This window comes from Mesorhizobium sp. WSM4983 (genome assembly GCF_029625765.1).
Taxonomy (GTDB): domain Bacteria; phylum Pseudomonadota; class Alphaproteobacteria; order Rhizobiales; family Rhizobiaceae; genus Mesorhizobium.
Genome location: NZ_JARTVM010000001.1, coordinates 1378667 through 1480938, shown reverse-complemented (window position 1 = coordinate 1480938; position 102272 = coordinate 1378667). Strand labels below are relative to the sequence as shown.

103 protein-coding genes (1 of these 103 cut by a window edge) are annotated in these 102272 nt (G+C 63.8%); 40 read left to right on the top strand and 63 right to left on the bottom strand.

The window, feature by feature from the left end; genetic code table 11:
• Nucleotides 1–179 precede the first annotated feature (179 nt).
• From P9254_RS07295 to P9254_RS07280, 4 genes are all read right to left on the bottom strand, one after another.
• Complete coding sequence (locus tag P9254_RS07295) at nucleotides 180–1232, bottom strand: AbrB family transcriptional regulator (RefSeq protein WP_442920298.1); 1053 nt, start codon at nucleotides 1230–1232, stop codon at nucleotides 180–182.
• 127 nt (nucleotides 1233–1359) lie between these two features.
• Entirely contained in the window at nucleotides 1360–1671 is a 312-nt protein-coding gene (locus P9254_RS07290; RefSeq protein ID WP_095781246.1) for a putative quinol monooxygenase, read from the bottom strand.
• A gap of 52 nt (nucleotides 1672–1723) precedes the next feature.
• Nucleotides 1724–2515 (bottom strand): SDR family NAD(P)-dependent oxidoreductase, encoded by a 792-nt coding sequence (locus P9254_RS07285; RefSeq protein WP_067326439.1) that lies wholly within the window; start codon nucleotides 2513–2515, stop codon nucleotides 1724–1726.
• Between the two features lie 77 nt (nucleotides 2516–2592).
• Nucleotides 2593–3027 carry a DsrE family protein gene (locus tag P9254_RS07280; RefSeq protein WP_278054574.1) on the bottom strand — a complete coding sequence of 145 codons (435 nt, stop codon included), beginning with the start codon at nucleotides 3025–3027 and terminating at the stop codon, nucleotides 2593–2595.
• Nucleotides 3028–3134: 107 nt separating this feature from the next.
• Here P9254_RS07280 and P9254_RS07275 point away from each other — a divergent pair, with 107 nt between their 5' ends.
• Nucleotides 3135–4217: a hypothetical protein gene (locus P9254_RS07275; RefSeq protein WP_278054572.1), complete on the top strand. Its 1083-nt coding sequence runs from the start codon at nucleotides 3135–3137 to the stop codon at nucleotides 4215–4217.
• A gap of 263 nt (nucleotides 4218–4480) precedes the next feature.
• Here the strand turns inward: P9254_RS07275 and P9254_RS07270 are convergent, their stop codons facing one another.
• The 5 genes from P9254_RS07270 to P9254_RS07250 all read right to left on the bottom strand — a co-directional run bounded on the left by P9254_RS07270 (nucleotide 4481) and on the right by P9254_RS07250 (nucleotide 10902).
• Entirely contained in the window at nucleotides 4481–5428 is a 948-nt protein-coding gene (locus P9254_RS07270; protein ID WP_278054570.1) for a cation diffusion facilitator family transporter, read from the bottom strand.
• Nucleotides 5429–5433: 5 nt separating this feature from the next.
• Complete coding sequence (locus P9254_RS07265; protein WP_095801838.1) at nucleotides 5434–7623, bottom strand: anthranilate synthase; 2190 nt, start codon at nucleotides 7621–7623, stop codon at nucleotides 5434–5436.
• Nucleotides 7624–7858: 235 nt separating this feature from the next.
• Nucleotides 7859–8914 (bottom strand): succinylglutamate desuccinylase/aspartoacylase family protein, encoded by a 1056-nt coding sequence (locus tag P9254_RS07260; protein ID WP_095823299.1) that lies wholly within the window; start codon nucleotides 8912–8914, stop codon nucleotides 7859–7861.
• A 153-nt stretch (nucleotides 8915–9067) separates the two neighbouring features.
• Nucleotides 9068–10444, bottom strand: coding sequence for an FAD-containing oxidoreductase (locus P9254_RS07255; protein ID WP_278054569.1), 1377 nt, complete (start codon nucleotides 10442–10444; stop codon nucleotides 9068–9070).
• On the bottom strand, nucleotides 10441–10902 hold the full coding sequence (locus P9254_RS07250; protein WP_127241985.1) for a DUF4126 domain-containing protein: 462 nt from the start codon (nucleotides 10900–10902) through the stop codon (nucleotides 10441–10443). The genes P9254_RS07255 and P9254_RS07250 overlap by 4 nt, the downstream gene beginning before the upstream one ends.
• Nucleotides 10903–11035: 133 nt before the next feature.
• Here P9254_RS07250 and P9254_RS07245 point away from each other — a divergent pair, with 133 nt between their 5' ends.
• Nucleotides 11036–11593 (top strand): sugar O-acetyltransferase, encoded by a 558-nt coding sequence (locus tag P9254_RS07245; RefSeq protein WP_067326458.1) that lies wholly within the window; start codon nucleotides 11036–11038, stop codon nucleotides 11591–11593.
• Here the strand turns inward: P9254_RS07245 and P9254_RS07240 are convergent.
• Nucleotides 11580–12563 carry a helix-turn-helix domain-containing protein gene (locus P9254_RS07240; RefSeq protein WP_127243256.1) on the bottom strand — a complete coding sequence of 328 codons (984 nt, stop codon included), beginning with the start codon at nucleotides 12561–12563 and terminating at the stop codon, nucleotides 11580–11582. The two genes, P9254_RS07245 and P9254_RS07240, sit on opposite strands and share 14 nt — an antisense overlap.
• A 127-nt stretch (nucleotides 12564–12690) precedes the next feature.
• On the opposite strand from P9254_RS07240, the gene P9254_RS07235 reads away from it, so the two are divergent.
• Nucleotides 12691–13332: a cysteine hydrolase family protein gene (locus tag P9254_RS07235; protein WP_278054567.1), complete on the top strand. Its 642-nt coding sequence runs from the start codon at nucleotides 12691–12693 to the stop codon at nucleotides 13330–13332.
• Nucleotides 13333–13337: 5 nt separating this feature from the next.
• Here P9254_RS07235 and P9254_RS07230 read toward each other — a convergent pair whose 3' ends face one another.
• From P9254_RS07230 to P9254_RS07190, 9 genes are all read right to left on the bottom strand, one after another.
• Nucleotides 13338–13487, bottom strand: coding sequence for a hypothetical protein (locus P9254_RS07230; RefSeq protein WP_156751097.1), 150 nt, complete (start codon nucleotides 13485–13487; stop codon nucleotides 13338–13340).
• An 18-nt stretch (nucleotides 13488–13505) separates the two neighbouring features.
• On the bottom strand, nucleotides 13506–15185 hold the full coding sequence (locus P9254_RS07225) for a formate--tetrahydrofolate ligase (RefSeq protein WP_067326468.1): 1680 nt from the start codon (nucleotides 15183–15185) through the stop codon (nucleotides 13506–13508).
• Nucleotides 15186–15562: 377 nt separating this feature from the next.
• On the bottom strand, nucleotides 15563–16687 hold the full coding sequence (locus P9254_RS07220) for a DUF2333 family protein (RefSeq protein WP_127241736.1): 1125 nt from the start codon (nucleotides 16685–16687) through the stop codon (nucleotides 15563–15565).
• Nucleotides 16688–16702: 15 nt separating this feature from the next.
• Entirely contained in the window at nucleotides 16703–18010 is a 1308-nt protein-coding gene (locus P9254_RS07215; RefSeq protein WP_278054564.1) for a DUF6638 family protein, read from the bottom strand.
• Nucleotides 18011–18119: 109 nt separating this feature from the next.
• On the bottom strand, nucleotides 18120–18536 hold the full coding sequence (locus P9254_RS07210) for an endonuclease domain-containing protein (protein ID WP_278054563.1): 417 nt from the start codon (nucleotides 18534–18536) through the stop codon (nucleotides 18120–18122).
• A gap of 102 nt (nucleotides 18537–18638) precedes the next feature.
• Nucleotides 18639–20549, bottom strand: coding sequence for an AAA family ATPase (locus tag P9254_RS07205; RefSeq protein WP_278054562.1), 1911 nt, complete (start codon nucleotides 20547–20549; stop codon nucleotides 18639–18641).
• A gap of 24 nt (nucleotides 20550–20573) precedes the next feature.
• Nucleotides 20574–21719 (bottom strand): hypothetical protein, encoded by a 1146-nt coding sequence (locus tag P9254_RS07200; protein WP_127215404.1) that lies wholly within the window; start codon nucleotides 21717–21719, stop codon nucleotides 20574–20576.
• Between the two features lie 34 nt (nucleotides 21720–21753).
• Nucleotides 21754–22842 carry a hypothetical protein gene (locus tag P9254_RS07195; RefSeq protein ID WP_067326485.1) on the bottom strand — a complete coding sequence of 363 codons (1089 nt, stop codon included), beginning with the start codon at nucleotides 22840–22842 and terminating at the stop codon, nucleotides 21754–21756.
• Nucleotides 22843–23175: 333 nt separating this feature from the next.
• Nucleotides 23176–23787, bottom strand: coding sequence for a thymidine kinase (locus tag P9254_RS07190; protein ID WP_066994253.1), 612 nt, complete (start codon nucleotides 23785–23787; stop codon nucleotides 23176–23178).
• Nucleotides 23788–23874: 87 nt separating this feature from the next.
• Here P9254_RS07190 and P9254_RS07185 point away from each other — a divergent pair, with 87 nt between their 5' ends.
• The 5 genes from P9254_RS07185 to P9254_RS07165 all read left to right on the top strand — a co-directional run bounded on the left by P9254_RS07185 (nucleotide 23875) and on the right by P9254_RS07165 (nucleotide 28255).
• Nucleotides 23875–23997: a hypothetical protein gene (locus P9254_RS07185; RefSeq protein WP_259979959.1), complete on the top strand. Its 123-nt coding sequence runs from the start codon at nucleotides 23875–23877 to the stop codon at nucleotides 23995–23997.
• Nucleotides 23998–24020: 23 nt separating this feature from the next.
• Nucleotides 24021–24956, top strand: a complete 936-nt coding sequence (locus P9254_RS07180; RefSeq protein ID WP_127242184.1) for a choline ABC transporter substrate-binding protein — start codon at nucleotides 24021–24023, stop codon at nucleotides 24954–24956.
• Between the two features lie 121 nt (nucleotides 24957–25077).
• Entirely contained in the window at nucleotides 25078–25932 is an 855-nt protein-coding gene (gene choW / locus P9254_RS07175) for a choline ABC transporter permease subunit (RefSeq protein WP_066994259.1), read from the top strand.
• Nucleotides 25929–27110 carry a choline ABC transporter ATP-binding protein gene (choV, locus tag P9254_RS07170; RefSeq protein WP_278054561.1) on the top strand — a complete coding sequence of 394 codons (1182 nt, stop codon included), beginning with the start codon at nucleotides 25929–25931 and terminating at the stop codon, nucleotides 27108–27110. Before choW ends, choV begins: the two co-directional genes overlap by 4 nt.
• A gap of 107 nt (nucleotides 27111–27217) precedes the next feature.
• A complete protein-coding gene (locus P9254_RS07165; RefSeq protein ID WP_127246147.1) occupies nucleotides 27218–28255 on the top strand; it encodes an MBL fold metallo-hydrolase in 1038 nt (345 codons plus the stop codon).
• A gap of 150 nt (nucleotides 28256–28405) precedes the next feature.
• Here the strand turns inward: P9254_RS07165 and P9254_RS07160 are convergent, their stop codons facing one another.
• Nucleotides 28406–30472, bottom strand: a complete 2067-nt coding sequence (locus P9254_RS07160; RefSeq protein WP_278054560.1) for a BTAD domain-containing putative transcriptional regulator — start codon at nucleotides 30470–30472, stop codon at nucleotides 28406–28408.
• Nucleotides 30473–30642: 170 nt separating this feature from the next.
• On the opposite strand from P9254_RS07160, the gene P9254_RS07155 reads away from it, so the two are divergent.
• Both P9254_RS07155 and P9254_RS07150 read left to right on the top strand, forming a co-directional pair.
• Complete coding sequence (locus tag P9254_RS07155) at nucleotides 30643–31728, top strand: PLP-dependent cysteine synthase family protein (RefSeq protein WP_095823287.1); 1086 nt, start codon at nucleotides 30643–30645, stop codon at nucleotides 31726–31728.
• Between the two features lie 78 nt (nucleotides 31729–31806).
• On the top strand, nucleotides 31807–33288 hold the full coding sequence (locus P9254_RS07150; RefSeq protein ID WP_278054559.1) for a pyridoxal phosphate-dependent decarboxylase family protein: 1482 nt from the start codon (nucleotides 31807–31809) through the stop codon (nucleotides 33286–33288).
• A gap of 19 nt (nucleotides 33289–33307) precedes the next feature.
• Here P9254_RS07150 and P9254_RS07145 read toward each other — a convergent pair whose 3' ends face one another.
• Nucleotides 33308–35320, bottom strand: a complete 2013-nt coding sequence (locus P9254_RS07145; protein WP_278054558.1) for a BTAD domain-containing putative transcriptional regulator — start codon at nucleotides 35318–35320, stop codon at nucleotides 33308–33310.
• A 160-nt stretch (nucleotides 35321–35480) separates the two neighbouring features.
• Between P9254_RS07145 and P9254_RS07140 the strand changes: the two genes are divergently transcribed.
• Complete coding sequence (locus tag P9254_RS07140) at nucleotides 35481–35717, top strand: hypothetical protein (protein WP_040996927.1); 237 nt, start codon at nucleotides 35481–35483, stop codon at nucleotides 35715–35717.
• Between the two features lie 21 nt (nucleotides 35718–35738).
• On the opposite strand, the gene P9254_RS07135 is transcribed toward P9254_RS07140, so the two are convergent.
• The 3 genes from P9254_RS07135 to P9254_RS07125 form a co-directional block, all read right to left on the bottom strand.
• The gene (locus P9254_RS07135; RefSeq protein ID WP_066994274.1) at nucleotides 35739–36107 is read right to left on the bottom strand and encodes a YciI family protein; all 369 of its coding nucleotides are present in this window, start codon (nucleotides 36105–36107) and stop codon (nucleotides 35739–35741) included.
• A gap of 206 nt (nucleotides 36108–36313) precedes the next feature.
• Nucleotides 36314–37723 (bottom strand): ATP-binding protein, encoded by a 1410-nt coding sequence (locus tag P9254_RS07130; RefSeq protein ID WP_095777285.1) that lies wholly within the window; start codon nucleotides 37721–37723, stop codon nucleotides 36314–36316.
• Nucleotides 37720–38436 carry a response regulator gene (locus P9254_RS07125; RefSeq protein WP_066994281.1) on the bottom strand — a complete coding sequence of 239 codons (717 nt, stop codon included), beginning with the start codon at nucleotides 38434–38436 and terminating at the stop codon, nucleotides 37720–37722. Before P9254_RS07125 ends, P9254_RS07130 begins: the two co-directional genes overlap by 4 nt.
• Before the next feature lie 237 nt (nucleotides 38437–38673).
• Here P9254_RS07125 and P9254_RS07120 point away from each other — a divergent pair, with 237 nt between their 5' ends.
• The 4 genes from P9254_RS07120 (at nucleotide 38674) to clpS (ending at nucleotide 40162) form a co-directional block, all read left to right on the top strand.
• Entirely contained in the window at nucleotides 38674–38976 is a 303-nt protein-coding gene (locus P9254_RS07120; protein WP_066994286.1) for a hypothetical protein, read from the top strand.
• Between the two features lie 40 nt (nucleotides 38977–39016).
• Complete coding sequence (locus tag P9254_RS07115) at nucleotides 39017–39265, top strand: hypothetical protein (protein ID WP_066994288.1); 249 nt, start codon at nucleotides 39017–39019, stop codon at nucleotides 39263–39265.
• A 144-nt stretch (nucleotides 39266–39409) separates the two neighbouring features.
• Entirely contained in the window at nucleotides 39410–39751 is a 342-nt protein-coding gene (locus P9254_RS07110; RefSeq protein WP_278054557.1) for a hypothetical protein, read from the top strand.
• A 105-nt stretch (nucleotides 39752–39856) separates the two neighbouring features.
• Nucleotides 39857–40162 (top strand): ATP-dependent Clp protease adapter ClpS, encoded by a 306-nt coding sequence (gene clpS, locus P9254_RS07105; RefSeq protein ID WP_040989718.1) that lies wholly within the window; start codon nucleotides 39857–39859, stop codon nucleotides 40160–40162.
• 154 nt (nucleotides 40163–40316) lie between these two features.
• On the opposite strand, the gene P9254_RS07100 is transcribed toward clpS, so the two are convergent.
• Genes P9254_RS07100 through P9254_RS07085 form a run of 4 tightly spaced genes read right to left on the bottom strand, consistent with a single transcriptional unit; the run spans nucleotide 40317 to nucleotide 47211 of the window.
• Nucleotides 40317–42404 carry a hypothetical protein gene (locus tag P9254_RS07100; protein WP_278054555.1) on the bottom strand — a complete coding sequence of 696 codons (2088 nt, stop codon included), beginning with the start codon at nucleotides 42402–42404 and terminating at the stop codon, nucleotides 40317–40319.
• 3 nt (nucleotides 42405–42407) lie between these two features.
• Nucleotides 42408–45224, bottom strand: a complete 2817-nt coding sequence (locus P9254_RS07095; RefSeq protein WP_278054554.1) for a DUF4159 domain-containing protein — start codon at nucleotides 45222–45224, stop codon at nucleotides 42408–42410.
• Nucleotides 45221–46207, bottom strand: a complete 987-nt coding sequence (locus P9254_RS07090; protein WP_278054545.1) for a DUF58 domain-containing protein — start codon at nucleotides 46205–46207, stop codon at nucleotides 45221–45223. The genes P9254_RS07095 and P9254_RS07090 overlap by 4 nt, the downstream gene beginning before the upstream one ends.
• Nucleotides 46207–47211 (bottom strand): AAA family ATPase, encoded by a 1005-nt coding sequence (locus P9254_RS07085; protein ID WP_278054544.1) that lies wholly within the window; start codon nucleotides 47209–47211, stop codon nucleotides 46207–46209. The genes P9254_RS07090 and P9254_RS07085 overlap by 1 nt, the downstream gene beginning before the upstream one ends.
• Before the next feature lie 153 nt (nucleotides 47212–47364).
• Here P9254_RS07085 and P9254_RS07080 point away from each other — a divergent pair, with 153 nt between their 5' ends.
• From P9254_RS07080 to P9254_RS07070, 3 genes are read left to right on the top strand one after another with little or no spacing between them, the layout of a single operon-like run.
• Complete coding sequence (locus tag P9254_RS07080; RefSeq protein WP_278053610.1) at nucleotides 47365–47994, top strand: DUF1285 domain-containing protein; 630 nt, start codon at nucleotides 47365–47367, stop codon at nucleotides 47992–47994.
• Entirely contained in the window at nucleotides 47994–48626 is a 633-nt protein-coding gene (locus P9254_RS07075) for a CoA pyrophosphatase (protein ID WP_278054063.1), read from the top strand. Before P9254_RS07080 ends, P9254_RS07075 begins: the two co-directional genes overlap by 1 nt.
• Nucleotides 48623–49891 (top strand): CCA tRNA nucleotidyltransferase, encoded by a 1269-nt coding sequence (locus tag P9254_RS07070; protein ID WP_278054543.1) that lies wholly within the window; start codon nucleotides 48623–48625, stop codon nucleotides 49889–49891. The genes P9254_RS07075 and P9254_RS07070 overlap by 4 nt, the downstream gene beginning before the upstream one ends.
• Nucleotides 49892–49916: 25 nt before the next feature.
• On the opposite strand, the gene P9254_RS07065 is transcribed toward P9254_RS07070, so the two are convergent.
• The 5 genes from P9254_RS07065 to hemF form a co-directional block, all read right to left on the bottom strand.
• Nucleotides 49917–50897, bottom strand: a complete 981-nt coding sequence (locus tag P9254_RS07065; RefSeq protein WP_082953954.1) for a S8/S53 family peptidase — start codon at nucleotides 50895–50897, stop codon at nucleotides 49917–49919.
• Between the two features lie 88 nt (nucleotides 50898–50985).
• Nucleotides 50986–51564 carry a hypothetical protein gene (locus tag P9254_RS07060; RefSeq protein WP_066994307.1) on the bottom strand — a complete coding sequence of 193 codons (579 nt, stop codon included), beginning with the start codon at nucleotides 51562–51564 and terminating at the stop codon, nucleotides 50986–50988.
• Nucleotides 51565–51831: 267 nt separating this feature from the next.
• A complete protein-coding gene (locus P9254_RS07055; protein WP_066994310.1) occupies nucleotides 51832–52017 on the bottom strand; it encodes a DUF1059 domain-containing protein in 186 nt (61 codons plus the stop codon).
• Between the two features lie 315 nt (nucleotides 52018–52332).
• Nucleotides 52333–52593 carry a DUF1344 domain-containing protein gene (locus P9254_RS07050; RefSeq protein ID WP_066994313.1) on the bottom strand — a complete coding sequence of 87 codons (261 nt, stop codon included), beginning with the start codon at nucleotides 52591–52593 and terminating at the stop codon, nucleotides 52333–52335.
• A 242-nt stretch (nucleotides 52594–52835) separates the two neighbouring features.
• On the bottom strand, nucleotides 52836–53750 hold the full coding sequence (gene hemF, locus P9254_RS07045) for an oxygen-dependent coproporphyrinogen oxidase (RefSeq protein WP_278054542.1): 915 nt from the start codon (nucleotides 53748–53750) through the stop codon (nucleotides 52836–52838).
• A 118-nt stretch (nucleotides 53751–53868) separates the two neighbouring features.
• On the opposite strand from hemF, the gene P9254_RS07040 reads away from it, so the two are divergent.
• Nucleotides 53869–54126 carry a hypothetical protein gene (locus P9254_RS07040; RefSeq protein WP_095801678.1) on the top strand — a complete coding sequence of 86 codons (258 nt, stop codon included), beginning with the start codon at nucleotides 53869–53871 and terminating at the stop codon, nucleotides 54124–54126.
• Nucleotides 54127–54133: 7 nt separating this feature from the next.
• Here P9254_RS07040 and soxR read toward each other — a convergent pair whose 3' ends face one another.
• Both soxR and P9254_RS07030 read right to left on the bottom strand, forming a co-directional pair.
• Nucleotides 54134–54577 (bottom strand): redox-sensitive transcriptional activator SoxR, encoded by a 444-nt coding sequence (gene soxR / locus P9254_RS07035; protein WP_127324378.1) that lies wholly within the window; start codon nucleotides 54575–54577, stop codon nucleotides 54134–54136.
• A 145-nt stretch (nucleotides 54578–54722) separates the two neighbouring features.
• Nucleotides 54723–55181, bottom strand: coding sequence for a tRNA (cytidine(34)-2'-O)-methyltransferase (locus P9254_RS07030; RefSeq protein ID WP_278054541.1), 459 nt, complete (start codon nucleotides 55179–55181; stop codon nucleotides 54723–54725).
• 482 nt (nucleotides 55182–55663) lie between these two features.
• On the opposite strand from P9254_RS07030, the gene P9254_RS07025 reads away from it, so the two are divergent.
• The 5 genes from P9254_RS07025 (at nucleotide 55664) to P9254_RS07005 (ending at nucleotide 62189) form a co-directional block, all read left to right on the top strand.
• Nucleotides 55664–56059: a hypothetical protein gene (locus P9254_RS07025; protein ID WP_278054540.1), complete on the top strand. Its 396-nt coding sequence runs from the start codon at nucleotides 55664–55666 to the stop codon at nucleotides 56057–56059.
• A gap of 25 nt (nucleotides 56060–56084) precedes the next feature.
• Nucleotides 56085–57965: an ABC transporter ATP-binding protein gene (locus P9254_RS07020; RefSeq protein WP_278054539.1), complete on the top strand. Its 1881-nt coding sequence runs from the start codon at nucleotides 56085–56087 to the stop codon at nucleotides 57963–57965.
• 129 nt (nucleotides 57966–58094) lie between these two features.
• Nucleotides 58095–59987, top strand: a complete 1893-nt coding sequence (locus tag P9254_RS07015; protein WP_278054538.1) for an ABC transporter ATP-binding protein — start codon at nucleotides 58095–58097, stop codon at nucleotides 59985–59987.
• Nucleotides 59984–61867, top strand: coding sequence for an ABC transporter ATP-binding protein (locus P9254_RS07010; RefSeq protein ID WP_278054537.1), 1884 nt, complete (start codon nucleotides 59984–59986; stop codon nucleotides 61865–61867). The genes P9254_RS07015 and P9254_RS07010 overlap by 4 nt, the downstream gene beginning before the upstream one ends.
• 10 nt (nucleotides 61868–61877) lie before the next feature.
• Nucleotides 61878–62189, top strand: a complete 312-nt coding sequence (locus tag P9254_RS07005) for a DUF6665 family protein (protein WP_278054536.1) — start codon at nucleotides 61878–61880, stop codon at nucleotides 62187–62189.
• Here P9254_RS07005 and P9254_RS07000 read toward each other — a convergent pair.
• Both P9254_RS07000 and P9254_RS06995 read right to left on the bottom strand, forming a co-directional pair.
• Entirely contained in the window at nucleotides 62186–63040 is an 855-nt protein-coding gene (locus tag P9254_RS07000; RefSeq protein ID WP_278054535.1) for an alpha/beta fold hydrolase, read from the bottom strand. The two genes, P9254_RS07005 and P9254_RS07000, sit on opposite strands and share 4 nt — an antisense overlap.
• Nucleotides 63041–63130: 90 nt before the next feature.
• Nucleotides 63131–63475 carry a cupin domain-containing protein gene (locus P9254_RS06995; protein ID WP_278054534.1) on the bottom strand — a complete coding sequence of 115 codons (345 nt, stop codon included), beginning with the start codon at nucleotides 63473–63475 and terminating at the stop codon, nucleotides 63131–63133.
• A gap of 313 nt (nucleotides 63476–63788) precedes the next feature.
• On the opposite strand from P9254_RS06995, the gene petA reads away from it, so the two are divergent.
• The 5 genes from petA (at nucleotide 63789) to P9254_RS06970 (ending at nucleotide 68132) form a co-directional block, all read left to right on the top strand.
• Entirely contained in the window at nucleotides 63789–64349 is a 561-nt protein-coding gene (gene petA, locus P9254_RS06990) for a ubiquinol-cytochrome c reductase iron-sulfur subunit (RefSeq protein WP_066994342.1), read from the top strand.
• 17 nt (nucleotides 64350–64366) lie between these two features.
• Nucleotides 64367–65671 (top strand): cytochrome b, encoded by a 1305-nt coding sequence (locus tag P9254_RS06985; RefSeq protein ID WP_066994345.1) that lies wholly within the window; start codon nucleotides 64367–64369, stop codon nucleotides 65669–65671.
• Between the two features lie 19 nt (nucleotides 65672–65690).
• The gene (locus P9254_RS06980; RefSeq protein ID WP_095823271.1) at nucleotides 65691–66548 is read left to right on the top strand and encodes a cytochrome c1; all 858 of its coding nucleotides are present in this window, start codon (nucleotides 65691–65693) and stop codon (nucleotides 66546–66548) included.
• A 136-nt stretch (nucleotides 66549–66684) separates the two neighbouring features.
• Nucleotides 66685–67380 (top strand): acid phosphatase, encoded by a 696-nt coding sequence (locus P9254_RS06975; RefSeq protein ID WP_278054533.1) that lies wholly within the window; start codon nucleotides 66685–66687, stop codon nucleotides 67378–67380.
• A 206-nt stretch (nucleotides 67381–67586) separates the two neighbouring features.
• Nucleotides 67587–68132 (top strand): adenine phosphoribosyltransferase, encoded by a 546-nt coding sequence (locus P9254_RS06970; protein WP_066994354.1) that lies wholly within the window; start codon nucleotides 67587–67589, stop codon nucleotides 68130–68132.
• A gap of 81 nt (nucleotides 68133–68213) precedes the next feature.
• On the opposite strand, the gene P9254_RS06965 is transcribed toward P9254_RS06970, so the two are convergent.
• The 5 genes from P9254_RS06965 to P9254_RS06945 form a co-directional block, all read right to left on the bottom strand.
• On the bottom strand, nucleotides 68214–68684 hold the full coding sequence (locus P9254_RS06965) for a MaoC family dehydratase (protein ID WP_067326553.1): 471 nt from the start codon (nucleotides 68682–68684) through the stop codon (nucleotides 68214–68216).
• Entirely contained in the window at nucleotides 68681–69142 is a 462-nt protein-coding gene (locus tag P9254_RS06960; protein ID WP_066994904.1) for a MaoC family dehydratase, read from the bottom strand. Before P9254_RS06960 ends, P9254_RS06965 begins: the two co-directional genes overlap by 4 nt.
• Nucleotides 69143–69245: 103 nt before the next feature.
• A complete protein-coding gene (gene ychF, locus P9254_RS06955; RefSeq protein ID WP_278054530.1) occupies nucleotides 69246–70349 on the bottom strand; it encodes a redox-regulated ATPase YchF in 1104 nt (367 codons plus the stop codon).
• 94 nt (nucleotides 70350–70443) lie between these two features.
• Nucleotides 70444–71166, bottom strand: coding sequence for an aminoacyl-tRNA hydrolase (gene pth, locus P9254_RS06950; RefSeq protein WP_067326561.1), 723 nt, complete (start codon nucleotides 71164–71166; stop codon nucleotides 70444–70446).
• Between the two features lie 24 nt (nucleotides 71167–71190).
• The gene (locus P9254_RS06945; protein WP_066994365.1) at nucleotides 71191–71835 is read right to left on the bottom strand and encodes a 50S ribosomal protein L25/general stress protein Ctc; all 645 of its coding nucleotides are present in this window, start codon (nucleotides 71833–71835) and stop codon (nucleotides 71191–71193) included.
• A gap of 397 nt (nucleotides 71836–72232) precedes the next feature.
• On the opposite strand from P9254_RS06945, the gene P9254_RS06940 reads away from it, so the two are divergent.
• Complete coding sequence (locus P9254_RS06940) at nucleotides 72233–72904, top strand: glutathione S-transferase family protein (RefSeq protein ID WP_278054529.1); 672 nt, start codon at nucleotides 72233–72235, stop codon at nucleotides 72902–72904.
• A 109-nt stretch (nucleotides 72905–73013) separates the two neighbouring features.
• Here the strand turns inward: P9254_RS06940 and P9254_RS06935 are convergent, their stop codons facing one another.
• The gene (locus P9254_RS06935; protein WP_066994371.1) at nucleotides 73014–73457 is read right to left on the bottom strand and encodes a MarR family winged helix-turn-helix transcriptional regulator; all 444 of its coding nucleotides are present in this window, start codon (nucleotides 73455–73457) and stop codon (nucleotides 73014–73016) included.
• Nucleotides 73458–73607: 150 nt separating this feature from the next.
• On the opposite strand from P9254_RS06935, the gene P9254_RS06930 reads away from it, so the two are divergent.
• Nucleotides 73608–74471 carry an alpha/beta fold hydrolase gene (locus tag P9254_RS06930; protein ID WP_278054528.1) on the top strand — a complete coding sequence of 288 codons (864 nt, stop codon included), beginning with the start codon at nucleotides 73608–73610 and terminating at the stop codon, nucleotides 74469–74471.
• A gap of 72 nt (nucleotides 74472–74543) precedes the next feature.
• Here P9254_RS06930 and P9254_RS06925 read toward each other — a convergent pair whose 3' ends face one another.
• Nucleotides 74544–75773 (bottom strand): MFS transporter, encoded by a 1230-nt coding sequence (locus P9254_RS06925; RefSeq protein ID WP_176477688.1) that lies wholly within the window; start codon nucleotides 75771–75773, stop codon nucleotides 74544–74546.
• A 130-nt stretch (nucleotides 75774–75903) separates the two neighbouring features.
• On the opposite strand from P9254_RS06925, the gene P9254_RS06920 reads away from it, so the two are divergent.
• The gene (locus tag P9254_RS06920; protein WP_278054527.1) at nucleotides 75904–76788 is read left to right on the top strand and encodes an AraC family transcriptional regulator; all 885 of its coding nucleotides are present in this window, start codon (nucleotides 75904–75906) and stop codon (nucleotides 76786–76788) included.
• Here the strand turns inward: P9254_RS06920 and P9254_RS06915 are convergent.
• From P9254_RS06915 to lgt, 6 genes are all read right to left on the bottom strand, one after another.
• Nucleotides 76785–77720: a ribose-phosphate pyrophosphokinase gene (locus tag P9254_RS06915; RefSeq protein WP_066994382.1), complete on the bottom strand. Its 936-nt coding sequence runs from the start codon at nucleotides 77718–77720 to the stop codon at nucleotides 76785–76787. The two genes, P9254_RS06920 and P9254_RS06915, sit on opposite strands and share 4 nt — an antisense overlap.
• 163 nt (nucleotides 77721–77883) lie before the next feature.
• Nucleotides 77884–78498: a hypothetical protein gene (locus P9254_RS06910; RefSeq protein WP_095823262.1), complete on the bottom strand. Its 615-nt coding sequence runs from the start codon at nucleotides 78496–78498 to the stop codon at nucleotides 77884–77886.
• Nucleotides 78499–78553: 55 nt separating this feature from the next.
• Complete coding sequence (locus tag P9254_RS06905; RefSeq protein WP_067326575.1) at nucleotides 78554–79705, bottom strand: M24 family metallopeptidase; 1152 nt, start codon at nucleotides 79703–79705, stop codon at nucleotides 78554–78556.
• Nucleotides 79705–80493: a peptidoglycan editing factor PgeF gene (gene pgeF, locus P9254_RS06900; RefSeq protein WP_095823261.1), complete on the bottom strand. Its 789-nt coding sequence runs from the start codon at nucleotides 80491–80493 to the stop codon at nucleotides 79705–79707. The genes P9254_RS06905 and pgeF overlap by 1 nt, the downstream gene beginning before the upstream one ends.
• A gap of 106 nt (nucleotides 80494–80599) precedes the next feature.
• Nucleotides 80600–81667: a class I SAM-dependent methyltransferase gene (locus P9254_RS06895; protein ID WP_278054525.1), complete on the bottom strand. Its 1068-nt coding sequence runs from the start codon at nucleotides 81665–81667 to the stop codon at nucleotides 80600–80602.
• Complete coding sequence (gene lgt / locus P9254_RS06890; protein ID WP_278054524.1) at nucleotides 81664–82518, bottom strand: prolipoprotein diacylglyceryl transferase; 855 nt, start codon at nucleotides 82516–82518, stop codon at nucleotides 81664–81666. Before lgt ends, P9254_RS06895 begins: the two co-directional genes overlap by 4 nt.
• A gap of 132 nt (nucleotides 82519–82650) precedes the next feature.
• Between lgt and P9254_RS06885 the strand changes: the two genes are divergently transcribed.
• From P9254_RS06885 to P9254_RS06875, 3 genes are all read left to right on the top strand, one after another.
• Nucleotides 82651–82953: an accessory factor UbiK family protein gene (locus tag P9254_RS06885; protein WP_066994397.1), complete on the top strand. Its 303-nt coding sequence runs from the start codon at nucleotides 82651–82653 to the stop codon at nucleotides 82951–82953.
• A 321-nt stretch (nucleotides 82954–83274) separates the two neighbouring features.
• Nucleotides 83275–83775 carry a YbjN domain-containing protein gene (locus tag P9254_RS06880; protein ID WP_066994911.1) on the top strand — a complete coding sequence of 167 codons (501 nt, stop codon included), beginning with the start codon at nucleotides 83275–83277 and terminating at the stop codon, nucleotides 83773–83775.
• 18 nt (nucleotides 83776–83793) lie between these two features.
• Nucleotides 83794–84153 (top strand): tRNA-binding protein, encoded by a 360-nt coding sequence (locus P9254_RS06875; protein ID WP_066994400.1) that lies wholly within the window; start codon nucleotides 83794–83796, stop codon nucleotides 84151–84153.
• Here P9254_RS06875 and P9254_RS06870 read toward each other — a convergent pair.
• From P9254_RS06870 to P9254_RS06855, 4 genes are read right to left on the bottom strand one after another with little or no spacing between them, the layout of a single operon-like run.
• Complete coding sequence (locus tag P9254_RS06870) at nucleotides 84145–85374, bottom strand: glycosyltransferase family 4 protein (RefSeq protein ID WP_442920297.1); 1230 nt, start codon at nucleotides 85372–85374, stop codon at nucleotides 84145–84147. The genes P9254_RS06875 and P9254_RS06870 overlap by 9 nt on opposite strands.
• A 38-nt stretch (nucleotides 85375–85412) precedes the next feature.
• Nucleotides 85413–86828, bottom strand: a complete 1416-nt coding sequence (locus P9254_RS06865) for an ATP-binding protein (RefSeq protein WP_082953957.1) — start codon at nucleotides 86826–86828, stop codon at nucleotides 85413–85415.
• 51 nt (nucleotides 86829–86879) lie between these two features.
• Complete coding sequence (locus P9254_RS06860; RefSeq protein WP_059188911.1) at nucleotides 86880–87599, bottom strand: response regulator; 720 nt, start codon at nucleotides 87597–87599, stop codon at nucleotides 86880–86882.
• Nucleotides 87586–88119 (bottom strand): MarR family winged helix-turn-helix transcriptional regulator, encoded by a 534-nt coding sequence (locus P9254_RS06855; protein ID WP_095777371.1) that lies wholly within the window; start codon nucleotides 88117–88119, stop codon nucleotides 87586–87588. The genes P9254_RS06860 and P9254_RS06855 overlap by 14 nt, the downstream gene beginning before the upstream one ends.
• A gap of 262 nt (nucleotides 88120–88381) precedes the next feature.
• Here P9254_RS06855 and P9254_RS06850 point away from each other — a divergent pair, with 262 nt between their 5' ends.
• Together P9254_RS06850 and P9254_RS06845 are read left to right on the top strand one after the other, a co-directional pair.
• The gene (locus P9254_RS06850; RefSeq protein WP_095781295.1) at nucleotides 88382–89275 is read left to right on the top strand and encodes a branched-chain amino acid aminotransferase; all 894 of its coding nucleotides are present in this window, start codon (nucleotides 88382–88384) and stop codon (nucleotides 89273–89275) included.
• A gap of 343 nt (nucleotides 89276–89618) precedes the next feature.
• Nucleotides 89619–90260, top strand: coding sequence for an MBL fold metallo-hydrolase (locus tag P9254_RS06845; RefSeq protein ID WP_278054722.1), 642 nt, complete (start codon nucleotides 89619–89621; stop codon nucleotides 90258–90260).
• Between the two features lie 66 nt (nucleotides 90261–90326).
• On the opposite strand, the gene P9254_RS06840 is transcribed toward P9254_RS06845, so the two are convergent.
• From P9254_RS06840 to P9254_RS06830, 3 genes are all read right to left on the bottom strand, one after another.
• The gene (locus P9254_RS06840; protein ID WP_278054520.1) at nucleotides 90327–90737 is read right to left on the bottom strand and encodes a BA14K family protein; all 411 of its coding nucleotides are present in this window, start codon (nucleotides 90735–90737) and stop codon (nucleotides 90327–90329) included.
• A 191-nt stretch (nucleotides 90738–90928) separates the two neighbouring features.
• Nucleotides 90929–91141, bottom strand: a complete 213-nt coding sequence (locus P9254_RS06835; protein WP_006202521.1) for a cold-shock protein — start codon at nucleotides 91139–91141, stop codon at nucleotides 90929–90931.
• Nucleotides 91142–91380: 239 nt separating this feature from the next.
• Nucleotides 91381–91593, bottom strand: a complete 213-nt coding sequence (locus P9254_RS06830; RefSeq protein WP_006202520.1) for a cold-shock protein — start codon at nucleotides 91591–91593, stop codon at nucleotides 91381–91383.
• 457 nt (nucleotides 91594–92050) lie between these two features.
• Here P9254_RS06830 and P9254_RS06825 point away from each other — a divergent pair, with 457 nt between their 5' ends.
• The gene (locus P9254_RS06825) at nucleotides 92051–92446 is read left to right on the top strand and encodes a Kazal-type serine protease inhibitor domain-containing protein (RefSeq protein WP_066994414.1); all 396 of its coding nucleotides are present in this window, start codon (nucleotides 92051–92053) and stop codon (nucleotides 92444–92446) included.
• Nucleotides 92447–92616: 170 nt separating this feature from the next.
• On the top strand, nucleotides 92617–94257 hold the full coding sequence (locus P9254_RS06820) for a tetratricopeptide repeat-containing sulfotransferase family protein (RefSeq protein WP_278054519.1): 1641 nt from the start codon (nucleotides 92617–92619) through the stop codon (nucleotides 94255–94257).
• 142 nt (nucleotides 94258–94399) lie between these two features.
• On the opposite strand, the gene P9254_RS06815 is transcribed toward P9254_RS06820, so the two are convergent.
• The 6 genes from P9254_RS06815 to P9254_RS06790 form a co-directional block, all read right to left on the bottom strand.
• Nucleotides 94400–94753, bottom strand: a complete 354-nt coding sequence (locus P9254_RS06815; protein WP_067326604.1) for a DUF1428 domain-containing protein — start codon at nucleotides 94751–94753, stop codon at nucleotides 94400–94402.
• Nucleotides 94754–94862: 109 nt separating this feature from the next.
• Nucleotides 94863–95279, bottom strand: a complete 417-nt coding sequence (locus tag P9254_RS06810; protein ID WP_278054518.1) for a VOC family protein — start codon at nucleotides 95277–95279, stop codon at nucleotides 94863–94865.
• A gap of 163 nt (nucleotides 95280–95442) precedes the next feature.
• Nucleotides 95443–95625, bottom strand: a complete 183-nt coding sequence (locus tag P9254_RS06805; protein ID WP_127240506.1) for a hypothetical protein — start codon at nucleotides 95623–95625, stop codon at nucleotides 95443–95445.
• A 158-nt stretch (nucleotides 95626–95783) separates the two neighbouring features.
• A complete protein-coding gene (locus tag P9254_RS06800; RefSeq protein WP_278054515.1) occupies nucleotides 95784–97310 on the bottom strand; it encodes an ATP-binding cassette domain-containing protein in 1527 nt (508 codons plus the stop codon).
• A gap of 393 nt (nucleotides 97311–97703) precedes the next feature.
• Nucleotides 97704–100781, bottom strand: a complete 3078-nt coding sequence (gene uvrB, locus P9254_RS06795; protein WP_127325761.1) for an excinuclease ABC subunit UvrB — start codon at nucleotides 100779–100781, stop codon at nucleotides 97704–97706.
• Between the two features lie 118 nt (nucleotides 100782–100899).
• Complete coding sequence (locus P9254_RS06790; protein ID WP_278054513.1) at nucleotides 100900–102150, bottom strand: hypothetical protein; 1251 nt, start codon at nucleotides 102148–102150, stop codon at nucleotides 100900–100902.
• A 118-nt stretch (nucleotides 102151–102268) separates the two neighbouring features.
• Here P9254_RS06790 and P9254_RS06785 point away from each other — a divergent pair, with 118 nt between their 5' ends.
• Nucleotides 102269–102272, top strand: the beginning of a protein-coding gene (locus P9254_RS06785) for a CapA family protein (protein WP_278054512.1). It continues 1040 nt past the right edge of the window; 4 of the gene's 1044 nt are visible here — the first part of the coding sequence; the start codon lies at nucleotides 102269–102271; the stop codon falls past the right edge of the window.

Below are 102272 nucleotides of genomic sequence, written 5' to 3'. Positions count from 1 at the left end.
CATCTGGGACATCGACCAGGCCGCGATGGCGAGCGCTGTGGCCGAGCTTGCTCCCTTGGGCCGGGTCGATGCCTTGCGCGCCGCCCGTCACGACCCCGACGCGGCCAGAGAGATCGACAGCATTCAAACGACGGTTCATGGCCAATTCCTCTGCTTCTCCATGCACTTGGTAGCGCGGATCAGTCCCTGACGTTTCGCGCCACAAGCTTGGCGACGCTTGGCCCAACAAGCAGCACGACGAGGAAACGGGCCGATTGCAGCGCCATGACGAAGGAGATGTCGACGTTCTGCGCGGCGGCGGCGATGATGGCGACGCTGTCCATGCCGCCGGGGCTGGTCGCCAGATAGGCGGTCAGCGGATCGATGCCGAGCACGCCGCTGATGACGAAAGCCATGCCGCCGCAGAAGGCGATCAGCGCTACGATCGAGGCGATGATCTGCGGCAGGGCGCGTGCCGCGTGGCGCAGGATCGGCCGGGTGAAGTTCAGCCCGATCGACCAGCCGACCATGGCGTAGCTGACGGCCAGCAGCCAGGGCGGCAATTGCATCGGCACGCTGAAGCCGAGATGGATTACCGCGCCAAAGATGAAGGTGCCAAGGAAGAAGGGCGAGGGCAGTCTGAGCAGCTTGCCGAGCAGGCCGCCGACGACCGCGATGCCAAGGGTGGCGCCAAAGGCCAATGGATCGATCGGCGGAAACCAGATGATGGGCGGCACTTCGACGCCCGACGTGTCGACCCACATCTTGGCGACGAGCGCCGCCGTCACCGAAACGAAGATGACGCGCAGATATTGCATGAAGGCGACGAGGCGCTGGTCGGCACCGAAGGCGCCGGCCATCAGCACCATGGCGGTGGCGGCGCCCGGCGAGGAACCCCAGACCGCCGTGGTGCCGGGCAGGATGCGCCAGCGACTGATCAGCCAGCCTAGCAGGCTGGAGGCGGTGAGCGTCGCCACCACCATCCCGAAGAAGAGCGCCCATTCGGCGTAGAAGACCGGAAATATGTCGACCGAGATCGAATTCGCCACCAGGCAGCCGACCACGGCCTGAGCGGAACCGAACAGCGCGCGGGGTACGCGCACCGTGGCGCCGTTGGTGCCGGCCAGGATCGCGGCAAGCATCGGGCCGATCAGCAGCGCCGCAGGCAAGGCGGCCAATTCCAGCGCGCCGGCAAAGAGCAGCGAGAGCACCACCAGCGCCAGCCACTGCTGCAGCGGGCGCAATCGCGTCATGCGTTGAACAGACGGTTGCTCCAGTGACGGTCCTTCTGATGAAGAGTCCATATCCGGCTCTTAGCCCGGGCACGGACAAATGCGAACCCATTTTCCCGCGGAAATGCCGTTGGCGACGGTCTCGCGCTCAGCTGCCCTTCTCGGGGGCCGGAAGGCCGAAGCCGCCGACAGGATGGGTCTCGACCTGGAATTCGAAGCCGGCGATGAAAGGACGCGCCTTGGCGATTGCCGCCTGGACTTCGGGCAGTTGCAGGGACGCCTTATGGCTTGCCTGATCGGTCCACACTTCGGTGACCCAGATCGCGTCGGCATCGGCCGGATCGGTGGCGATGATGTAGCTCAGGCAGCCGGGCAGGGCACCGGTCGTCTCACGCAGCACGTCCATGACTGCATCGCGCTGGCCGCGTGCCGCCCGCATCTTGCCGATCAGTCCGAACATTCCCTTCCTCTCCCTCCAGGTTGCACGCTGAGCTGAGTATGCAATCGCCAGCTCACGGCATCAACTGGCCACCATTGACCTCGATCACCTGGCCGATGATGTAGCCGCTCAAGCGGTCGGAAGACAGGAACAGGTAAGCGCCGACGCAATCTTCGGCCCTTCCGGCGCGACCCTGCGGAATGGTGGCGACCATGCCCTTCATCTGCTCGGCGGTGGAATAGCGCTCGTGGAACGGGGTCAGGATGGTGCCGGGCGCCACGGCGTTGACGCGGATGCCGAAGCCGATCAGCTCCTTGGCCATGCCGCGCGTCACGTTGGAGACGAAGGCCTTGGACGAGCCATAGAGGCCGGCGCCGCCGCCGGCGCCGTTGCGGGCGGCGATCGAGGTGGTGTTGATGATGAAGCCGCCCTGGCGCTTCAGCCATGGGATCGCTCTGCGCGAGGCCGTCAGCACCGAGCGCGCGTTGAGATCCATCACCGCATCGTAATGGGCCTCGGTCTGCTCGGCATAGGCAACGCGGCCGAGCATGCCGCCGGCATTGTTGACCAGCCCGTCGAGCCGGCCGAAATGTTCAGCGCTCCCCTCGACCACGCGCTCGACGTCGGCGGGAACCGAAAAATCGCCCTGCGTCAAGAACACCTCGCCGCCGTCGTCGCGGATGGTTTTGGCGAGCTCTTCGGCGGCTTCCCGGCTTGAGTTGTAATGCAGCGCAACGCGGCATTTCTGCCGGGCATAGGCGAGGGCGAGGGCTGCTCCGATCCCGGTCGACGCGCCGGTGACCAGCACCGCCTTGCCGGCAAGATCGGGAATGACAAGCGTGGTCGGGTCAGTTGGCACGTCGATATCTCCAGGATTGCGCTGGCAATTGGTAGACGCTTCCCGGCCAGGTGTTCAAGTCAAGGCAAGATCAGGGCGCGAATTCAGGGCCGCAGATAGACATAGCCCTGGCGCTGCAGCTCCGCGAGCTTGACCACGCCGCCTTTCTCCGCGACCTGGAAGCCGGCAAGCAGGTCGATCAGTGCGATGTCCATGCCATGCATTGTGTTGGCGCAGGCCTGCGGAACAAGTCCCTGCTGGACGAGGCCGGCAAAGCGGCTGGATGTCGCGCCGGAAGCGCTCTTTGCCTTGAAGGCCGCAAGCGCTGGCCCGTGCACGACCAGCACGATCTCGACATCGCCGCTGGTGCCCTCATAGTGGTTCTTGATGTTGCCGAGGACGAAGTTGACCTTGTCGGCGTCGCTGAGATGGTAGGCGACCCTCAGCCTGTCTTCGCCGGTGGCGGCGCTCGCCTGGCGCAGACCGAAAAAACCGGCCGCTCCGGCAAGACCGGCGCGGAAAACGTCACGGCGCAGCATCGCATCCTCCTCGATCCGGCGGCCCTCGCAAGTTTGCGTGGCCCAGCCTTCGTGCCTAGACTAGCATGAATCGCAATCACGTCCTGTCGGCGCGAGGAGAGGATCACATGACGTCGAGGATGGTGGCAGGCGCGGTGCTGGGTGCCGCGCTGTTCTTTGTCGGCGCGGCGCTCGCAGATGATGCCCCCAAGCTGACCGAACTCAGCCCGAGCGGCGCCGACGTCTGCTTCGGCCGGGTCTATGATGCCGCCCATCTCAAGGTGCATCCGCACCAGAAGGTGGCGCGCATCTTCTTCTACCATGGCCATGATCCGGTCGGCCGGCCGAACGAGGAGCCGAGCTCGATGTCCGACGCTGCCTATAACGGCTTTCTCACCACCACGGTGCGCGGCGCCAAGAAGCCGGAATGGGCGGCTGGCTGGTGCAACAAGGAGGATCCGAGCGACAAGGCGAGCGGCATCCGCTGCGGCATGGAATGCGACCGCACGCTCGCCTCGCTGAAGGTCGACGACAAGGGCCGGCTGATCCTCTCCAACGTGCAGCCTGACGTCTATCTCGACGCCGGCGCGGAGGAGGATCTCGGCAAGGCGAAATACGACGAGCAGGCGCTGGGCAGCGAAGACGACAATTTCCGTCTCGATCCGATGCCGGCCGACACCTGCAAGGCGGAGTTCTCGCGCATCGATCCGGTCGATCCGGCGCTCGGTGCTCCGCTGCGCGAGCGGCTGAAGCCGGATCAGCCCTTCTGCTACGGCCGCGACTATGATGACGCGCATCTGAAATCCCATCCCGACCAGATGACGCAGTCGATCCGCGTCTTCCGCGGGCCGATCGAGCTTGCTTCCTTCGCCGCCGGCGGCGATGCCGCCAACTGGCCAGACGGCGCCGACATCGCCATCTCGGTGACGACCAGGCAGAAAGAGGCCAAGGTCACGCAGACCTATTCCTGCCAGGGCGAGGCCGATCAGTGGCGCTGCTCGGCCAGCTCCAAGATGAGCGACTTTGCCCGCGACATCTCGCAAAAGGAGGTTTTTCTCAAGCGCGGCGCCAGCGGCACGATGCTACTGGCTAACCCCAACAATGCGCTCGCCATCGTCGACCTCTGCTCGAAGATGGCGGGCGGCAAGACCACGTCCGACGACAAGGTGTACAGGCTCAATCCGATGCCGCAGTCGGCCTGCACGCCGTGAGTGTGCCACTTCGTCACTCTAAAGTGTGGCGCTTCGTCATCCTATGCGGAGCAAGGAGGGAAGCGACGCGGCGCAGCCATAGGATCCATGCCGTTATGCTAAGGCGTTGAAACGGTGCAGAATTCTGCTTCGCTGCTTGCTTCGGCCAAGGCCACGGCATGGATCCCAGGGGTCTCGGCGATGGAGCTTCGCTCCTGCTTCGTCCAGGGATGACGACACCGCGGAGGCCCGGCCAATTTTCCAAGGCGTGCCTGGAAATCGCTTCAGGCGAAAGGCACCGCCGTTGTGCCTTTCGGCAGCTTCGCCTCGTCGTCCGGCTCGACATGGATGGTGACGCGCACCGAGGGGATCTCGGCCTTCAGCGCGTCCTCGATGCGGTCGCAAATGACATGGCTGGCGCCGACCGTCATGTCGGCGTCGACGACGAGGTGGAACTCGATGAAGGTGGCTCGCCCGGCGATGCGGGTTTTCAGGTCATGCACCTCCAGCGCACCCTTCGAATTGGCCGAGATGATATCGCGGATCTGCATGTGCTCCTGGGTGTCGACGGCACGATCCATCAGTCCGCTCAGCGACTCTCCGGTAAGCTTCCAGCCCTGATAGAGAATGTTCAGCGCAACAAGAAGCGCAAGCAGCGGGTCGAGGATATGCCATCCAGTCATCACCGCGGCGACAAGGCCCACGATGACGCCGACCGAGGTAAGCACGTCGGTCATGATGTGCTGGCCGTCGGCGACCAGGGCCGGCGATCGTTCGCTGCGGCCGTTGCGGATCAGCACGAATGCCCAGACGGCATTGACGAGCGCCGCGCCGGCATTGATCGCCAAGCCCTGCCAGGGCTGTTCGAGCGATGCGGGGCTCTGCAGCGATTGCCACACCTTGGCGATGATCAGCAGCGCCGCAACGACGATCAGAACACCCTCGAGCACCGCAGAAAAATACTCGGCCTTGTGATGGCCGAAGGGATGGTCGCTATCGGCCGGCTTATGGCTGATGCGGATCGCCCAGAGAGCGGCTGCTGAAGTGATGACGTTGACGATGGATTCCAAAGCATCGGAATAGAGGGCCACGGAGCCGGTCATCTGCCAGGCAACGAATTTCAGCCCCATCACCAGGAAGGCGATGACGATCGACCAGAAAGCGAGGCTGGCGATCTTGCGCTTCGCGGCGGCTCTTGCGGCCGCCGTCGCCGTGTCTTCCACCGCGGCCATCGTTGCTAGGCAGCCTTTTCCTTGGCCTTGCGCGGCAGATGCGCAACGATGTTCTCGATGATGCGCATGCCGGCATTGTGGCCGAGCGTCATGATCGATTCCGGGTGGAACTGAACGGCGGCGATCGGCTCCTTGCGGTGCTCGAAGGCCATGATGACGCCGTCCTCGGTCTCGGCCGTCACCACGAAACCTTCGGGCAGGCGCACCGGATCGGCGAAGATCGAATGATAGCGGCCGACGGTCACTTCCTTGGGCAGCCCCGAGAAGATGATGCCCGGCTTCGAGACACGGATGCGCGAGGGCTTGCCGTGCATCGGAATGTGCAACTGCCGCAACTCGCCGCCATAGGCTTCGGCCAGCGCCTGCAGGCCGAGACAGACGCCGAAGACCGGCAGGTCGCGGGCGCGCGCTCGTCTGATGGTCGCGGCGCAATCGAAATCCTTCGGCGTACCCGGGCCGGGGGAGAGCACGACGAGATCGGGCTTCAGCCGCTCGAACACCTCTTCCGGCACCGGCGTGCGCACGGTGGAAACAGTGGCGCCGGTCTGGCGGAAGTAGTTGGCCAGCGTGTGGACGAACGAGTCCTCGTGGTCGACGAGCAGGATGTTGACGCCGTCGCCGACGCGCGCGGTGGTGCGTTCGGTGCCTGCGGCGTTGCCGGTCTTGGCGTCGCGTATGGCGGAGAGCATGGCGGATGCCTTCAGTTCGGTTTCGGCTTCTTCTTCCTCAGGAACGCTGTCGAAAAGCAATGTGGCGCCGGCGCGCACTTCGGCGATACCGTCCTTGATGCGGATGGTGCGCAGCGTCAGCCCGGTGTTCATGTCGCCGTTGAAATTGACCATGCCGATCGCCCCGCCATACCAGGCGCGCGGGCTCTTCTCGTTCTGCTCGATGAAGCGCATGGCCCACAGCTTCGGCGCGCCGGTGACGGTGACCGCCCAGGCGTGTGACAGGAAGGCGTCGAAGGCGTCCATGCCTTCGCGCAGCCGTCCCTCGATGTGATCGACGGTGTGGATCAGGCGCGAATACATCTCGATCTGGCGGCGGCCGATGACGCGCACCGAGCCCGGCTCGCAGACGCGCGACTTGTCGTTGCGGTCGACGTCCGAGCACATGGTGAGCTCGGACTCGTCCTTCTTGGAGTTGAGCAGCTTGAGGATCTGCTCGCTGTCGGAGATGGCGTCGTCGCCGCGCTTGATGGTGCCGGAGATAGGGCAGGTCTCGACCCGACGGCCGTTGACGCGCACGAACATCTCCGGCGAGGCGCCGATCAGATACTCGTTTTCACCGAGATTGATGAAGAAGGAATAGGGAGAGGGGTTGATCGACTTCAGCTTGCGGGAAATGTCGGAGGGCTGGGTCTCGCAACGCTCGTAGAACATCTGTCCAGGCACGACCTCGAACAGGTCGCCGCGCTTGAAGCTCTCCATCGCCCGGCGCACCAAATTGGCATATTCGCCGGGTTCGTGATCGCCGCGCGGCGGGATGCGGTCGGCGGTCCTGAACGGCTCGACATGAGCATCGCGGGCCAAGCCTTCCGTGGAAAACCCTTCGCCGGAATAGTCGTAGCGGTCGGTCCAGGCCTTGGTCGAATAGTGGTCGACGACGAGGATCTCGTCGGGCAGGAACAGCACCAGGTCGCGCTGGCTCTGCTTACGCTCGAGCTTGTAGTCGACCGGGTCGAACTGGAAGGCGAGATCGTAGCCGAAGGCGCCGTAAAGGCCGAGATTGGCGTCCTCGGCAGTCTTGAACAAAGCCGTGATGGCGCGCAGCACCGTGAAGACGGACGGCACGCGGCTGCGCTCTTCCTCGGTGAAGACGCGGCCGGGCTTGGCGACATCGAGGCGGATCAGCTTTTTCGAGCTCTCGGCAATCGCCACCTCGCTCAGCTCGCCAAGCGCCTTGCCGATCACCGGCAGCAGCACTTCGCCGCGCTGGTTGAGCGCCTCGATGCGCATGGCGCGGCCGCGCGCCGAGATCACCAGCGGCGGATCGATGATGGCCGTGTCCCAGCGCGTGTAACGGCCCGGATATTCGTAGTTCGAGGAGAACACCGCGCCGCGGCGGGAATTCAGGCCGTCGACATAGGCGTCAATCGCGCCTTCATAGGGCTGGTCATGGCGTTCGCGGGTGATCGTCACCCCGCCCGCGGTGACGAAGCGCTCCGCCCCGTTGTCCAGAACTGTAGTCGTCATTGCCGTCTCCATCAGCGTTTTGGGCAACGGACCCGGGAATGGCTTGGAAAAACAAATGGCCGCCCGGACATTCCGCTGCGGCCACCCTCATTTTCACGCATGCGCGTTCGAACCGGCCGCTGTCAGCGAGCCCACCACCAAACGGTCTTGTTCGAACGCATGTTCATGGCGACTCCCATAGCGGCGAATGACGGCCCGCGCAACTGGATTTCACGCGAACGGTAAAGCCGGCCCGTCAGTCCTCCAGCGTGCCGGAGCGCGCGTCGGCGCTCCTCTTGTCGCCGGCAAGCTTCAAAAGATCCTCGCCGGCGCGGATGATGCGGCGCGAACGACGGGTCAGGATGAAACCCGACTGGGGCGCGAACACCTCGGTGCGGCCGCCGGCTTCGCCGGGCGCATGGACGATCGTCGCCAGCCGGTCGCCCTTGTTGACGCGGTCGCCGGGCTTGACGTCGTAAAGGATGGCGCCGGCCTTGGGCGAAGGCATCATCTCGATGTTTTCCAGCGGTACGACGGCGCCGGAGAAGCTGCTCGCCTTCGGGACGGAAGGGTCCTGGATGACGCCGCGCGTCACCAGCAAGCGGTAGAGGCCGGCGGCATCGGAGGCGGCCAAGCCGCTGTCGACATCCAGCATGCCGCGATATTCGACCGTGGTGGCGACGCGCCGGTCGAAGCGCGCGACGCTCGCAGGCACATTTTGATAGGGCATGATCGAGGCGCCCTCGAAGGTGCCGCTACTGTCCTCGCTCCACAGCAGGACGGCATCGATGCCCATCGCAGCCGCGCAGTCGGCCATATGCGGCCACAGGCTGGTGTGGATGTAGAGATAGGCAAGGCCTTCATCGTCGCAGTGGAGATCGAGCACGATGTCGTTGCCGAGCGAGAGTTCGACGAGCCGCTTCTTCAGCCGGCGGTCGGCGCCGCCGAGGTTGACATCCGCTAAAAGCCTGGCGTCCGGCGCGGCAAGCAGCGGGAAGGCACGGTTGAAGTTGGTGCGGGTGCCGAGATTGAAGCGGCCCTGGTGCTCGCCGAAATGGTATTGCGCCCGACCGATTGGATTGGCCCAGGGCACCAACGTGATGGCGCCTCTAATGCGGCCTTCCGCTTCCGCCTTGGCAAGCATCGGCATCAGCGCGTCGATGGCGACGACACCTGGCAATTCTCCGGCATGAAGCGCCGCCTGCAGATAGGCCGAGGACGCCGACTTGTCCGTGCCCTCGAAGCGGAAAACTGGGAACTCATAAGCAACGCCTTCGCTGTCGCCTGCGATGCGCTCGATGGTCTTTTGCATGGGGTTCCTCCGGTGGGTGGCCAGACATGCATGGTTACGGCCAGGGTGTCAGTGGTCCAGTCCGCCCGCGCGATAGGCGCAAGCCGACCGTCGGACGCCTTGAGCACTGTTTGCCAAGATCGAGAAGCCCCGACGTGGAGCGGCGATCTGCCGTTACGCCAGCGGCTTCAAGTCCTGGGCGATGGTCGGCAGAAGCTCCGAGACGTTGGGGTGGATGTGCATGGCGCGCGCCAGCGTCGAGATCGGCGCCTTGGCATACATCAGGTCGAGCACTGAGTGGATCGCCTCGTCGCCGCCCGGTCCGAGCACCGAACAGCCGAGGATCTCGCCGGTGTCGGCGTCGGCCAGGATCTTCATGAAGCCTTGCGTCTCGCCCTTTTCGACGGCGCGGCCGACACGGGTCATCGGCCGCTGGCCGACAAGGGCGCGGCGGCCGGATTTCTTGACAGCGGTCTCGGTCATGCCGCAGCGGCCGAGCGGCGGATCGATATAGAGCGCATAGGCCTCGATGCGGTCGCTGACCTTGCGCGGATCGTTGTCGAGCAGATTGGCGGCGACGATCTCGTAGTCGTTGTAGGAGGTGTGGGTGAAGGCGCCCTTGCCGTTGCAGTCGCCCATGGCCCAGATGCCGGGCACATTGGTGCGCAACTGGTCGTCGACGACGATGTAGCCGCGCTTGTCGACCTCGACGCCGGCCTTGTCGAGGCCGAGGTCGTCGGTGTTGGGGACGCGGCCGAGCGCCAGCAGCACATGCGAGCCGACCGCCGGCGGCTTGCCGGCAGAGAAGGTCACGGCGATACCGTTGCCCTGCCTGGCAAAGCCGATGTCCTCCGCGCCGACATGGACGGTGACGCCTTCGTTTTCGAGGATGGACTGGATCGCGGCCGAGACGTCCTCGTCCTCGCGGCCGGTCAGCCGCGGCGCTTTCTCGATCACCGTGACCTCGGAGCCGAATCGGCGGAACATCTGGGCGAATTCGAGCGAGATATAGCTGCCGCCGACGACGACCAGATGGCTGGGCAGCACATCGAGATCCATCATCGAGGAGTTGGTGAGATAGGGGACGTCGTTGACGCCGGGCAGGTCCGGCACGGAGGCGCGGCCGCCGGTGTTGAGGAAGATTTTTGGCGCGGTCAGCAGGTCGTCGCCGACGCGCACTGTATTAGCGGATTCGAATCTGGCATGGCCGCGATAAAGCGTGCAGCCCTTCATCCCCGCGATCCAGCTTTCGAGATTGCCGCGGGCGTCATTGGTCACCTTGTCCTTGCGTGCCTTGATTCTTTGATAGTCGACCCCGACCGGACCGGAGAGCGCGACGCCATAGTCGGCGGCGCGGCGGGCAAGATGCGCGGCGTAGGCGCTCGCCACCATCGCCTTGGTCGGCATGCAGCCGGTGTTGACACAGGTTCCGCCAATAAGCTTGCGCTCGATCAGCGCAACGCTCATGCCGGCGGCGTCGAGCCGGCCGGCGAGCGAAGGGCCGGCCTGGCCGGCGCCGATGACGATGGCGTCGAAGTTTTTCGCGCTCATGCTACCGCCGCCACGATCAGCAGGCCGCCGATGATCGCCACCGCGTCCTCGATGAAGGCGGCGGGCGGATCCTTGCCGAAGGCGGCAGCCATCCTTGCGCGTGCTTCCGCGCCGCCCAGCGTGCCGATCACCGCGCCGATCGCGCCGGCGATGAGGCAGCCGATGGTGGCGCCGACCGTGGCGCCGATCACCGCGCCGCAGAAGGCGCCCGTGACGATGCGCGCGCCAAACTGCTGCGGCACCTTGCGGCTCGGCGTCGACGGCAACTGGTCGGTGACGAGTTCGACAATCGCCAGGACGGTGAAGATGCCGACCGCGATCCAGTGGCCCATGAAGCTTGCCCAGGTGCCGGCAACCGGGATCCAGCCGAGATACGAACCCCAGGCAACGGTCGCTGGCGCGGTCATCGCGCGAAGGCCGGCGACGACGCCAATCAGCAATGCCAGAATGTAGAGCATCATCATCCCCTCAAATTCGGAGCTCCGCACGGTTCCGCGGATGGCAAGCTAGCATAGGCCTGGCGTTTGGCCATGGGCTTTTCCGGTCGGGCGGATTGTGCTTTGGCAGCGGGACGGGAATGGAGGAGCAGCCATGACGACAAGCGAGCGCATGAAGATGGCGGCGGGTGAATGGTACAGCTGCATCGACCCGGAGCTGGAGGCGATGCGGGTGACCGCCCGCGACGCAGTGTTCGAGCACAACAGCATGCCGCCCCGGCAGCGCGGCGACATCGGCGCGACACTGCGAGCGCTGCTCGGCGGCCTAGGCGAGGGCGCGCGCATCGAGGCGCCGTTCCACTGCGCTTACGGCTTCAACCTGTTTCTCGGCGAGGGCGCCTTCCTGAACGCCGGTTGCACCATTCTCGATACCGCTCCGGTGAAGATCGGCAGGAGGACGCTGCTTGGCCCCAATGTGCAGATCTATTGCGCCGAGCATCACCGCGAGGCCGCCGGGCGGCTGGCCGGATTGGAGATCGCCAAATCGGTGACGATCGGCGACAACGCGTGGATCGGCGGCAGCGCGGTGATCCTCGCCGGCGTCAGCATCGGCGAAGGCGCCATCGTCGGCGCCGGCGCGGTGGTGACGCGCGACGTTCCGGCCAATGCGACCGTGGTCGGCAACCCGGCGCGGATGGTTACACGCCGCTGAGGGCGACCCGTGCGCTGCCCTTCGAGAATTCGCGCCGGTACTGCATCGGCGAGGTTCTGAGCCGTGCCGCGAAATGCTGGCGCAGCGACGTGGCGCTGCCGAAGCCGGCCTCGAAGGCCACCATGTCCATCGATTTGTCGGTCTGTTCCAGCAGCCTCTGCGCCAGAGCCAAGCGCTGTTCGGCCAGCCAACTGCCGAAGCTGGTGCCGGTCGTCTTCTGGAAGCGACGCGTGAAGGTGCGGCGGGTGAGGCCAGCTGCTTCGGCGACGCTGTCCAGGGTGTGAGCTTCGCCAAGCGTTGCCCGCACCCCGTCAAGTGCCTTTGTGAACCGGTCGGCGTTTGGCGTCGGCGCGAGCGGGCGCTCGATGAACTGAGCCTGTCCGCCCTGCCGGTGCGGCGACAGCACGACGTGGCGGGCGAGCCGAAGCGCTGCCTCGGCGCCGTAGCGGGCGCGCACAATGTGCAGGCAGCAGTCCAGCCCGGCGGCGACGCCGGCCGAGGTAACGATGTCGCCTTCATCGACATAGAGCACGTCGGCATCGACGGCGATATCGGGGTGCAGCGTCTGCAACTGGTCGGTATAGGCCCAATGCGTGGTGGCCCTGCGTCCCGCCAGCAGTCCGGCGGCGGCGATGGCGAAGGTGCCGAGGCAGAGGCCGACGATCAGCGCGCCGCGCTTATGTGCCCGTTCGAGCGCATGCTTGAGCGGCGCTGCCAGAGGAGCATCGAGATCTTTCCAGCTTGGGATGATGACGATGTCGGTCTGGTCGAGCGCCGAAAGATCGTGCGGGACCGAAATGCTCAAACCGGCATCGGTATGGATAGGTCCTTGCTCCGCCGCGCAAACGCGGAAGTCGAAGCGCGGCAGGCCGAGCTTGGTGCGGTCCGCGCCGAAGACCAGGCAAGGCACGGAAAGGTGGAACGGGCTGATGCCGTCGAAGGCGACGACGGCGACGATCGGATTGCGCATGGCAGACATCACCAGGTTACGGCAAAGAGTGTCCCAATTCTTTCGAATAATGTCAATGGGGCCACTTTCTGGGAATAGATGTTCGGCCTAGCTTCGCCACCTATCAACCCGCTCGAAAGGAACCGCCATGTCAGCACCAGCCACCCAGCCACGCCGCGCACTCGTCGTCGTCGATGTCCAGAACGACTACAATGGCGGCAATCTCGCCATCCAGCATCCGCCCTTCGCCGACAGCGTCGCCAACGTGGCGCGCGCCATGGACGCCGCCACTGCTGCCGGCATCAAGGTCGTTGTCGTGAAGCAGATGGCGCCGGAGACTTCGCCGATCTTCGCCAAGGGCAGCCATGGCGGCGAACTGCATCCCGAGATCGCCGGGCGCGCCCGCGACCACTATGTCGAGAAGACGCTGCCCTCCGCCTTCACAGGCACCGACCTCGAGAACTGGCTACGCGCCAACCACATCGATACGATCGCGGTCGTCGGCTACATGACGCATAATTGCGACCTGTCGACCATCATCCATGCGGTGCATTTGGGCTTTGCGGTCGAGTTCCTCTCGGATGCCAGCGGCTCGGTTCCCTACGCCAACAGCGCCGGCTACGCGTCTGCCGAAGACATCCATCGCGTGGTGCGCGTGGTGCTGCAGTCGCGCTTCGCCGCGGTGCTCAAGACCGCCGAATGGATCGATTGCCTGAAGACCGGCGCCCTGCCGGAGCGCGACACGATCTATGCGTCGAACCAGCGGGCGCTAAAGCGGAACGCTGCCTAAGCATTTCACCGTTTCACGGAAACGGCGAAATGCTCTGGCTTTTTGTTTTTGACGCAATTCCAGACGGAAAACTGCTCACACTTTCCTGGAATTGCTTTAGCCGCACCAACGCCGAAAGAAAAAGGGCACCGCAGCAGTGCGGCGCCCTTCGTCATTTCAGCTCCTAACGCTGCCTAGAACAGGCCCTCGATCTGGCCCTGCTCGTTGAGGAAGATCTTCTCCGAGGAGGGCGACTTGGGCAGGCCGGGCATGGTCATGATCTCGCCGCAGATGATGACGACGAAGCCGGCGCCGGCCGAGAGCCTGACCTCGCGCACCGGCACGGTATGGCCGGTCGGCGCGCCGCGCAGGTTTGGGTCGGTCGAGAAGGAGTACTGGGTCTTGGCCATGCAGACCGGCAGATTGCCGTAGCCTGCCTGTTCCCACGCATGCAGCTGGTCGCGGATCGATTTGTCGGCGATCGCCTCGTCGCCGCGATAGATGCGCTTGACGATGGTGTTGACCTTCTCGAACAGCGGCATCTCGTCCGGGTAAAGCGGCGAGAACTGCGAGGCGCCGGATTCGGCGATCTCGACAACCTTCTTCGCCAGGTCCTCGATGCCGGCCGAGCCTTGAGCCCAGTGCTTGCACAGGATCGCCTCGGCGCCCTGCGCCTTGACGAAGTCCTTCATCGCCTGGATTTCGGCGTCGGTGTCGGTGGTGAAGTGGTTGATCGCCACCACCGCCGGCACGCCGAACTGCTTCACGTTCTCGATGTGACGGCCGAGGTTGAGGCAGCCCTTCTTGACCGCTTCGATGTTTTCCTTGCCGAGATCTTCCTTCTTGACGCCGCCATTCATCTTCATGGCGCGCACGGTGGCGACGATCACGGCGGCCGCCGGCTGGAGCCCGGCCTTGCGGCACTTGATGTCGAAGAATTTTTCGGCTCCCAGGTCGGCGCCGAAGCCGGCTTCGGTCACGACGTAGTCGGCAAGCTTCAGCGCCGTCGTGGTGGCGACGACCGAGTTGCAGCCATGCGCGATGTTGGCGAACGGGCCGCCATGCACGAAGGCCGGGTTGTTCTCCAGCGTCTGCACCAGGTTGGGCTGGATGGCGTCCTTCAAAAGCACGGCCATGGCGCCGTCGGCCTTGAGATCGCGGGCATAGACCGGCGACTTGTCGCGGCGGTAGGCAACGATGATGTCGCCGAGGCGCTTCTCAAGATCCTTGAGGTCGGTGGCAAGGCACAGGATCGCCATGACTTCCGAAGCGACGGTGATGTCGAAGCCGGCCTCACGGGGGAAGCCGTTGGCGACGCCGCCCAGCGAGCAGATGATCTCGCGCAGCGCCCGGTCGTTCATGTCCATGACGCGGCGCCAGGCGACGCGACGGGTATCGATGCCGAGCTCGTTGCCCCAGTAGATGTGGTTGTCGATCAGCGCCGAAAGCAGGTTGTGGGCCGTGGTGATGGCGTGGAAGTCACCGGTGAAGTGGAGGTTCATATCGTCCATCGGCACCACCTGGGCCAGGCCGCCGCCGGCGGCGCCACCCTTCATGCCGAAGTTCGGGCCGAGCGAGGCTTCGCGGATGCACACGATCGCCTTCTTGCCGATGCGGTTCAGGCCGTCGCCGAGGCCGACCGTAGTGGTCGTCTTGCCTTCGCCGGCAGGCGTCGGGTTGATGGCGGTGACGAGGATCAGCTTGCCGTCCTTGTTGCCCCGCACCGATTTGATGAATTCGGCCGAGACCTTCGCCTTGTCGTGGCCATAGGGCAGCAGGTGCTCGTAAGGGATGCCGATCTTGGCGCCGATCTCCTGGATCGGTTTCTTCCTGGCGGCGCGCGCGATCTCGATGTCGGACTTCACTTCGGCCATGACGGCTTTCCTCTGGATTGGGCGGTGGAGGGGAGGGGTTCGATCACTACAGCAATTCCAGGAAAAGTGTGAGACGGTCTGCCGTCCGGAATTGCGTTAAAACGAGGAAACAGGGCGGTTCTGCGTTTCCGCCCGGACGCGAGGGCATGTTCTAACCCTGTCGCTGTCACGGCGTCAACTTTCATGCAACTATGTTTCCTGTAAAGAAATTATTGCGTTCCCGGCCGACCTTCCCAAGGGTCTTTGGCGCCCGGTCGTTGCGAGCGTATAGAAGCCAGAGCAGGGATCGTTCCGCCGTCTCAAAACAGCCGCGCAATGCACGGAATGCGACAGACGCGACGACGCAAATCCGCCACCGTCCTGCGGTGGCAGCAGCGCTATTGGCTGAGCACGTTGCTGATCTCGACCATGTTGGAGCGCACGCGCAGGATATAGAAGCCCATGGTCGTCAGATGCGTTGGCAGCAGCCAGCCGTCCTCGCGGCCGTTGGCGATGATGAAGGGCTGGATGCGCAGTGCCGAGACGAATTGCGCGTCCATGGTGTCCCACAAATTCTGCAGGTGCTTTTCCTTGATCACGTCCTCGAAGTCGGCCTGCGCCGCTTTCATCAGGCCGTAATAGGCGTAGAGCTGGCCATAGGCGAACCAGAAGCGGTCGTCGGCGCGGAAGTCGAACCAGCCGTCATTATGGTTCTCGGCGCGCTCCTTCAAGATCGCGGAGGTCGAGCCGATGTCGCTGGCGATGCGGTCGATATATTGCTTCAGATTGTCGGCGCGGGCATCGAACGTCGCCTGACAGCTGGCAAGGCGAGCGTTGAAGGAGCGCAGCTTGCGCACCGCGTCGCGGTAGTAGCTCGGCGTCGGCGTCTTGGGGCCGAACGGGTTGAGGCCGAAATACCAGGTCTCTTCGTCGAATTGCAGATTGCCGCGTGCATCCTGCAGGTCGGCGTCGATCTGCGAGGTGGTGCGCACGCGGCCGAGATTGTCGGCAAGCTCGGTGGCGGTGCGCCGGACCCCCTGGTTGATGCCGCGCTGGAAGGAGGCCTTGTTGTCCATCCACGGCGTATGGTCCCAGTCGATGCCGAACAAGCCGAGCTTGTAAAGGATCATCGAGGAGACCCAGGCATTCTGGTTGACGTTGAAGTCCGTCAGATCGGCAGCCACCTGGGCTATCCCTGAGTTGCCGCAGGTCTTGGCGGTGTCGGTGCCAGCGCCGGCGGAGACCTGCTCGCCGGCCGAGACGCTGCGCTTCTCGAAGGTGTATTTGTCGGGATAGTTCGGGTCGAAATTGTTCCACCACTGGGTGGCGTAGAAGAAGTTGGCGTAAAGGCCGATCAAAACCAGCAAGGCAAGGCCGACCACCGCCTTCAGGATCCAGCCGCGCTGGCCGTACCAGCGGCCGGCCCATATGAACGGCCAGAGAATAATGCCGACGACGAAGCCTATGCCGCGGCCGATCCACTGGAAAATCCGGGTGAAGAAATTCACGATCGGATCAAGCATGGCTCTCGTCCCCCCTCAGTCCGTCAAGCCGTAAAGGCGCGCGCGGAATGCCGCCTTGTCCTTCAAATATGTGGTTTTCAGAACGTCCACAACATGCGATCGCCATGCATCGCTGAAGCCGTCGAAGTCCTTGTAGAAGCCCGGTTTATTGAAGACGTAGCGCGAGACGAAGTCCTGCGGCACGAAATCCGAGATCAACTGATAGGTGAGCCAGGCATCGGGATGATCGGGCTTGGCGCGCACAACCAGGAAGCGCTGGCGCGGCGGCACATCTTCAAGCTTCAGGTGGCCGAACTGGGCGATCTCGCGCTTGGCGGCGTTGAGGAAAGGGAAATTGCCGTCGCTGGCAATCAGGTCGGCATGGCTGTGGATCCAGGTCTGCAGCCAGACCTTGTCGACGTCCGTCAGGTTGCGGTTGGGCTCGGCATCGCGGATCAGCGCCCTCACCACCATCTCGGCGCGGTGCTCCAGATAGCCCGAGGTCTCGATCCAGGAAGCGCGCGGCAGGTCCAGGCGGCCGGTGGCGGTGAGGAAGCGGAATACCTTGTCGGCGTCGTTGATCGACAGATAGCTGACCTGCCACGGCCGCGAGCGGCGGAAGCCGGGGGCTGCCGGATCGCTGATCACCGTCGTCATGTCGGGGTCGACGAAGACGTAGAGCCCGCCGAAATGGCTGGTCCAGTAGGCGTTGTGGCGGAAGATCACCTGATCGGGCACCAGCGCGTTCTCGCGGATGTCGCCGCAGACCTTGGCGAGGCCGACCATGCGCTCGAGCATGGCGTTGTCGCGCCAGGCGTCGGGCTCCTGCTTCAGCCGGTCGACCAGCTTGCCGAGCTCGGCCGCCTTGCCGAGCACGTCCTCGGCCGACAAAACCTTGAACTCGACCTGATTGATCGACAGCAGGTCCTCGATGTCGTCGACCTTGGGGACGGAGTCCTCGATCTCGCCGTAGATGACGTCCTTGATGGTCAGCGCGTCGATGGCGCGCTGGTTCTTGGACATGAACTCGAACATCAGCTGCGAGGTGTTGGAGAAGGCGGTGTGCACGACCGGCAGATCGATCTGCGACGGCGTCAGGATGATGAAGCGCCGGTTGACCTCGTTGGGATCGAGATAGCCGTAGTCGCCGCATTCCTCGGCCACCTCGGGCGAGAAACCAGTGCGGTCGATCTGGAAGCTCGTCAGCTTGGTCGGCTCGAGGCCGAAGGCGACGAGAGCCTTGTTGTAGCGCTGGATGAGATGCGGCTCATCGACGACGAGCAGCCTGCCATAGATCAGCTCGTTGTCGCGCAGAAGGTCGGGCTTTTTGGCGGGACGGGTCATTGGCAAAGGTCCGACGGATGTAGCCTCGAAAGGCGAAGCGGCAACGCCGACGCCCCCCTCTCCCCGTTCTTGACGGGGAGAGGGTAAGGGTGAGGGGCGGCGCCAACGATCAAAGATTTGTCTCCCCGTAGCCGCTGGCAGCAATAAATCGAAGCTCGTGCGTCTCGATCAGACGATCGAGACGGCATTCGATCGCAGCAAGTATGGTTTCGAGCACCTCATCCCGCTTCTTCAAGACATCGACATTCCAGAAGCGGAGAACGGACCAATTGTTTGAGACCAGGAAGCGATCCCTGATCTGGTCGTAGCTGTTGCCTGCATGCTGGCTGCCATCGACCTCGACAACGAGCTGGCACTCCCTGCAGGCAAAATCAGCGAAATAATTGCCTATCGGAAACTGCCGCACAAACTTATGGCCATTCAATCGTCTGTCGCGCAGTTCCATCCAAAGAGCTGTTTCCGCGTCGTTATCCGACTGCCGGAGGCGTCTTGCCCGTTTCGTTGTAGCGACTTCTGGTCCACGCACGGCGCTGCCCCTCACCCTTACCCTCTCCCCGTGAAGGACGGGGAGAGGGAGGCGCCGACGTTGGCACCACATCCTTCCGCACTTGCGGGCAGCGAAGGAGGCCTACGCATTCCAAAGCCCCTTCTTCTTCAGCTCCTCCATCTCGCGCACGGCGCGTTCGCGCAGCCGCGCGTCGCGCAAAAGCTTCTCGACCGCCGCGTCGTCGGACTTGTCGGAGTAGCGGAATTCGGAATCGGCGTAGCGGTTGATCTCCTGCATGACCATGTCCATCGAGAACGGCCCGCGCAACTCCTCGATCATCGCCTTCTTGTCGTCGTAGCTCTTGTGCATGAAGGCTTCCGGCTTCTCGAACCAGTCGTCCGGCAGCTCGATATCCATGGCGCGCATCTTGATGGCGTCGGTCACATTCTTGATGGCGCGGCCGGTGAAGCGCGGCTCGGCATCCTTGATCATGTGCAGGTAGGTGCCGATATCGGCCATCGTCTTCGGCGCGCCGTTCTCCTTCATATAGCGCTCATAGACCTTCATCAGCCCATCTTCCTGCGGCTTCTCGTGCTCCTCATAAGCCGCAGTCACCGCACGCTGGATTTCCTGCGCGGCATAGAGCTCGTGCTCGCCCAGCGGGATCTTGTGGTTCTTGCCGGCGAGCAGCACGAAGATGTCGATGTAGTCGTCGCGGCTCTGCGGGCCGTCGACCAGCCAGCGGGCGCCGGCGCGCTGGCGGAGTGCGTCGTCGACATTTTCGGGGTAGTTGGAAAACATGCCGAAGGAGCAGTTGCCGCGCACCACGGTGGAAGCGCCGGCAAAGGCGTCCATGAGGACGCCCGTGATCTCCTGCTGGCCGGCGGATGCGCGGTCGTCGGAGCGGCGCGCCGCCACCTGGTCGATGTCGTCGATAGTGCCGAAACCGATGGTTCGCGGATTGAGCACATTGTTGATGAACTGGCGGCAGTTCTGGCCGGATTTGCCCTGGTAGGAAGAAATCTGGTCGACCCCGAAATTCTCGTAGACGAAGGGATAGCCGGCGACCTGAGAATAGTTGTTTACGAGGCCGGCGATCATCTGGATCAGCGTCGTCTTGCCGGTGCCTGGCGCGCCGTCGCCGATGAAGGTGAACAGAAAGCCGCCGAGCTCGACGAAGGGGTTCAGCTCGCGTTCGAAATCATAGGCCATCAGCATCTTGGCAAGCTTTACCGACTGGTATTTGGCAATGTGATTGCCGACGACCTCTTCCGGCTTCTTGAAGGTCATCACCAGCGGCTTCAAGCGCTTGCCGGGCGCGACGTCGAAACCGTCGAGGGTGAAGTCGTCGGCATCAATGCGGATATGCGCGTTCTCGAACGGACCGATGCCGTCGAAGCGCCCCTTGCGCGCGAGCAGCCCGTCGATGGCAACGCGGGCGAATGCGCGCGCCCTGGTCATCAGATCGGCATCGTCTTTGGAGCCGGCAATCGCCTTGTCGAGGCCTGCCACGATCGACTTCACCGCGTCCTGCGGCGTGTCGAACAGGAAGTCGGGTTCGGGACTGTCGTTCGGCGCCTCGCCGTCGCTGTCGATCAGCTGGAACAGGTAGGAGGCGAAGCTGAAAGCCGAAACGTAGGCGGAGGCCGACAGCAGCTTCTTGAATGTCGCCGCCTCGTCGCCTTCGAGCGGGGCACGCGCGTTCTTGGCCTGCAGGCTTTCGAGATCGGATCCCTCGGCAAAGACATCCGATATGGCCAGCGCGATCGCCAGGCCGCGGCGGGCGCGGTAGAGAAGCATGTGCTGGGGGATGCTCATCAGCTGGTCGTCGGGATGGATCGCGGCGACCGTTTTCGACAGTTCGACCTCGCGCGTGCGGCGCACCGAACCGGCCGAGACGGTCGAGACGAAGCGCCGGTTGGTGCCGGCGAGCGCGGTGCCGGACTCGCGCGATGGATCCTCCAGCACGACGATGCGGGTGATGAAGCTCTGCGCGGTGGCGCGATGCTTTTCGATTGTCGATTCCGAGATCGTGGTCAGCCCGGTGTCCATTACGGATACTCCGCGATTCGACGGTCACACATCGCTGATGACCTGCCCTTTGGACAGGATGTGGACCTTGTAGCCGGAAAAGATCTTCTGCGCTTCGCCCGCGGCATAGAGCGCCTGATAGGCCTCGTGCGGGATCAGCGCGTGGTTCTCGTAGCTGGAGACGCCTTGGCGCGCCGCTTCGAGGTCGTCGGTGTTGATGAAGAATTCCTGCGTAGACTTTTCGCTGGAGAACAGCCCCTTGCGGCCGGGCTTCTCGGACTTGGAAAAGACTTCCTGGATGGTCCAAGTGAGCAGCCAGGCGTTCTCCGGCTTGCGCACCTTGGCCAGAACCTCGGTAACGGTCGAATTGTTCTCGGTGATCCCGGCCGAATAGAACGGGCCGAGCACGACGCGCCGCAACTGCTTCGGGTGCAGCGGCTCGAAATCCTTGTCGAGATTGACCGCGATGGTCGCCGGCGACAGCGTGTAGGCGGAATTCTTCTCGGTGAAATCGTCGAAGCGGTGGGCAAGCTCGGGGTTGAGCAGGCCATCGACAGGAAGCGGAATGTCGATCTTCTCGTTCAGCTTGCCGTTCGCGTCGACGAGCTGTCGCACCATGCTCTCGGAGGAGTCCTCGACCGTCACCATATAGATCAGCGGCAGGTTGGCGCTGCCGTCGAACGAGGCCCAGTGGACGAGGTAGTAAGGCCGCATGGTCTTCGGATTGACCGAGACTTTGGCCGTCTGCGCCAGGGTGAACGGACCGAAGGTGGTCTCGCTCTTGACACCCTCCAGATAGAGCCGCTCGGCCATCGACCTTTGCAGCGCCACAGGCAATTCCTTGTGGCGCAGGATGAAGTCGGCCATCTCCTCGCGCAACTCGCCGGCCTGCGGAATGTTGGCCAACCGGCTATCTGCCTGTCGGCGGTCGTTCTCCAATTCGAGCAGATTCTGGAACACCGGATAGCCGCTGTCGGCGCGCGAAATGCGGAACGTATCCATGAAGCCCAGCCGGTTGCGCCAGCAGTCGAATGAGTTTTCCAGCCGGGCGATGTATTCGGCGACGATCTTGGCGACGATGCCGTGCCGGTAGAGCGGCGAGCGGTCGTCGCGCATGAACAGTTCGAGCCCGCTCAGCGCTGCGGTGATGGCGAAGAAGTAGCGCGCCGCCGCTTCATTTTCGGGGGTCATGGCACCGCCGTGTCGAAGAATGCCGTCACACCGCCTACTGCTGCACGTAGTTCGCCGAATTGTGCTTCTTCATCACCTCGTCGAAGCGGCGGGCGAAGGCGTCGTCGGCGAGTTTCTTGCGGCGCTGGATGTCGGCGGTGGCCACCATATTCTTCTCGTGCATCTCCAAGAGATCGCCGATGTGCTTCTGCGAAGCGGCGCCGATGCCGGCCATCGTCTCCTCGGCCGTGTTGTCGACCTGGCTGCCCAGCGTGTTGATCTTGTGGGCGACGTCCTGCTGGGCGGCCGTCTTCAGCGAGTCTTCCAGAGCTTTGTAGAGCACGATGCGCTGCTCGGTGTCGATTGTCAGCTTGTTGATCAGCGTCGACTGCGCGGCGATCTGGTTGTTGAGGGAATCGACAAACGTCTGAAACATCGAGGTGTAGCGCTCCAGCGTCTGGCTTTCGGCCAGCAGCTCCTGCTCCTTGGCCTGCTTCTCGTTGTACTCGGTCGCCATCTTCGAACGCTCGCCCTCGAGCTGGGTGCGTTCCTTCTGGCTGGTCGAGGCGGCGATCTTGTTCTCGATGTCGAGCAGCATCGGGTTGAGTTCCTCGATGCGTTTCTGCACCGCCTCGAGATTGGTCATAGTCGCCTTGCGGCGCTCGATCACCTGCGACAGGCTAGCTTCGGAGGTCTTGTAGCGCTGGTCTAGGATCTGCTTCTGGGCTTTCAGGATGCCGACGATGGTGTCCGATTTCGCCAGCAGCTCCTGCAAATTACCGGCGAGCGACATGTTGCGCACGCGGTCGGTGCGCATGCGCTGCTTGCGCTGCTCGGAGAAGACGCCGACGAGATTTTCCCAGCCGGTGTAGCTCTTCATGCTCTCGAATTCGGCGCCGAAGACATTGGTGGCGTCCTCCAGCCCGATGATCAGGTCGGCGATATTGCCTTCCATGACCTTCTGCTGTTTCAGCACGTCCTCGATGCGGGCGTTCTCGAGGTCGAAATTGGCATCGCCGATCTTCCTGTCGGCCTGCGCCAGCGTGTCGAGCACGGTTCCGGACTGCTCGATCTTGGTGCGCATGTCCTCGACGACCCGCTTGGTCTTGGCAATTTCGGCATCGAAATTCTGCAACGTCGCCATAGGGGCCTCCCGCTTCGGCATCCGGTTTCGTGTCGCACGTCGCCGAATATATGTGGGGGCTCAAGGGATTGAAAGAAGGAAGACAGGGAGACGTGGCAAAACAAAAGAATTGGCCAGGTCCTTGAAAGATAAGGCAAGCATGCTCATGCCGAGTAATGCGCGCCGCCTTCAGGCAGCTTTAGCTGGTATGCCTTAAGCTCTTGTTTTTGCGGACAAGCTGCGGCGCTGGGAAGTGTGCAAATCTGTTGTGCCGAATCGTGGCAATCAAGCGGCCATCAGCCGGCCGATGGCAGCGATTGCCCAACTTAGTCGGAAGTCGCGAGGCTCCCCGTCTCAGTTGCGGGCAAAGCCGATGAAGTCGTCGGGCGCAGCCCTGCCCATTTCCTCTTCCCAGTGCCGGCGGCAGAGCGAGACATAGACGTCCTTGCCGATCGCCACCTGCTCGCCTTGCTTTGCCACCTTGCCGTCGGGACCGAGGCGAACGACCATCGTCGCCTTGCGGCCGCAGCGGCAGATGGTGCGCACTTCGCGCAGATCGTCGGCGATGGCGAGCAGCGCGCGCGAGCCGGAAAACAACTTGCCTTGGAAATCGGTGCGCAGGCCGTAGCACATGACCGGGATGTTCAGCCGGTCGGCGATGCGGGCCAGCTGCCAGACCTGCTCCTCCTCGAGGAACTGCGCCTCGTCGACGAAGATGCAATGCACGGTGGTGTGCTCATGATGCTCGGCGACGCGGGCGTAGAGATCGTCGCCGTCGCGGAACATCTCGGCCTCGGTCTCGAGACCGATGCGCGACGAGATCAGTCCCTTGTCGCCGTTGCGATAATGGCCGGCGACGAACAGCATCGTCGTCATGCCGCGTTCGCGATAGTTGTAGGATGCCTGCAGGAGCATCGTCGTCTTGCCGGCATTCATCGTTGCGTAGTTGAAGTAGAGCTTGGCCATATGGGTGTTTAAGCTCAATTGCCGCGGGGCGGGGAAGGAGCCGCGGGCTCCTTCCACCAAAAAAGCGGGCCCGCCGGAAAGCGCGGCATGTCGCTGAATGGCAAGCGCGCGCCGTTGATCGCGGTGTGGAACCGCTTGAAACCGCATCAAAATGGTGTTTGGCTGGCGAAACAAGGCGGGCGCAAGAACCGTGACTTCGCGCCGCTTTAAAAAACCGCAATGGGAGAAAGTTCATGTCGCGTATGAAATCCTTCGTCGCCGGCCTCGGGCTGGCGGCGCTTCTGTCCACGACCGCGGCCTATGCCGGCGATCCGGCGAGCTGCAAGGCCGTGCGACTGTCCGATGTCGGCTGGACCGATATCCAGGCAACCACCGGGCTGGCTTCGGTGCTGCTCACCGCGCTCGGCTACGAGCCGCAGGTGATCCAGCTTTCGGTGCCGGTGACCTATGCGTCGCTGAAGAACAAGGACCTCGACGTCTTTCTCGGCAACTGGATGCCGTCGATGACCAATGACATCAAGGACTATACCGCCGACGGCTCGGTCGAGACGGTAAGCACCAACCTGACCGGCGCCGGCTACGGCATCGTCGTGCCGACCTATGTCGCGGATGCGGGCGTCAAGACGCTGACCGATCTCGGCAAGTTCAAGGACAAGTTCAACGGCAAGATCTACGGCATCGAGGCCGGCAATGACGGCAACCGCATCATCCTCGACATGATCAAGAACCCGAAGGACAATCTCGAAGGTTTCGAGCTGGTCGAGTCCTCGGAAGCCGGCATGCTGACGCAGGCCGAGCAGTCGATGAAGAACAATGAGTGGATCGCCTTCCTCGGCTGGACGCCGCATCCGGTGATGGGCGCGATGAAGATCACCTATCTCGAAGGGATGGGCGACAGCGGTTTCGGCGCCGCCACCGTCTATACCAACACGCGCAAGGGCTACACCGCCGAGTGCCCGAATGCCGGCAAGTTCATCTCCAACCTGAAATTCAATCTCGATATGGAAGGCGAGATGATGGACGCGATCCTGAAAGGCGGCGATGCCCAGACGGTCGCCACCGACTGGCTGAAGAAGCATCCGGACGCGATCGCGCCCTGGATCGCCGGCGTGACCACCTTCGACGGCGGCGATGCGGCTGCGGCCATCAAGACTGCGCTCGGGAGCTGAGCCGGCTTTGAGTCCGGCATGATCTCCGGAAAGGGGCAGCCGCTGGAAAAGGCTGCCCTTTTTCATATGCTGTGAGAAGGTGACCGCTCGGCAGGGGCGGCAAGGACCAAAGAGGGGAAAGATGGATCCGATCTCGAAATTTCTGGTCGCCTACAAGATTCCCATAGGTCCATGGGGCAAGGCCTTCTTCGGCTTCCTCACCGAGAATTTCGATACCGTCTTCAGGGCCTTTTCGAACGGCCTGAACTTCATCCTCGACGGGGCGGTGGACCTCCTGCTGATGCTGCCGCCGGTTCTGCTGGCGCTGGTCGTCGCCGTCATCGCCTGGTTCCTGCAACGCTCGCGGCCGCTCGCCATCGGGGTCTTCATCGGCCTCATCTTCATCATCAACCAGAACCTTTGGAAGCAGACGGTGCAGACACTGGTGCTGGTGGTGGCCGCCGCCGCCATGGCAATGGCGATCGGCGTGCCGCTCGGCATCTGGGCGGCGCACAAGCCGAAGGTCTACCGCGTGATGCTGCCGGTGCTTGACCTGATGCAGACGCTGCCGACCTTCGTCTACCTGATCCCGGTGCTGACGCTGTTCGGGCTGGGCAACGCGCCCGGCCTCATCGTCACCATCATCTTCGTCATCCCGACGGCGGTGCGTCTCACCCATCTCGGCATCGTCTCGGTGCCCAAGGCGATCATCGAGGCGGGCGAGTCCTTCGGCGCCACCAAGAACCAGCTTCTGTGGAAGGTCGAATTGCCCTCGGCGCTGCCCACGATCATGGCGGGGCTGACCCAGTCGATCATGCTGTCGCTGTCGATGGTGGTGTTCGCGGCGCTGATCGGCGCCGGCGGTCTGGGCACCGAAATCAACCGCGCGCTGGGCTCCCGCAAGATCGACCTCGGGCTTGAAGCAGGCCTTGCCATCGTCGTGCTCGCCATCGTGCTCGATCGCATGACCCGCATCGGCGTTGGAGGCAAGAAATGACCGTCGCCGTCGATTTCAAGAATGTCGATATCGTCTTCGGTGCCGACCAGGCGCAATCCCTCGCGCTGATCGACCAGGGCGCAACCCGCGCCGAAATCCTCGAAAAGACCGGCAAAGTGCTGGGCTGCGCCGGCGCCAACCTCACCGTGCATGAGGGCGAGATCTCGGTGCTGATGGGGCTTTCCGGCTCCGGCAAGTCGACGCTGCTGAGAGCCGTCAACCGGTTGAACGTGGTGTCGCGCGGCCAGGTGCTGGTCAATGACGGCGACCGCACGGTCGACGTGGTCACCTGCGATGAGCCGACGCTGAGACGCCTGCGGCAGAAGCAGGTGGCGATGGTGTTCCAACAGTTCGGCCTGCTGCCGTGGCGAACGGTCGAGGAGAATGTCGGCTTCGGTCTGGAGCTCGCCGGCGTGCCGGAGGCCGAGCGCAAGGCACGGGTGCAGAAGCAGCTCCAGCTGGTCCATCTCGACCAGTGGTCGAAGAAATACGCGCATGAACTTTCGGGCGGCATGCAGCAGCGCGTCGGCCTCGCCCGCGCCTTCGCCACCGAGGCGCCGATCCTGTTGATGGACGAGCCGTTCTCGGCCCTCGATCCGCTGATCCGCACCAAGCTGCAGGACGAGCTCCTGCAGCTCCAGGCGGCGCTGAAGAAGACCATCATCTTCGTCAGCCACGACCTCGAGGAGGCGCTGAAGATCGGCAGCCACATCACCATCATGGAAGGCGGGCGCATCGTCCAGACCGGCGCGCCGGAAGACATCGTGCTCAGGCCGGCCAACGACTATGTCCGCGACTTCATCGCCAATGTGAATCCGCTCTCGGTGCTCACCGCCTGGAACGTGATGCGCGACCGCCGCGATCTCGAGCAGGGCGAGAATGGCTGGGTCTGGCTCGACCGGCGCAAGACGACGCGCTTCAAGATCGACGAGCATGGCCTGGTGGCGGCGGCCGAACGCGACGGCAAGCCGGCGGTGTGGGTATCCTGCGCCGAGGTCGAGAGGCAGCCGGAGGAGGGTGCGCAGGTGTTCTGGGCCAATCCCGGCACGTCGCTGAAGACGGTGATGCTCGCCATGCACCGCTCGCAGACGGCACCGGTGGCGCTGTTCGACGAAGGCTCGCGCTTCGTCGGCGCGATCGGCATCCGCGACGTGCTGAGCGCGGTGCTCAGGCGGTAGGAGCTCGGCCTTAACTCAAGCATGAAGTGTTCGCTGGCGGGCACCTCATGCTTGATCTAGACTTGGTCGGCAGCCGGGGTGGGCCGCTCGCGCATGGGGCCGATAAAATGATCTTCCGTCAGCTTTTCGATTCCGTTTCGGGCACTTATTCCTATCTCCTCGCCAGCCGCCGCGGCGGCGAGGCACTGATCATCGATCCGGTGCTGGAGAAGGTCGAACGCTACCTGCAACTGGTCAACGAGCTCGACCTCAGACTGGTCAAAGCGGTCGACACACATCTTCATGCCGACCACATCACCGGGCTCGGCGCGCTGCGCGACAGGACGCATTGCGTCACCGTGATGGGTGAGCAGACCAAGGCCGACGTCGTGTCGATGCGGCTTGCCGACGGCGACAAGCTTGCCATCGAGGGGCTGGCGCTGGACGTCGTCTATACGCCCGGCCACACCGACGATTCCTACAGCTTCGTCCTGCCGGACCGCGTCTTCACCGGCGACACGCTGCTCATTCGCGGCACCGGCCGCACCGACTTCCAGAACGGCGATCCGCGCCAGCAATATGACTCGATCTTCGGCCGCCTGCTCAAGCTTCCCGACGAGACGCTGATCTTTCCGGCACACGACTACAAGGGCGAGACCGTGTCGACGATCGGCGAGGAAAAGGCCTTCAATCCGCGCCTGCAGGTGAAGTCGGTGGACGAGTACGTGAATATCATGAACAACCTGAAGCTGTCCAATCCGAAGATGATGGATGTGGCCGTGCCGGCCAACATGCGGGTGGGGCTGCATCAGGACGACATCGCCAGCCGCGGCTGGGCAGTGACCGCCGAACAGGCGCTGGCGCTGGTCGGTCGGCCCGACGTGGCGCTGATCGATCTGCGCGAGCAATCCGAACGGGATCGCCACGGCGTCATCCCCGGCGCGATCCATCTGCCCTATGCGCGGCTGCAGGAGAATATCGCCGCCGGCGGCATGCTGCACGAGCTGGCGAAATCGACAGCCAAGCAGATCCTGTTCTATTGCGCCTTCGGCGAGCGCTCGGCGATGGCCGTGCAGGCGGCGCAGGATCGCGGAATATCGAGCGCCCGCCACATCCAGGGCGGCATCGATGCGTGGCGCAAGGCCAGCGGTCCGCTGATGCACTGAGACCTGTTGATATTCAGGTGATGCCGACCTGCAAACGCGCGTTTGCTGGTGCTCATGGACTTCAAGTACGCTCCGCTCCGGCTCTCGGAACCCGCCATTCTCGGCTCGGCCTGACCTCAATCGCAACACGCCTTTGGATGTGCCAGAAAATCAATTCAATCCGATCAGCTTCGCGCCTCTGCGGAACAGGGCTTCGCCGTCCCGGTCGAAGCGGAAGGTGGCGATGAAATCGTCCGCCCGATAGTCGGGCCACGTGGTGCGGATCGCGGCGGCGAAGTTTCGTGCCTCGTCCTGGCGGCCGGCCAGCGCCAGGCAATGCGCGGCGATCGCCAGGATGATGACATGCGCGTTGGGCCTGGCCGCAGCTTTCAGCGCCCATTCGGCGGCTTCATCGTATTCGCCCAGCCGCGCATGGGCCATGGCCCGCGCGCCCATCATGCCGAACAGCAATGGGTCAAAGGGGCTGAGATGGCGCGAGTGATCGGAGGAGCCGATCGCCGATTGCGGATCGCCCGACTGCGAATGGACAAAGGACAGGGCATAGTGGCCGAGCGCGAAGTTCGGGCTGAGGTCGACGGCCTTTGCCAACTCGAGCAGCGAGCCGTCCTGCTCGCCGCGCAGCCACAAGGCGCGGCCCATCGCCCAGTGCGCGGCCGGATTGCGGTCATCGACCAGGAGGCTGTGACCGGCAGTTGCGAAAGCCAGCGACGCCTCACGGTCGCGATCGCCCCAACGCTGAAAGGCATTCTGCCAATGCGTGAAGGAGAGGCCTGCATAGGCTCGGGCGAAGGTCGGGTCGAGCTTCAGGGCGTCATTGAAGAACTGCTGCGCCAGTTCGTTTTCCTGGCGGGTGAAGCGGTACATGTGCCAGAGCCCGCGATGATAGGCTTCCCACGCATTCAGCGAATTCGGCGCCTTAAGCATTGCCCGGTTTCGCTCGACGGTCGCGATCTCGGCGGCGATCGAAGAGACGATGCTGTTGCCGATGTCGTCTATCACCGTGAAGATCTCGTCCGGCCTGTGCTCGAAGGTCTCGGCCCACACAATCCTCGCGGTGCGGACCTCGACGAGCTCGACCGAGACGATCACCCTGCCCGAAAGGCTGCGGACCGAGCCTGTCGCCACATAGTCGACATTCAGCCGGCGCCCGGCGTCCTCCGGCGCGATGTCCTTCTCGGCCAGCGCGAAAACCGATCCGCGGGCAATGACGAAGAAATCGCGAAGCTTGGCGAGCCGCGTTATGATGTCGTGGGTCAAGCCATCGGCAAGCCCGCCACGGAAATTGACGGCGCTTTCCGCGAACGGCATCACCGCCAACGAGGCCCGGCGCACCGATGCGGGTTCGGATTCGACGGCAACGATCGGTGCTTGCGGGGCCGGAAGAGCTAGCCCGGATCGCGCGCATGACGTTGCGCTGGAATGGCGTGCCTTGATCTCATGCCATGCTTCCCGCAAGGGAGCGACATCCAGCTCCTCGGAGCGGAAGAGTTCCGCCGCGGTCGCGATATGCTCCTCACCGGCGCCGATCTGTCCCCGCCGCGCAAGGTTTTCCAGCAGCGCCACATGGGCGCGGCCATCGAAGGGCGCGAGTTCCAGCCATCTGTCCAGATAGGCGCCCGCTTCATCGGCTCCCTGGGGGAGCAGGCCGATGATGTGCTCCAGAACGGCGACGTGGCACGAGCTGAAACGGCGGCGTTGCGCGGTCAGCCAGCTGGTGAAATGCGGGCTCCGATCGAGCTCCAGTCCGTCAAGGAAATCGCCGGCGAAGAGCTGCGCAAGCGCCCGAAGACGCCCGAGGCTGAGCGTCTCGATCCCTTCGGCGACCGCTGCGGCGGCTTCGACGGCATCGACGTTCGTATCGGCAAGACGAAGCGCCACGGTGTCGCCCTCGGTCTCGACCCTCTGCCGGCCCGGTTGGTTAAGCGCGCCGCGAAGCTTGCTCAGGCACCAGCGAAGCTCGCCGCGCGGATCGTTCGGCACGTCCCACAGAAGCTCGCAAAGCCGGCTGCGGCTGACGGGATGTGGCGCGAGCGCCAGATAGGCCAGCAGCGCGCGCAACTTGCGCGAAGAAGGCAATTTAACCGGCTCGCCGCCACGCGCGATCGTCAGTTGCCCAAGCAGTCGCAAGGACAGGCCGGCGGCAGTGTCGTTCGGGCTCGATCGGCTGGATTCCACGTATGTTCCCACGCTTTCTCCAACGCTCACCAGTTGGTCCATGTTCTATCACCAAAGACGACAGGAAGCATCCGGCAGCCCAATTCCATGCCGGAATGCCGCCGTTGCCGCATTCGCGGCAGGTCAAGCAACCTAACTCGGCAAGGTGTCGAAACCGCGCCGCCCAAGCCGCCGGTCTGAAACCGGCGCGTGAGATCGCGAGGAGAAAGCCCATGTTGCAGAAGTTGAAAATCAGGACCACTGCCGGTCGCGGCCGGCTGTTCGATAGCATTCTCGACACCGTCGGCGACACGCCGGTCATCCGTATCAACAATCTCGGCCCCGGCCACGCGACCATCTACGTGAAGGCCGAGTTCTTCAATCCAGCGGCCTCGGTGAAGGACCGGCTGGCGCTCAACATCATCGAGGAAGGCGAGCGCAGCGGCAAGCTGAAGCCGGGCCAGACCGTCGTCGAGGCGACCAGCGGCAACACCGGCATCGGCCTTGCCATGGTCTGCGCGCAGAAGGGCTACCCGCTGGTGGTGACGATGGCCGACAGCTTCTCGATCGAGCGCCGCAAGCTGATGCGCATGCTGGGCGCCAGGGTGGTGCTGACGCCGCGCGCCCAGAAGGGTTTCGGGATGTACAAGAAGGCGGTGGAACTCGCCGACGCCAACGGCTGGTTCCTGGCGCGCCAGTTCGAGACGGAAGCCAATGCCGCCATCCACGAGGCGACGACGGCGCGCGAGATCATCAACGATTTCGCAGGCTCGCGCCTCGACGTGCTGGTCACCGGCTACGGCACCGGCGGTACCGTGGCCGGCGTCGGCCGGGTGCTGCGCCGCGAGCGGCCGGATGTCCGCATCGTGCTTGCCGAACCGGCGAACGCGCAGCTTATCGGCAGCGGCAAGGCGCAGGAGCGTGGCCAGGGCGGTGCGCCGTCCGCCAGCCATCCGGCCTTCGAGCCGCATCCAATCCAGGGCTGGACGCCGGACTTCATCCCCAACGTGCTGCAGGAGGCGATCGACAAGCGCTACTATGACGATGTGGTGCCGATCGCCGGTCCGGAAGGCATTAAATGGGCCAAGGCCCTGGCGCAGCAGGAAGGCATCTTCACCGGCATTTCAGGCGGCGCCACCTTCGCCGTCGCGCGCCAGATCGCGGGCACCGCTCCGGCGGGCTCGGTGATCTTGTGCATGCTGCCCGACACCGGCGAGCGCTACATGTCGACCCCGCTCTTCGACGGCATCGAGGCTGAGATGGATGCGGAGGAGACGGCACTGTCGCGCTCGACACCAGGCTGCCAGTTCGACGCCTGAAGACAAATCGCGGCGCTGCCGTCCACTCGGATGGCGGCGCCGCGCGACGATCCAGGAATGATGGCGGGGGAGCAGCGAATGGACACTATGCAGGAAACAGCGGTGATGGATGAGACGCTCGACCCGCCAGACTGGGCCGAGATGCAGGCCCTGTCGCATCGGATCGTCGAGGAAGCCGTCGCTTATCTCAAGGATGTCCGGGACCGTCCGGTGTGGCGCCAAATGCCGGTCGAGGTTCGCGCCTTCTTCTCGGCGCCGCTGCCGCGCTCGCCGGCACCGATAGCCGAGGTCTATGGCGATGTCGCCCGCAACGTCATGGCCTATCCGATGGGCAACATCCATCCGCGCTTCTGGTCCTGGTATATGGGGTCAAGCAATTTCACGGGCGCGCTGGGCGATTTCCTGGCGGCGATCCAGGGCTCGAACCTCGGCGGCGGCAATCACGCCGCCGGGCTGATGGACAGCCAGGTGGTCGACTGGTGCAAGGAGATGGTGGGCTTCCCGGCTTCGGCCAGCGGCACGCTTGTCAGCGGCGGCTCGATGGCCAACCTCATCGGTTTGACCGTGGCGCGCAATGCCAAAGCAGGCGTCGACGTGCGCGAAAGGGGTGTCGGGGCGATCCCAAAACCGTTGCGCTTCTACGCCTCGGACCAGGTCCATTCCTGCCACCGCAAGGCCATGGAAGCGCTCGGCCTCGGCAACCGGGCGCTGCGGCGGGTCGCGACCGACGCCGATCTGCGCATCGATGTCGATGCGCTCAAGACCGCCATCGCGGAAGACCGCGCGGCAGGTTTCAAGCCGGCTTGCATCATCGGCACCGCAGGAACCGTCAACACGGGCGCGATCGACGACTTGCGGGCGCTGGCCGTGTTGGCGGCAGAGGAAGACCTCTGGTTTCATGTCGATGGCTGCATCGGCGCCCTGATCGCCATCGCGCCTGAAAACAGATCGCTCGTCGCCGGCATCGAACGCGCCCATTCCGTCGCGCTCGACCCGCACAAATGGCTGCACGCGCCCTTCGAAGCGGGCTGTGCGCTGGTTCGCGACGCCGTCGCCCACCGCAACGCCTTCGCCGTCACGCCGGAATATCTGGAATCGACGCCGCGTGGCCTCGCCTCAGGGCAATGGCTGCACGACTATGGCCTGCAGACATCGCGCGGTTTTCGCGCGCTCAAGATCTGGATGTCGCTCAAGGAGCATGGCATCGAGAAATTCGGGCGGCTGATCGACCAGAACATCGCCCAGGCCGGCTATCTGACCGAGCTGATCCGGGTCGAGCCGGCGCTCGAGCTGACGGCGCCGACCACCATCAACATCGTCTGCTTCCGCCATCGCCTGGACGGCGCCTCCGAGGAACAGCTCAAGGCGTTCAACACCGAAATCATGCTCAGGCTGCAGGAAGAAGGCATTGCAGCCGTGTCCGACACCACGGTGCACGGGCAGCACTGCCTGCGGGTCGCGATCACCAACCACCGCACCCGCCGCGACGACCTCGATCTCCTGCTGCGTGAGACGCTTCGCATCGGATTGGAAATCAAGGCCGCGGCGCTACCGGACTGACGAGATTGCGCAAGATATGTCATTCCGGCAGGCCGGCCAGCCGTAGCGCTTCGACATATTTGGCGAAATATTCTGGCCTGATCTGCCCCACCCGATGCTTGAGGTTGGAAAGCTTCAGTTGCGGGTCGAGCTCCAGCGAGCGCGCGATGTGCCTGCTCGCGGCATCCAGCCTGCCGGCCATGGCGTTGCTGGCGGCCGCCACACGCAGGCCGGTGAGATAATAGGGCTGCGCGCGCGACGCCGCCTCGGCGAGCGGCCAGGCGGCGTCGTAGCGGCCGGCCACGAAGTGAGCGAAGGCAGTGAAGGTCTGCATAAAGAAGGTCAGCGGATCGAGCGGGCTCAGCCGCCTTGCCCGCGACATGTGCTCGATTGCGATGTCCGGGTCGTCATGGCAGGCCTTGAGGCAGCCGCTGGCGCTCCAGGCGGCTGCGCAGTTCGGGTTGAGCACGAGCGCGCGGTCGGCCAGTGCCGATCCGGCCTCGTAATCGCCGGTGACATAACCCACCGCCAGGCCGCTGAAAGCCAGCGCCACCGCATCGTCCTTGCCGGCGATAGCCACGTCGCCGACCAGCCTGGATACCTCGGCTGTTTCCTTCTGCCGGTCGATCATCCAGCCATTCGCCATGCGCCAGAAATAGCACCAGGCGGCAGCGCCTTCCGCGGCGGCAAAATCGGGGTCGAGCTGGATGGCCCTGTAGAACTGTGGCAACGCCTCCTCCAGCCCTTCTCTCGTCCAGCGGTAAAGGCTCGCCATGCCGCGCAGATAGTGGTCATAAGCGTCGAGGCTCTCGGTGGGCTTGCGCTTGGCGCGCGCCATCTCGGCCTGTTCGAGTCTGGGTGAAATTGCGCCGATGACACTGGAGGCAACGAGGTCCTGCAGTTCGAACACTTCCGAGACATCGCCTTCGAAGCGGTCGGCCCAGAGATTTACTCCCGCCGACGCCTCGATAAGCTGACCTGCCACCCGAAGCCGGCTGCCGGCCTTGCGGACACTGCCCTCCAGCACATAGCGCACCCCGAGCTCGCGTGCCACGCGGGTGACGTCAACCGCCTGGCCCTTGTAGGCGAAGGCGGAATTCCGCGCGATCACGAACAGCCAGCTGACATGCGACAGCGCCGTCGTGATCTCCTCGACAACGCCGTCAGTGAAATATTCCTGCTCGGCGTCGCCGCTCATGTTCTGGAACGGCAGGACCGCGATCGACGGCTTTTCCGGCACCGAAACGACAGGGCGAGGCGCCTTCGCTTCCAGGCGGGAAAGTTCGGCCTCGGGCTGGCCATAGTCGGCTATCGAACCCTTCAGCTCCATTGGCGCCTCGATGCGTTCGATCAGCCCCCGCGTCGCTTCCTCAGGCTCGACACCGAGCTCGCGCTTGAGCGCTTCCTTACAGGCCAGGAACTGGCGAAAGGCGTCGTTGGTGCGGCCGTGGCGGCGGAAGACGCGGATCAGGGCGCGGTGGGCCTGCTCGGCGCATGGGTCGGACGTCACTAGCCGCTCAGCCAGTCTTTCGCAGGCCTGCTCCTCGCGTTCACCGAGTTCCGGCAGGAGGCTCAGCCGTTCGGCCAGGTCCAACGCCTTGCGGGTGTAGTTCGCCCGAAGCGGCGCAAGCCATTCGTCGATTTCGCCGGGGGATGGCAGTCCGTCGAGCAGGTCACCCCGGTACAGGTCGGCAGCTGCCGCGAGGCTCGCGCCGTCATCGGCCTGGCAGTTCCGGTCGAAAATCCAGATGTCGGCCTCGTTGTCATTCGCCACCACCCAGATGGTGTCGGCATTGCCTTCGATGCGAATGGCCTCGTTGCCGGTGGACGGAAACAGCCGCCTGATGTCGACCAGGGCCTGGCGCAGGCTGTTTCGCGCCTGCTGCTCGCCGCTGCCGGTCCACAGCATCGCCGCCACCTTCTCGCGGCGAAGCCCTTTCGGGCCGGCCAGAACCAGCGCGGCAAAGAGCAGCGACGTCTTGCGCGTCGCGAAGTGCAGAGGTTGCCCGCCTGCGGAGACAACCTCGATGCCGCCAAGCAATCGAATGTACATCCGGGGCCCCGTGAAACAGCGTTAAGCAGAATACCATGTCCCGCCGCCGACTTAACGACGATTTTGCGGGCTTTTTCCTGCGGTTTCACGCCTGGACGAACGTTGCCAAAGCGCGCCGATGAGACACTGCCCTCGTGAGTTCGAACGAGGGAGAATGACAATGACCTACATCAATATCAGAACCTGCCAGCCGAGCACCCGAGTTGCCGGCACGCTCGCCGCCAAGATCGCGTTAATCTTCGCCGGGTTCCAGCGCCGGTATCAGGACGCCATGCAGCGCAGGGCTTTGGCCGGTCTGTCCATTTCGGAGCTGAAGGATTTCGGCTATCCGGCCGATGAAGCCCCCGCGGATGCTGCGGCGCGCAGCCGCACCGCCGGGCGCCGCCCGCTGCGGTGAATCCGTCGCTACTCCCGGAATTCAGGCCAGCGGCGCGCCCGGCAGATAAAGCGCAATCGGCCGGATCTCGTAGACGGCGGTGGGATTGACGCGCCTGAGATCGCGCGCCACCGCTATCGCCTCGTCCTGGTTGGCGCAATCCAGCACATAGAGGCCCAGCAACTGCTCCTTGGTCTCGGCAAAGGGGCCGTCGATCACCATGCCGTCGCCCGGACCGCGCAGCGTGACGGCTTTCGCCGTCTCCCCCAGCCTTGCCGCCGGGCCCAGCTTGCCGGCGCGGGTCAGCCTGTCGTTGATCTCGAGCAGGTCTTTCATGACGGCTGCATCCTCGTCGGGCGTCCAGGACTGGACGGTCTCTTCGACGTGATAGGCAAGGATTGCGTAGAACATGGTTCGGTTCCTCGTGCGGGGATCCGAAAATCAGAATCGATTTTTGCGTCGCTGACCTTCGGTTCGGTAAGGGTCATGCACCAAATTGAAGTGCTACAGCATCCCGCGTCCTGGAGGACGCACGGCGCTTTAGGGCGGGCTGCACTATCACAAGGATGGCGCGGCTGATCCAGTCCTCTGGAGCAGCCGGGAAAGCGCTTGCTGACTCAAGCTGCCAGCGGCAGGCGCAGCTCCGTCAGCAGGCCGCCGCCGGGATGGTTGGAAAGGCTGATCTCGCCGCCGGCGCCGCGGGCGATGTTGCGGGCGATGGTCAGGCCGAGGCCGAGCCCGCCGGTCTCGCGGTTGCGCGACTGTTCGAGGCGCACGAAGGAACCGAACACCTGATCCAGCTTTGCCTGCGGAATGCCCGGCCCTTCATCGCGGATGCTGAGCGTGATTGTATCGCCAGAGCGCTGCACGCCGATATGCGCCTTCTTGCCATAGGTGACGGCGTTCTGGACTAGATTGGTGATGCAGCGGCGCAGCGCCACCGGCCGCGCGATGCAGACCAGGCCGCGCGACGGCGTGGCGTCCTCGTCGAACGAAGCGTCCTCGAACATGTCGGCGACCGCCTCCACCAGCGACCAGAAGTCGATCCGCTCGGCCTTTTCCTCGGTGACCTCGAATTTGGCGAAGTCGATCACCGAGCTTGCGATGCTCTCGATGTCGGCAAGGTCATGCGCCAGCGCTTCACGGGCCGGCGATTTGCGCAGCAGCTCGAGACGCAATCGCATCCTGGTCAGCGGCGTGCGCAGATCATGCGCCAGTGCCGCCGCCAGGTGCTCGCGGTCCTCGACATAGTCGCGCAGGCGCATCTGCATGGCGTTGACCGCCTTTGCCGCAGCGCGGATCTCGCGGCTGCCGGTCTCGGCGATGGGCGGGCTTTTGAGGTCTTTGCCGATGCGGTTCACCGCGGTCTCCATCATGCGATAGGGTGCGGTCAGCCGGCGCAACGACCAGATCGACATCACGATGATCAGTCCCGCTATCAGCGAATAGAGCGGCAGGCTGTCCCAACTCAGGATCGGCCCGGCCGGCGTGATCGGCTCGGTGAAGTTCAGCCACTGGCCGTCGGAAAAGCGCAGCGACGCCGTCAGCTTGTCGCTCTGGGCGAAATCCGCGGCCAGCACCAGCAGATCGCGCTCGACCTGGCCGACATCCTTGTTCATCACCTGACCGTCCGGGACATCGGCTTCCTGCGTTGCCGGATCGCGCCGCACACGCGCGTCGGTGATGCCGAACTTGGACAGGCGGCCGACCAGGATGTCCTCCAGCTCGGCTAGCTGGTCATCGCCGGCGATCGAGGAAGTGACGGCGGGGGTATCCGAAACGGTCAATGCGTAGGTGGCATTGAACAGGCCGGACGCGGTCGTCTTGCGTTCTTCAGGCGTGGCGTCATGCATCAGCTGCACCAGCGAATAGGCGCGGTCGTTCAGCCGGTAGAGATCAACCACATCGTTGGCAGCGGCGCGGTCGCGCGCCACGATATAAAGCGTCGCGATCTGGCTGATCATCAGGCCGGCAATGACGATGAGCAGAACCCAGACAGGCAGGGTTTGCGGCAGCAAGCGTCTCATTCGGAGGTCGTTTCGGGCAGAAACTGATAGCCACCGCTGCGAACAGTCAAGATCAGTTTCGGCGTCTTGGGATCGTCCTCCATCTTGCGGCGCAGGCGGCTGACCAGGATGTCGACGCTGCGATCGAAGCTGTAACCGGTGTCGCCGCCGGACAACTCGATGAGCTGCTCGCGGGTGAGAACGCGTTGCGCGCTCTTGACGAAGGTCTGCAGCAGGTTGAACTCCGCCATCGTCAGTTCCACCCGCACGTCGTCGGGCGCCGTCAGCCGGCGGCGCGAGCAATCCATGGTCCAGCCGGCAAAGCGGTAGATCTGCTTGGCTGTGGGCCGGCGCGGCTCGGCCGTGCCGTTGCGCCTCAGCACCGCTCGGATGCGGGCGAGCAATTCGCGCGGATCGAAGGGTTTCGGCACATAGTCATCAGCCCCCATCTCGAGCCCGACGACGCGATCCGTCGTCTCGGTCACCGCGGTCAGCATGATGATCGGTGTCGTGTGATTGGCGCGGATCTCGCGGCATAGTTCCAGCCCGCTTTTACCGGGAAGCATCACATCGAGCACGATCAGGTCGACCTGCGCCCGGCGCAGGATCGACTCCATCTCGGTGCCGTCGGCGGCCACTGTCGTGCGCAGCCCCCGCTTCTGGAAAAACTCCTGAAGCAGGTCGCGTATGCCCTTGTCGTCATCGACGATCAGTATGTGCGAGTCGGATTTCACGAGAACCCCGCGATTTGTGTAGCCAAGCTGCCCTTCTGTGATCACCCACACGATAGAATTCGGGCCACATCTTGGCCAGTGGCGGCGACGTGGGACGGAATGGCTTCCCCAGAAACAATTCAGAAACAAAATTCTACACTCGGGAAAAACTCGTGAAAAATTTCAAGGGCATAACTGGTGCCGTGGCGGTCAGGTCATCGGCTGCGACGCAAGTTTCCGGAGTAACGGGCAAGACCGATGCAGAGGTTCTGGATCAGCGTGATGGGTGCTTTGCTTAGCATGTCGCTCATCACAGCCGCAGTCGGGGCCTCCAACGCAAAGGTAACGCCGCTGACCCGGACCGAGCGCTGCACCAATCTCAACCGTCAAGTTGACGAAGCCCTCGAAACCCATGCCGCGGCAACGCAGGTCACCGCGGCGAAGGCACTTCAAAGAAAGGGAAACCGGTTCTGCGCTGCCAAGAAACAGGCGCAGGGCATCCGGATGCTCGCAAACGCTTTGAAGCTCCTTGGAGTGACACCGATCGACCCGGTTCAGTGACGCTCAACTCCTCGACCCGCATGAAAAAGGAAATGAAGCCATGACAAAGTCCCTCCTCTCCGCCCTCGGCCTCGCTGTTGCTCTCGCTTTCTCGATGCCGGCTGTCAGCAACGCCGCCGCCACGACGACCGCCGCTCCGGCCGCCTCGACCACGACCACGGCTCCGGCCGCTGACGCTACGGCGAAGACCGCTCCGAAGAAGGTCGCCGCCAAGAAGGCCTGCAAGGTGACCAAGACCCACAAGTGCCCGGTCAAGAAGGCCCCGAAGAAGGACGCGAAGAAGTCCTAATCCAGGCTTCGATCCTGATCTTTCAAGACCGCTCCGGCCGAAACCGGCCGGGGCGGCTTCCAGCGGCCGAATCCTGACACCGGCAGCTTGCGCCGCGCCACTTCCTTAACCCGATCGCAATGCCGGTGCCGTAGGACAATCCGCATGAAGAAGCGGCTTTCGTCCATGATGCGCTCGCTGGCTCTCGGCGGCTTGGTTGCCACCGCGGCGGCAAGAGCGCTGATCATCTTTACAGCCAGCCCAGTGCCGGATCCCGCCAGCGGCAGGACCGAGCCGGAACTTTTCGCACCGGCCATCTCATCGAGCTTCGACTACATCACGCCGGCACAGAGCTGGATCCTGATCGTGCTGACGGGCGCGACGCTGATCGGCTTCGTCGCCTGGATGATTGGCGTCTTCATGGAGCGCGGTTCCAACATGGACGACGGTGCGTCGCACGATCGGTCGGCAGGGGCGTTGAAGCGCAAACAACGCCATCCCACATAAGCCTTCATCGTCCCTCGATTCTGCGCCCTCCAGCGGACAAATGGGCAAATGCTTCCCTGACTGAGGGAGTGCAAGCCAGACCCAGTTTCCAACTGGTGAATTCCAATGCCTGAGACCGTCCTCAAACCGCGTACCAAGACGCAGCCGAAGACCGAGCGGCCGAAGCTCTACAAGGTCATCCTGGTCAATGACGACTTCACGCCGCGGGAGTTCGTGGTGACGGTGCTTAAAGGCGAGTTCAAGCTCAGCGAGGATCAGGCGCATCGCGTGATGATCACTGCGCATACGCGCGGCGTCTGCGTGGTCGCCGTCTTCACGCGCGACGTTGCCGAGACCAAGGCCGCGCGAGCAACCGACGCCGGCAAGGCCAAGGGCTATCCGCTGCTGTTCACGACCGAGCCGGAAGAGTAGGGCGGCTCTGCCTCGCCCGTGTACTGAGAGGGAAAGCGAGGCCGCCGGCCGAGCAGGGTGAGGGTGGGACCAAGCCGCCATATTCGATTGGTGGACGACGCCCCTCATCGGCGCTTCGGGCACCTTTCCCCGGAAGGGGGAGACGGAAAAGGCTCTACCTTCCTTCTCGATACCACATGGAGCCGATGGCCAGGAGCAGCAAGCCGAGGCCGAGGAAGCCGCCGAACAGCGGCACGCGCGAGACGGCCTTCAGCGTGCTGTCGTCGGTGGTGCGCAGCCCGATCCAATCGTTCCCCGATGCCGCCCCCGAGGAGCGGACCGGTACGATCGAAGGCAATGCCACACCGCCGGCAAGATCGCCAAGCATGGAGGATGGCGCGAGCCGGCGCACGCTGCCGCCGGTCGCCTCGGCCGGCGCCTTCAGCCTGTCCTCGGTGGAAACGACATCGGCGAATTCAGGCGCATTGATCGGGCCGACATGGGCAAGCGCGGAGAGGTCGCCGTTGCCGACCTGATAGAGGCCGATCTCGCTGGTCTGCAGGCTGCCCGTGAAAATCCCTGGTTCGGCTTTTTCCAGCTTGACGGTCATCGTCTTGCCGGAAGGCGTGATCACCTGAGCGGGGCCGGGATCGTCGCTCATCGTCTGGCGGCGGATTTCCAGCACCATGCCGCGACCGTCGGCGGTTAGCCGCTCTTCTTCAAGTTCGGGTTCCTTCATCAGCCAATGGGCGATGCGCCGATAGAGCTGGACATGCGGCCCGCCGCCTTCGAAGCCGCGCGCCCACAGCCAGCCCTGATCGGAAAGCAGCATGCCGACCCGGCCTTCGCCCTTGCGGTCGAGCACAAGCAGGGGGCGGTCGTCGGCCCCTTTCATCACCACCGCGCCCTCGGGATTCTTGACGCCGATGGTGCGAAACCAGCGGCTCCAGCGGGGCGGATCGGCGGCGGAGCCGTCGAGCCCGCGCGTGACCGGGTGGCGCTGGCCGAGATCGGTGAGACGCGGATAGAAGGCCTTATCGACGACCTCGCCGCTCGGCATCGCGGGCAGGGCCGACATTAGCGGCGTTCGGGCGATGGAGCTTTCGCCGGCATATTCGGGGCCGGCGGCAATCAGCAGCGCGCCGCCCTTTTCGACATATTCGGAGATGTAGTCGTAATACAGGATCGGCAGCACGTCGCGGTGCTGATAGCGGTCGAAGATGATCAGATCGAAATCCTTGATTTTCTCGACGAACAGCTCGCGCGTCGGGAAGGCGATCAGCGACAGCTCGTTGATCGGGGTGCCGTCCTGCTTTTCCGGCGGTCGCAGAATGGTGAAGTGGACGAGGTCGACCGAAGCGTCGGATTTCAGCAGGTTGCGCCACGTGCGCTCGCCGGCATGCGGCTCGCCGGAGACCAGAAGCACGCGCAGATGATCGCGAATGCCGTCGACGAGCGCGATGGCGCGGTTGTTGGTGTCGGTCAACTCGCCCGGCTCGTGGTCGATCGAAAGCTGGACGATGTTGCGGCCCGCGTTGGGAATGGTGACTTCAAGCTTCATCGGCTGACCGATGGTCGCATGCTCGACAGAGACCTGCTCGCCATTGACCGAGACCCGCACGTCGACCGGGCCGCCCTGGCCTTCCGTGGAAAGCACCCGATAGCTCATGTCGAGCGGCTTGCCGACGAGGCCAAAGCGCGGCGCGTTCTCGAAGCGGATGCGGCGGTCCTTCTCGTGCTCGTTGCCGGTGATCAGCGCATGGAGCGGCGCGTTGAATTCCGGAGCGCCGGCCGGCGCGTCATGCACCTCGCCATCGGTGATCATGATGGCGCCGCCGATGCGCGAGGGCGGCACATCGCGGAAAGCGCTTTCCAGCGCGCCGAACAGCCTGGTTTCCGTGCGCTCATCGGCGGCCTCGGATTTGCCGGCTTCGACGACGCGGACGTCGAATTGCTTGAAGCGGCCGAGGCGCTGCTGAAGGCCCGTCAGCGCTTCGTCGGTTTGCTTGGTGCGGTCGCCGATGTCCTGGCTCTGGCTGCGATCGACGATGACCGCGACGACGCTCTTCAATGCCTCGCGTTCCTCATCGAGGAAAACGGGATTGAGCAGTGCCGCGCCCAGCGCCAGCAGGGCGATGAAGCGCAGGACAGAGCCGCGCTGACGGAACGACAGGCCAGCCAGCGCGAGCAGCGCGAGCGGCACGATGACGACCCAGAACAGCGGCCAGGAAACGAGCGGCTCGAAGGAGATCGACCAGTTCATGAACTACTGTCCCAGCCGTTCGAGCAGGACGGGCACATGCACCTGGTCGGATTTGTAGTTGCCGGTCAGCATGTACATCATGATGTTGACGCCGGCGCGCAGCGCGTAGACGCGCTGCATCGGATCCGGCGGCACGGTCGGCAGCATCGGATCGCCGTTCTCGTCGACCGCCCAGGCGCCGGCGAAATCATTACCGGTGATCATGATCGGGGAGACGCCGTCGCCGGTGCGCACGGGACGGTTCTCGGTATTGCTGGCATCGAGCGAGGCTTCGACCCAGAGCGGACTGCCGTTGAAGCGGCCGGGAAACTCGGGAAGGATGAAGAAGGACTTCGTCAGCACATGGTCCGAGGGCACCGGCTCCAGCGGCGGCACGTTCAGATTGCCGAGAATATCGCGCAGCCGCTCGGTGGCCGGGCTTGCCGAGCCGGCGCCGATGCCGTTGGAGAACTGGTCGCGCGTGTCGAAGAGAACCGTGCCGCCCTGCTGCATATAGGCGTCGATGCGGGCGATCGCGGCTTCGCTGGGCATCGGCGCGGTAGCGTCGATTGGCCAGTAGATCAGCGGATAGAAGGTCAGTTCGTCCTTGGAAATGTCGACGCCCGCCGGCGGACCGGGTTCCAGCGCGGTCTTCTCGATCAGGAAGCGGGTTAGGCCTTCGAGGCCGGCGCGGCTGATTGAATCGACGCCCGGCTCGCCGGTGATGACATAGGCGATCCGAGTTTTCGAAATGTCCTCGATGGCCTGGGAATCGCCCGGCTTCGAATCATCGGCGCGGGCAAAATCGGCGTGGCCGAAGAGCCCGCCGAACACGATCAGCAGGGCAGCAGCGGTCGCCGCGGCGCGGCGCGGCCGGCGCGAAAACAGCCCACCCATCCAGAACACGGCAAGCGTGTCGAGCACCATCAGCAAGAGGGCCAATGTGACCAGCGGGCCTTTCAGGTTCTCCGATTCGTCGAAGGCGTAAGGGATGGCCGTCACCGGCAGCGAGACCTGTGGCCGAGCAAGCGGCGTGAATGTGCTCGAAGCGTTGAGCAGGTTATGCGCGAAAACGCCGGTTTCCGAACCGTAGACGCCGGGCGGGTTTTCCAGCGTCACTGGAAGCGGGCCGGCGGCGGGCACGAGCGGCCGCGCATCGGGTGTCGGCGGCACCAGCGCGCCGTCGGCGCCGATCATGCGATAGGGCGCCAGCGATGCTGCGGCCGCCTCGGCATTGGCGACCGCGGCGCCCTGGTTGCGCGACAATTGCACTATGCGTCTCAGCATCTCGACGAAGCTGCCGGAGATCGGCAGGTTCGACCAGGTCGCCTCCGGTGTCACGTGGAAGAGCACCAGCGTTCCCTTGTCCTTCTTCATGCCCGTGACCAGCGGCGTGCCGTCGGCAAGCGTCGCCCAGGTGCGCTCGACGATGTCGGGCGTCGGCTCGGCCAGCACCTGCCGGCTGACCGTCACCTCCGTCGGCGGCGCGAGGTCGGCGAACGGGCCGTTCTTCGGGAATTCGGTGACCGGTTGCGGCGTCGTCCACGAAAGCGCGCCGCCCAGCGCGCGCTCGCCGCTGCGCAGCCGGACCGGCAAGAGATCATCGTCGTTGCCGGCGGCAGCCAGCCTTGAACCGGCAAAACGCACCAGCGTGCCGCCATTGTTCACCCAGTCGACCAGCCGTTGCCGGACCTGCGCAGGGATGGTGCCGACATCGGCCATGATGATCATCGCCGGCTTCTGGTCGAGAAGCTGCGGAATGGCATCGGCCAGATCGGCGCTCGACGGCTCCACCAGATCGGCGAAAGGCTGCAGGGCGCGGCGAATGTAATAGAGCGGCGACAGCAGCGGCTGCGCCTGGTCTGCCTCGGCCTGCGAAAGCAGACCGACGCGGCGGCGCTTGGAGCTCTCGTCCAGCACGCGAACGGCACCGGCCTGGTGCTCGCCATCGAGAGCTATCGAGGCGAAGTCGTTGCGCAATTCGAACGGCACCTTCATCGTTCCGGTGGCGGTGGCCTGACCCGGCGCGAAGGTCAGAGCCGCGTCGGCGATGCGGCGGCCCTTGTCGTCGAAGGCGCCCGCGGTGACCTGCGCCGGCGCCGGATCGCCCGGCGCGCGGATGGCGGTGAGCGTGAAGCCGTCGACCTGATTGTCGGCGCCGGTCAGGCCGGTGAGCGAGAGCCGGTCCGAGGTAGCCCAGACCAGCCTCGCGGCATTCCTTTCCAGGAGCGTCTTGAACGCCGCTTCGTCGCCGGTGGCGGCAAGGCCATCGGCAAGCACGGCGACGCTGGCGCCGGGCAGGCGCTCCAAAGTGGCTGCGACGCGGGCATAGACGGCGGGGCGGTCGGTCGGGATCGGGCGCGGCTTTGCCGCGCGCAGGCGGTCGAGCGCGGCCGATGCATCGAAGGGGCCGATCTCGGCATTGGGCTTCTCGGCGGTAAAGGCGATGACGACCGGCACGCCGTTCGAGCCGGCGTCCGCAATCAGCCGCTCGGCGGTGGCGACGCGCTTGCCCCAGTCGGCGGCGCTTGCCCAGTCATTGTCGATGACCAGCGCGAGCGCCGAGCCCTCGGCCGGCAGCTTTTCGCGCGGATTGAAGATCGGCTCGGCGAGCGCGGTGACGACAAGGGCGGCCATAAGCAAGCGAAGCAATGTCAGCCACCAGGGGCTTTGATGCGGCGTCTCCTCGCGCCTCAGGACGCGGGCGAGGATTCTCAGCGGCGGAAAGACTTCGGTCCGCGGCCTGGGCGGCGTCAGCCTCAACAGGTACCAGATCACCGGCAGGGCCAGCAGCCCCCACAGCACCATCGGCGCGCCGAAGGAAAGCGGCAGCCAACTCATGCGACCGCCTTTCCGGCATCACCGCCCGCGGTCAGCCCTGCATGACCGCCACCGGCGGTCAGCCCGGCATGACCCGAGGTCAGACCCGGACGGCTGCTGTCGGCGGTCATCGCCATGTGGACGCGCACGAGCGCCTCGGAGGCGAGGCGGTCGGTATGATTGACGGTAAAGCTCCAGCCGAGGCGCTTGCACCAGCCGGCCAGTTCCTGGCGGCGAGCGATATAGAGCAGGCGGTATTCGTCTTTAAGCGTTTCGGCGCGGCCGGCGGTCAGCTTGTCGCCGGTCTCGGGATCGGTGAATTCGGTGCGGCCGGCATAGGGGAAGGTCTCCTCGGCCGGGTCGGCGACCTCGATCAGATGCGCGCGCACGCCGTGACGGGCGAGCACGTCGAGCCAGGCCATGGTCTCCTCGACCGGATCGAGAAAGTCGCTGACGATGACGATGTCGCAGAAGCGGCGGATGGCGGAGAGATCGGGCTTAGCCGCCAGGTTGCCGGCATGGCTGAGCTGGGCCGCGATGCGTTCGGCGCCGTTGCGGGCGGTGAACGGGTCGGTGAGGCCCGGCCAGGCGATGCGCTCGCCGCTGCGCGACAGGAGCTCGGCCAACGCAAGCGCCAGCACCAGAGCGCGCGATTCCTTGGAAACGCCGGCTCCGGAGGATTTGTAGAGCATGGACGGCGAGGGATCCGACCAGAGCCAGACAGTATGGGCCGCCTCCCACTCGCGGTCGCGCACATAGGTGTGGTCGTCGCGGGCCGAGCGGCGCCAGTCGATGCGCGAGGCATCGCCTTCGACATAGGGGCGGAACTGCCAGAAATTCTCGCCGATGCCGCGCTTGCGGCGGCCATGCCAGCCGGCGATCACCGTGTTGACGATGCGGCGCGCCTCGACCAGCAGATCCGGCACCAGAGAGGCCCGCAACCGGCCACGGGCGAGCGCGTCGCGCGTCGCAACCGGTGCCTGGACCTCGCCTATTCGACCCATCAGATGCCTTTTGCCAGTTTCGCCACCACGTCGCGCACGGATGTGCCTTCGGCGCGGGCGGCGAAGGTCAGCGCCATGCGATGCTGCAGCACCGGCTCGGCGAGGGCACGGATGTCGTCGACCGACGGCGCCAGCCTGCCATCATATAGAGCGCGTGCTCGGGCGCACAGGGTCAGCGCCTGGCTGGCGCGCGGACCAGGACCCCAGGCGACATGCTTGTCGGTGTCGGCAATCCCCTGACCGGGACGAGCCGAGCGCACCAGCTTGAGGATCGCTTCGACGACGCTTTCAGGCACCGGCATGCGGCGGATCAGCGTCTGAATTTCCTTCAGCCTGGCTGGCTGCAGCACATTGTCGGCCTTGGCCTCCTCGACGCCGGTGGTTTCGAGCAGGATGAGGCGTTCGGCCTCGATCTCCGGATAGAGGATGTCGACCTGCATCAGGAAGCGATCGAGCTGCGCTTCCGGCAGCGGATAGGTGCCTTCCTGCTCCAGCGGGTTCTGCGTCGCCAGCACGTGGAAGGGCGAGGGCAGGTCGTGGCGAGCGCCGGCGATGGTGACGTGATATTCCTGCATCGCCTGCAGCAGCGCCGACTGGGTGCGCGGCGAGGCACGGTTGATCTCGTCGGCCATCAAAAGCTGCGAAAAGATAGGCCCGCGGAGGAAGCGGAAGGATCGTTTGCCAAGCTCATCCTGCTCCATGACTTCGGAGCCGAGGATGTCGGACGGCATCAGGTCGGGCGTGAACTGGATGCGGCGGGAATCGAGGCCGAGCACGATGCCCAGTGTCTCGACCAGCTTGGTCTTGGCGAGGCCTGGCACGCCGACGAGGAGAGCATGCCCGCCGGCAAGCAGCGCAACCAGCGTGCGCTCGACAACGGCTTCCTGGCCGAAGATCACGCGGCCTACGGCGTCGCGGACCTTGGAGATGTCGGACAGCGCCTTCTCGGCCTGCTCGATCATCGCCTTGTCGCTCAACGGGCTTTCCTTGATCATCACGCTCATGCCGTTCGATCCTTGTGGTTGGAAATACCGGCTTGCATTCTCGATTCGCAGAATGCCGCGATTCGGCCTCGCCCGGCGCCTGCGATTGAACTTAAATCACAGGCTTGGGCTGACAAGGCTGACAATCCGGACAACAGTGACTATTTCGTGACCATGACGCATCGCACAGAATCCGGTGAAAAGGGCCTGACCAGCGCCACCGAGGCGCGCGGGCTGGAGGCGCTGATCTCGCGCGCGGCGCGCGCCGGCAAGGGGCCGGCTCCGGTGGAGCGCTGGAATCCGGACTTCTGCGGCGACCTCGATATGGAGATCAGGGCCGACGGCACCTGGTTCTACCTCGGCACGCCGATCGGGCGCATGCCGCTGGTGCAGCTCTTTTCCAGCGTGTTGCGCAAGGACGCCGACGGCAAGACCTATCTGGTGACGCCGGTGGAGCGCGTCGGCATCCGCGTCGCCGACGCGCCCTTCATCGCCGTCGAGTTGAACGTGTCCGGGACCGGCGACGGCCAGGTCATCACGTTCCGCACCAATGTCGGGGACGTGGTTGCCGCCGGACCCGGCCATCCGCTGCGCTTCGTCGACGAGGACACCACCGGCGGGCTCAAGCCCTATGTGCTGGTGCGCGGGCGGCTGGAAGCCTTGGTGGCGCGGCCGGTGATGTACGAATTGGTCGAGCATGGAGAGGTGATCGACGTCGGCGGCAGGGCAATGTTCGCCGTCCGCTCCGGCGGCGAAGTCTATCCGATCATGCCGGCCGAAAAGCTCGATCGGCTAAGCGCGTGATGGACCAAGTGGCGCCGGTGCCGTTCTCGATCGCGGATTTTCGCGCCCGCGCAGCGGCGCAGGCCGAGGTCCAATCCGGCGACGAGTTCGGCGACCACCGCTTCAATCCAGGGCATCCCAGGCTGAAGCATGTAAAACCGCTGCGCGACGCCGCGGTGCTGATCCCGGTCATCGATCACGCCGACGGCGCCACGGTGCTGCTCACCAAGCGGGCGGAGAAGCTGCGCAGCCATTCCGGCCAGGTCGCCTTTCCCGGCGGCACCATCGATCCGACCGATCCCAGCCCTGAGGCCACAGCGCTGCGGGAGACATTCGAGGAGATCGGCCTCGACCGCGATCACATCGAAATTGTCGGCCGCATGCCCGATTATGTCTCCGGCAGCGGCTACCGCATCGTGCCGGTGCTTTCGGTGGTGCGGCCGGGCTTTTCGCTGATGCTCAACGCCGACGAGGTCGACGCCGCCTTCGAGGTGCCGCTGCGCTTCCTGATGGACCCTGTCAACCACGCGCGCGACAGCCGCATGTGGAACGACCTCGAATGGTTCTTCTACGAGATGCCCTATGACGGCCAGCGGATCTGGGGCGTCACCGCCGGCATCATCCGCACACTCTATGAAAGGCTCTATGCGTGAGCGCTGAGGTGTCTCTCTCGGGCAGGGCCGATTGGCTGGGCCAAAAGCATCTGCAGAAGCTGCTTGCCGCGCTGAAGGAGGGCGGCGAGGAGGCGCGGGTGGCCGGTGGAGCGGTGCGTAATGCGCTGATCGGCCAGCCGGTCGCCGACATTGACATTGCCACCACGACGGTGCCCGAGGACACGATCCGCCGCGCCCAGGCCGCCGGCTTCAAGACCGTGCCGACAGGGATCGAGCACGGCACCGTCACGGCAATCGCCGGCGGCAAGGCCTATGAGGTCACGACGCTCAGGGCCGACATCGAGACCGACGGTCGGCGGGCGAAAGTCATCTTCGGGCGCGACTGGAGGGCCGACGCCGCGCGGCGCGACTTCACCATCAATGCGCTTTATGCCGAAGCCGACGGCGCCATCGTCGACCTTGTCGGCGGCGTCGCCGATATCGAGGCGCGGCGGCTGCGCTTCATCGGCGATCCAGAAGCGCGCATCCGCGAGGATTATCTGCGTATCCTGCGTTTCTTTCGCTTCTTCGCCTGGTATGGCGACGGCCGGCCCGACGCCGAGGGCTTGAAGGCCTGCGCCAGGCTGAAGGACGGGCTCGGCAGGCTGTCAGCCGAACGCGTGTGGTCCGAACTGAAGAAGCTGCTTTCGGCGCCCGACCCATCGCGTGCCCTGCTGTGGATGCGCCAGGCCGGTGTCCTCACCGCCGTGCTGCCGGAGAGCGAGAAATGGGGCATCGACGCCATCCACGGGTTGGTCAGGACCGAAAAGGATCTCGGCTGGGATGCCGATCCGCTGCTCAGGCTGGAGGCCGTCGTTCCGCCGGATGCCGCGCGCATGAAGACGCTTGCCGAAAGGCTGAGATTTTCGACCGACGAGGGGGAGCGCCTGCGGCACTGGGCACAGACGGTTCCGCCTGAACCCAAGACGGCCGAGACGGAATTGTCGAAAAGGCTCTATTTCGGCGACCGCCAAGGCTTCGTCGATCGGCTGCGGCTCGCGCTCGCCGCCGCGCGGACAGGGGCCATCGAGGACGATCAGGCGATGATGGAAGCCGGCGGTTTCTCGCGCCTGCTCGGCTTCGCCTTGAAATGGCAAAAGCCGAGCTTTCCGATCAAGGGGACCGACCTGACCGAACTCGGCGCCGCGCCCGGCCCGAAGCTTGGTGCCACGCTGAAGAATCTCGAAAGGGAATGGGTGGATTCAGCATTCGCCATGGATCGCGGCGCGCTGCTCAAACGCGCCGCGCAGGCACTCGAGGCTTAGATGAGTCCCTAAATCGTGGCGTCGCTCAGCGTATCGCCATCGGGGCCAGGGCACGCGAAAGGCTTGCCTCGCCCTTGCCGTAGACTGAGGGGTTGTAGTTGACCAGCGTGTCGGTGCGAGCCGTGTTGAGCAGGTCGTTGGTGATCTGAACCGGGGTCGCCTTGGTGAATTTGCTGCCGATGATTGCGGCATATCCGGAGACGATAGGCGCGGCGAACGACGTGCCGTAAAGGCCGGTCTTGTCGCCTTCGACGCCGACCACCAGGAAATGGCTCTGCACGGTCGGGTCGGAGCCGGCGTAATTGGAATACCAGGCAAGCTGAGCCTTGTTTGACGCCGTGCCGTTTGTGGACAGCGCGCCAACAAAGATCGCCGTCGGTTTGCCGATCAGAGCGAGATCGAGATAATCCTGCTGTCCGCTGGTGACGCCGCCGACCGCAACCGAATCGTTGCCAGCCGCTTTCGAGACGATGGCCGATCCCTTGCTGGCGTAGGAGATGATCGATTGCTCCTCCGGGGCCCAGCGGATCTGGTTCACGCTGTAACCCGCGTTCGCGTACATGCCGTAGCTGAGGTTGAGAACGTTGCGGCCACTTGCCAGCGGGACGGCCGAACCCGTCGAGAAGTCCTTGGAGCGGATGGTCGCCGCAGGAGCGATCATGCTTGCTTCCTCGCGCGTCCACTCTCCGTGTCGCTGATATTGCGTGCCGATGCCAAAATTGCCGGAGAAGCGCGATGAACTGCTGAAGTCGTCGACGATGGTGATGGTGACGCCCTTGCCCTTATAGCCAGCCGCCCACGCGGCGCCGACATCGGGACTCATCCAGCTCTGCACCGCTTGTGTCGTTCGCGCAACCGGTATCTTTGCGCTTACGCATATGGACCCGCCGCCGTGACACAGCGCGGCCGACTGGTCCGCGTCGAGAGCTTCCTGCGCCGACGCCAGGCATGCCGGCAGAATGGTCAGTGCCGCGGCAATGCCGAGCTTCCAGAAATTACCAGACATGGTCTTACTCCCGGTCAAAGCAGGAACGAGGACGGACGATCGCGAAGTTCGGGAGCAGGAAGATTTCTCATGCGCGGCATCCCGGCGATCAGAAGGTAACACGGTAGTTGAGCCACAGGCGCAGCCTTTCGGGCGTAGCGTTAACCAGATATTTCAGCGTGTCCTCAGGCGCCGTCTCCCCGGCCGCAAGCCGGCAGTTGACGCTGTAGGTGCCCAGATCCCCGTAGTCGGCCACGCATGGCTTTTCGCTCAGGTTGCCGCCGAAGGTCGAGGTAACCGAAAGGGAGAGAGTGCTGTTGAGGCTCGGATGGGTCTGGGTGAGAAAACCGAGCTTGAGGCTCGGCGCGATGCGGTACTTCTCGGCTTGTTCCCCGGTTCCCACTCCCCACAGAAAGCCGCTGTCTTCGGTAAGTTGCGTGATGAAGTCGACGTGCATGTCGACCCAATCGCTGTGGTACCAACGATTGAATGAGACCCAGCTCCCGTCCTGCAGCTCATAGCCGCCATTGCCGAGAGCTCTGGCGCGGTCGCTGAGCCATGACCCCTGGTGGATGTTCACGAGCGACGTGGTCATTTCCTGGGCCATCGACGGCGAGGCGCCAACGACTAGGCACAGCAACAGTGCGGCTGCGCCGAAACCGTCTCGTTTGTTGGATCTTTCGCGCATGCGCGAAGCACCTCGCCCCACCGGATCCAGACGCGCCTTGTGGCGGACGGCTCCTCGGGCAGCCGCGGTCCCCGGATCATGCGCGACGATCGCATGGAGACCGTTACCGCGGGGTTATCCAAGCCGGTACGAATATAAGTTTTTGCTTGAATTCGGCGAAGCCAAGCCGTTGCCAGCGATCAGACGCAAACGAAGCGAGATGCGCCGGATGCTGCATCCAACTCGCCGGCTTTGCCAATGGTCGTCCGAAAACGGTGACCCGATGCCTCAGGCCGCGTCGCGGACCTTTTGGATGCGCGAGCGGATCGCCTCGATCATGGTCTCGCGGATGGTGGTTTCGCCATGGGTTTCACGCATGTGCTCGACGGCGCGGCGCATGACCTCGGCTTCCTCCTCGGCGCGCGTGTGCCAATCGCAGCCCGGGACGAGTGTCCCGCATTGGAACTCCTTCATGGTTTTTCCTTTCCTAGGTCCGGAGCCCTGATTCCGCTCCTTGTTATCATGCAATTCCGCATGGAAAGCCGCATCGCATTTTCCTGAAATTGCCCCGGTGGAAAACCATAACACATGTCGCCGGCTTCGGTTGCATTGGAGCCGGTGGCGAATTGTTTTTTCACGGTCTCCGCGCGAAATCAAAGGCGGAGCATTGCTGCTCCGCCCGTTGCCACCTGGTTTCCGTGAAACGATGAACCGCACTGTCTTTTTGTTTTGACGCAATTCCGGCGGAAACCGCTTCAACGTTTCTGCAATTGCTGGCCGTGCAGGCCGTCACTTCATGATCTTGACAGCCTCGGCAATCTTGTTCTTGCCGCTCATATCCCAGGAAACGCGAACCTTCTCGCCCGGCTTTATGCCCGGATCCTTGAAGGCCTTGGACAGCGTGAAGGTCGATCCGTTGTCCAGAACAAGGCTCATGGCCGTTCCATCAAAGCTCTTCACTGTTCCCGTGGTGTGCTTGACCGCGGCGAACGCGGCGCCACCGGAGGCGAGAAAGGCGGCGGTTGCCGCCGTCACAATAAGCTTGCGCATAGGATGTTCTCCTGGGATGCGGGCACCATTGGGAAGGCACTCCGCTCGATCAGGGCCGTCCGGACGCGTCGGGTCGCGGCTCGTAGCAGTGACGAGCCGCCGGCGCTTCCCGACCCGGCACGTTAAATAGATCAATTTTTTCAAAAGGATATTAGACGAAAAAGAAATCGCCCCTGCCACATTGCCGGTCAAAATTCGGCGAATGGGACAGCAATGCGGCTGGCCTTCCGCTCACCGGATTTTTACGGCCACTTTACCTCGGGCGGCAGGCTGGAGAGGATCGAGGCGACATTGCCGCCGGTTTTCAGGCCGAAGATGGTGCCGCGATCGTGAAGCAAATTGAATTCGACGTAACGGCCGCGCCGGACGAGCTGTTCCTCGCGGTCGCCGTCGGTCCAGTTCTGGTTGAAATTGCCCCGCACCAGATGGGAATAGACGACGAGGAAAGAGCGGCCGACATCCTGGACGAAATTGAAATCGGCGTCCCAGCCGCCCTTGCCCTCATCGGAATGCAGCCAATCGAAAAAGATGCCGCCGATTCCTCGCGCCTCGTTGCGATGCGGCAGGAAGAAGTACTCGTCGCACCACGCCTTGAATTTCGGATAGTCGGCCACCCCGGCGTTCTTCTCGCAGGCGAACTGCATGGCGCGGTGGAAGGCGATCGTGTCGGGATCGTCCTGGGTACGGCGGCGGTCGAGCACCGGCGTCAGGTCGGCGCCGCCGCCAAACCAGTGGCGGGTGGTCACGACCATGCGTGTGTTCATATGCACGGCCGGAACGTTGGGGTTCCAGGGGTGCGCGATCAGCGAAACGCCGCTCGCCCAGAAGCGCGGATCCTCGTCGGCGCCCTGGATCTGCTTGCGGAATTCGGGAGAGAATTCGCCGTGGACGGTCGAGGTATGCACGCCGACCTTCTCGAAGACGCGGCCGCGCATCATCGACATGGTGCCGCCGCCACCTTTGCCGTCGTCGCGCTCCCACGGCGTCTGCTCGAAATGCCCGGGCGACCATGCCGATTGCGGTCCAGTGAGTTCCTGCTCGATCTGCTCGAAGGCGGCGCAGATGCGCTCGCGCAGCGCTTTGAACCAGAGGCGGGCCTTCATCTTCTTCTGCTCGATGTCGTCAGGCAGGCCCACCGCAATGTCGGGTCGTTCCAATTCCGTCTCCAGTCCAGGCTGCTTGCCCGACAAATGACTCGTTTTTTCTGCGCGCGATCCCTAATCTCTTAAGGGCAAGGGTCAAGTCCTGTCTGACCAAGGTGCAAGGAGTTTGCTCGTGCGCACCCCGGCAAGACCGCCGCTGGATGGCTTGAGGAAGAGGCTGGAGCGCTCACGGGCCGAGCGCGAAAGAATGCCGCGCGACGGATTCTTGCGCGAGACTTTCGTGCTGCCGCGGCCAGCCGCGCGCCTCAAGGCCAAGGAATGGTTCGAGCGCTTTCCCAAGCAGGCCTATTGGACCGAGATCGAAAGCTGGTTCGAGCGCCCGGGCGACGTCATCGAATTCACCATGCGACGGCTGCCGGCGGCAGATTGAAAAATCCTCAGGGCACCAGTAGCCGTCTCGCTCCAGTTCCCTCTCTGGCCAGTCGGTCCTCCTTGTTCCGAAGCGGGCATTTGTCGATCGACATGCAACCGCAGCCGATGCAGTCGGTCAGTCCGTCGCGCAGCTTCTTCAATTGGGCGATCTTATGATCGAGGCCGTCGCGCCAACCCGTTGAAAGCAGATTCCAATCCTCGCGCGTCGGGGTGCGGCCCTCGGGCAGAGATTGGAATGCGGCGGCGATTTCGGCGAGCGTTATGCCGACCTCCTGGGCGACGCGGATGATCGCCACCCGTCGCAGCACGTCGCGGCCGTAGCGCCGTTGGTTACCCGCGGTGCGATGGCTGCGGATCAGCCCGCGCGCTTCGTAAAAATGGAGCGCCGAGACCGCGACGCCACTGCGCATCGCCACCTGACCGACCGTCAATTCCTTCACCGGAGCCATCTCGCACTTTCCGCTTGACCTCAAGTTAGGTTGAGCTTGTAGCGAGGAAAGCCTGACAAGGCAAATTGAGGAGAAGGCGATGTGCGCCTGGGTGAGACTGACGCCGCAAGTGGGAGGCGTTCGCGACGAGCAGGGCTTGAGCAGCCTATCCGAGTTGGCGGACCGCTTCGCCCGCGACCATCGCGACGGACAGCGAGACATTGATGCTGCGGGCGCCCGGGCGCATCGGAATGGTCAGTCGCGCATCCGCCGCCTGATGAACCTCTTCCGGCACGCCGGCGGATTCGCGGCCGAACAGAAGGACGTCGCCGGCGGCGAAAGCAAACCGCGTGTAGGCGGTCTCGGCCTTGGTGGTGAGCAGCACAAGGCGGCGCGCGTTCGTTCGGCGCGATTCCTCGAAGGCGTGCCAGTCGGCATGGCGGGTAAGCGCCGCCATTTCGAGATAGTCCATGCCGGCCCGTTTCAGCGCCCGATCGGAGAGCGGGAAACCGGCCGGCTCGATGATGTCGACGCCAAGATCAAGGCAGGCGGCGAAGCGCAGGATCGTCCCGGTGTTGCCGGCGATATCCGGTTGGTAGAGCCCGATGCGGAGACGGTCGTTCATTTCCGCATCCTTCTAATAAGTGGCAGAACGGCCACAGGCGGCTCCAGCTTTTGGCGATTTCTAGACTGGCGGGTGGCCATTTTCTGCGAAGTTGAGTATACGCCCATCATCGTCAACCCGAACCGAAGGAGAGGGACCACATGATGACCATGCACTTCCAGCCCTTCTCCGGGCAGCTCCTCTTTGGGGCCCACGTATGCCCAACGGCGGTTTCGGTACGACGATTCTTCTGACACTTTAAGACCTCATCGCACCGATTCCCGCCGAACCCAGTTTTCGGCCTTCGAAGGAATCTTGCGATGTTTCTCAAACTGCCAAAGCGGCGCCGCGCCCCGCCTGAACGTGTCGACACCGACGCCGGCCGTCATGTCGGGACTGACGCTTGCCGTCATGTCCTGACTGCGTCGCGTCCCTCCGGCCGAATGCCGGAGGTCGAGCTCGCATCACCCTTTTTAACGCATTTGCACATGGAGGACGGACCGATGTTCGATCCCTTTAAAATACCGGGTTCAAGAAGCTTGCATGAGCGCAAGGTGGCGACCTGGGCGCTGCTGATCGGCGAGACTTACTCGTCGGCGGTGCACGCCGAGACGCGCCGGCGTCCGCATCGCGGCATGCTGCCGGACGTCGACTTCTCGCGCGCGGTGCCCGATCCCGGTCGACCCTCGCTGGTGCGGCGGATCATCCGCATGGTCCGGCCGGGTAAAACCAGGGCTGGCGACAGCTTGTCGTCAGGATCCTCTGGCAAGCCTGTCGGCGAAAAGACCGCGACACCCTATATTGCGCGAAGCAGGGCCGGCGATACGGACAATTCCGTATCGCCGGCCCGCGGCGCCGTGCCGCCGAACGGCCTTACCAATCAACCCCGCGCCGCGTGAGCGCACAAATCGTCGAGTGCCTCGAATGTTCCGCTGGTTTGAGAAGAGGCTCGATCCGTTTCCCGCCGCGGAGCCGGTCGAGCCGCCGAAGACGCTGGTCGCCTTCTGCGTGCATTACACGCGCGGGGCCTGGCCCTATATCCTCGTCGATGCCGTGCTTGTGGCAGCGATAGCCCTTGCCGAAGCGTGGATGTTCGGTTTCATGGGCCGTATCGTCGACTGGCTGTCGGCGCAGAACCGCGAAACCTTTCTTGAGACGGAGCGCTGGAAACTCGCCGGCATGGCTTTCATCGTGCTGTTCGCGCTGCCCGGCACGGTATGGCTGCATTCGCTGCTCAACCAGCAGACGCTGATGGGCAATTATCCCATGCGCATCCGCTGGCAGGTGCATCGCTACCTGCTCAAGCAGTCGATGGCCTTCTACCAGGACGAGTTTGCCGGCCGTATCGCCACCAAGCTGATGCAGACCGCTCTTGCCGTGCGCGAATGCGTCATCAAGCTGATCGATGTCCTAAACTATGTCGTCGTCTACTTCCTCAGCATGCTGTTCATCGTCGGCTCGGCAGACTTGCGACTGGCTGTGCCCTTGGGTGTATGGCTGGTCGGCTATATCGGGCTCTTGCGCTTTTTCATCCCGAAGCTCGGCAAGGTCGGCGAGGAGCAGGCCAATGCGCGATCGACCATGACCGGCCGCGTCGTCGACAGCTACACCAACATCCAGACGGTGAAGCTGTTTTCGCATGCCCGCCGCGAGGCAACTTTCGCCAGGGAGGGCATGGCGAGCTTTCTCGATACCGTCTACCGCTCGATGCGGCTGGTGACGCAGTTATACGGGATGCTCTACATCCTGAATTCGCTGCTTCTGTTTTCCGTGACGGCGATCTCGCTGTGGCTGTGGCTGGGCGAGGCGGTGACGATCGGCGCAGTCGCCGTGGTTATCGGCCTGGTGCTCAGGATGTGGGGCATGTCGCAGTGGATCATGTGGGAGATGTCGAGCCTGTTCGAGAATATCGGCACGGTGCAAGACGGCATCCAGTCGATCTCGCTGCCGCGCCTGGTCGAGGACCGCCCGGGCGCCAGCGACATCGCCGTCAGTCAGGGCGAGATCCGTTTCGAGGAGATCCGCTTCCACTACGGCAAGCAGAAGGGCGTCATCGAGAACCTGTCGCTCACTGTGAAACCCGGCGAGAAGGTCGGCATCGTCGGCCGCTCCGGCGCCGGCAAGTCGACGCTGGTCAACCTTTTGCTGCGTTTTTACGACCTGGAAAGCGGCAGGATCCTCATCGATGGCCAAAAGATCGCCGGGGTAACGCAGGATTCGTTGCGCGCGCAGATCGGCATGGTGACGCAGGACACCTCGCTGCTGCATCGGTCGGTGCGGGAGAATATCCTCTACGGGCGCCCTGACGCCACCGACGAGATGCTGATCGAGGCGGCCCGGCGGGCGGAGGCGCTCGATTTCATCGGCGCGCTTTCGGACCATAACGGCCGCAAGGGATTCGATGCACATGTCGGCGACCGCGGCGTCAAATTGTCCGGCGGTCAGCGGCAGCGCATCGCCATTGCCCGCGTCATGCTGAAGGACGCACCGATCCTCATCCTGGACGAGGCGACGTCGGCGCTCGATTCGGAAGCCGAGGCGGCGATCCAGGAGAACCTCTACAAGCTGATGCAAGGCAAGACCGTGATCGCCATCGCGCATCGGCTGTCGACCATCGCTGCGATGGACAGGCTCGTCGTCATGGACAAGGGGCGCATCATCGAGGAAGGCTCGCACGAAGAGCTTGTCACCAAGGGCGGCCTTTATGCCCAGCTCTGGCAGCGCCAGTCGGGTGGGTTCCTCCTCGATGATGCGCCGGCTGAGTCCGATGCCAAAGGGTCTCACTCCGAGATGGCGGCGGAGTAACGCGATCGCGATTGGCATCAAGGTTACGGCGATCGCGGGGAATCGCTCCCGGGCGTAACCACGACCTGTCAGAGGCCCGCCGGCGACCAAATCGGGTGCCGGCGGGGTTCCGGCATCTACGAGAGAAAAATGTTCGACCGCATCTTCACATGGTTCGAAAGCCATTATTCGCCGGTGGCGCTGGCCGAAGACAGGCAGCCGCCAATGGGACTTTGGCGGTTCTACTGGTATTTCATAAGGCAGTTTCGCGCCGCCTATTGGCTGCGCATGATCATCGTTGCCGTCGCGGCAATAGTGGACGCGATGCTGCCGATTTTCGTCGGCCTGATCGTGGGCCTGCTCTCCAACACCAGGCCGGGCGATTTCTTCGCCGCGCATGGGCCGCTGCTCGTCATGATGGCGATCGTCGTGCTGCTGCGTCCGCTGTCCATGGTTATCGACGCGCTTATCCGCAACCACGCCATCGCGCCGAACCTCATCGACCTCATCCGCTGGCAAAGCCATTGGCATGTCGTGCGTCAGGACTGGTCATTCTTCCAGAACGACTTCGCCGGCCGCATCGGAACGAAGGTCATGCAAAGCGGCGACTCGGTGGAGATGAGCGTCAATCTCACCGTCGATGCCGTCTGGTACGCGCTGGTCTTCGTCGCGGTCGCCATCGTTGTGCTGGCGCGGCTCGACCCGCTTCTTCTGGCTGTGGTGGCGGCCTGGCTGGTGTTCTATTGCATGATCTTCTGGTTTGCGATGCCGAGGATCACCCAGCGCTCGTCCCAACTGTCGGAGCGGTGGTCGCAGGTGAGCGGCCGCATGGTCGACAGCTACACGAATATCCTGACGCTCAAGACATTCTCGACCGGCGAGCACGAAGACAAATATGTCTCGCAAGCCGTCGTCGAGCACGCCGACACGTTTTACCAGCTGATGCGCGTTTTCACACTGATGTGGTCGGCCCTGTTCGTCCTCAACGCTGCGCTGCTTATCGCCATAAGCTGGTTGGCGCTGGCCGGCTGGAACACCGGCGCCATGACCACGGCGGCCGTGGCGACGGCGATACCGTTCGCGCTGCAGATCGCCAACATCTCCGGCAGGATCCTCGATGTCGGCGCCAACGTCTTCCGGCAGATCGGCGTCGCCAGCAATTCGATGACGACGATCGCGCGCCCCATCACAATGCAGGACCAGCCGGACGCGCCCGCCCTCGTGGTCAAAGCCGGCGGCATCGAGTTCGAGCAGGTGAACTTCAACTATTGGCGCAAGGACGGCAAAGGCGGCGTCATCGACAATCTGTCGCTGAAGATCGCGCCGGGCGAGCGGGTGGGCCTGATCGGCCGTTCCGGGGCCGGCAAGTCGACGCTGGTCAATCTCGTCCTGCGGCTGTTCGACGTGCAGGACGGCAAGGTGCTGATTGACGGACAGGACATCCGCAACGTCTCGCAGGAAAGCGTTCGCGCGGCGATCGGCTTCGTCAATCAGGATACGTCGCTCTTGCATCGATCCGTCCGCGAGAACCTCAAATATGGACGCCAGTCCGCCAGCGACGAGGCGATGTTCAGCGCCGCCAAGGCCGCGCAGATCGACGATGTGATCGCGGGACTGACCGATCCGCATGGACAAAGCGGCTATGAGGCGCTCGTCGGCGAGCGCGGCGTGAAGCTGTCGGGCGGCCAGCGGCAACGCATCGCCATTGCCCGCGTTATGCTGAAGGACGCGCCGATCCTCATTCTCGACGAAGCTACGTCTGCGCTCGATTCGGAGGTGGAGGCCGCTATCCAGGAGAACCTCTACAAGCTCATGCAGGGCAAGACGGTCATCGCCATCGCCCACCGTCTGTCGACCATCGCGGCAATGGATCGGCTCGTCGTCATGGACAAGGGCCGCATCGTCGAGGACGGCTCGCATGAAGCGTTGATCGCCAAAGGCGGGCTCTATGCCCAACTCTGGCGGCGCCAGTCGGGCGGCTTCCTGCTCGAGGAAAAGCAGGCGGCCGACGATCTGCCGACGAAAGGTGAAGCCGCGGAATGATGAAGGCCGTCTATCGCTGGTTCGAAAGCTGGGTCTACCCGTTCCGCGAGCCGGCGAATCTTCGTCCGCCTGCCAGCGTCGGCGGCTTCCTCTGGCACTATGTCGGGCAAGCGAAGCTCGCTTTCTTCGCCATGCTGATCATCGGCGGCATCGCGCCGCTGGTCGAGGCCGGGCTGTTCTATTTCGTCGGACGGCTGGTCGATATCCTCGACCAGCTTCCCGGCGAACGCAGCTGGCACGCGCTGTGGGCCGCCGCCGGGCCAGAGCTGCTGTTCATGGGCGCGGTGGTGCTGATCATCCGCACGCTGGTGGTCGGCCTTTCGGCGCTGGTCGACGAGCAGACGATCACGCCGGGCTTCTACAGCCTGGTGCGCTGGCAGGCGCACCGGCATGTCTCGCGCCAGTCCTACGCCTTCTTCCAAAACGACTTCGCCGGGCGTATCGCCACGAAGGTCTGGCAGGCGGGGCAGGCCACTGGCGACCTCATGGAAAGCTTCATCGAAGTCGTCTGGTTCATGATCGTCTACACGGTGACGACGCTGGCGCTGGTCGCCGGCCTCGACCTCAGGCTGGCGGCGCTGGTGGTGATCTGGATCGTCGCCTTCGGCTGGCTGGCCAGGCTCCATTTGCCGGCAATCCGCAAGCATGCCGAGGCGACCGCCGAGGCCGGCTCGATGATCACCGGCCGCTTCGTCGATTCCTATTCCAATGTGCAGACGCTGAAGCTGTTCGCGGCCGACGGCGACGACCGCTACATCCGCAACGGCTTCGACATTTATCTCGACGCGCTGCGGCCCTTCACGCGGCGGCTGACCGGCGTGCGCGTGGCGCTGACGACGCTTTCCGGCATCATGATCACGGCGATCGCCGCCTTTGCAGTCTATCTGTGGGTGGAAGGCTCGATCACCGTCGGCGCCGTCGCCTTCACGCTCTCGCTTGTGCTGAGGCTCAACATGCTGCTGGGACGGCTGATGATGCAGCTCAACAGTATCCTCAGGAATCTCGGCGTGCTGGAAAATTCCAAGGCGCTGATCTCGCAGTCGCTCGGCCTGACCGACGCCCCGGATGCCAAGGAGCTGGTGGTTGCGGGTGGCCGCATCGACCTCAAGAACGTCACCTTCCACTACGGGAAAGGGGCAGGGGTCCTCGAGGGCATCGACCTCGTCGTGCGTCCAGGCGAGAAGGTCGGGCTTGTCGGTCCGTCCGGCGCCGGCAAGACGACGCTGGCCAATCTCATCCTGCGCCTTTACGACCTCGAGGGCGGCAGGATCCTGATCGACGGCCAGGATATCGCCCGTGTGACGCAGAATTCGCTGCGCGCCAATATCGGCGTGGTCAGCCAGGACACGGCGCTGTTCCACCGCTCGCTGCGCGACAACATCAAGCTCGGCATGCCGGACGCTACCGACGCCGAGGTGATCGCCGCGGCGCGCAAAGCCGAGGCGCATGACTTCATCATGGGGCTGCGCGACAATCGCGAGCGCCTTGGCTACGAAGCCTATGTCGGCGAGCGCGGCGTCAAGCTCTCCGGCGGCCAGCGCCAGCGTGTGGCGATCGCCCGCCTCTTCCTCAAGGATGCGCCGATCCTCATCCTAGACGAGGCGACCTCGGCACTCGATTCCGACATCGAGGCGGCGATCCAGGAAAACCTGGCAAGGCTGATGGAGAACAAGACCGTCATAGCCATCGCCCACCGGCTTTCCACCATCGCAGCGCTCGACCGGCTGGTCGTGCTCGACGGCGGCCGCATCGTCGAAGAAGGCACGCATGACGAGCTGGTGGCGCTGGACGGTCTTTATGCACGGCTCTGGAAACGGCAGTCCGGCGGCTTCCTCTTCAATGAGGAGAGCGCGCTGGAAGAGACGCGCCCGGCGGAGTAGAAACGCAGCCATGTCGGTCAGAATGCCCAGCAATTTCGGACGGTCAGGCGCGCAGGAGAGCGCTCTCGATCTGCTCGGCCAGGAAATACTCGCCGAGAAGGCCGCCGCCCTCGGTCGCGCCGGCCAGCGCGTCGAAGAGGCCTTGACGAAGCTGCGCGAAAATGGGGAAGGCGGGGACCGCAACCGGCTGCTGACAGAAGCGGCAGAAGCCGTCCACGCCTATTTCATCCAGCGCGAACTCTGCGGGCTGCGCAAGCACGACGCCGTGATCCGCGAATACGACATCCCGCCGGCGGTGCTGGTCAGGCTCGGCGCCAGCTAGGCGCTGACTTCCTTCCGAAAGCGCGCCAGGCGCAAGGCGAGCGCCCCGGGATTCTCATCGGCGACGAAGTGCCCGCTATCGAGGATGATGTCGCCCTCGACGTTTGAGAGGCCGGCGGCCTTCAAGCCATTGAGGTAATCGGTGATCTCGCCGGTCTCGGCAGCGCCCCTGAGGCAGAGCACCGGCGTGTCGATCGGGCTTGCCGACGGAACGGCATTGGCCTTGGCGTCCTCGGAAAAGGCGCGGTACCAGTCGAAGCCGGCCTTGAGGCTTTCCGGCCGCGAATAGGCCTTGGCGTAGATGTCTCTTGCTTCGGCCGGGATGGCGGATTTCTCCTTCGAAAGGGTGTCGAAGAAGAAGTCGAAATAGGCGCGCTCGTGACCCCCAACCAGCAGTTCCGGGAGAGCAGGAACCGCGTGAAAGGCGAAATGCCAGAGGTTTGGATTGCGGATGACCTTGTCCCACGGCGCCACGCCCGGAACGACAACATCCATGATCGCAGCGGCGGAGAGGATTTCCGGATGGTTGCGCAAAAGCGCGAAGACGATCTGGCCGCCGACATCATGGCCGGCCACTATGACCTGTCGCAGGCCGCAGGCGTCAATCAAGGCCGCTATCACCCTGGCCAGATGGGCTTTCTCACCGGTTTTGCGCGTGCCTTGCGAGCCGCCTATACCCGGCAGGTCCGGCGCGATCACGCGCTGATCGGTGGCCAGCCGACCGATCACGTTCTCGAAGGCATGGGAACTTTGAGGCCAGCCGTGGAGCAGCACGAGGCCGGGCGCATCCCGTGGCCCGGCTTCGCGGATCGCAATGGTCAGTCCTTCAACCTCGATGCTGGAAGTTTCCATCCGCCCGGCCATCATCTGTCCGATCGCTCCGACCGACAGAACTAGGCGGGAATCGGTCCGGGAACAGGCCTGCCTCTCGAATAAGCCGCATCACTCCAGCCACTCGGTGATGAAGCTGCCGTTCTCGTGGATGTCGGTGGTCTCGAGCCGACCTGGGCCGAGATTGGTGAATTTGTGCGGCGTGTGTGCCGGCACGATCAGAATTTGGCCTGCGGTGGCCGTTATCTGCCGGTCGCCAACCGTGAACAGGCCGGTGCCGGAACGGATGACGAAGATCTCCGCGTAAGGATGCTTATGCAGACGCGGGCCGCCGCCGATCTCGGGTTGATAATTGAAGATCAGGCAGGAGTTGGAGCCAAATGCGCCGCATTGCAGCTGGCCTTGCCAACGGTCGGGCGTGCTCGCCCATTTGTCGCGGTCGATGACATGCGCCATGGCTCGACAATAGACCGGGCCGGCGGTCGCTGTCGAGGCAAGCGGAGCTCCGATTTGCCGCTGAAGTTAGCGCTATTTAGCGCTGTTCGGCGGCACGATCATCAAGCCGTTGCGCGGGCCGCGGCATGTGCCCGCGACAATGTGCCCTTGTGCCTCCACGCGTCTGGACAAAAACGGGCTTCACGCATAAACCGAACCTCCAAATGCCGGAGGAATTCGCTAGCCTGTTCGCCATGCGCTGTCGGGCCGGCGCGATTGAGCGGGGACAAGGCTCGGCCGCCGGCACGGAAAGAGGCGAAAGGATCAGGCACCCGTGAGCGCAACCGACATCCACGATCCCAACCGTCGCGATTTTCTCTACATCGCCACCGGCATGGCCGGCGTGGTCGGCGCCGGGGCCGTCGCCTGGCCGTTCATCGACCAGATGCAGCCGGATGCCTCGACGCTGGCGCTGGCTTCTGTCGAGGTCGATGTCTCCTCGCTGCAGCCCGGCAGCTCGCTGGTCGTCAAGTGGCGCGGCAAGCCGGTCGTGGTGCGCAACCGCACCGACAAGGAAATGAAGGACGGCGCGGCGGTTAGCCTCAACGATCTCAAGGATCCGATCGCCCGCAATGCCAACTTGCCGGCCGATGCGCCGGCGACCGACGCCAACCGCACCACGCCCGGCAAGGAAGCCTGGATGGTCATGGTGCAGGTCTGCACCCATCTCGGCTGCATCCCGCTCGGCCAGGAAGGCGATTTCGGCGGCTGGTTCTGCCCGTGCCACGGCTCGGTGTACGATACCGCCGGCCGCATCCGCAAAGGCCCGGCGCCGGAGAACATGGCGATCCCGGTGTTTAAATTCATTTCCGATACCAAGATCCTTATCGGTTGAGGCAGGGGGATATTTCGATGAGCGAGGGACACTCCACCTACACACCGAAGACGGGTCTCGGACGCTGGTTCGACGCCCGTATGCCGCTTCCCCGGCTTGTCTATGACAGCTTCATTGCCTATCCGGTGCCGCGCAACCTCAACTACATGTGGACGTTCGGCGGCATCCTGTCGATCATGCTGGTATCGCAGATCCTCACCGGCATCGTGCTGGCCATGCACTACACGTCCGACACCACACTCGCCTTCGATTCGGTCGAGAAGATCATGCGCGACGTGAATTCGGGATGGCTGTTGCGCTATCTCCATTCCAACGGCGCCTCGTTCTTCTTCGTGGCCGTCTACATCCACATCTTCCGCGGGCTGTTCTACGGCTCCTACAAGGCGCCGCGCGAGCTGCTCTGGATCCTCGGCTGCATCATCTACCTCCTGATGATGGCGACCGGCTTCATGGGCTATGTGCTGCCATGGGGACAGATGAGCTTCTGGGGCGCCACCGTCATCACCGGCTTCTTCAGCGCCATCCCGCTGGTCGGCAACTGGATCCAGGAACTGCTGCTCGGCGGCTTCGCCGTCGACAATCCGACGCTGAACCGCTTCTTCGCCCTGCATTACCTGTTGCCGTTCATGATCGCCGGCGTCGTCGTGCTGCACGTCTGGGCGCTGCATGTCGTCGGCCAGTCGAACCCGACCGGCATCGAGGTCAAGTCGAAGACCGATACCGTCGCCTTCACGCCCTATGCGACCATCAAGGACGCGTTCGGCATGATCGTGTTCCTGTTCTTCTTCGCCTATTTCGTCTTCTACCTGCCGAACTACCTCGGCCATCCGGACAACTACACGGTCGCCAATCCGCTGAAGACGCCGGCCCACATCGTTCCGGAATGGTACTTCCTGCCGTTCTACGCGATCCTGCGCGCCATCACCTTCAACATCGGGCCGATCAACTCCAAGCTCGGCGGCGTGCTGTGTATGTTCGGCGCCATCGCCATGCTGTTCCTGGTGCCGTGGCTCGACACCTCCAAGGTGCGCTCGGCGGTCTACCGGCCCTGGTACAAACTGTTCTTCTGGCTGTTCGTGGCCGACGCCATCCTGCTCGGGTGGCTGGGCTCGCAGCCGGCGGAAGGCTCATACGTGTTCATGGCGCAGATGGCGACGCTGTTCTACTTCGCCTTCTTCCTGGTCGTGATGCCGGTGCTCGGCCTGATCGAGACGCCGCGGCGGCTGCCGAACTCGATCACCGAGGCAGTGCTGGAAAAGAAAAACAAGGGAGCCGGCGGGCATCCGGCAGGCGCGGTCAGCGCGCCGGAAACCAAGGGCTGAGAATCTGAGGGGATTTGGCATGAAGAAGATTCTCACCTCGCTGGCGCTGCTTGGCCTGGTGGTCGCGGGCACCGCTGCCATCGCAGCCGAAGAGGAACACAACGCGGCTGCCCCGACGCATTTCCCGATCAATGAACCGAAGGAAATGAGCTGGAGCTTCGCCGGGCCGTTCGGCACGTACGACAAGGCCCAGCTGCAGCGCGGCCTGAAGGTCTACAAGGAAGTCTGCTCGGCCTGCCACTCGATGAACCTGGTGGCGTTCCGCACGCTGGAAGGCCTCGGCTACTCGGAAGCGCAGATCAAGACGCTTGCCGCCGAGTACACCATCCATGACGGCCCGAACGATGCCGGCGACATGTTCGACCGCCCGGGCAAGCCGTCGGATCACTTCCCGTCGCCGTTCCCGAACGAACAGGCCGCCGCGTCCGCCAATGGCGGCGCCGCTCCGCCCGACATGTCGCTGCTCGCCAAGGCGCGCGGTGTCGAGCGCGGCTTTCCGCGTTTCATCTTCGACATTTTCACCCAGTATGCTCAGGGCGGCCCGGACTACATCCACTCGCTGCTCACCGGCTACGACCAGGCGCCGCCGGCCGGCATGGTCATCCCCGAAGGCACGCACTACAATCCATACTTCCTGTCCGGCGTGTCGCTGAAGATGCCGAAACCGCTTTCGGACGGCCAGGTGACCTATGACGACGGCTCGCCGCAGACGGTCGACCAGTATTCGCGCGACGTGTCGGCGTTCCTGATGTGGGCCGCCGAGCCGCATCTCGAAGAGCGCAAGAAGACCGGCTTCCGCGTCCTGGTGTTCCTGCTGCTGTTCGGCGCGCTGGTCTACCTGACCAAGCGCAAGGTGTGGGCCGAAGTGGCGCACTGAGCCGCGATCGGTCCGACACTTTCGAGGGGCGCCGCAAAGGCGCCCTTTTCAATTTCGGGACCGCTTTGATCCGGCCGTGTCACATGGCTGTCATTGCGCATCGCGATCCTGCGTTGGCTCACCTCAAAGGATCCTCATGAAAAGATTTGCGCCGCTTGCAGCCGTGGTGCTGCTTCTTGTCGCCTCCTCGGCAGTCCGCGCCGAGGACGCCCAGCCCTTCGTCACCAACAAGGACATCGACCTGACGATGATCCTGCCGCCGCCGCCGGCTAATGATTCGGCCGAGACCAAGGCAGAACTCGGCCAGGTGCTGACCCTGCAAGTGACGCGCACGCCCGAAATGGAAAAGCGCGCTATCGCCGATGCCGAAGAGGATGTCTGGCGCTTCGCCGATGTCATGGGACCGAAATTCAGCAAGGAGACGCTGCCGAAGTTCAGCGCCTTCTTCGACCGCGTGGTGGCGACCGAAGGCGCGGTCGTCGATCCGGCCAAGGACGTCTGGAAGCGGCCGCGTCCGCATCAGCTCAGTGATCTGGTCAAACCCGCGGTGAAGCTGTCGAATTCCGGTTCCTGGCCGTCGGGCCATGCGACGGTCGGCACCATGATGGGCATCATCCTGTCCGAAATGGTGCCGGAGAAGCGGGCCGAGATCATGGCCCGCGCGGCCGAATATGCCCATAACCGCGTGGTCGGCGGCATCCATTATCCGTCGGATGTCGAGATGGGCAAGATTTCCGGCAGCGTGATCGCCGCGGTCCTGCTCAGCCGGCCCGATTTCAAGGCCGAGTTCGAGGCGGCGCGGTCCGAGCTTCGGTCCGACCTCGGCATGTGAGCCGTCCGTCACCGACGTTTCTGCAAGGGCGCCATCGGGCGCCCTTTTTCCATTGCGGCGCCGGCACGGGAGCAAGGCAGGCGATGCCGATCCTTTGCCGGATGCGCTTGTCTCCCGGGCTCCATCGCGGTAGCCGTTGTTGGTTGCGTTGCGCCGGGCGCGTCGACGCCGTTATACCCGACAGCCGGACACGCGGAGCTCGTCTCATGAAACCCTCGCTCGAAGACACGCTGCTTGCGGCCATCCGCACCATTCCGGATTATCCCAAACCCGGCATCCTGTTTCGCGATATCACCACGCTGCTCGGCGACGCTCGCGCCTTTCGCCGCGCCATCGACGAGCTTGTGCATCCTTACGCCGGGCTGAAGATCGACAAGATCGCCGGCATCGAGGCGCGCGGCTTCATCCTGGGCGGCGCAGTGGCGCATCAGCTTTCGGCGGGTTTCGTCCCGATCCGCAAGAAGGGCAAGCTGCCTTACGAGACCGTGCGCGTCGCCTACAGCCTCGAATACGGTCTGGACGAGATGGAGATGCACAAGGACGGCGTCTCGCAAGGCGAGAAGGTGATCCTGGTCGACGATCTGATCGCCACCGGCGGCACGGCGGAGGCGGCCGTCAAGCTGCTCAGGCAGATCGGCGCCGACATCGTTGCCGCCTGCTTCGTCATCGACCTGCCGGATCTCGGCGGGCGCCAGAAACTGGAAGCTCTCGGCGTGCCGGTAAGGACGCTGATCGGCTTCGAGGGGCATTGATCAGTGTTGAATGGTGAATAGTGAGTCGTGAATAGGGAATGGTTCACTAGTCACCATTCACTATTCACCATTCGCCATTCGCTACTCCACCTTCACCAGCACCGCGCTGTCGAACTCGATAACCTTATCGCCGCTGGAGTCGAAACCTTCGGAACGCAGCGTGAGCAGGCTCCAGCCGGGGCGGCCGGCAAGGGGTCGATGGGCAAGCGCTGTGCGGGTGAAGGTCACGGTTTCGCCGGCATAGACCGGCTTCAGCCATTTGAGGTTGCGAAACCCGGGCGAGGGGCCGAATTCGGGCTGCGGGCCGGGACCGGTCCAACGCACGCCCTCGGTCTCCATGCGCTTTTCGAGGTTGTATTTCATCCAGGTGGCGGCGGTGTGCCAGCCGGAGGCGCAGAGACCGCCAAGCATGCTCTCCTTCGCCGCCTCCTCGTCGACATGGAAGATTTGCGGATCGTATTTCCTGGCGAACGCCTTGATCTCGTCGGCCTCGAATTTGTGCGCGCCGAGGGTGACGGTTTGGCCGATGAGGAAATACTCGTCCAGGGTCACGCGACGGCCCCGCGGGTCAGAAACATGCCGGTGTTCTCAAGCTCGAAGACGCATTCGCCACGCTGGTTGAACAGCTCGCTGCGCATGCTGACGAGGCCGATCTGCGGCCGCGACTTGGACTGGCGCTTGGAAAGCACGGTGACCTTGCCGGTGAGACGGTCACCGGCCAGAACCGGCTTCTTCCATTTGACATGCTCGATGCCGGGTGAGCCTTGCGAGGTCGAATCGAGCAGGAAGGCATCGCACAGCATGCGCATGAACATCGCGCAAGTGTGCCAGCCCGAAGCCGAAAGGCCGCCCAGGATGCTGGCCTTGCCGGCCGCCTCGTCGAGATGCATCGGCTGGGCATCGAATTCGCTGGCAAACTCGATGATCTCGGCGGCGCTCACATTCTTGCTGCCGAGGTCGAGCGAGGCGCCCTCGACGAAATCCTCATAGGCCCAGGTCTTTCCGGTCATGTCGGCAATCCGGTTGACGAACGCGTGATCCCGAAGGTCGAGCATCCCGGATGGAGGCCCGAGCCAATTTGGTCAAGTCCTTTCTGGTGAGCCAGCCAGGCACTCAGGTGTTGAACTTGAACAGCATGATGTCGCCGTCCTGGACGACATACTCCTTGCCTTCGTCGCGCGCCTTGCCGGCTTCCTTGGCCGCCACTTCGCCGCCGAGCGTGACGAAGTCGTTGTAGGAGATCGTCTGGGCGCGGATGAAACCACGTTCGAAGTCGGTGTGAATGACGCCGGCAGCTTGCGGTGCCTTATCGCCCTTGTGGATCGTCCAGGCGCGCGTCTCCTTCGGCCCGACGGTGAAATAGGTGATCAGATGCAACAGTTCGTAGCCGGCGCGGATCACCTTGTTGAGGCCCGGCTCGTCAAGGCCGAGCGAGGCGAGGAACTCCATTTCCTCCTCGTCGGAAAGCTGGGCAACTTCCGCCTCGATCGCCGCCGAGATCACCACCGTGCCGGCGCCCTGCGCGGCGGCCATCTTCTCCACCGCCTTTGTATGCTCGTTTCCCGTGGCAGCGTCCGCCTCAGCGACGTTGCAGACATAGAGCACGGGATGCGATGTGAGCAGGTTCAGGCCCTGCAGGATGCGCAGATCCTCCGCCGCGATGCCATTGAGCAGGACGCGGGTCGGGCGACCTGCCTGCAGCAGTTCGAGCGCCGCCTCCATCATCGGCAGAACGGTCATTGCTTCCTTGTCCTTGCCGGCGGCGCGCTTGCGGACCTGCACGATGCGGCGATCCAGGCTTTCGAGATCGGCGAGCATCAGCTCGGTCTCGACGGTCTCGGCGTCGGCGACCGGATCGATGCGGCCCTCGACATGGGTGATGTCGTCATCCTCGAAGCAGCGCAGCACATGCACGATGGCGTCGACCTCGCGGATGTTGGCGAGGAACTGGTTGCCCAGACCTTCGCCCTTGGAGGCGCCGCGCACCAGTCCGGCAATGTCGACGAAGGAGATGCGGGTCGGGATGATCTCCTTCGACTTGCCGATCGCGGCGATCTTCTGCAGCCGCGGGTCCGGAACCGCCACCTCGCCGGTGTTCGGCTCGATGGTGCAGAAAGGATAGTTGGCGGCCTGCGCGGCAGCCGTCCTGGTCAACGCGTTGAACAGCGTCGACTTGCCGACGTTGGGCAAGCCAACGATGCCACATTTGAAACCCATGTTCGTCCGGTCCTATCGGGAATTCGAGATTTGGTGAGGGCTATGGGCGAAAGCGCGGACGATCGTCAAGCCCTTGGCATGGTCGTTTCGACGCTCAGTCTTTTCCGAACAGCTTCTTCAGCATCGCGGCCATCGGCCCGCTCTCGGGAACCTTCGCCGGCGGCTGCTGCGGGCGGGCCTGGCGGATATGGCTCTGCTGTTTTGGCTCCTTGGGCGGAGGCCGATCGTCATCGCCGGTCGGCACGAGCTTTTCGCGCAGCGCCAGGGTGATGCGGTTCATGAAGGAGTTGTCGTCGCCCTTGGCCAGCAGTGCGGCGTCGTCGGCGATCGCGTCGAGCAACACGTCGAGCCATTCACGGTCGGCCTTGGCGAAATCGCCGAGCACATGGCCGTGCACCATCTCTTTGACGCCGGGATGGCCGACGCCGATGCGCACCCGGCGATAGGCATTGCCGACATGCTGGTCGAGCGATCGGATGCCGTTGTGGCCGCCGGAACCGCCGCCGACCTTGACCCTGAGCTTGCCGGAGGCAAGGTCGATCTCGTCGTAGAAGACGGTGAGGGCGGCGGCATCGAGTTTGTAGAAGCGCAACGCCTCGCCGACCGACTGGCCGGATAAATTCATGAAGGTCTGCGGCTTGATCAAAAGGATCTTCTCGCCGCCCAGGGCGCCCTCGGCGATCAGGCCCTGGAACTTCTTCGACCAAGGCGAAAAGGAATGGCGGCGGGCTATCGCGTCCGCCGCCATGAAGCCGACATTGTGCCGGTTGTTCTGATATTTCGCGCCCGGATTGCCGAGGCCTGCAAAGACAAGCATCGTCGTCTCCTGGCGCCGAGACAATTACTTCTCTTCGGCCTCAGCGGCCTCAGCTTCCGGCGCCGCCGCTTCGGCAGTCTCCTCCGTCTCCGGCTTCATTGCCGCGGAGCCGGCGATGGTCGCGATGGTGAAGTCGCGATCGGAGATCACCGGCTTGACGCCGGCCGGCAGGGCAACCGCCGAAATGTGAATCGAGTCGCCGATTTCGGTGCCGGCGAGATCGACGGTGATGAATTCCGGGATCGCGTTGGCAGGGCAGTGGAACTCGACTTCGTGACGAACGATGTTGAGCACGCCGCCGCGCTTGATGCCGGGCGACTTGTCCTCATTGATGAAGTGGACGGGCACGTCGACATTGACCTCGGTGTCCTTGCCGATGCGCAGGAAGTCGACATGGACCGGGAAGTCCTTGACCGGATCGAGCTGAAAATCCTTCGGCAGGACCTGGATCTTCTTGCCGTCGACATCGATCGTAGCGATCGTGGTCAGAAACCCGCCGCCGTGGATCTTGTAGAAGATGTCCTTGTAGTTGAGGGCGATCGCCAAGGGGGGCTGCTTGTCGCCGTAAATAACTGCAGGCACTTTGCCGTTGCGGCGAACTGCACGGGCGGACCCCTTACCGACCTGTTCGCGCGCTTCGGCCTTGAGCTCGTAAGCCTCGTGGCTCATGGCATTTCCTTTCGCGTGTTATGGAGCGTTCGCGGCGGGCAAGCCCATCCGTAAACGTCGAAAGCCGTCGCGGCCTTGCATGGTCGATCCAACGCTTTTGGCTGTCCAAACGCTTCGGGGATCATGCAGGCCTGGCCGGCCTTCCTCCGCGTTGCCTCCAAGGGTGTCTACGCGGGTGGCGGCTCTATAGCGGAACGCGGGCAGGGGCGCAAGCCGTTGAACCGGAAGGCTTGGCCGAGGTTTTGGCCATGATATCCGACTGGGGAGGCATAGCCGACGCGTTGCTCCACTGCAAAGTCGGATCTGGCGAGTTGCGTCGGTCCCGCCCGCATGCGTCATGTAGCATCGGGCCGGTTTCAAACGTCCTTGGCAGGCAATCGAAGGACCGGAGATCGACATGAAACTACTGTTCAGCCGCAATCCCAATCCTCGCCTCGCGGTCGCGGCGGCGCGCTATCTGAAGGCCGATGTCGCCTTCGAATTCGCCTCGCCCATGGCGCCGGGGCAAGCCGAGCGCTACCGCGCGCTTAACCCCAATTTGACTTTGCCTATCCTGGTCGGCCCGGGATGGAGCCTGTGGGAAGCCGATGCGATCGCCTGCCGGCTCTCGCGCGACATGCATTCGGATTTCTGGCGCACCGGCGACGACGAACCGGAGATGATCCGCTGGCTGAGCTGGGGCAAGGAGAATTTCGTCAGGGCCTGCGACATGGTGCATTTCGAGCGCGGCACGAAACAGCGCTGGGGACTGGGGCCGATCGACAAGGCATTGGTCGAGGAGGGGCTGAGGCAGTTCCACATCACAGCCGCCATCCTTGAAGCAGAGCTTTGCGGGCGCCAATGGCTGGTCGGCAATTCGGTTTGCTATGCCGACTTTCGTATGGCGACCTTTCTCGCGTTCAATGATGCTGCCCGGTTGCCGCTCGATGACTATCCATCGCTCAGCCGCTGGTATCGGCGGATCGAGCATATCGATGCCTGGCGCGACCCGTTCCAGGGGCTGGATGCGCCGCAACTGCCGCCGGTCAGCAGCGAGGAGCAAGCAAGTATTTTGAACGTTCCGTCTTGAAAGGACCATTGTCGAGGATGCCTGCCAAGCCGCGGGGGAAATGGCTCGCCCCTGCGATGAGACGCGGGCCGTGGCCTGCACTAAGCAGACTTTGTCCGGCGTTTGGAGGTCAGGCAGCATCAGCCGATTGGTCGCCGCTCAACGCATCGCGCAACGCCCGGACTTTTCGCGTGAGAGCATCGATCTCGGCCGAGGTCATGCCTGAACGCTCGACCAGCGTTTCGCCCAGACAGCTGCATTGCGTGAGCAGCGCCCGGCCTGCCGCGGTGAGATCGACCTGCACCTGCCGCTCATCGTCATGGCTGCGCTGGCGGGTCACCAGACCCGCCTGCTCCATGCGCTTGACGAGCGGGGTGACGGTGCTCGATTCCAGCGCCAGCCGGCGCGCTATGGTGCCGACCGACATGCCATCGGCCTCTCCAAGCGCATTGAGCACGAGATACTGGGGATACGTGATCCCCATCTCGTCGAGCATGGGCTTGTAGGTACGGTTGATCGCCATGCTCGTGGCGTAGAGCGCGAAACAGAGCTGATTGTCCAGGGGCAGAGGCATCGCGCCATGATCCTTTTGTCGATGTCGTGAGGCTCTTTAGCACAAAAAATCGTATCGCGATACATATTATCGTGGACAAGTAGTCATCGTTGCGCTAGACATATCATTATCGCGATATTATTTATCGCGACATCTAAAACGGAGATTGAGATGACTGAAGCTTCACATGCGAAGGCCGGCTCGGGCAGCGGCACGATCACCACCAACGACGGCACGCAGATCTACTACAAGGATTGGGGCACCGGTCAGCCGGTCGTCTTCCACCATGGCTGGCCACTGAGCAGCGACGACTGGGATGCCCAGATGCTGTTCTTCCTCTCCAAGGGCTATCGGGTCATCGCCCATGACCGCCGCGGCCATGGCCGCTCCAGCCAGACTGACACCGGCAATGAGATGGACACCTACGCCGCCGATGTGAGGGCGCTGGTTGCGCATCTCGACCTCAAGAACGCCATCCATGTCGGGCATTCGACCGGCGGTGGCGAAGTGGCGCGCTATGTCGCGCAGTACGGTTCCGGAGGCCGCGTCGCCAAGGCTGTGCTGATCGGCGCGGTGCCGCCGATCATGCTCCAGACCGCTGCCAATCCCGGCGGCCTGCCGATCGAAGTGTTTGACGGCTTTCGCTCAGCGCTGACAGCGAACCGCGCACAGTTCTTCCGCGACGTTCCGGCCGGCCCTTTCTACGGCTTCAACCGTCCGGGCGCGACGGTGTCGGAAGGTGTGGTCGACAATTGGTGGCGCCAAGGCATGATGGGCGGCGCCAAGGCGCATTACGACTGCATCAAGGCGTTCTCGGAAACTGACTTCACCGAGGACCTGAAGAAGATCGACGTGCCGGTGCTGGTCATGCATGGCGACGACGATCAGATCGTGCCGATCGCGGATTCGGCGCTGCTCGCGATCAAGCTGCTCAAGAAGGGCGAGCTCAAAGTCTACAAGGGCCTTCCGCATGGGATGGCGACTACCCGTGCGGACGTCATCAATGCCGACCTCCTGGCCTTCTTCCAGGCCTGAGTCCCAGCGCCAGAAAAGCACCCGCCGTCGGGCGGGTGCTTTGCTCTGTGGAGCTCGTTCCGAGTAGCCGGCTCAGGCTTTCCTGGCCTCCTTCATGTTCGGCAGGAACACGGTCAGCAGGCCGAGGAAGGGCAGGTACGAGCAAACGTGGTAGACGAAGTCGATGCCTTTCATGTCGGCGATGACGCCGAGCACGGCCGCGGCGATGCCGCCCATGCCGAAGGCGAAGCCGAAGAAGATGCCGGCGATCATGCCGACGCGGCCGGGAACCAGTTCCTGCGCGAAAACGACGATGTTGGAGAAGGCCGACGACAGGATCAGGCCGATCACAACGGTAAGCACCATCGTCCATTCCAGATTGGCGTAAGGCAGCGCCAGCGTGAAGGGCAGAACGCCGACGATCGAGAACCAGATCATCGCCTTCTGTCCGTAGCGGTCGCCGAACGGGCCGCCGAGCAGGATGCCAAGCGCCGAGGCGCCGAGGAACAGGAAGAGCATCACCTGCGACATCTGCACCGAGACGCCGAACTTATGGATGGCGTAGAAGGTGTAGTAGCTGGACAGCGAGGCGATATAGGCGTTCTTGCTCAACACCAGCAGCGTCAGCACCGCCAGTGCCCCCATGACCTTTTTGCGTGGGAAGGGCGAGACGTGAGCCGCCGGCTTGCGGCTGGCCATTGAGGCGCGCAGCCGGCTGTACCAGCCGCCAACCTGCCACAGCACGACGATGCCGATCAGCGAGCCGACGGCGAACCAGGAAATGCTCGTCTGGCCGAAAGGCACGACGATGAAGGCGGCGAGCAGCGGGCCCATCGCCTGGCCGAAATTGCCTCCGACCTGGAACAGCGATTGCGCGAGACCGAAGCGGCCGCCCGAGGCGAAGCGGGCGATGCGCGAGGATTCCGGATGGAAGATCGCCGAGCCGATACCGATCAGCGAGGCGCCGATCAGGAGCAGCCAGTAATGGCCGGCATGCGCGAGCACCACCAGCCCGACCAGTGACGAGGCCATGCCCCAAGGCAAGGAATAGGGCATCGGCCGCTTGTCGGTGATCATGCCGATCACAGGCTGCAGCAGCGAGGCCGTCACCTGGAAAGTGAACGTAAGAAGGCCGATCTGCCAGAAATCGAGACCGTAATTCTCTTTGAGCAGCGGATAGATCGCCGAAAGCAGCGACTGCATGATGTCGTTGACGCAGTGGCAGAAGCTCACCGCAAGAATGACGGTGAAGGCCGTCGCTTGCGCCGAGGTGTGGCTTGCCGGCGCTGGGGTGGCGACGGCGGTGGCGGTCGTATCGGTCAAGGCAATGCTCCGGGTCTTTTTGGCGGCGAACCGCAGCCAGCCAGCTTTTTGGCCGCTTGTCTTATAATCGGCTTGAATGGCGACTTCTTTCGTGGTTTGGTCCAATAGTTTCGCAAATGGGCCACATCGAATGCCGCATGGCCGGGAAATCTTCAGGGGCGATGCCGCCGAGCTCGGCCGGCTGCATGAAAGCCGCTGGCAATGGCTGGAGCAGGCGGTCGGGCCGGCGGTCGCGCTGCCGACCGAATATCCCGACGGCTACCACGTGCCGCGGCACCGCCACAGCCGCAGCCAGTTGCTGCATGCGCTTGTCGGCGTCGTGCTGGTGACGACCAGGCACGGTCGCTGGATGGTGCCGCCCGACCATGCGATGTGGATACCGGCCGGCATCGAGCATTCGGTCGAGATGCTGGGCGACGTCTCGATGCGCTCGGTTTATGTGGTGCCGGATGCAATTCCCGGCCTGCCGGAGGGCTTACGTGTCGTCGGCATTACCGAGCTGATGCACAGTCTGATCGTGGAATCGGAGAAGCTGCCTCAGGGCGGCGAGCTCGAAGGACGCGCCGGGCTGATCATGGGGCTCTTGCTGCATGAGATACCGAACCTGCCGGAGCGGCCGCTCGGCCTGCCTCTTCCGTCGGATCCGAAGCTCGCGGCGCTCTGCCGGCGCTTTGTCGCGGCGCCCTCGCCACATGCGACGATCGACGAATGGGCGGATGCCGCTGGCATGAGCCGGCGCTCCTTCACACGCGCCTTCCACCGCCAGACCGGGCTGTCGCTTTCCACTTGGCGCCAGCAGGCCTGCCTGTTCGCGGCGCTGCCGAGGCTCGCCGACGGCGAACCCATCACCAGGGTGGCGCTCGATCTTGGCTATGACAGCGTGCCGGCGTTCATCACCATGTTCAAGCGCATGCTCGGCAACTCGCCGCGCGGCTATATGCGCGGCGCGCGCGAGTCAGGCGAGGGGCCAAAGCGATCAAGCGGCCCGGTTCAAGCCAGCAGCGCCGCGGCTTAGTCGAACAGGCTTGAGACCGATTCTTCTGTCGCCGTGCGCGAGATCGCCTCGCCCATCAGGTCGGCGATCGAGATGACGCGGATGTTGGGCGCGTCGAGCACGGCCTGGCTCGGCTGGATGGAATCGGTGATCACCAGTTCCTGCAGTTTCGAGCCACTGATGCGGGCAACCGCGCCGCCCGAGAGCACGCCATGGGTGATGTAGGCAGTGACGCTGGTCGCGCCGTTGGCGAGCAAGGCATCGGCCGCGTTGCAGAGCGTGCCGCCGGAATCGACGATGTCGTCAATCAAGAGGCAATCCTTGCCGGCGACGGCGCCGATGATGTTCATCACCTCGGATTCGCCGGGCCGCTCGCGGCGCTTGTCGACGATGGCGAGCTGCGCATCGAAGCGTTTTGCAAGCGCGCGCGCCCGCACTACGCCGCCGATGTCGGGCGATACGACGACGACATTGCCGAGCTGCTTGTATTTCGCCTTCACGTCGCGGGCCATCACCGGCACCGAGAACAGATTGTCGGTCGGAATGTCGAAGAAGCCCTGGATCTGGCCGGCGTGGAGGTCGAGCGTCAGCACGCGATCGGCGCCGGCGCGGGTGATCATGTTGGCGACGAGCTTGGCCGAAATCGGCGTGCGGCCTGAGGCGCGGCGGTCCTGCCTGGCGTAGCCGAAATAGGGAATGACCGCCGTGATGCGCCTTGCCGAGGAGCGCATGAAGGCGTCCATCATGATGAGCAGCTCCATCAGATGGTCGTTGGTCGGATAGGAGGTCGACTGCAGGATGAAGACATCCTCGCCGCGCACGTTCTCCTGGATCTCGACGAAGATCTCCTGATCGGCGAAGCGCCTGACGCTGGCCTTCCCCAGCGGGATGTTGAGATAGCGAGCGACCGCTTCGGCCAGCACCCTGTTGGAATTGCCCGCAAAAAGCTTCATGCACCGTTCCTGGTGAAGGATGGAGAGACCGGACAGACTCTCATGAGCCTTTATGCCGGGCTTTTAGCGGCCCGCGCCGGTATTGCAAGCCTCGTGATCGGGAATCGTTCGACAAGGCGCAACAAAGGCCGGCTGGATCGCAAGCCGGCAACAGGTTGGTCGATCAACCGGCGCCGTCGCCGCCGAGCCACGCGGTGAACTGGTCGATCGTCTGGTCGGCGATGGCCTGCATGGTCGCCGGCGCTACTGCCGGCCAGCCTTCGCCACTGCCGACCGAGGCCGCTTTCTGCTGGCCATTGATGCGATGCAGGCGGTTGCCCGACGGATCGTAGATGTCCCAGACATAGATGACCGTGGTGTCCTTGCCTTCGGACATCGTCGAAAAATATCCCTTCAGCACATGCGTCGCCGTCTGGTCGGTGCTGCCGACAAGGGTCACGCCGCGCTGCCTGGCGCGCGTCTGCAATTCCGCCGTCAAGGGTGCTGCGGCCTCCACCGAGGCGCCGACGATCGGCGCTACCTGCAGCCGGGTCTTGGCGATGGCGGCGGCCTGAGCCGGCGTGGCAGGCGTTGAAGCCGCCGCGGTCGCTGTGGGCGCGGGCGCGGTGGTCGTTGTTGGCGATGCGGTGGCCGACGTGCCCTGGGTGGCCGGCAGAGCCTGGGCCGAACCCGCCGGCGGCTTGACGGCAGAAGGATCGAGGACGTCCTTGGCGTTGGTGCAGGCGGCCAGCGCCAGCGCCGCAAGCAATGACACGGTCGTCACCTGCGATCGTCTCATTTGCCCGACAACTCCCTGGTGGCGAACGCCCCCGCGTGAACCAACCATTATGGATTCACTGCACGATCAAGTCGAGATCATGGCGCGAGAGCGGCTTCGGCGCCGATTCCGTGGTAAGATAGGTGCGGCCGAGCGTCATCGCCGTATCGGTTTCCGAATCCATGATGATCATATGCGCGAACAGCGTCATGCTGGGCGCGATCGGCTCCGGATTGCCCTGGTAGAACATCGGCATGTCCATCCAGGACGGCGTGAAGCGGGCGCCGAGCGAATAGCCGCAGGCGTTCAGCCGGTGCTTGGTCAGATTATGCGCCTCGAGCGTGCGGGCATGCGCGTCGAAGACGTCGCCGAAGGAATTGCCCGGCGTCATCGCCTTCTCGACGGCAAGCAGAGCCGCGCGGGCGGCATCGAACAGTTCCTGGTGGCGCTTCGAGATCTTCCCGGTCAAAACGGTGCGCATCATCGCCGCGTGATAGTGATGGAAGACGCCCGCCCATTCGAGCGTCAGCTGGTCGTTCTTGGTGAGCTTGCGGCGGCCGGCCTTGTAGCGGCAGAGCAGGGCATCGGCGCCGGAGCCGATGATGAATTCGTTGGCGGGATAGTCGCCGCCGCCGGCAAAAACTGCTCCTTGCATGGCGGCCAGGATCAGCGCCTCGTCGCCGCCCTGCTTGATCAGCGGCAGCGCGGCATCGAGCGCATCGTCGGCGAGGCTTGCGGCTTTTTCGGCCTTGGCGATCTCGGCCGGACTCTTGAAGAGACGCAGCCGGCCGACGATTCCGGAAGCATCGGCGATCTGGCCGAAGGTCTGCAACTGCTCGTCCACGCGACGGCCATTGTAGGCCGTGAGGCCGTGCGTGTCGTATTCCACGCCGATGCGGGCGCCAAGCAGATCGAGATCGTTGAGCAGGTTGCGCAGGTCGATCGCGGGATTGGCGCCATCACGATCGGTCCACAATACGATATTCTCGATGGTCGAGGTGTTTCGCGCCTGCCTCAAATCGGCCGAGCGGGTGAGCAGCACCATCGAGCCGTCGCCCTTCACCACCAGGCACTGGAAGAAGCAGAAGCCGAAAGTGTCGTAGCCGGTCAGCCAGTACATGCTCTCCTGCGCGAACAAAAGCACGGCGTCGAGCTTCTTCTCGGCCATCTCGATCAGCAGCCGGTCGCGCCGCGCGTCGAATTCCGAACGTTCGAAATGCAGCGCCATTACTCTTTCTCCAGAACGATTGCCGAGACCTGCCGCCCGTAATCCGCTTCCTTGCGGTGGGTGGTGCGGCGGTAGGAATAGAAAAGGTGTTCTTCCGCGTAAGTGCAGCGGCCGAGCCCGTCGGCGGTCACGCCGGCCTTGCGCAACCGGTCGACCGTATATTGGTTGAGGTCGAACATCGAGTGGCCAGGGTTCTGCGACGACTTGAAGTAGCGTTGATTGCCGGCGTCGGCTTCGATGAAGCGAGCGACGAATTCCGGTCCCACCTCGTAATTGTCGGGTCCGATGGAAGGGCCGAGCACGGCGACGATGCGATCGCGGCGCGCGCCGAGCCCTTCCATCGCGGCTACGGTGTTTTCGAGCACGCCGGTGAGGGCGCCTTTCCAGCCGGCATGGGCCGCGCCGATGACGCGCGCCTCCGCGTCGGCGAACAGCACCGGTCCGCAATCGGCCGTCGAGGCGCCGACAGCGATGCCCGGCCGGTCGGTGACGATGGCGTCTGCCTTGGGGCGAGCGCCGGCAAAAGGCTCCTTGGCAATGACGACATCGGGAGAATGGACCTGGTGCGCGGTGAGGAGATGATCCGCCGGCACGCCCATCCAGTAGGCAACGCGGCGGCGGTTCTCGGCAACCAGCGTCTGATCATCGCCGGAGCCCGTGCCGATGTTGAGGCCTTGATAGATGCCGCCGGAGACGCCGCCGATGCGGGTGAAATAGCCGTGGCGTATGCCTGGCGCCTTCGCAAGCAGCGGCGAGCGTACTGGATCGGGTCTGGTGTGATTCAGCATGGAAGGGTTTGTTGTCCGCGTGGGCGATTTCGTCAAGGTGGAGTTCGGGTGGGGTATGTGGCTCGGGCAAGTGGCGGGGCCAGCTTGCACGGGTTGCCCGCCGATGTCAGCCAGTTTTCGCGGCTGGCAGGATCTTCATCACCTTGAACAGCTCGCCCATCGCATCGGGGCCGGCAAGGCGCTTGACCGCCTCGGAAATCGCCTGACGCGCGACATCATCGGCCAGGGCGCCCAGCGCGCCGGCGCGCTCGAGCAAGCCCATGCCGAGCAGGAATTCGCTCTGCGTGGTCAGTTCCGCCTGGAGGCCGTGCTCCCGGACGGCTGCAGCCAACGCGGCGAAATCGACATGAGCGGTAAGATCGGCCCCGCCGGGATTGGCCAGCACGTCTTCGTGATCGTGCCTGCGCACAGCCTGCAATGTGTCGCCGAAGCCCGGCTCAAGATGGCCGTAGTCGATGAACAGCCCGGCGCTGCCATGGCCGGCGATACGCTCGGCAATCGCTGCCATCAGCGCGGCGCGGGCCGGCGCCACCTCGACGATGGCGCCTTGCAGAGCATCGGCCGCGCCGGCCGGCAGCAGCGCCGGGTCGACGGAACCCGCGCCGGCGAAGAAATGAAGATTGTCTTTCTCGTCGAGCCCGACCATGCGCTCGCGCCAGCCGGCGCCGACATAGACGAACTGGCGGATCGGCACGGCGTCGAAGAGTTCATTGCCGACGATGAAGAGCGGCTGCTGCGGCAGCGTGTCGATGGTTTGGTGCCAGCTCAGGGCGGGGCTCTGGCCGGCAAGCGTCTCTTGCTGGATTTCGGCCAGGCGCGGACTGGTCTCGATCATGGCGAAGGAAGCCTCGGCGGCAAGCGCCGGATCGAGGCGGGACCAGGTGCGCAGCATGTCCTTCATCAGCGTGCCGCGACCGGGGCCGATTTCGGCGAAGGTGGCTGGCAGCGGACGCCCGCCGCCTTGCCAGGCCTGGTAGAGCCAGACGGCGACAAGCTCGCCGAACATCTGGCTGATCTCCGGCGCGGTGACGAAGTCGCCGGCGGCGCCGAAGGGCTCGCGCGTCGTATAATAGCCGTCCTCAGGGTCGAACAGGCAGAGCGCCATGTATTCGCTGACCGGGATCGGCCCCACCGCGCCGATCAGGCCGATGATGCGCTCCTTCAGCCCGGTCATGCCGGCTGCGTCTGCGTCGTCGGCTTTGCGGTGGCCATGGCCCAGATGCCGGCGAGCACCATCGGCGAGGACAGGACCATGCCCATGGTCAGCCAGTTGGTGCCGAGCAGATAACCGAGCTGCTGGTCAGGCTCGCGGAAGAACTCGACGAAGATGCGAGACAGGCCGTAGCCGCAGATGAAGGCGCCGCCGACGAAGCGCGGTGTCTTCAGCTTCAGCCGCGAGTGGGTGAGAAAGCGCAGCACCAGGAAGAGCACAAGACCTTCCAGCAGCGCCTCGTAGAGCTGGCTGGGATGCCGGGTGAATGGGCCGCCATTGGGGAATTCGATCGCCCAGGGCACGTCCGACGGACGGCCCCAGAGCTCCGAATTGATGAAATTGGCCACACGCACCAGCCCAAGGCCGACCGGCACGCCGGCCGAGACGACGTCAAACAGCGTCCAGGTATGAATGCCGCGCTTGAGCGAAAAGAGGGTCATGGCGAGGATCACGCCGAGCAGTCCGCCATGGAACGACATGCCGCCCTGCCAGACCGCCAAGGTGTCGAGCGGATGCGCGATATAGCGTGGAAGGTCGTAGAAGAGGACGTAGCCGGTGCGCCCGCCGAGCACCACGCCGATCGCCGCCCAGACGATGAAATCGTCAAGATCCTCGGGCTTCGTCGGCAGCTTGCCGTCCGGCCAAAGGCTGGCATTGCTGACCAGGCGCTTGGCGTACCACCAGGCGAACAGAATGCCGACGATGTAGCCGACGCCATACCAATGCACCGCCAGCGGCCCGATATGGACGATAACCGGGTCGATATTGGGGAAGGGCAGGGAGGCCAGCGGCAGCAGGAAATATTCGCTCAAACTGGGTCGCTCCGGTTGCGGTCGTCTATCGGGCGCGGACCATGCGGCAGGGTTTTGGCGGGGTCAAGGCACGCTTCGCTTGCAATCCGTGCCGCGCGCCACTACGTCAAAATAATCAAGCGAGGATTTGCCATGTCGACCGGAACGAACCGCATTCTCGATGAATTCGCCAAGCTGATGACCGATGCCGCGGGGGCAGCCCAAGGCGTCAGGCGCGAGATGGAGACGGCTTTTCGCAGCCAGGCCGAGCGCCTGCTCAACTCCATGGATGTGGTGAAACGCGAGGAGTTCGAGGCTGCGCGCGAGATGGCCGTCAAGGCAAGAGAAGACAACATCCAGCTTGCGGTGCGCGTCGAAGCGCTCGAGGCCAAGCTCGCCGAATTGACCGGGCAAGCCGCACCTGCGGCTGCGGCGAAGCCCAGATCAAAAAAATAATCGTAAACTTTTCCACAAAGCACGATCCGAAAAATCGCTTTGCCGTGAATCGCTTACCGGCATTGCATGAATCTTTTTGACAGCGCCTTTCCACATGCGAATGACGCAGTGCGAAAAATTGGGCTGTTCACGCGACTCCCGATCAATAGACTGAATTTGTTGCATGATTCGAAGCAGGGTCATGCGCCGGGCGGTGGGGTCCGGTTGGGGTCTTTGCGTTTGGAAAGTCCTGGCCGTCCGAGTTCTAGACAAGATTGTTCGTTGTGCGTGCCCTCTCTCGCGGAGCGTGTGGCGGCGCTCTCAGAACGACAGGAAGCATTCATGGAACTCCTCGAACTCGAATTCTCCCGCGAAATCCACCCGGTGGACGTCATCGAGCAGGTGGCCCACAACAATGACTGGTCCTTCGAACGCGCCGGCGACGACGAGATCTCGATTTCGGTGACAGGCAGCTGGACCGACTATCATGTCTCCTTCTCCTGGATGGAAGATTTCGAGGCGCTGCACCTGGCCTGCGCGTTCGACATCAAGGTGCCGGAAACGCGCGCGCTCGAAGTGATGCGGCTCCTGTCGCTGATCAACGAACAGATGCTGTTTGGCCATTTCGACCTGTGGGAGCAGGAGGGCGCGATCATGTTCCGGCAATCGCTGCTGCTTGCCGGCGGGGTCGAGCCGTCGAGCCAGCAGGTCGAGGTGCTTCTGTCATCGGCGTTAGAGGCCTGCGAATGCTATTTCCAGGCCTTCCAATTCGTCGTCTGGTCGGGTACGTCGGCCAAGGACGCGCTGTCCAGCGTGCTCTTTGAAACCCATGGAAGCGCCTGAGCGAAGCCAATACCGCCGATGAGTTCCAGCAGCGAGCGCAAGCCCGAGATCAGCTTTGCCGATTTCGATCGTGTCGACATCCGTGCCGGCACGATCGTCGAGGCTGAGCCCTTTCCGGAGGCGCGCAAGCCGGCATTCAAGCTGAAGATCGATTTCGGCCCGGCGATCGGCGTGAAGAAGTCGTCGGCGCAGATCACCAAATATTATGCGCCGGAGACGCTGATCGGCCGGCAGGTCTTCGCGGTGGTCAATTTCCCGCCGCGCCAGATCGGCCCGTTCATGTCGGAAGTGCTGACGCTTGGCTTTCCGGACGAGGAGGGCGCCGTCGTGCTCGGCGCCATCGAGCGCAAAGTGCCGGACGGCGGGCGTCTATTCTAGAACCAGCCTGGGCCGGCCTGACGTCACCGCGTTCTGATCGGCGCGCTTGCGCGGCATTCCCAGCGCTTCTTCGACAACGTCGAGGAACATGTCGGCGCATGACTTCCAGCTGTAGCGCAGTGCGCGCTGGCGCGCCTCCGCGTGGTCAATGTGAAGCGCCTTGAGCGCCGCCTCGCGCAAATCCTCGGATACGGCCCCACCGACGCCGTCGCCGACGATGTCGATCGGTCCGGTCACCGGATAGGCGGCCACCGGCGTGCCGCTGGCCAGAGCCTCGATGATGACGTTGCCGAAGGTGTCGGTGCGGCTCGGAAAGACGAAGACGTCAGCCGAAGCGTAGATTTCCGCCAGTTCGTCGTTCGGGCGATGGCCGAGGAAATGCGCGTTCGGATAGCGGGCGCTGAGCTTTGCCAGTTCCGGCCCTTCGCCGACCACCACCTTGCTGCCGGGGAGATCGAGATCGAGGAAGGCGGTCAGGTTCTTTTCGATCGCGACACGGCCGACGCAGAGGAAGATGGGGCGGGGAAAGCTGGTGTCCTTGCGTTTGTCCGGCCGGAAATGATCGGTGTCGACGCCGCGAGTCCAGGGCCTCAGCTTATCGAAGCCGCGCGAGGCAAGGTCGTCCGCCAACGATTGCGTGGCGACCAGCGTGCCCTGTCCGGAATTGTGGAAGTCGCGCAGCCAGTTATAGGCCCACCTCTCCGGCACCGGCAGGCGGGCGCTGAGATATTCGGGAAAACGCGTGTGGTAGCTGGTGGTAAAGGGACGGCCGGCCTTGCGGCAGTAGCGGCGCGCCATGATGCCGAGCGGCCCTTCGGTGACAATGTGGATGTGGTCGGCCTTTCCCGCTTCGATCAGCCGCGCGACATGACTGGGGGTTGTCAAGGCGAGCCGAATGTCCGGGTAGGTCGGCAGCGGCAAGGTGCGGAAGATGTTCGGCGTCAGAAAATCGACCTGGACTTCGAAGGATTTCAGCGTTTCGGTAAGCCGCTCCAGCGTGTGAACCACGCCGTTGACCTGCGGTCGCCATGCATCGGTGACCATCAGGATTCGCATGGCGACCCTTCGCACGGATTCTTGGGCGCGCCGGCACGATGGCGGAACGGCAGCCAGGCTGCAGCTCGCGCTTCGCTCCAGCGCACCCGGGCGGGTGCGGGATCGAAGCGGGGCGGCATGGCCGAATCGATAAAGGTCGCGCGCTTCATGCGCGCTCTTGACCATGATTTCATGACGGGGGGATGAAGGCCGTCTTTGTCCGACTAAGCCGGCACCTTGATCACGGCTCGCAAACCGCCCAGCGGGCTGTCTTCAAGCATGATGTCGCCGCCATGGGTTCGGGCGATGTCGCGGGCGATCGACAGACCAAGGCCGGTGCCGCTGGCATCGAGATTGCGCGCTTCGTCGAGCCGCAGGAATGGCTTGAACACTTCTTCGCGCTTGTCCGGCGCGATGCCGGGACCGTCATCGTCGATGGTGACGGTCAGCGAGCCGCGGCCGTGATTGGCATGGACCTCGACCGTCTTGGCATATCGGAAGGCATTGCCGATGACATTGGACATCAGCCTGGCAAAGGCGTTCGGCCGCACATGCACGGTCGGATCGCCGGTCAGTGTCGTCGACAGCTTGCATTTGCGCAGTTGCGCTTCCTCGCCAAGCTTCTGGAAATAGGCATCGAGATCGAAGCGGCCGGTGTCTTCCGCCGCCTCGCCGCGGGCAAAGGAGAGATAGCCCTCCAGCATCGACTGCATGTCGTCGATGTCCTGGTTCAGCGCGGCCTTGGTCTCGGCCTTGCCGCCGGCCAGGGCCAGCTGCAGCTTGAAGCGGGTCAGAATGGTCCTGAGATCATGGCTGACGCCGGTCAGCATGGCGGTGCGCTGCTCGATCTGGCGCTCGATGCGCTCGCGCATCTGGATGAAGGCGAAGCCGGCGCGGCGCACTTCCTCCGCGCCGCGCGGACGGAAATCGCGCGGCATCGGCCGGCCCTTGCCGAAGCTCTCGGCGGCTTCGGCCAATGTCAGGATCGGCCTTATTTGATTGCGCAGGAAGGGGATGGCGATCATCAAGAGCACCAGCGAGGTGCCGACCATCCAGATCAGGAAGATATGGGTGTTTGAGGCATAAGCCTGGCTGCGACGCACGAAGACGCGCAGGACCTTGCCTTCGAGCTGGACGCGGACCTCGACGACATTGGAGTTGCCGACCGTGTCGATCCAGAAGGGACGGTTGATCTGCCGAGTAATCTCCGACGACAGGGCCGTGTCGAGGATTGAGAAGAACGGCTTCGGTCCGGGGGCCGGCAGGGGATCGGGCGGCAGCAGATCCACTTTCAGCTGCATACGGTCTTGGGCGATGCGAATGATGTTGGCGTAATCGGCGTCGTGGGGATAGGTCTCCATCATGTCGATGATGGCAGCGATGTCTGCGATCGTCGCCTGCGACAGGCGTTGGGTAACTGTCTGCCAGTGGCGCTCCATGAAGACGAAGGCAACGACCGACTGCAAAAGGATCATCGGCGCGATGACGATGATCAGGGAGCGGGCATAAAGCCGCTTCGGCATGTAGAGCGCGACCAGGCGCCAGAACCGGTTCCAGGCGCGCGGCATCGCCCTCAGCGTGCGCAAAGCGAGATCGCCGAGGCTCCCGGTCTTGGGCTTTTCCAGTTGCGTGGTCGCCATTCGCCCTTCCGCTCGTAGACGGCCATTCAGCCAAGGCCGTCTGCGAGCATGTTATTCCACGCTGAGCCGATACCCAATACCGCGCACGGTCTGCAGCCACACCGGATTTGACGGATCGCGCTCGATCTTGCGGCGCAGCCGGTTGATCTGGACATCGATGGTCCGCTCGCCGACATCCGATTCGTCGCCGACGAGCTCGTGCCGCGGTATGGTTTCGCCCGCCCGGGCGGCGAAGATCGCCAGGATTTCCTGCTCGCGGTCGGTCAGCTTCAGCGCCTCGCCGCCACGCTTCAGTTCGCGCTTGGCGATCTGGAACGTGTAGGGGCCGAAGACGAGCTGCTCGACTTTCGGCGTCGCCGCCGGGCCGCCGCGGCGCAGGATGTTGTTGATGCGCAGGATGAGCTCGCGCGGATCGAAGGGCTTCGGCAGATAGTCGTCAGCGCCGGCCTCGAGCCCGGTGATACGACTGTCGGTTTCCGACAGCGCCGTCAGCATCAGGATCGGCACGTTCTTCTCGGCCCGCAGCGCCTTGGTGAGGTCGACGCCGGTTTCGCCGGGCATCATGACGTCAAGCACGAGCAGGTCGAAATCCAGCCCTGCGAGCTTGCGCCGGGCCTCGCCGGAGTTGCCGGCGACGGTGACGCGAAAACCGTTCTCGGACAAATATTGCTTGAGCAGATTGCGAATGCGGGTGTCATCGTCGACCACCAGCAGATGCGGCGCATCATCGCCGGGCGCTGCCGGATGATCAACCTTCTCAGTGGTCTCCATTTTTCTTCCCCGATGTTTGCGCAGGCACAATGTCGATCTGCGCTCTAAGTTCCGGATTGACCATCGCCTCGAGGAATCTCTCGATCGAGGCGCGCTCGGCGGTCCCGGAATCCTCCAATGCAGCACGGATGCGGCGCGACTGTGGCCGTGCCAGCGCCAGTGCCAGCGCGCGGCCCTTGGCAGTCGGATAGAGCTCGCGCTGCCGGCGGTCGCGCAACCCTTGCACCTGGACAATATGGTCCGTGTCGATCAGCTGCTTCAACACCCGCGCCAGGCTCTGCTTGGTGATCTTCAGCACGTCGAGCAGCTCGGCAACCGTCAGTCCGGGCCTGCGGTTGACGAAATGCAGGACGCGGTGATGGGCACGGCCGAAGCCGTAATCGGCAAGGATCTGGTCGGGATCGGAGGTGAAGTCGCGATAGGCGAAGAAAAACAGCTCGATGATGGCAAAGTCGATGCCGTCCTCGTCGGTGATCGCCGTCCTGATCGGTTTTCCGGCTGCGGGGCTTCGTTCCGTCATCATTTCTCCATGCCAAGCGGGAATTACGTCAGTACTGTTGACGTAATTTCCCGCAAATGATAATTTTTGACAAGCTTTTCGGCGGATTGCGAACGAAAAGGCAAGCGGAAGCCGTTTTTCCGGAACTTCCTAAGTTTGCCAGGGATTGAATATCCGCCTACGCTTCCAGACACAGGCTCGCGGTTTCGGACCCAGTAGCAGGGCCGACACAAAAGGCCATAAGACACAACGATTGGCGGGCGCCTGCCCGCGGGAGGTTTCCATGGCATCCGTTCCCTTCGATCAACTGGACGGCTTCATCTGGATGAACGGGGAGTTCGTCAAATGGGGCGAGGCCAAGATCCACGTGCTGACTCATGGCCTGCACTATGCCAGCGCGGTCTTCGAGGGCGAGCGCGCCTATGGCGGCCAGATATTCAAGCTCACCGAGCACAATGAGCGCCTGCATGAATCGGCACGCCTGCTCGGTTTCAAGATTCCCTACTCGGTCGGCGAGATCGACGAGGCTTGCCGCACGCTTCTGAAGAAGCAGGGTTTCAAGGACGCCTATGTGCGTCCGATCGCCTGGCGCGGCAGCGAGCAGATGGGTGTTTCGGCGCAGAACAACCGTATCAACTGCGCCATCGCCATCTGGCAGTGGCCGAGCTATTTCGACCCGGCGCAGAAGCTGAAGGGCATCCGTCTCGACGTCGCCGAATGGCGCCGGCCCGATCCGCGCACCGCGCCATCCAAGTCCAAGGCCGCCGGCCTCTACATGATCTGCACGCTTTCCAAGCACGCCGCCGAGGCCAAGGGCTACGCCGACGCCATGATGCTCGACTGGCGCGGCCAGGTGGCGGAAGCCACCGGCGCCAATATCTTCTTCGTCAAGGATGGCAAAATCCACACGCCGACGCCCGACTGCTTCCTCGACGGCATCACCCGCCGCACCGTTATCGGCCTGGCCAAGGACCGCGGCTTCGAGGTGATCGAGCGCGCCATCATGCCCGAAGAGCTCGATGGCTTTGAGCAGTGCTTCCTTACCGGCACGGCTGCTGAAGTAACGCCGGTCTCGGAAATCGGCCCGTACCGATTCGAGGTTGGCGAGATCGCCAAGACGCTGATGAACGACTATTCTGCCGCGGTGCAGCCAAAGCACGCCATCGCCGCAGAATAGATAGTCACAGCCTTTTTGTGCAACGGGGCGGTTCTCGGGCCGCCCCTTTTATTTAGGCGCCTTCGCAGCAATTTGGCGTCTCATGGGTGCGCTCGATCCGGCGACGGCAGCGGAGCAGCCGGTGGGACTGGGCAGGGCGATGGACATACAAAGCGTCATCGTCGGCGCCGGCGCCATCCTCACCGACACCATGCGCGCGGTCATGAACGTGATGAAGAATAGGCTTGGCAGAATTTCAGGCTTCCCATGGGCGGCTATGGCCGCCCATTTCTTTCAGAGGGATCACCGGTGGACGCAGTCGGCTGTGCTCTCTACATCAGGGCAACACCTCGAAAGGAAAGCCATGGGTCAGCTCAATGCCGGCATCGTGCCGGTCACGCCCTTCCAGCAGAATTGCACCATTCTCTTCGACATGGACGACAAACAGGGTGTCGTCGTCGATCCCGGCGGCGACGTCGACAAGATTCTGGCGGTACTCAAGGACAACGCGATCACGGCGAAGGCGATCTGGGTCACTCACGGCCATATCGATCATGCCGGCGGCGCGATGGATCTGAAGGATGCACTCAGCATCGACATCATCGGCCCGCACGAGGCCGATCGGCCGCTGCTTGCCAATCTCGAGAACCAGGCCAAGCGCTTCGGCCTTACCGATCCGGTGCGCAATTGCATTCCGGACCGTTTTCTCAGCGAAGGCGACACGGTCTCTTTCGGGGAGCATTCGTTCGAGGTGCTGCATTGTCCGGGGCACGCGCCGGGCCACGTCGTCTACTACAACCGCGCGGCCAAATTCGCCCATGTCGGCGACGTGCTGTTTCGCGGCTCTATCGGCCGCACCGATCTGCCAGGCGGCGATCACGCCGCGCTGATCACCTCGATCAAAGACAAGCTGCTGCCGCTCGGAGACGATATCGGCTTCATCTGCGGTCACGGTCCGGGCGGCCGCTTCGGCGAGGAGCGCCGGACGAATCCCTTCCTGGCCTGATCCTCTGCGCAAAGAAAAAAGCGCCGCTCGAGGGCGGCGCTTTTGCCTGGACTGGAAACCTAAGTCTTAGTTGGCAACACAGAAATGCTGTTCGCCATCGTTGCCGGTGAATGTGCCGGTACGCGAGTTGAAGGTGCGGTAGCGGTCGGAGCAATACTCGTACCATTCGCGGGTCCACGGCTCGGCATAGCGGTCGGCATAGACGACGCGCGGCTGTACATAGTAGCGGCGAACGGGCCGGTCGACATAATAGCCGTCATCATAGGCTGGGTCGTAGTATCTCGGCCCCGGGTTGCTGAGCGCACTACCGATCAAGGCGCCCGCCGCCAGGCCGACAACGCCCGCGGCGACGGCGTCGCCGCCATGATAATGACGACGATGCCAGCGCCCATCATCAGCATTTGCCGCCGAGAAGGTGGCCAAAGTGGTCGCGGCGACGCCGGCGGCCACAATGGCGGTCTTGAGAATTCGGTTCATTTTCGGTCTCCTTCGCGCCGGCCCGCGTATTGTCAGGGGATGCGGATCGGCTTTAGGAGGGGTTAGTAGAGGACCGTGGCTGAACGGAGGCTGAACGGCACCGCGCGAACGATTTCGCGGCTCGACAAAATTCCGAGCTCTGCGGGAGCGCCCCGCCTGCTCAGTCTCCGTCGGATCTGTCTTGAGCCGGCTTAGCCGATAGACAGGTTGACGGCCTTCGGACCCTTGCCTCGCTTGTCGGGCTCGGTGTCGAATGTCACTTTCTGCCCATCCTCAAGACCGGGAAGGCCCGACGCCTGCACGGCCGAAATATGGACGAAGACGTCCTTCGCGCCATCGTCGGGCGTGATGAAGCCGAAGCCCTTGGCATGGTTGAAGAATTTGACGGTGCCGGTCTGCGGCATGGGAAGCTCCTTTGATCCCATCAAGTCAGTCTCGGGCCGGCAAATTGCCCGAGAGGAAATTTGTCCTTTATTTTAGCGCTATCGGCAAGAGAAAGTTTTCGCCTGCCAATACAACTGTTTGCCGGACAAAAAAGGGCGCGACGGAACCGTCGCGCCCTCGAAAACTCAAGCTTCCTGCGAAGCCGATTCATGATCCTGCCGCGCCGTTCATCAGCGGAAGGACAGGCAGCGTCGCCCGCTCAGGCGGCGCGGAGGTTGACCGCCTTCGGACCCTTGCCCATGCGGTCAGGCTCGACGTCGAAGGTGACCTTCTGGCCGTCGACGAGCGTACGCAGGCCGGAGGCCTCGATCGCGGAGATGTGGACGAACACGTCCTTGGCGCCGCCGTCAGGCGTGATGAAGCCGAAGCCTTTGGTGGCGTTGAAGAACTTTACGGTGCCGGTCTGGGCCATGGGGGAAACTCCTTCACCCGTATCAGTCTCGTGGGCTCGCCCGCTTCCTTGGGCTGATCCCGGTGTTGCTTCGGCAGTCATGCATTCGCGCATGGTCAAAGCCCCCGCCGAAAAACGGGGCCGTCAGAGATTCACACTATCGGGGAAAGGTCGTCCAAAACGTGCCGCTCTCCGGGTCGCAAATGCCCGAACACCAAATTTATTACACGGAAATGTGATGGTTGCAAGACAGCACCGCGGGCGGCCCTCGGCGCGCCCAACGCGAGGCCATCGATAGACCCGGCGCCATGACCGGTCATCGGCCAGTGAAAAGCCGGGCATGGGCCAGTGCGAGAAGCCGACCGGCGATAAATTTCGCCCCGGGCAAAGCACAAGCCGGGGTTGCGTTCGATCCCAAAATGGCGAGGAATTGCGCGAGCTGGCGCGATCGCGCCTGAGCCAGATAGGAGAGGGACCTATGCGATTTCTTGCGGCAATCGTTTCGCGGCAGGGCCTTGTCGCCCTGCTACTGTCGGCATTGCTGGCGGCCTGTACCGTGGTCGTCGACGAAGGACCGCGTCCGCGTCCGCCGAGGCCGCATCCGCAGCTCTGCACGATGCAATACGAACCAGTGTGCGCAAGACGCGGCGGCGACCGCCAGACCTTCGCCAATGCCTGCCTGGCGGAGCGGGCAGGGTATCGCATCGTGCGTGACGGGCCTTGCCGGGATGGCGGCGGTGGCGGCGAGCAAACCTTCTGCACCCGCGAATACGCGCCGGTCTGCGCCAGACGCTACGGCGAGGTGCGCACTTTCCCGAATGCGTGCGAGGCCCGCGCGGCGGACTATCGCATCATCGGCGACGGGCCTTGCTAGCGGCATTGCGGGCAAGTCCTCGGAGCGCTGCCCACACACTTGCATCTGCCGCCCGCTTGGCTTAGGTCCGGCGGGCGGACAAACACGGCAGGTTTCCCATTAACAGAGATCAGAGAAGAGCGGCAAACGCGGGCGGCAAGCCAGGATCGGCGAGCCCCCTCGATCCCTATGTGCAACGGGCGCTGCAGCTGCACCAGGCAGGACGCCGGCAGGAGGCGGAGTCGCTTTACCGGCAGGTGCTGGGGCAGCAGCCTAATCATGCCGCCGCGCTGCATTTCCTCGGGCTCCTCCTGCACCAGACCGGTCGCAGCGAGGAAGGGCTGGACTCCATCGAGCAGTCGGTCACGCTGCAGCCCCAAAATGCCGATTTCCTCAACAACATGGGCACGGTGATGCGCGACCTCGGCCGCGTTGCCGCCGCCGTCGATTTCTTCCGTGGCGCGGTGGACATCCGCCCGGACCAACTCGCGGCACGCGACAATCTCGGCTCGTCGCTGAAGCAGCTCGGCCAGTTCGATGGCGCTGAGGAGATCTATCGCGGCACGATCGGCCGCAACCCGTTCCATGTCCGCGCCCGCATCGGCCTTGCCGAAACGCTGCAGGAAGCCGGGCGGCTCGACGAGGCGATTGCGCTCTTCCGCGAGTCGCTGTCGATCCGGCCCAAGGATGCCGAGCTGCTCTACGGACTGGGCGTCGCCCTGATGGAGAAGGGCAAGCTCGCCGAGGCCGCCGATCTTGCCCGCCAGGCGGTGGCGATCGCTCCGGCGATGGCGAAAGCCTGGCTTCTGCTGACCCAGGTCAAGCGCCAGACAGAGCGCGACGCCGAGCTTGCCGGCATGGAGGCCGAGCACGCCAAGGCGCCGCAGGACAGCCTTGCGCGCATGCAGCTTTCCTTCGGCCTCGGCAAGGCCAATGACGATCTGAAGGATTATGGCCGCGCCTTCGACTATTTCGCCGAGGGCAATGCGATCCGCCGCAAGGGCATCGACTACGACCCGGTGAGAACGCGCGACGAGTTCGAAGCGATGAAGTCGGCCTTCGACAAGGCCTTCTTCGAAAAGCACAGGCCGAGCGACATTTCCGACGACACGCCGATCTTCGTCGTCGGCATGCCGCGTTCCGGCACGACGCTGGTCGAGCAGATCATAGCCAGCCATCCGCAGGTCTTTGGCGCGGGCGAGCTCAGCATCCTGAAGTCGGTCGTCGGCAAGCAGTTTCCGATGAGCATGCCGGGCGGTTTTCCCTCAGGGATAGCCGACATGCCGGACAAGGCCTTTGCCGAGGCCGGGCAGGCCTATATCGACATGCTGCATGCCCGGTATCCGGGCTTCCGCCATGTCACCGACAAGATGCCGGGCAACTTCCTGCTGGTCGGCTTCCTGCACATGATGCTGCCGAAGGCGAAGATCGTGCATTGCGCGCGCGACGCCGCGGCCACGTGCCTGTCGATCTTCAAAGTGCATTTCCGCGGCGACAGCCATCGTTACGGCTACGATCTCGGCGAGCTCGCCGATTTCCATAACCTCTACACCGATATCATGGCGCATTGGCACAAAGTTCTGCCCGGCGTCGTCCACGACGTCCGCTACGAGGATTTCGTCGCCGATCAGGAAGGCCAGACGCGGGCGCTGATGGCGCATCTCGGCCTGCCTTGGGACGACAAGGTGCTGGCGTTCCACGAGACCGACCGGCCGGTGCGCACGGCGTCGGCCGCGCAGGTGCGCCAGCCGATGTATCAGGGCTCGGTCGACCTGTGGAAGCGTTATGGGGAGCGGCTGAAGCCGCTGCTCGTCAAGCTCCAGAACGGATAGGGCCGGGTTGGACTGGTAGGCCGCTTGCTCTCAGCCATCGCAGGCCTGTGAGATTAGCCGCTGCCTCGCAACCTCGTCATTCGAGGGGGAAGCAGGAGCTCCGCTCCTGCTCCGCCCTGGATGAGGACCGAATCGGCTGTGCTCAAACCTCGATAAATGGCTGGAAGCCGCCGAAGATCATGCGCTTCCCGTCGAAGGGCATTGTCGACCAGTCCATCTTGAGACGTTCGTCGGCCATCACTTTCGCCATGACCGCGTCGCGGCTCTGCCTGGATTCGTAAACGACCCAGGCAAAGATGACGACTTCGTCGTCCTTCGCCTGCACGGCGCGCGGGAACGAGGTCAGTTCGCCATAGGGCACGTCGTCGCCGATGCATTCGACATAGGCGAGCGCGCCGTGCTCCTTCCAGACGGCGCCGGCATTCGCAGCCATTTTCTTGTAGTCATCAAGATTTGCCTTCGGCACGGCAAGCACGAAACCATCGACATAGGACATGGGTAAACTCCTTCGCTGAAAACGAGCGCCGGGCCGGCGGGGATACGACCCGGCGCGGGTGAGCGCGTCAGCCCTGGGATTGGCGGCCGACGCTTGCTCGCTGGGAAACCTATTTTACCGGCGCGTTCATCGCCCAGGCGACGCCGAAGGGATCCTTCACCTGGCCCCAGCGGTCGCCCCAGAACATTACCTGGAGGGGCGTGACGACTTCGCAGCCGGCGTCCACCGCGCGCTTCCACCAGGCATCGACGTCGTCACTACCGAGATGGAGTTGGAGCGTATAACCCTGCGCCGCCTGATGCGGATGGCCGTGCTCGGGATAGGCGTCGCCCAGCATGAGCGTCGAGCCGTTGACATAGAGATGGATATGCATGGTGCGGCCCTTGTCGTCCGGCGGATAGGCAAAGACTTCCTCGGCCCCGAAAGCCTTCTTGTAGAACTCGGCCGCCTTGATGGCGCCGTCGACCTGCAGATAGGGGGTCAATCCGCCAAGAACTTTGGCGGGGGGCGGGTTCTGGTCGGTCATTTCACGTGTTCCTCTTCACGGGTTGATTGGGCGTTGCGATCAAAAGACGGACGAGGCGACAGCAATCCTACACGGGCAGCGGAATTTTTTTAGCGGGCCCGGGCCCGGACCGGCCGCGCAGCCGGTGAAGCCGATGACCGTCGCATGAACCCGTTGGTCACTTTCAAATGACGTCGGTCGAGAAGGTGACTGTGCAGCGGCCGTTTCGCGTGTCGAGAATTTCCGGAAAACCGATGTCCTTGCGCAGGTCGGCCGGCAGCGAAAGCAGAATGCGCTCGCTGCGGTAGCGGGCGCGCGCCGTCGCATATTGGCTGGCGATGCGGCTGATGGATGACAAGATGGACATGATAAACTCTCCCTGGTTGGTGCCGTCAGCACCGTGTCGGCATCCCAAGGACGAGGAATGCTGCGGCAATCCGACAGGTCACCGGAATTTTTCATGCGCGCCCGGAAAGCCGGCCCGTATAGGCCGGCCCCCCGTATAGGCCGGCCTTGTCGTGGCTATCAGCGCTCCGTCGCGGCCACCGAGCGGAAGAACCCTTCCGGACCGTCGACTTCGGTCAGCCGCCGCTTCTCGATCAGCCAGAACCGGTTGCCGATCGCGCGGATGAAGGAGCGGTCGTGCGAGGCGAGCAGGCAGCTTGCCTGCTGCTTCAGCAACTCGTCCTCCAGCGCTTCCTGGCCGTCAATGTCGAGGTGATTGGTCGGCTCGTCGAGGAGGTAGAAATTGGGGTTGAGGAGCCGCAGCACCAGCAACATCAGCCTCGACCGCTGTCCGCCCGACAACGCGGCAATCCTTTTCTCCTGGATCTCGATGGCGACGCCGGCGCCGGCGAGAAGCGAGCGGGCGCGCTGCTCGCCGATCTCGAAGCGGCGCGAGACCATCGCCAGCGGGGTGGCGTCGGCGCCGATGCCGGACAGAGCCTGGTCGCTGTAGCCGAGCACGGTCGACGGCGTCACCTTGACGCTTTCTTCCGACCCCGGTTCGGCGATGGCGGCGCGGATCATCGCAATGAAGCGCGATTTGCCGACACCGTTGCGGCCGAGCAGCACGATGCGGTCGCCTTGGCAGATATGGCGCTTGCCGGTCCTGAACAGCAGCGTGCCGTCGGGCGTTTCGACCGCCGGGTCGTCGAGCGTGATCAGCACCTTGGCGTGGGTGCCACGGTTGGCCAATCGGATCGCGCCGGCCGAACGCTCGCGATGCGCTGCCACGGCTGCATCTTCCAGCCTTTCGGCCCGCTCCCTGAGCTGCTTGGTTTTGACCGTCAGCAGGTCGCTGCCGGAATTGATGCCGATGTTGTTGAGCTTGGCTGCCTGCCGGCGCAACTGCTGTGCGACCTTCATGTCGCGCTCGAACCGCCGCGCCGTCGAGGCGTCGACCTCGTCGAGCGCCTGCCGGGCGCGCGAATAGGGCAGCGAAAACACCGGCGATTCTTCCGGGCGCAGGAACAGCGTGCGGTTGGTGGTGGCGTCGAGAAAGGCGCGGTCGTGGCTGGCGATGATCACCGGCACCTCGCGTGGCAGCGCGTTGAGCCAGGTTTCGAGCTGGCCGATCCTGGCGAGGTCGAGATGGTTGGTCGGCTCGTCGAGCAGAAGCACGTCCGGGTCGGTGACCCAGACGCGGGCGATCAGCGCCAGCCTTTGCCAGCCGCCGCTCAAGGCCCGCATCGCCCTGTCGCGCATGTCCCCAGGCACATCGAGCGAATCCAGCACCACGTCGACGCGCCAAAGCTCGCTGCCAAGCTGCTCCGGCGGCAAGGCATCGGCAACCACCTGATGGAAGCTACGGTCGAGCAGCGCGTCGGGGACGGATTGCTCGACATGGCCGACGCGCAAGCCGCGCGTCCGGGTGATATCGCCGCTCGTGGCGTCCAGCTCGCCGGCCAGGCATCTGAGCAGGGTGGATTTGCCACGGCCGTTGGCCGCGACGATGCCCAGCCGGTCGCCGGCACCGATGATGAGGTCGAGGTTGGAGAAGAGCGGCGCACTCATGGTGACGCCGAGGGATTTGAGGCTGATCAGGGCCATGTCGATTTCTCTGGTCTTGCCGGAGCCCGGCTCAATGCACTTTGACGGTGCGCCGGTAGGCCATCAGGCCGAGATCAGCGGCACCACGAAGGGCAGACCAAAAATCGAAGCGGGGGAAAATTCCCGGACCGTCCTGGTCAGCCCTGCAAGCAAGCTCGCAGGGCACAGACAGGGCCGCGTTGACGGTGGTGATCGATAGACACGCAGCCCTCCTTTCCAGATGTTCGAATTGGGAAACTGGGTACACCTCGGGAGGGGGACATGGCAAGGGGCGGCAGGACAGAGCGGAGCGCTGAAACTGCCGACCTCCCTCTTGTGGGCCCATTGTGGGGGAGATGTCCGGCAGGACAGAGCGCTGTCCCGCCGGCATGTCAACATCAATCTCTTCAGAAATCAGTGCCCCGGCCGCCCAGTCTTGCTCGGCCGGCGCTTTTGACGGCGCTCATCGGCTGGGTCTTCGTAAGAGCCGATGCCAGAGCGCTGGCGGACGATGGGTTTATCGTCGCGTTCCTTCGCGCCCCCCTCTGTCCTGCCGGACATCTCCCCCACAAGGGGGGAGATTGGCCGTGGCTTCGTAGGCACCGTTCCTTCGACGGGTTTTTCGGTACGGCGCACCGTCATCTCGTCGAGCGAGTTCTTGCGGAACAGCGACCCGGTGCGATCGCCCGGGATGCCGAAGTCGGAGCCATGCGCTTCCTGCGCCGACTGCTTCTTGAACAGCGAACGCGAGACCGCGCCAGCGGGTGTTGCCATATCGGTGCCCGGTCCCATGTCGTCGATCGAGGGCTTGGCGAAAAGAGGCTTCTTCACCGGCACCGCGCCGTCCGCGCCCATCTCATCGAGATCCGGCTTGCGGAACAGGCCCTTGCCGTCGTCATCGACGGTGCGGTGCACCGCACGTCCCTTGTTGTGCCTGCCTTTCTCGCGGCCGGAAACCGGGCTTTCCATGTCGGCGTAGCGGGCGAGCGGATCGTCCGAGATGGACAGCTCCATTTCGCGCAGCCGCTTGATCTCGTCGCGGATGCGGGCGGCCTTCTCGAAGTCGAGATTGGCGGCGGCATCGCGCATCTGCTTGTCCAGCGCCTCGAGATGGGTTTTCAGATTGTTGCCGATCATGGCGCCGGCATCGTCGGTGAACTGCGAGATGTCGGCGCGCACGTGATCCTTCTCGTAGACGGAGTCGAGGATGTCGGCGATGCGCGACTTGACCGATTCCGGCGTGATGCCGTTGGCCGCGTTCCACTCCATCTGCTTCTCGCGGCGGCGGTTGGTCTCCGCCATCGCCCGTTCCATCGAGCCGGTGATCTGGTCGGCGTAGAGGATGACCTTGCCGTCGACGTTGCGGGCGGCGCGGCCGATGGTCTGGATCAGCGAGGTTTCCGAACGAAGGAAACCTTCCTTGTCGGCATCGAGGATGGCGACGAAGCCGCATTCGGGAATGTCGAGGCCTTCGCGGAGCAGGTTGATGCCGACCAGCACGTCGAAGGCGCCGAGGCGCAGGTCGCGCAGGATCTCGATGCGCTCCAGCGTGTCGATATCGGAGTGCATGTAGCGGACTCGAATGCCGTTCTCATGCAGATATTCGGTGAGGTCTTCGGCCATGCGCTTGGTGAGGACCGTGACCAGCGTACGGTAGCCCAGCCTGGTCGTCTCACGGATTTCGCCGACGACATCGTCGACCTGGCTCTTGGCGGGGCGCACCTCGACCGGCGGGTCGATCAGGCCGGTCGGGCGGATGACCTGCTCGGCGAAGACGCCGCCGGACTGGTCGAGCTCCCAGCCGCCCGGCGTCGCCGAGACGGCGATCGACAGCGGGCGCATGGCGTCCCATTCCTCGAAGCGCAGCGGCCGGTTGTCCATGCAGGAGGGCAGGCGGAAGCCATACTCGGCCAGCGTCGCCTTGCGGCGGAAGTCGCCGCGATACATGCCGCCGATCTGCGGCACTGTGACGTGGCTCTCGTCGATGAAGATCAGCGCATTGTCCGGCACATATTCGAACAGGGTCGGCGGCGGCTCGCCCGGCTGGCGACCGGTGAGATAGCGCGAATAATTCTCGATGCCGGCGCAGGAACCGGTCGCCTCGAGCATCTCGAGGTCGAAGCGCGTGCGCTGCTCGAGACGTTGCGCTTCAAGCAGACGGCCAGCCTTTTCAAGCTCTTGCAGGCGGTATTGCAGCTCTTCCTTGATCGACTTGATAGCCTGATTCAAGGTCGGCCGCGGCGTCACATAGTGCGAATTGGCGTAGATCTTGACGCTCTTCAGCTCGCCGGTCTTCTGGCCGGTCAGCGGATCGAACTCGGTGATCGCCTCGATCTCGTCGCCGAACATCGAGATGCGCCAGGCGCGGTCTTCGAGGTGGGCCGGAAAGATCTCGATCGTGTCGCCGCGCACGCGGAACGAGCCGCGCACGAAGTTGATGTCCTGGCGCTTGTATTGCTGGGCGACGAGGTCGGCAAGCAAGGCGCGCTGGTCGAGCCGGTCACCGACCTGCATCTGGAAGGTCATCGCCGTGTAGGTCTCGACCGAGCCGATACCGTAGATGCAGGAGACGGAGGCGACGATGATGACGTCATCACGCTCCAGCAGCGAGCGCGTCGCCGAGTGGCGCATGCGGTCGATCTGCTCGTTGATCGAGGATTCCTTCTCGATATAGGTGTCGGTGCGCGGGACGTAGGCTTCCGGCTGGTAGTAGTCGTAATAGGAGACGAAATACTCGACCGCGTTTTCGGGGAAGAATTTCTTGAACTCGGCATAGAGCTGCGCGGCCAGCGTCTTGTTCGGCGCCAGGATCAGGGCAGGGCGCTGCGTTTCCTCGATCACCTTGGCCATGGTGAAGGTCTTGCCGGAGCCGGTCACGCCGAGCAGCACCTGGGTGCGGTCGCTTTGCTCGACACCCTCGACAAGGTCCTTGATGGCGGTCGGCTGGTCGCCGGCGGGCTCGAAATCCGACACCATCTTGATGGCGATGCCGCCTTCCGATTTTTCCGGCCGGGCAGGCCGGTGCGGCGTCCAAAGCTGGCCATCCTTGTGCAGCGGATTGCCGGATTCGATGAGCCTCGACAGTGCGGCGACGGTCGCGGTCACACCGCTCGAGGAAACCTGCTCGGCGTCCTCCAGGCTGATGTCGAGGCCGGCCACCGGGTTGAGGCCGGCGGCGGCGCGTTCTTTCGCCGATGCCGCGCCGCCCATCGAGGTGCCGCGCGCCGTGCGCCCGGGCGCAGCAGAGCGCTCGGGGATTTTCTTCGGCGCTTTAGCCTTCGGCTGCTTTTGCGCCTCGCGCTCGATCTGCCCGGCCCAATCGGAGATCGAGCCGGTGAGAGGCGCGCCGGAGAACTCGCTTTGCGGTGCTTCGGCGAAGCCGCCGCGCTCCAGGGGCTCGGCGGCGTCGAGGAATTCGGTCAGCGGACTGCGCCGTTTCGGCGCGCCCTCTTGCGCCGGCGAGGGCGTTTTCTTGTCGGTGCGTTTGGCCATGGCCCGAATATGGGAGGACTCGGCCGAAATGGAAAGAGCGGAGTGAAATGGCGGGTGCGCGCTGCCGAGCCTGCTGACAGAAGGCTGTCAGGAGGCATGTCGCACGCGCCGTTTCGTTTCAGTTGAACCACAGCGCGAATATCAGGAATCCGGCGCCGCCGAACTCGCGCTGAATCTGATTGAAATCGTCGCTGGTGAGGATTTTTCCACTTTCGAGGTAAGGCGCGATGGCCGGGCCGGTGATCGACAGGACGAGGTCGAAAGGTTTCGGCTCGTCGAAGAAGCGCTTCATGTTGATGCCTTTGCCGATGACGCGGAAATGCGGCAGCAGCACGCGGCCTTCGAGAAGGTCCTCAGCCATGGTCAGGGCGGCAAGCCATGCCTGCACTTGCGCCTCGCCGACCTCGAGGCCGGTGAGCGGGTTGACGCCCTTCTGCTGCGGTCCCGGCAGCCATTCGCGGTCATTGTCGGTTTCGGCGCGTATCGCTTTCCAGTCCTCGCGCGAAAGCCGGATCATCTCCAGCAGGTGACGGCGCGCCGCCTTCCGGCGCTCCGGCTCGATCACCGGCCAGTTGACGAGATGCACCAGCGAGATGAAGTCGGCAAAGCGCCATTCCGAGGCGAAGATGCTGCCGCTCATGCCGCCATCCGGCGGGACCAGCGCGTCCTGCAACGGCAGTTTCGCGTGCGGAAACAGCATGTGGAAAGAGCCGTCGAACATGGCTCTGAAATCATGCGCCAGCCAGAAATCGGCCTGCGCCATCAGGAACTCGGCGTAACCTTGCAGCCAGAAACCGTCGGCGCGGTCGAAGCGGAAGGTAAGCGAAGGGGCGGCATCGCTCGCGTCGACGCCGCGTGAGAGCGAGGCCATGATCGCGGCGATGCTTTCGTCCGGCGCGATGTTGCCGTCCTCGTTGAGATCGATACCGGCATGAGCGAGGTCGACCACTATGCCGATATCGGCATCGGCGGGCACCGAGCCCAGCGTGGCGGCGGATTTCTCCAGACGGTCGCGGAAAGCGATCAGGATGGCGCGGAACTTTTCATAGGTCAGCGGCTCGGGACTGGGATTGTCCGGCACGGGCAGCCGCATCAGCGGTAGCATGAAGGATTGCGGGCTCTCGAAACCGTGCCGATGCAGACCGCTGGCCAGGATTTCCAGCGCGGTAAAGAATTCGCCGGCGCCGGCGGCATAGGCCGATGCCGGATCGCCCGGTGCCGCCGCCTCCAGTGCCGCCAGGGCTCTGTTCCGCTCGGAAACGGTTTTCGCCTCGAACAAGGCGGCAGGGTCGGGGCTAGCCGCTTTGGCGTAAGCAAAGGGCAGGAGCAGCAAGAGTGTGAGTGCCACAAGGCCCGACAGTCGCTTCACGATGGATCCTCCCGTCCCAATCCCGCCAGCCACAATACACGGATTTGCGGCGCTTCGCCTGCTGCTTTCTCCTGGCGCGCAGACGGTCTACACACGATGGCAAACGGTTGGGCATCGCGTGT

Coding starts and splice junctions, on each gene's coding strand:
- P9254_RS07295 (WP_442920298.1), bottom strand. CDS start 1,232: ATGACGCGATTGCGCCCGCTGCAGCAGTGGCTGGCGCTGGTGGTGCTC.
- P9254_RS07290 (WP_095781246.1), bottom strand. CDS start 1,671: ATGTTCGGACTGATCGGCAAGATGCGGGCGGCACGCGGCCAGCGCGAT.
- P9254_RS07280 (WP_278054574.1), bottom strand. CDS start 3,027: ATGCTGCGCCGTGACGTTTTCCGCGCCGGTCTTGCCGGAGCGGCCGGT.
- P9254_RS07275 (WP_278054572.1), top strand. CDS start 3,135: ATGACGTCGAGGATGGTGGCAGGCGCGGTGCTGGGTGCCGCGCTGTTC.
- P9254_RS07270 (WP_278054570.1), bottom strand. CDS start 5,428: ATGGCCGCGGTGGAAGACACGGCGACGGCGGCCGCAAGAGCCGCCGCG.
- P9254_RS07265 (WP_095801838.1), bottom strand. CDS start 7,623: ATGACGACTACAGTTCTGGACAACGGGGCGGAGCGCTTCGTCACCGCG.
- P9254_RS07260 (WP_095823299.1), bottom strand. CDS start 8,914: ATGCAAAAGACCATCGAGCGCATCGCAGGCGACAGCGAAGGCGTTGCT.
- P9254_RS07255 (WP_278054569.1), bottom strand. CDS start 10,444: ATGAGCGCGAAAAACTTCGACGCCATCGTCATCGGCGCCGGCCAGGCC.
- P9254_RS07250 (WP_127241985.1), bottom strand. CDS start 10,902: ATGCTCTACATTCTGGCATTGCTGATTGGCGTCGTCGCCGGCCTTCGC.
- P9254_RS07245 (WP_067326458.1), top strand. CDS start 11,036: ATGACGACAAGCGAGCGCATGAAGATGGCGGCGGGTGAATGGTACAGC.
- P9254_RS07240 (WP_127243256.1), bottom strand. CDS start 12,563: ATGCGCAATCCGATCGTCGCCGTCGTCGCCTTCGACGGCATCAGCCCG.
- P9254_RS07235 (WP_278054567.1), top strand. CDS start 12,691: ATGTCAGCACCAGCCACCCAGCCACGCCGCGCACTCGTCGTCGTCGAT.
- P9254_RS07230 (WP_156751097.1), bottom strand. CDS start 13,487: ATGACGAAGGGCGCCGCACTGCTGCGGTGCCCTTTTTCTTTCGGCGTT.
- P9254_RS07225 (WP_067326468.1), bottom strand. CDS start 15,185: ATGGCCGAAGTGAAGTCCGACATCGAGATCGCGCGCGCCGCCAGGAAG.
- P9254_RS07220 (WP_127241736.1), bottom strand. CDS start 16,687: ATGCTTGATCCGATCGTGAATTTCTTCACCCGGATTTTCCAGTGGATC.
- P9254_RS07215 (WP_278054564.1), bottom strand. CDS start 18,010: ATGACCCGTCCCGCCAAAAAGCCCGACCTTCTGCGCGACAACGAGCTG.
- P9254_RS07205 (WP_278054562.1), bottom strand. CDS start 20,549: ATGGACACCGGGCTGACCACGATCTCGGAATCGACAATCGAAAAGCAT.
- P9254_RS07200 (WP_127215404.1), bottom strand. CDS start 21,719: ATGACCCCCGAAAATGAAGCGGCGGCGCGCTACTTCTTCGCCATCACC.
- P9254_RS07195 (WP_067326485.1), bottom strand. CDS start 22,842: ATGGCGACGTTGCAGAATTTCGATGCCGAAATTGCCAAGACCAAGCGG.
- P9254_RS07190 (WP_066994253.1), bottom strand. CDS start 23,787: ATGGCCAAGCTCTACTTCAACTACGCAACGATGAATGCCGGCAAGACG.
- P9254_RS07185 (WP_259979959.1), top strand. CDS start 23,875: ATGTCGCTGAATGGCAAGCGCGCGCCGTTGATCGCGGTGTGGAACCGC.
- P9254_RS07180 (WP_127242184.1), top strand. CDS start 24,021: ATGTCGCGTATGAAATCCTTCGTCGCCGGCCTCGGGCTGGCGGCGCTT.
- choW (WP_066994259.1), top strand. CDS start 25,078: ATGGATCCGATCTCGAAATTTCTGGTCGCCTACAAGATTCCCATAGGT.
- choV (WP_278054561.1), top strand. CDS start 25,929: ATGACCGTCGCCGTCGATTTCAAGAATGTCGATATCGTCTTCGGTGCC.
- P9254_RS07165 (WP_127246147.1), top strand. CDS start 27,218: ATGATCTTCCGTCAGCTTTTCGATTCCGTTTCGGGCACTTATTCCTAT.
- P9254_RS07160 (WP_278054560.1), bottom strand. CDS start 30,472: ATGGACCAACTGGTGAGCGTTGGAGAAAGCGTGGGAACATACGTGGAA.
- P9254_RS07155 (WP_095823287.1), top strand. CDS start 30,643: ATGTTGCAGAAGTTGAAAATCAGGACCACTGCCGGTCGCGGCCGGCTG.
- P9254_RS07150 (WP_278054559.1), top strand. CDS start 31,807: ATGGACACTATGCAGGAAACAGCGGTGATGGATGAGACGCTCGACCCG.
- P9254_RS07145 (WP_278054558.1), bottom strand. CDS start 35,320: ATGTACATTCGATTGCTTGGCGGCATCGAGGTTGTCTCCGCAGGCGGG.
- P9254_RS07140 (WP_040996927.1), top strand. CDS start 35,481: ATGACCTACATCAATATCAGAACCTGCCAGCCGAGCACCCGAGTTGCC.
- P9254_RS07135 (WP_066994274.1), bottom strand. CDS start 36,107: ATGTTCTACGCAATCCTTGCCTATCACGTCGAAGAGACCGTCCAGTCC.
- P9254_RS07130 (WP_095777285.1), bottom strand. CDS start 37,723: ATGAGACGCTTGCTGCCGCAAACCCTGCCTGTCTGGGTTCTGCTCATC.
- P9254_RS07120 (WP_066994286.1), top strand. CDS start 38,674: ATGCAGAGGTTCTGGATCAGCGTGATGGGTGCTTTGCTTAGCATGTCG.
- P9254_RS07115 (WP_066994288.1), top strand. CDS start 39,017: ATGACAAAGTCCCTCCTCTCCGCCCTCGGCCTCGCTGTTGCTCTCGCT.
- P9254_RS07110 (WP_278054557.1), top strand. CDS start 39,410: ATGAAGAAGCGGCTTTCGTCCATGATGCGCTCGCTGGCTCTCGGCGGC.
- clpS (WP_040989718.1), top strand. CDS start 39,857: ATGCCTGAGACCGTCCTCAAACCGCGTACCAAGACGCAGCCGAAGACC.
- P9254_RS07100 (WP_278054555.1), bottom strand. CDS start 42,404: ATGAACTGGTCGATCTCCTTCGAGCCGCTCGTTTCCTGGCCGCTGTTC.
- P9254_RS07095 (WP_278054554.1), bottom strand. CDS start 45,224: ATGAGTTGGCTGCCGCTTTCCTTCGGCGCGCCGATGGTGCTGTGGGGG.
- P9254_RS07090 (WP_278054545.1), bottom strand. CDS start 46,207: ATGGGTCGAATAGGCGAGGTCCAGGCACCGGTTGCGACGCGCGACGCG.
- P9254_RS07085 (WP_278054544.1), bottom strand. CDS start 47,211: ATGAGCGTGATGATCAAGGAAAGCCCGTTGAGCGACAAGGCGATGATC.
- P9254_RS07080 (WP_278053610.1), top strand. CDS start 47,365: ATGACGCATCGCACAGAATCCGGTGAAAAGGGCCTGACCAGCGCCACC.
- P9254_RS07075 (WP_278054063.1), top strand. CDS start 47,994: ATGGACCAAGTGGCGCCGGTGCCGTTCTCGATCGCGGATTTTCGCGCC.
- P9254_RS07065 (WP_082953954.1), bottom strand. CDS start 50,897: ATGTCTGGTAATTTCTGGAAGCTCGGCATTGCCGCGGCACTGACCATT.
- P9254_RS07060 (WP_066994307.1), bottom strand. CDS start 51,564: ATGCGCGAAAGATCCAACAAACGAGACGGTTTCGGCGCAGCCGCACTG.
- P9254_RS07055 (WP_066994310.1), bottom strand. CDS start 52,017: ATGAAGGAGTTCCAATGCGGGACACTCGTCCCGGGCTGCGATTGGCAC.
- P9254_RS07050 (WP_066994313.1), bottom strand. CDS start 52,593: ATGCGCAAGCTTATTGTGACGGCGGCAACCGCCGCCTTTCTCGCCTCC.
- soxR (WP_127324378.1), bottom strand. CDS start 54,577: ATGGCTCCGGTGAAGGAATTGACGGTCGGTCAGGTGGCGATGCGCAGT.
- P9254_RS07030 (WP_278054541.1), bottom strand. CDS start 55,181: ATGAACGACCGTCTCCGCATCGGGCTCTACCAACCGGATATCGCCGGC.
- P9254_RS07025 (WP_278054540.1), top strand. CDS start 55,664: ATGTTCGATCCCTTTAAAATACCGGGTTCAAGAAGCTTGCATGAGCGC.
- P9254_RS07020 (WP_278054539.1), top strand. CDS start 56,085: ATGTTCCGCTGGTTTGAGAAGAGGCTCGATCCGTTTCCCGCCGCGGAG.
- P9254_RS07015 (WP_278054538.1), top strand. CDS start 58,095: ATGTTCGACCGCATCTTCACATGGTTCGAAAGCCATTATTCGCCGGTG.
- P9254_RS07010 (WP_278054537.1), top strand. CDS start 59,984: ATGATGAAGGCCGTCTATCGCTGGTTCGAAAGCTGGGTCTACCCGTTC.
- P9254_RS07005 (WP_278054536.1), top strand. CDS start 61,878: ATGTCGGTCAGAATGCCCAGCAATTTCGGACGGTCAGGCGCGCAGGAG.
- P9254_RS07000 (WP_278054535.1), bottom strand. CDS start 63,040: ATGGAAACTTCCAGCATCGAGGTTGAAGGACTGACCATTGCGATCCGC.
- P9254_RS06995 (WP_278054534.1), bottom strand. CDS start 63,475: ATGGCGCATGTCATCGACCGCGACAAATGGGCGAGCACGCCCGACCGT.
- P9254_RS06985 (WP_066994345.1), top strand. CDS start 64,367: ATGAGCGAGGGACACTCCACCTACACACCGAAGACGGGTCTCGGACGC.
- P9254_RS06980 (WP_095823271.1), top strand. CDS start 65,691: ATGAAGAAGATTCTCACCTCGCTGGCGCTGCTTGGCCTGGTGGTCGCG.
- P9254_RS06975 (WP_278054533.1), top strand. CDS start 66,685: ATGAAAAGATTTGCGCCGCTTGCAGCCGTGGTGCTGCTTCTTGTCGCC.
- P9254_RS06970 (WP_066994354.1), top strand. CDS start 67,587: ATGAAACCCTCGCTCGAAGACACGCTGCTTGCGGCCATCCGCACCATT.
- P9254_RS06960 (WP_066994904.1), bottom strand. CDS start 69,142: ATGACCGGAAAGACCTGGGCCTATGAGGATTTCGTCGAGGGCGCCTCG.
- ychF (WP_278054530.1), bottom strand. CDS start 70,349: ATGGGTTTCAAATGTGGCATCGTTGGCTTGCCCAACGTCGGCAAGTCG.
- pth (WP_067326561.1), bottom strand. CDS start 71,166: ATGCTTGTCTTTGCAGGCCTCGGCAATCCGGGCGCGAAATATCAGAAC.
- P9254_RS06945 (WP_066994365.1), bottom strand. CDS start 71,835: ATGAGCCACGAGGCTTACGAGCTCAAGGCCGAAGCGCGCGAACAGGTC.
- P9254_RS06940 (WP_278054529.1), top strand. CDS start 72,233: ATGAAACTACTGTTCAGCCGCAATCCCAATCCTCGCCTCGCGGTCGCG.
- P9254_RS06935 (WP_066994371.1), bottom strand. CDS start 73,457: ATGCCTCTGCCCCTGGACAATCAGCTCTGTTTCGCGCTCTACGCCACG.
- P9254_RS06930 (WP_278054528.1), top strand. CDS start 73,608: ATGACTGAAGCTTCACATGCGAAGGCCGGCTCGGGCAGCGGCACGATC.
- P9254_RS06920 (WP_278054527.1), top strand. CDS start 75,904: ATGCCGCATGGCCGGGAAATCTTCAGGGGCGATGCCGCCGAGCTCGGC.
- P9254_RS06915 (WP_066994382.1), bottom strand. CDS start 77,720: ATGAAGCTTTTTGCGGGCAATTCCAACAGGGTGCTGGCCGAAGCGGTC.
- P9254_RS06910 (WP_095823262.1), bottom strand. CDS start 78,498: ATGAGACGATCGCAGGTGACGACCGTGTCATTGCTTGCGGCGCTGGCG.
- P9254_RS06905 (WP_067326575.1), bottom strand. CDS start 79,705: ATGGCGCTGCATTTCGAACGTTCGGAATTCGACGCGCGGCGCGACCGG.
- pgeF (WP_095823261.1), bottom strand. CDS start 80,493: ATGCTGAATCACACCAGACCCGATCCAGTACGCTCGCCGCTGCTTGCG.
- P9254_RS06895 (WP_278054525.1), bottom strand. CDS start 81,667: ATGACCGGGCTGAAGGAGCGCATCATCGGCCTGATCGGCGCGGTGGGG.
- P9254_RS06885 (WP_066994397.1), top strand. CDS start 82,651: ATGTCGACCGGAACGAACCGCATTCTCGATGAATTCGCCAAGCTGATG.
- P9254_RS06880 (WP_066994911.1), top strand. CDS start 83,275: ATGGAACTCCTCGAACTCGAATTCTCCCGCGAAATCCACCCGGTGGAC.
- P9254_RS06875 (WP_066994400.1), top strand. CDS start 83,794: ATGAGTTCCAGCAGCGAGCGCAAGCCCGAGATCAGCTTTGCCGATTTC.
- P9254_RS06870 (WP_442920297.1), bottom strand. CDS start 85,374: ATGGTCAAGAGCGCGCATGAAGCGCGCGACCTTTATCGATTCGGCCAT.
- P9254_RS06865 (WP_082953957.1), bottom strand. CDS start 86,828: ATGGCGACCACGCAACTGGAAAAGCCCAAGACCGGGAGCCTCGGCGAT.
- P9254_RS06860 (WP_059188911.1), bottom strand. CDS start 87,599: ATGGAGACCACTGAGAAGGTTGATCATCCGGCAGCGCCCGGCGATGAT.
- P9254_RS06855 (WP_095777371.1), bottom strand. CDS start 88,119: ATGACGGAACGAAGCCCCGCAGCCGGAAAACCGATCAGGACGGCGATC.
- P9254_RS06850 (WP_095781295.1), top strand. CDS start 88,382: ATGGCATCCGTTCCCTTCGATCAACTGGACGGCTTCATCTGGATGAAC.
- P9254_RS06845 (WP_278054722.1), top strand. CDS start 89,619: ATGGGTCAGCTCAATGCCGGCATCGTGCCGGTCACGCCCTTCCAGCAG.
- P9254_RS06840 (WP_278054520.1), bottom strand. CDS start 90,737: ATGAACCGAATTCTCAAGACCGCCATTGTGGCCGCCGGCGTCGCCGCG.
- P9254_RS06835 (WP_006202521.1), bottom strand. CDS start 91,141: ATGCCGCAGACCGGCACCGTCAAATTCTTCAACCATGCCAAGGGCTTC.
- P9254_RS06830 (WP_006202520.1), bottom strand. CDS start 91,593: ATGGCCCAGACCGGCACCGTAAAGTTCTTCAACGCCACCAAAGGCTTC.
- P9254_RS06825 (WP_066994414.1), top strand. CDS start 92,051: ATGCGATTTCTTGCGGCAATCGTTTCGCGGCAGGGCCTTGTCGCCCTG.
- P9254_RS06815 (WP_067326604.1), bottom strand. CDS start 94,753: ATGTCCTATGTCGATGGTTTCGTGCTTGCCGTGCCGAAGGCAAATCTT.
- P9254_RS06810 (WP_278054518.1), bottom strand. CDS start 95,279: ATGACCGACCAGAACCCGCCCCCCGCCAAAGTTCTTGGCGGATTGACC.
- P9254_RS06805 (WP_127240506.1), bottom strand. CDS start 95,625: ATGTCCATCTTGTCATCCATCAGCCGCATCGCCAGCCAATATGCGACG.
- P9254_RS06800 (WP_278054515.1), bottom strand. CDS start 97,310: ATGGCCCTGATCAGCCTCAAATCCCTCGGCGTCACCATGAGTGCGCCG.
- uvrB (WP_127325761.1), bottom strand. CDS start 100,781: ATGGCCAAACGCACCGACAAGAAAACGCCCTCGCCGGCGCAAGAGGGC.